Below are 115,343 nucleotides of genomic sequence, written 5' to 3' on the forward strand. Positions count from 1 at the left end.
AACATTTGCGATGAACTCGTAGCGACCAACGGAACATATACGACGGTCTATGAGTCGCGATACTCGTGCAACTACACATGGACGCTCGACAAGAGTATCGGTGAAGTTCTCAGCGACATCCTCAACGGTGCTGCCGGTCGCATGTCCTACATCGATGGCGAATGGTTCTTATTCCCCGGTACGTTCGTTGGGTCATCCGCTTCGTTCGATTCTTCTCAGCTCATCGCCGCACCTGACTGGTCATCGCAACGCAAATTCAGGGACAAGTGCAACCGCGTTCAAGGTACATATATCGCTGCGTCCTATCCCTACAACGTCAGTGGTAATGGCTACGACAACACAACGCTGACTCAAGACAACTTCAACCTTGGGTTCCAACCCTGTTCCTATCCGGCGTTTGCATGTGACACGAATCACGGCTACGCAGCCGACCAGTATTTAGCCGAAGACAACAACGTCGAGTTGGTTCAGACGCTCGACCTTTCGAGCGTTCTCAGCGTGGCTCAAGCCCAACGTGTCGCGAAGATCTCGCTGCTGCGCAATCGTCAGCAAGGAAGCGGAACACNCAAGCTGCTCGAAGTAACGAAGATGGATGTCAGTATCGTGAACGGCGACGGCGGTGCTCCGCAAATTCAGGTTGCATTGTCCGTGCAAGAGACCGACCCGAGCGTCTACGTGTGGAACGCAACCGACGAGCTGAACCTCCACAACGTCGAAGTCTCACCAATTGCTGGCAGTGGTGTCACCTCACCACCAACGAACCTCGTTCTGACCTCATCTTCAGCGACTGCATTGGTTCAACCTGATGGCACCGTGATCCCTAGGATCGAGTTGACATGGGATACACCGGCTGACGTCCGCGTCACCGGTATCGAAGTGCAATGGCAGCTCACAGGCGCAACGACATGGAACGATGGTGGCACGGTCTCCGTTGCATCGAACGTCGCCTACATCCCTGCGGTGTCTGGTCAGACCTATGACGTGCGTATACGGTCGGTGCGTTCAGGTGCTCAGTCCGTATGGGTGGAACTCGACGGGTTCACGGCTGGATTGGTGTTAGCAACTCAGACGCAGGACGGCTTTGGCATCGGCTCGCTCGTCGGGGAAGCGTACCCCAATGACACAGCGGCGATTGTGTGTATGCCTTTCAACGCGAACGTAGGACAGCTCTCACTCTCCATCTTTCCCGCTGGCGAGGTCACGATCACAACCGATGGAACGGTTGGTGGTTCGGGTGCCGCGCTCAAACAGCAGACCCTTTACTACGTGTACTACGTCGATCAGAGTTATGTCGGTGGCAATGTCACACCGATAACCACAACCAACAAGGTTGATTTCCAAGGGAAACTTGGATATTTCCTCGTTGACTCAATCATCACTCCCTACGTATCGAGCACAGGAACAAGCGGCTCCGCTTTGTATTACCCGTCTTCCTTCAGTGACACCGGCACACGTTCAACCACCAATCCGGGTCAGGCGTTTGACGGTGACCTCTCGACATATGCGTATGTCTCTGGTGCCACCACTTCAACGACGTGGACGACAGGCGAAGGAACCTTCCAAGGGTTCCCAAACATCGCTCTTTCATCTGCTTCGACGCTCACCATCAACGCCTCTGGAAGGATTGTTGGAGATGGTGGAACCGTCGGTGCGACGATCACCTACGGCAGTACTACCGCCACGGTCATCAATGAGACAGCGACGTTCGCGCAGCAAGCCTTCACGGTGACGATCCCGGCCAATACACCGCTTAACACCATCAGCGTATACGTCTGGGCTTACTCCGCTGTGAACCTTGACTCGAGTTCTGGTCCTGAACCTGTGACACCCAGCCCCGGCTCCGGTGGATCAGGTATCGCTTCAGGCGGCACAACGTACGAACCAGCGACTGCGTTCTTGAGCCCCTACGAAATCTACGTTCAGGGATAATCGATATGCAAATCAGTGAAACAGGCCTTCGGCTAACGAAGAGCTTCGAAGGACTGCGTCTGCGTGCCTATCAGGACTCCACAGGCGTATGGACGATTGGCTACGGATCAACAACGAACGTGAAACCGCGCCAGGTCATCACGCAGCAGCAGGCTGATGAACGCCTTCGTGTCGATATGGCTACCGCCGAACACGCGGTCAACATCGGCGTCCGCGTTGTTCTCACACAGAACCAGTTCGATGCCCTACTGGACTTCGCTTTCAACGAAGGCATCGGCAGCTTCCTCCACTCAACTCTTCGTGAGTTGGTCAATGAGGGCAAGTTTGCCGAGGCCGCGCTTGAGTTCAGCAAATGGACGAAGGCTGGTGGCAAGGTACTCGAAGGACTCGTTAAAAGGCGAGCTGCTGAAGCGGCTCTATTCACATCACCCGTAAAGCAGGAACAGAATGAACACACCCATCACCCATAGCGAGTCCCTTCAAGACTTGATGACCGCCGTTTCAACGACCATCGCCAAACATTTGAAGGGATCAATCGATGCTCTCAAGGAAGACCGCGCTGACCGACATCGAGTCGCCAACCTCGCTCAATCGGCGAATGACCTAGCCATCGGGAACAAATCCCGCATCGATGCACTTGATGTCCGAATGCAAGCCTTGATAGGTGATGGCACAGGTGAGAACGGCAAGCTCGCGGCGATGACCAAGAGCCAACTTCAAACCCAGCTCGGCGTTGAAGAGTTGAAGGGTGACGTAAAGCAGATCAAGGACACGGTCGCTGACCTGAAGAGCATCGGTGAGCAATCGAAGTCCGCGATTAGCGGCGGTCGAGCCTTGATGACAACCCTTGGACTGCTCAGCACATTCATCGCTGTTGTCGGTGGTGTAGTCGCTGGCATCCTTTGGGTCTATAAACACTAGAACAATGAACATGAAATGAAGAAGCCCCTCTGCCTGTATGGTGGAGGGGCTTTCATTATTAGCTTTCGAATCCAAGCTCAACCCTTATCACCTCTTCGACACGCCTTAAGGCGGCATACAGTGATGCGGGCACATGGCGTGTCTGGGTTAGGGTTCCATTGTCAAACAGCCTCTTAGCAGTTGTAACCTGCTTCATGAACTCAAGAAGGGCAATGTTAATTTCATTCCCGCAGAGAAGGTTAGCTTTAGCCCTTGTCACGAAGCTTCCCTCCAATGTATCAACAAGCTTCTGTGCGAATTCAAATGCTGCGGCTTCATTCTTGAGTTGCAAGCTACCTATATACGCCATGAACGCGTCATCTATTGCTGCAACATCTGAGAAAGATTCAACCAGAGCATCCCTCTTCATCTCCCACATCCGCTGCTTATTCCAGAACTCATCACCGATGCGAGCCTCAATAGCTTTGGTCGCTTCAGTGGTGGCCTTCACCTGCTTGACCAACTCCTCCAGCTCTTCACGTACGGCGATGTTCTCGCCCTTACGCTTCAAGTAAGACGCTAGAAAAGCACCAGCTCCAGCCGCGATTAACGTCTGGAGCCAGTTGGGAATGAAGTTCAATGCTGATGGCGCGTCCATGCCCTACTTCTCAGCCTTCTTCGCAGCCGCAGCCCAGCGTTTCTTTTGCGCCGCTGCGATCTTGGCACGAGCCTCTTCACTCATTGGCTTACGTTTCTTTCGCCTCGTCGCGATAGGTGCAATCACCGCGTTAACGCTGCCCTTCGGACGGCCACGTCCACGCTTAGGTGCCGTGGCTTCGCCGCCTGAGATGAGGTCACGCGCTGATTGAAGGCGAGCGACCTCGGCCTGTAGACGGGCGATTTCTGTGTCGAGCTGCTTGAGGAGGGTGGAGGAGATGTTCATGGCGTTGATTTTAACGTCAACCGGCAATAATCCAGGAACGCCACCACCCGGCGTGCTCCCGCGATCTCCAGCATGGCAGGCTGCCACGACACCCCACCCACCGGCGTCGAGATACTTGTCAGACGGTTCGCGATCTCAGAAAAATTCATTGGGCTTCCTTCCCAGCCGAGCATAACGAGGCCACTCTTCGGAGCGGCCCTGATATGACACTTCTATGCCGGTTGGTCGAACCAGCGCCCATTGATAGCCGACTGGATCAGGTCCCCGATCCGCAACTCCCGGCGTTCTTCTGTACTTCGTTTTTTGCTGCTGAAGGCATAGAGGATATGGTTGAAAAGGCCGCCCCCTTCAGGACCGATATACCTGTTCAGGTTGATCTTTTCCGCCGGAACTCTATACCTCCTGCACAGTTCGCCGATCAGCTCGACCGCATCATCCCCGTCTATCCCAAGCTGATAGAAGGTCTTCTCCGGTGTTATGCTGCTTTCTGGTCTGCCGGTCTTCTTGGCTACCAAGGCGATCACTTCTTGTTCTGTCGTCATCTTCCCGGTCTCCTACCAGAAGTCGTCCCCGTTATCTGCTACGCAGTTCAGGTACTTGTTTGCGCTGTAGATCAGTGTCGCCTCACCGAGGATTGGCACCCACCGTCCAACCACGCCGCCTAGAACGCCTGAAGTGGCAAGCGGGTTCATCAAAGTAGGAGCCCACGTCGCCTCGATCGACTGAGGTAAAACGGCTCGGAAGAACGATGATGCCAAAGACGTCCCTGGAGTCATACCTGCAAACTTGCCAGCGGTAGAGAGAGCATTTGTTCCTGCCGCTACCGCAGCTCCTCCAGCGGCTGCACTAGGAGCCGAACCCGCTACACAGGACTTGACGGCTTTCCAGAAATCCTTTGGAGGATTTTGATTCCCGTTATTTGGGGCAACAACGGGATGATCTAGCTCACCTGCAATGCCACTCAACAGCATCATCAGCGATGTGCCCAGATTGCCGCAATGAAGTATAGGAAGAGTAGAAATGTGGCTATGCAAACGACGACAGCTTTCGCTGATGAGTGAGGCTGTTTGACGCCAGTAAAGCCTTTGTAGGCGTACATACCAGCCCTCACCGACGCGCAAAGCAGGATGACCGCACCGAGAGCAGCACCCCAGTTCCCGATATAGTCGCTCCCGAGAGGTCCTCCCATCTATCCACCTACCTTGCAATTATTTCTCACGTATGCACCGTGTCCAAATGCCCATGATCCGATGTGGCCTTCAAAATAGCCGCCAGCCCAACTATTGCCCCCAACAAAGCCAGCCTGAAAACCTGCGAACGGTCCGGCGCTTATGTTGCCTCCTATGAAAAGAAACATGCCCTGGAACAGGCTTTCGCCTCGATTCGCGCCAAGTAGGGTTTTTGTCGCTCCGGCTCCGGCGGATAGACCCTCCCCGACCCAGCCTTCCCCAATCGCACCGGCGGAGCGGCCTTCTTGAGAATCTTGTTCAGTGATCACGCCACCCATCGCGCCGCCAGCACCGATGTCGCCTTCCGCTCCGGAGAAGTAGAACGTCCCTCCACAGATACCTTTGTTCTGCTGTGGGTTACTTGGGGCACCACCGCCGGCCCCTACGGCGTTATAGCCAGCTCCGGGAGAGTAGGGTACGTTACCCGTGCTGAAAGATCCAACGGAACAGTCGGTTACCCATCCCATCTGCATTGCCGTTGATCCGTCCGCTTCCTGTGCAGTGCCGACTTGCGTGTAGTAGTGATAACAGCCATTCTGATCATAAAAATTTCCGACAAAACCTAGCGGATCAATGAATGACATCGGGTTATTTGAGACATATGCATACCGATTCAAACTTTGCGGGTTGCTCACATCATAGCTTCCCGCATACGGATCGGGGCTCAACCACGTTCCCGACAACGGCGAGTAGTCGCGGAACATTGCGTGAACAGTTCCATCGTTGTTGACGTCAAGGCCGGTGTAATGAGCAGAGTCGTTAGCGGTGTTTATCGGTGCGCTAGTGCCATCCCCGAATGGCAGAGATGAGTACGAGTCCTCGACCGTGCCATTCGCAGACGTCTGGAGACGGGACGTTCCTAAATGATCCTGATGACGGTAGTGAAAGTTGCCACTGTAGTAGTACCCAAGCTGCGCACCATTGAAATATACCTGTTCGCTCTGCACGATACCCGATGTATCGAGGGTCGCCACACGGCTACCAGCAGGATTGAACAAATACTGGCTCGTGCTGCCAGAACTCGTAATGGCTACACGCCGATTCAGCGCATCGAACGTGCTCGTCGAGGACGCGAAGCCTCCAACCGATATGACATTGCCTTCAGCGTCATACGTATAGGTGTAAAGACCATCCGAGGTCATGTTTCCGGCTGCATCGTACGAGTATGACAATCCACTAGCTGAACGAGTTGAACTTGCTAGTGTAGAAATCTGGTTGTTGGGGTTGAACGTAGCTGCGACAGAGGGATCACCCGTCGAAGAGGTCTGGCTCAGACGGTTGCCGTAGCGGTCGTATCCATAGGTGAAGTTCTGCGATGCACCTGCGGTCACGGTCTTCATTGTCAGACGGTTGAAGTCGTCATAGCCGTAGTTCATGGACTGATTCAATACCGAGTCCCAACCGCTGGTCATGCGCTGGCCTGACCACGTTGCGGACATCCCATATAGGGTAATCCCACCGGAGCAGTTCGTGCTCGATGAACCGGAGCAAATCCAACTCGCATTCAAACGATTCAGCAAGTCATACGTGTTGACGGCATTCAAACCGTTGTCGTAAGACGCAGAGGCCAAGCCACCCACTCCGTATGTTGCACCAGTGACGAGCGTGGTGGCTGTATTGCCAAGAGTGCTTGTGAGGCTTGTCGGTTCGGACGCGATGTCATAACCGTAGCCGCTCGTGCGCCCCGCTCCATCCGATGCGGTCAGCAGATTGCCAATCTGGTCATATGTGAATCCCTGCTGCGTGACCAAACCACTGGTGCAGTCTGATACCGCGCAGTTCATCGAGAGACGTACACGACCACCAGCATCGTAACCGTAGTAGGTTGTGGCTCCTCCATTCGAGAACGAGGTCAACTGCCCCTTGTAGGAGCCAAGGCTCGTTCCATTCACCGAAGCTTGATCGTAGTTGAAGTACTTGGTTGGAGTGCCATCGTCATAGCTGATCGAGATGACGCGCGAAGCCTTATCGTATTGAGTCGTCGTCGTCGTCGTGACGGAAGCACTGCTCTGATTCGCCTTTGGCTTCACGCGCGTCACAATAAGGCCGGTGGAGTTCGAGCTATAGCTATAGGTCGTCGTACCCGACTCCGGCTCCGTCACGCTTGTTGTGCGGCCAAGACCGTCAGTGATGAATACACGCTGCTGGCTTCCCTGTGTCACTGTTGTCTTATGATTCATCAGGTCGTAGGCATAGGTGGTCAGGAAGCCCGTTCCAGCGATGTCCATTCCGCAATCAACAGGAGCGTCGTTGTTTGCTAGTGTGACGCTTGAAACTTCACAAACCGCGACGAGCCGTCCCATGCCATCCCGCTTGTACATTTTGGTGACACCATTCTGGTCGCTTACCTTCTCTGTTTGCCCCTTGTAAACGTGAGTGACGGGAATCGGATCAGAGGTTCGGACACTAAGAAGGCGACCTACTGCGTCATAGGAGTAAGCAACGCCGTTCGTGTTGCAGTTTTGAGAAGCGGAGTCAGGATTGCCCTCGTATCTGTTGCTCTGGAACGAAACGCGTCCATTGCCGTCGTAGCAAGTATCTTGCAAATACCAATTCGAGCTTGACTTCTCAACCGCCGTGCGATTCAAGCGACCGTATGCGTCGTAGAAACTTTCAGTGGTCTCAGTGCCTTGCACCATCGGGCGCGTCTGAATCGTCTTATTCACCGTATGAATCAACGTGGCATTGGCGGTGCCTACTGCACCATTCAGCTCTGTTGGGAATGAGTAGCCGGTCGGCCTCAACATACTGTCGAAACCTGTAATCGCGACCGATTGATTGTTCGCATCCGTACTCTTCGTCTGAATACCGGTATACGTGGCGTCATAGGTCGCTCCAGTGGAAAGGGCGACACCGCTGGAAGGCGTGGGCATCTGCACATTCTGGATATAGGTATCGGTGGCGTCGTGTGTATACGTCGTCGTGCCGTTGATCGGGTCAGTCGACGAGGTTATGACACCAGCATCATCATGTTTGTACGTCGTGTGGTACGAGGTGGCACTGTCCGCATAGCTGTAAACGGAGGTCAGATTACCCGGTAGGGTTGTTGGCGCTGTGGTGTGAGACGGAAGCCCGGATGTCGGGCTAGCCGTAGTTTCGTCATAACCATAGGCCGTCATAGAAAAGCTTGAGACAGCGTTCGAAGAGTCGACGCAACCGTGTGTCGTGCTCCAGCAATCGATAGTGATGAGCGGTGTGCCGCCTAGAACACCAACTTTTCGTTCTTCGATAGCCATTGCAGCACCCGAACTGGATGCTCCGAATGCAGAGAAGGTCTGCGAGGAATACAGACCTGATCTTGTGTCGTATGTCATGTCTAAGGCTTTGTACGCCACTCCGTCATATCCATCGGTCTGGTGGGTGTAGATGACCGGAGCTGTGATCGCTGAAGCAACACAGGAGCTTGATGTAACCGCATAGCAGATTTGTGTTGAGCGGATTGCGGTCCCAGCGGTCGTCGAGTTGTAGCTCAGCACCTGCGTTACATAGTCATAACTACGGTACGTCCCGTCAGGCATCTTCGGGTCTACGAAGTCATAGGCGGTGAGGTAAGTTCCATCGTTCACATCGGTGTGAGTAAGGTTTGTTCCCGCAGACGTACGCGTGTAGGACACCGAGGATGCCGCCGAACTGGATACGCCTGTAGTCGTCCGTGTCAGCCCCGCCGCGCTGCCGTCGGTACAGTTGATGCCGTAGTTGCTGCCAGTGTAGGCATACTGGATCGTGCCGCCCGTAGGCAGCTTGATCGAGGCGACACGCCCGGTGGTGTTTGAAGCGTTTCCAGGCGTCGATTCATACGTGAACGCGTAATAGCTGCCGTCAGGGAACGTAATACGGTCTACAAGCGATTGAGAAGTCGCTGGATATTCTGCGACTCCAGAGCAGCCGAACGCCGTCTGAACCGTACGCGTGGCGTAACTCATGACGACAGATTGAGAGTTGCCAGTCGTATCGGTGTAAGTGAAGTTGGTTGCCGAAGGAGCCACACCGCTTACAGTCAAAGCAATCGCACCGGTCGTGTCGGTGAAATGGCCTGCCGTATCAATCGTAATCTGGTTACCGTTGCCATCTGTGATGGTGCCGCCATCAGTACCCGTCGAGGTCGGATGAAATGTCACACCACTCGGACTGACGATTGTGCCGTGAGCTAGAGCTGTTGTGAGGACATAGCCCGAACCGTCAGACGCTGGCTCTGTATCCTCGCCGGAGTTCGTAGGACAGTAGTCCGCATTCCCTGTGACCACAACATCATTGTTGGGAAAAGCGTGCCTCGCACCAAATTTATCTTTATACACCCAATTAGAGTAGTTAGTAATTCTGCATGTGACCGTCGTTTGGCGGCCAGTCTCTCCGACAACGGTCATAGTCTGGGTCGTATTATTGGTGTCGTGCGAAAGATACCCAATGGTACTTGTCGTATCTTCCTGCCATCCCCACGTCTGGCTTACAGGTGACCAAGTCGATGTTCCGCTGGTCGAAGACTGCATCCAAACCGAGCTATCGAAAGCCAGCGCGTAATCGAAGTTCATCCCGCGACCGGGCTTGGACAATACCGGAACACTCAGGTGCACATTCAAATTGCCGACGTTGACGGTATCCGCGCCTAGCGACTGGAAGGCTCCATAAGCGTAGGTGCCAGTCGCTACCTGCGCGGAAGCATCGCCGATGAAGAAGTGCAGAAAAGCGCAACGACGAGGAATCTCAACAGTCGCAAGGGGTGGTTCTCCTGAGTGGTTGTGTGCGAGTATACAGGCTATCCATCGATAGTCAAACTACCTATCGGAGAATGAGTAGAGGTTCACCTCGGCTCACAGAGCCTCACCATCTGGTCGCTATCCAGTTTCAGGAACACAACTCCCATCCCCCTGTCTCATCCCGCGTTCAACGGACTCACGATCCTCTAGACAAGTCATCCCACGACCTCGTCGGATCAGACCTTCTAGCTGATGGTCGTGTTCTACCTTGCATTCATAGAGGACTTGAGTCCCATCGTGGAAGGTCCGTCGCCACGAATCGAACAGGCGTTCGTACCGGATTTGGACTCGATACGTGACCGGAGGAAGACCACGGCGTGCATCTTCGATGGACTTCCTTCGTTGCTCTCCGTGGGGATAGGCGAGGACTGAAAAGCCTCAAGGCTCCATCCGGCTCCAATGTTGTTTGGGTCATTCGCCATAAAGCGAATATCAAGCGAAAACTGGGTGTGGATTTAGAAAACTAATGGTCTCGAAAATTGCACTGAAGCATGGTGTCAGCCCGCCGAGTGCAGCTAGTGAAACGTGGACGTTGATGCGCCTGTGGACGACCTCTGCCTCTGTTGGGCAAAAGCTAAACGCATGTACAAAACGTGAACTTTTATGGCTCTATAGGCTCTAAAAGCTCCCAAAACGTCCATTTTTTGACACCTAACTCTCTGATTCCATGACTATTCAGGTTCTGTCACGGCAGAGGTCGCGGGTTCGAGCCCCGTCGTCCCCGCCACTACTCTCAAGTAGTGTGCGTATGAAGAAGATAGACCCCACGGTGTTGAGGCTTTGCCTCCGCACCGTTTCTGTTTTATCCCTTGCCAAAAGAAAACCGCGCACCCGAAGATGCGCGGTTCCGCCATGCCGACGGTCTAGTGTTCGATCAGATCGGCTGTTCGCAGGTGCCGGGGTTGATCGACGCGAATGAAGAGCGTCAGCACCGCAGCGGCAAAGTACAGGACCGCGTAGGCGATCACCACCGAGCGCGTGCCGCCATGCGGCAGCAGGATCGTTGCCAGCGCCGGACCGCAGAAGTTCGCCAGACCACCACCGAGGTTCTGCACAGACACCGCCGCGCCCTTGTGCTTCGGAGCCATCACCGGGAAGATCGCGCCCATGGGCACAAACGATGTCACCGTAAGCGCGAACAGGAGCGCCGCGATCACCGCGACGGGGGTGTTGTTGTGGAAGTGCACGGGCAGGAAGTAGAACAGCAGCGTCGCCGTGCCGCAGCCGACGAAGCCGACCCAACGCATCTGCCGCATCCAGCCGATGCGGTCGCCGATCAGTCCCCAGACGATGTTCGACATCGGCTGAATCAGAAAGAAGGTACCCCAGATGCGAATCCACTGCTCCGTCGTGAAGCCAACCTCGCTCGACGTGTAGAAGAGCGGCATGATGACTGGGAAACCGAAGAGCGAGAGATTGCAGATGATGCGCGTGATCAGCGCGAGACCGATGTTGCGGTCCTCGAAGATCAGCGTCAGGCCTTTGCTCAGTTCGGCCAGCTTGTTGGTGGAGGCAGGAGCCACCTGCTTGCTCGGCCGCAGAAACAGAATGATGATGCCGCCCACCGCCACCCAGGCCATCGACATCCAAAGCGTCGGCAGGAATCCGAACTTTGGCACGGTGAACGATGGCAGATACGATCCCACGATTCCGTAGCCGACGGTGAACATCGCCCACACCCAGCCAATGGCCGAAGCGAGTCGCGCGGGCGGCGCGACCTGCACCACCCACACGAAGAAGCCATAGAAGAACAGCGGGTACGCAAAGCCGCGAATGCCATAGCAGAGCGCCGTCATCGGCAAGCTCAGTCGCTCAAGCCCGAAGTGCAGGAAGCATGCATGGAATACGAGCCACCACGTGATGCCACAAAGCATCACGCGGCGTGGTGTGAACATCTCCGCCAACACACCTGAGAGCCACGCCGAGATCGCCGCGGCCAGTCCATAGACCGTGAAGACGAGCGAAGCATGTTCCTTCGTGAACCCAAGGTCCACGAGGTACTTCGAGAGAAATGCCTGTTCAATACCGTCGCCCGTCATGCAGAAGACAATGGCGATATAGCCGGCCACGAGCGCGAGTGGCATACCAAGCCAAACGCGCTCCTGCCGTGCATCGAGGTTGTGAGAAGTGTTGGTCAAAGGAAACATCCTGACGACTGAAAAACGAGCTAGAGTTCTGGAAATCCGATCTGGATCTTGATGTCCGTCGGACGAGCTTCAGCGGCGCGTTCAAACGCAGCGACGCTCTCCTCGAAGCTGAAGAGCTCCGAGATCAGAGGCTTCAAGTCGACCTTGCCGGACGCGATCAACGCGATGGCTTTGTCATAGACGTTTGCGTAGCGGAAGACCGTCTCGATGGTGACCTCACGCGCCTGCGCGCTCACCACGTCGAACAGCACTGGCTCAATCGGCATACCCACCAACACGACCCTGCCCGCAGGGGCTACGCTGTCCAGCAGCGTTTCGAAGGCCTTCGGGCTGCCCGAGCACTCAAGCAGCACATCCGCTCCCCAGCCATCGGTCAACTCCATCACACGATCGCGCAGCAAAGTCTCGCGCACGTTCACCGCAATGATGCCCTCGTATTGCGCGGCGATCTGCAGCTTTGCGTCAGCGATGTCCGCCACGATGACACGCGATGCGCCTCCAGCCAAAACGGCCAGCGCCACCATGATGCCGATCGGACCTGCGCCAATCACGACCGCCGTATCGCCAGGTTTCAGATGCGCCTTCGTCGCAGCCTGCAGCCCCACAGCAAACGGTTCTACCATCGCAGCTTCGCCGAACGAAACATTGTCCGGCAGCTTGAACGTGTACGCAGCCGGATGAACGACCTCCGGCATGAGGCAACCGTGTATCGGCGGCGTAGCCCAGAAGCTCACGGCGGGATCCAGGTTGTAGAAGCCCATGCGCGACGCACGCGAGTTCGGATCGGGAATGCCCGGCTCCATGCAGACGCGGTCGCCTGGCTTCAGGTGCTTAACCGCTGAGCCAACGCTCACTACGGTGCCAGCGGCCTCATGGCCAAGAATCATCGGTTCCTTCACCACAAACGGCCCGATCTTGCCGTGCAGATAATAGTGAACGTCGCTGCCGCAAACGCCCACGCGAGCGATCTTGATCTTCACATCATGCGGTCCAACTACTTGCGGAACATCGATTTCCCGCAGTGAAAGTTGCTTCGTAGCTTCCAGTACCAGAGCCTTCATAACCCCTCCAACAGAGGACAAAGTACGCACGTGAATATAGAGTTGGCTACTATCTGGTTTGCGGCAAACTGATACTATTTTTCATGCTTCGGAAGGGAGAAACGCGCGTGAGCAAGGGCACTTCCTCGATCACCGCGATGCGCCTCACAGGCCAGCCCTCATCCCGCGAGGTAGTGCTGCTCGGCGCCGAAAGCGCGCTCAAATGGCACCAGCACGACTACCCTTCCCCGCTGGCACGCTGGAACCACCACCCTGAATTTGAGATTCACATGATCGCCCAAGGCGAAGGCCGCGTGCTCGTCGGCGACTACCTCGGTGATTACAGCTCAGGCCACCTCGCTATCATCGGCAGCAATCTCCCGCATCACTGGATCAGCAGCGAGACCACCAAGCAGATTGATCGCGATACCGTCCTGCAGTTCGACGGCGAACTCCTGCTGCACACGCTCGAAGCTCTTCCCGACGCCGCGGAACTCCGCTCGCTGCTGGATCGCGCTTCTCGTGGACTGGAGTTCCACGGCGAAAGCCGTCGCCTCGCCGCGAAAGAGTTGATGGCCATCGGCAGCACGCAAGGCCTTGAGCGCCTCAGCCATTTCCTGCGCCTGCTCTCACTGCTCGCCAACGCGCCCGCCCGCGACTGCGCTGTGCTTGCCAGCGAGTGGTTCGCGCCGCATCTCGACGCCGCCACGCTTCCTATCGTCGATCGCGTGCTCCAATACATCACACGCCATCTTGATGGCGAACTCCGCATGGTCGACGCTGCACAACTCGTCGGCATGACTGGGCCTACCTTTTCGCGCTTCTTCAAACGCAGCCTGGGCCGCGGCTTTAATGAGACCGTCTGCACCATGCGCCTGGTCAACGCTTGTCGTTTACTCCGTGAAACGACCGTGCCGATCTCCACCATTTGCTACGAGGTCGGCTTCCAGAATCTCTCCAACTTCAATCGCTGCTTCCAACGTGAGGTCGGCAGCACACCCAGCGGATATCGCAAGAAGCCGAAGCGCTGGGCCAGTCGCTAACCCGCACGCCTGAAAGGATCCCCCTTGCTCGATCACATCATCCTCCCCGTCACGGATCTCGAACGCTCCATCGCCTTCTACAAGGCAGCGCTCGCGCCACTCGGCATCACGAAGAAGCATGATTACGACGGCAAAGACGGTCCCGCAGGACACCCCGACCTCAAAGGCTTCGGAGCCAATGGAAAGCTCTTCTTCTGGCTGAAGGAAGGCTCTCCTTACCGCCCCACATTGCGTATCGGGTTCGTCGCCTCCAGCAAGGAGGAGGTGGATGCCGCCTACGCGGCTGCGATGGCCGCAGGTGCCACCGATGAAGATCCGCCCTCGGCCAAGCTGCACTATGACCCGCGCTACTACGCCGCCAATGTGCTTGACCCCGACGGCTACAGTCTGGAGTTCGTCTACAAAAGCTGGCAACACTAAGCCACGGCACCATCGTGAGTACCTGTTCGTAGGCAGATGTTCATCAAACTGAGCAAGCCTATGCGTTAGCCTGTACATCCAACGATCAGTGGCTACGAAAAACGAAAAACTCGAAGGCAAGAAGAGCGCGCAAGAGTCGCGCCTGGCATCAGCACCCAGCAGTCGTTTCGTGAACCGCGACGAGAGCTGGATGCTCTTCAACACGCGCGTGCTGGAGGAAGTCGATGACGCGACCAATCCTCTGCTCGAGCGATTGAAGTTCCTCGCGATCACATCGTCCAACCTCGACGAGTTCATGGAAATCCGCGTTGCCGGCACGCTGCAGCAACTGGAAGAAGACGCCGGTCATGTCGAAAAACGCGATGAAGGCGGGCTCACCCCGACCGAAAGACTCGCGCGCCTCACCGACATCATCCAGCGTTTTACCGCCGAACAGGCTCGTTCTTGGAAGGACCGTCTGGAGCCAGAGCTCGCACGGAACGGCATCCACATCCTCCGCTGGAAAGACCTCAGGACGAGTGAGAAGGCCTTCGCGACACGCTACTTTCACGAGCAGATCGATCCCCTGCTCACGCCCGTCACGATCGACCCGTCGCACCCGTTTCCGCGTGTACTGAATAAGGCGCTTTGCATCGCGCTGTTACTACGGCATAAGCGCAAGCCCGTAGGACGCGCACCGATGAAGACCATCGGCGTCGTGACGATTCCTCGCTCGCTTCCGAGCACGGTAGCCCTGCCTGAGCGCAAAGGACAACAGAATTTCCTCCTCATCGATGACCTCATCGAAGCGCACGTGGAACCGATGTTCCGCGGTTATAGCGTGCTGAATCGCGCGGCGTTCCGCGTCACGCGCAACTCCAACCTCTACATGGAAGAGGAAGAAAGCCGCTCGGTTTTGGAGAGCGTGCGCGAGGAACTGCACAACCGTCGCAAAGGCGATGTGGTGCGTCTCGAGATCACGGCCTCAGCCGACGAAGAGATCTGCGAAGCGCTGCGTACCAACTTCGAACTCGATGAGTGGCAGGTTTTTCGTACCGACGCGCCGATCAACCTCACGCGCTTCATGGAGATTTACTCCCGCGTCAAAGCGCCTGAACTGAAGTTTCCGGAGTTCCACGGTCGTCGTCCGAAGCTCGCTGGCCCTGAAGCGCTCTTCGAGTCCCTGCGCCACAACGACATGATGTTGCACCACCCGTTCGATAGCTTCTCTACGGTGGAGAACTTCATCGAGTCGGCGATCACCGACCCCAACGTCATCTCGATCAAGCAGACTCTTTATCGCACCAGCGCGGACTCACCGATCTTTCGCGCACTCGTCGATGCTGCACAGACGCGCGAGACCGACGTAACGGTCGTCGTCGAACTGATGGCACGCTTCGATGAAGCCTCCAACATCCGATGGGCGCGCGAACTCGAGAACGCGGGTGTTCAAGTCTTCCACGGAATCTTTGGCTACAAGACGCACTGCAAACTCGCGCTCATTGTGCGCCGCGATCCGGATGGAGTCATCCGCTCCTACGCGCATCTTGGCACAGGCAATTACAACCCCATCACCGCGCGCTTCTACACCGACATCAGTCTTCTCACCGCACGCACCGAGATCACCGAAGCGGTTCGTAACGTCTTCCGCTACCTCACGGCGGACTGGCAAGGTTCGACCAACACCTATCGTCCTCTGCTCGTCGCACCGGTCACGCTCGCGGAAGACATTCTCGCGTTGATCCGCCGTGAAGCGCAGCACGCCCGCGAAGGCAAGCCCGCACGCATCATCGCCAAGATGAACGCGCTGCTCGACCTCAAGACGATTGAAGCTCTCTACGATGCATCACAAGCAGGCGTTGATATCGACCTCATCATTCGCGGCATGTGCGCGCTGCGTCCCGGCGTCCCCGGCATGAGTGAGCGCATCCGCGTGCGCTCCATCATTGGCCGCTTCCTCGAGCACTCGCGCATCTTCTGGTTCGACAATGGTGGCGAAAGCGAAGTGTATGTCGGTTCGGCGGACTGGATGTCGCGCAACCTCTACGAGCGCTGCGAGGCGGTCTTCCCTATCCTCGACCCTGCGTTGAAGAAGCAGCTTCGCGAAGACATCCTCGAGATCTACCTGCGTGACACCGCGAAGGCGCGCCTCATGCAAGCGGACGGAACCTACATCCGTCCGTTGCGGGTGAAGACGTCGTTGAACTCGCAGGAATGGTTGATGGAGCGCTCGCGAGACGCTTCGGGTCAAGTGCCGACTCCCACTCCGCAAACTGCCGCGAAGACGACGAAGCCGCGCACTCCGAAGAAGCGCACGGCTCAGCCAAACATCGAATCGTAGATTTGCCTACTGCACTACGACGCTCACCGTCGAGTTGCGCGTCACCGAAGTTCCATTCACGGTGCCAGTCGCCGAAACGGTGATGGAGTACGTCCCTGTGGGCGTGGGCGTCGTCTTCGAAGCGATGGAGGTCGGGGTCGTCGCGCCTGACGTGCAGCCCGTCATGCTCGCCGCAAAGCACGCAGCGAGCATAGCGCAAGAGACCCAACGGACACGACCGCGTCCGCGCATCGCGAACGGCAGGAGCAACAGCGTCAACGCGCCCATACCGTAGAGCGTGCTGAACGAGGCGAGCTTACTCTGCGCCAGGCCGCCCGTGTAAGCCAGCACAGTCAGGGTCGTCGATACCGGTGCGGTGCCGGTAATGTTCACCGAAGTGCTGCTCAGCACCAGTTGCCCCGCGAAGGTGCTGCTTGAGCTCAGCGTGAAGTTGACCGTGCCCGTAAAGCCATTCGCCGGCGTCACGGTGAGGACAACGCCCTGCGACGTTGCACCCGAGCTTACATTGATGGTGCTCTTTGTCGGCGTAAGGCTGAATCCGCTGGTGCTCGCAGCTGTCACCGTAATGCTGAAAGCGCCCACCGAACCCGCGTAAGTAGCGTCACCGCCGTAGGAGGCCTGTACGAGATGCGTACCTGAGGTGAATCCCGCAGTCGCTAACGTATACGTGGCGATCCCATTGGAGAGCGAACCCGTTCCCACGACCGCCCCGTCTACGACGAATTGCATCGTTCCGGTGGGTGTTGCTGTCGTGCTGGAAAATACGCTGCTCACCGTCGCCGTGAGCGTGATGCTCGTTCCGGCGGCCACAGTGCTTGCCGAACCGGCCACGTCTACGCGCGAGCTCGCCGTGCCTGCCGTCGCCGTTGCCGTCGGGGTCACCAGAGACCAGTCATTCACCAGATTGCCGGCATCGACAGAACCAATGCCCGACGCGAGATCGTAGCCCGTGGCTGCGGTGTAGCCGATCGTGCCACCGCTTGCGCAATTGGTTGTGCCCGTTGTGCAAGGCACCGCATTCGTCCCGGAGGTGATGTCGTGGAACACGCCCGAAGCGTAGCTGCTCGCGGCGAGCGCGTAGAGCTGGTTGTTCGCTACGCCCACGCGTCCCTGCTTCTGCACCACCAGCGCCATCATGCCCGCGAAGACCGGCGAAGCGATGCTCGTTCCTCCGGTGACGGTCGGCGTGCCCGACGCATTCAGGAAGCCGTTCGTGCACGCACCCTGATTGCAGAAAACATACGGATCGTGACTCCCCGAAGCGGCGAGCGAGAGATCCGGAACATCGCGAGTACCATCGGCCGACACGGTGACACCGAAGATCGTTCCCGCCTGCCACGAAGGCTTCGAGAAGTACGCACTCGTGCCGCCGCCACCCGCAGAAAGCGTCGAACCGTTGGCGGTGTCGTTCCACACGACCTCAGGCACATAGCTCACAAGCGAACCCGCCGCTGACCCGTTGGAGCTACTCCAGTAGGATCCGCTTCCTTCGTTCAGCTCCGTGCCACCTACGGCGGTCACGTAGGGCGAAGATCCTGGGAAATCTACCGCCAAACCATACTGGGCCGTGGTGACGCCAGCATCACAATCTGCCGCACCAGAATCTCCCGCAGGCGACACAATCGTGATGCCCTCGGCTGCGCCCTGCTGCAAGAGCTGGTTGTAATATGCCAACTGCGAAACGCCAAGATCAGCCTCGCAGGTGCCGTAGCTGTTCGCGATGATCGGTGCAAGGTTGTTGTCGATCGCTTCCGTGATCGAACCGTTCAACACATCGGTCGCGGTTACGAAAAGGATCGTCGCGCTGGGTGCCATCGCGCCCGCCCATTCGATGTCCGACTCAGACTCGTTCACATCGCTCGTCGAGCTGTAGCCGGGGTCGACGCCATAAAGCTGCACCGTCGCCGCATTGGCCGTGAGCCCCGCCGCTGTACGAAACGCCGCGATGTCTGCGGGGTAGATCTCCGTCTGGCCAACGACAGCAATCGTCACCCCGGAACCATTCGTTCCCGCCGAGATCAGCCCTGAGACGTCGTATATCGTGTACAGATCGCCGGGAGCAAGATAGTGTGTTCCGGCCGCGGTGTACTGCGGCTTCAGCACGTCCTGCGGAGCTCCAAACGCGCGACGCGGCTGTGCCACAAAATCGTCCAGTCCACCCACGGAAGAGACAGCCGCCGCCAACGCCGTCGGCAACGAGACTGCGCTGGTGTTCGCGATATGCGAAACGCCGCGGGTCTTCACTTGCGAAATCGTCGTCCCGAAGGCGGCTTCAGCTTGCGAGACCGTGCCCGAGAAGGAAATGAACTGTCCGCCGCGCGCCGACTTCGTTACGGTGAAGCCCTGCGACTTGAGCCAAGCCTGCGCCTTGGCAAGATCGGTCGGAGCCGCACCAAACTGAGAAGCAAACGCCTCTGGCGAAAGCCACTGGTGATACTGCGCCGATGCCGGGTTCTGCTGATTCGCGAGCAGTTGCTTCAACGCTGAGGTCTGCGCATCCGTCATGCTGAACCGCAACGTCATGTGCGGCAGCACGCGGTCACTCGCGGCAGCGCCCGTCACCTGCGCCGAACGCAAACGCGGTGAAGCGGCCTGCACGGCCACACGCTGGCTATTGTCGATCGCTCCTACGCGCGCTTGCGGCACCGTCTGCGCCGCTACCGGGAGCACCGCTCCCAGCATCGCTGTTGCCATCGCCAAATACCGCATCGGAGCCCCAATCACCTGCGTCGCCATACGTTTCCCGCACTTCTCAGCCGCAAACCGCCGGCCGCACACCAAGGAGTATCTCCGCCGATTTCTGGCTGCACCTGAAGTTGCTTGCTGGAGAGAGAGTTCCAATGTAACGCTCTACCCTCGTTTGACGCTACTGCACCGTGACGGAGTACGAGACCGTGTGATGGTTTGTGGTGCGGCCATCGGTTCCAGAACCCGTAATCGTGAACTGCAGCGTTCCAGAAGGTGTTCCACTGGTCGACGACGTTCCGCCGCCGGAGCCGGTCGTCGTTCCTTCGGAGTTCACCGTGGTGCAGCCCATCGCGCCGGTCAGCAGGACAGTAGCCAGCGCAAAGAACATGAGAGAGGTCCCCTTCCACTGCTTACGACGGCGCCCCACCAGCCAGCCGAGCATCGCAAGCACGCCTGCGCCGCCCGCAAACTCGATGTCATACGGTCCGTGACGTAACTCCGCCTTGGCAGCGGTCGTCGTGATCGTCATGGTCGTGATGCCACCGCCGCCGGTCAGCACCGTTGGGCTGAAGGTGCAGGTCGTGTAAGAGGTCGAAGGCACCACGCAGCCCATCACCACGCTTCCCGTGAAGCCATACTGCGCGGCGATCGTCGCCAGCGCCGTAACAGTCTGGCCCTTTGTCTTCGAAGCGCTCGTCGGCGACAACTGCAGCGTGAAGTCCTGGATCGTCACCGAGACGGAAGATGAATCGGAACTGGAGAAGTACGTCGATCCCGCGAACGAAGCGGTGATCGTATGCGGCCCGGCAGCCAGGCCGGTCGTCTGGATGCTTGCCGTAGCCGTCTGCGTACCTGCAGCGGTAAGCGTGGCAGAACCGATCGCCGTCTGGATTCCGCTTGCGGTGTCGTAGAAGGTCACCGTACCGGAAGGCACACCGGGGTTCGAGTTCGAAGTCGATGCCACCGAGGTCACCAGCGCGGTGAACACTTCATTCGACCCCTGCAAGGCAGTGCTGTAGTTCGCCGAAACGGCGGTCGTCGTTGTCGCGGGTGGAATCGCGAGCGTCGTCACCGAAGAGGTGCTGCCCGCGCAGTTCGTGTCGCCGAGGTAGATCGCGTAAATCTTGTAGGAAGTCGTCGTCGGCACAGTCAGCGAGTAGCTGGCCTGGTTGGAACTCAGCAGCTGGGTCGATACGGCTGATCCGTTGACGTAGAACGTCACGCCGCCCGTGCAGGTTGCGTTCGTCGTGGCGTACGCGAAGGCGACGTAGGCAGTCAGCGTTTCCTGCACGCCCGCCGTCGGCGTCGTGGGAGTCGCTCCGAGGTTCGTCACCGTGACCACCTTCGTCACGAGCAGACCCGCCGACGACGAAAGTCCCGTGCAGCTGAAGTTCGTGCCCGTGCAGGTGGCGGTGACCGTGTAGTTGCCCGCCGCCGGAGCCTGGAAGGTCACCGACGCTGATGCGGTCGTCGTGCTCGTCGTATTTAGCGTCGCCACGTAAACGATGTTCGATCCGCCGGCGTTCGGAGTCAGCGTAAAGGTCACCGTGCCCGCCGGCCCCGTCGTGCCGCTCGTGGGAATCGCCGTCAGTCCGATCGACAGCGTCACGCTCGATCCATACGGGACCGATTGCGGGCTCACCGACAGCGCGAAGTTTGCGGTGGCCGTGGAAGACACCGTCACCGCCGTGGCCGAGGAGGTGCTCGTCGCGTAGGTGGCATCGCCGCTGTACACCGCGGTGATGTTCTGCGTTCCCGCCGTCGTCAGCGTCACGGTCAGGCTTGCGGCTCCGCTTGCGAGGCTCGCCGTACCCAGTGTTCCCTGCGTTGCGGAAACAAAAGTCACCGTGCCCGTCGGCACCGTGGTCGAACTCGTCGCACCCGACGCAACCTTGGCCGTCAGCGTGACGCTCCCACCAGAGCTGACGGAACTCGCGCTTGAGGTCAGCGTCGTCGTCGAAGCTACCGTGCCGCTCGCTGCGGCTGTCGCCACCGCCGCGCTCGTGCTCGAACTGTACGTAGAGTCACCCGAGTACACCGCATAGTAGGTATGCGCGGTCGTGCTGCTGAGCGTGGTTGTGGTGAAGGTGCCGGTTGCCGTGGTGCCCGAAACCACCAGCGTGGCCGCGGGCGTCAGCGCCACACCGTCCTGGTAGAACGTCACCGTTCCCGTTGGCGTCGTCGTGCCCGAGAACACAACCGTCGCCTTGAGTGTCGTGAGACTGCCCGAAACCGGAGGATTCGGCGAAACGGCAAGCGTTGTCGTGGTCGTCGTGGCTCCAGATGCCGCAGTCGAGACCGCCGCACTCGTGCTTGCCGCATAGGTCCCGTCGCCCGAATAAGCGGCGGAGTAGCTGTGCGTCGAAGTGCCGGAAAGCACCGTAGAGGTGTAGGTCGCCGTGCCGCTCGTCACCGTCGCAGCGGGCGTCAACGCCACACCATCCTGGTAGAACGTTACCGTTCCTGTCGGGGCTGTCGTGCCGCTGTAGGCGATCGTCGCCGTCAGTGTCGTCAGACTGCCAGAGACCGGCGGGTTCGGCGTCACTGTCAGCGTTGTCGTGGTCGCTGTTCCGCTTGTCGCGGCGGTAGTCACGGCCGCGCTGGTGCTGGTCGCGTACGTCGTATCGCCGGAGTACTTCGCGGTATAGCTGTGGGCCGCCGCGCTCGAGAGGGCCGTCGAGGTGAACGTAGCTGCGCCGTTCGTCACCGTCGCCGTTGGCGTCAGGGCGACTCCATCCTGATAGAAAATCACGGTGCCCGTCGGTGCGGTCGTGCCGGAGAACCCAATCGCAGCGGTCAGCGTTGTCAGGCTGCCAGCCACCGGAGGATTCGGCGAAACGGTCAGCTTCGTGGTTGTCGCTGTTCCGCTCGACGCAGCCGTGGCGACCGCCGCACTCGTGCTGGTCGTGAAGTTCGAATCCCCGGAGTAGACCGCGTAGAAGCTATGCGCGGTGGTGCTGCTCAGGGTTGTCGAAGTGTAAGCCGCGACGCCATTAGCAACCGTCGCGGTGGGCGAAAGCGCCGCACCATCGAGATAGAACGTCACCGTGCCTGTCGGTGCGGTCGTCCCCGTGTACCCGATCGCTGCGGTCAGCGTCGTCAGGCTACCCGCTACCGGCGGGTTCGGCGAAACCGTCAACGTGGTCGTCGTCGCGGTTCCCTTGGACGCAGCGGTGGCTACGGAGGGCGATGTACTCGTCGCGTACGTGGAGTCGCCGCCATAGACCGCGTAATAGGTGTGCGCCGTTGTGCTGCTCAGCGTCGTTGAGGTGAAGGTTGCGACCCCGCCCGCCAGCGTACCCGTCGGAGAGAGCGCCGCACCGTCCTGATAGAAGGTCACGGTGCCCGTCGGGGTGGTGGTCGTTCCTGTAGCCCCGGAAACCACCGTTGCAGTCAGCGTCGTGGTCGAACCGCTCGCAGGCTGCGTCGGATTGATCGCGAGCGCGGTCGTGGAAGCGGTGGAGCCGGTGGTCGTCTGGGCGTTCGAGCTTGCGCTCAGATAATTCGAGTCGCCTTGATACGTTGCGACGTAGCTGTGCGTGCTGCTCGATGGCGTAGTCACCGTCAATGTCGTCGTACCGCTTGCGAGCGTAGCCGCCCCCAGACTGCTGGAGCCATCAGCAATCGTCACATTGCCGCTCGGCACAGGATAGGTGCCGCCCAGTCCGGTCACCGTCACCGTGAACGCCGTCGTCCCCGCGGACGCATTCGCCGTGGAGCTCAGCGAAACCGTCGGTGTCGCCTGCGTCACTGTGTAATTGACCTGTGCGGGCGTGTAGCAGGAGAAGTCCGAACTGGTGCTCACGCACGAGGCCAGCAGCACGATGTTGCCTGCCTTTACCGCTGGCGCCGTCACCGTCGCGCTGGTCGATGCGCCCGAACCGGCAAGCGCCGTCGAGTAAGTATTCGTGTCCGTAGTGCCCTGCGGCGCGAGCGTCGCCGTGCCCGTCGGCGTTCCTACGCCTGACTTCGACGTCGCCGTGATCAGCACCGACATCTTCCCGCCCAGCGGCGAGGAGGCTGCAGGGGTCGCGGTGATCGAAAGCTCTTCCGGGCCGACCGAGAACGACGTATTCGAGCTCGACCCCGCATAAGTGGAGTCGCCCGAGTACGCAGCGGTCACGGTGTAGGCGTAGTTCGCCGCGAGCTGGTTCGTCGTGATGCTCGCCGTTCCATTGGAGAGCGTGACAGGACCGAGCGTGACGCCCGTGCTCATCGTCCAGGTGACGGTGCCCGACGGCACCACTCCGCCACCGTTGCCGGAGGTGTCCTTCACGGTCGAGCTGAAAGTGATGTTCTGGCCGTGGGTCGCTCCAGAGTTATCCAGCGTCACCGAGGTGTAGGTCGAGTTCGTCCCGCGTGGATAGAGCTTCGCCAGCGTTGCGAGGTCGAGCGTACCGAGCCCCGTCGTCGGCTCCCAGTTGCCGGGCGTGATCGTAGAGCTTCCGTCCGGCTGCGTGAACAACCCCTTCTCCGGAGCCAGTTCATAGATCGTCGTCGCGATATTGCCGAGACGCGAGCCAGAGGGCATCTCCGCGAGAATGCTCTCAAGCGTCGTTGACAGCGCCTCAAGGCTCGAAACCGTGAAGTCTGGAATATGCCGCAAACCGTCCGCGGGCAAGCCGCTCGCCGTTTGCCAGGTTGGACGCGGCTCTTCGCTCAGCACCCCGAGTTCAGTTCCCGCCGTCGTCACCGCAGCAAGTCCCTGCGAGAAGACTCCCGGCAAACCCACGTCCGCCGTCGTGCCACCAGCGTCGACGAGCACGGTGATGCCTTGCGCGGCGGCCTGCTCCAGCAGCAGCCGCAGGGTCTCCTGCTCGTTGTCGGTGAACTCCGAAGCTGTCGCCGCCGAATGAATTACCAGCACCTTGGCCGTGTTGGCGTTGATCGCCTCAGCAAGGTCCTCGAAGGATCCACGTCCCGTCGAAGCAACAGCAGAACCATCAGCCACCAGCGCAAACGGATGCGTCTCCGGCAAGGTCGTCATGCCGCTCACCAGCAGGACGTCGTTGGCAAGCGTTGTCGGAATCGTCGGCTGAACCGTCGCGTCCACGTATTCCTGGCCACTCAACGCCACGCGATGCAGCGCAGGCGCAAACGCCGCTTCGACGCCCGATCGATTTCCAGAAAGCGCGACACCTGTACCTTGCGCGCTCGTCACCTGAAGATTGTTCTTCGCCGCGTAGCTATGCAGCGAGGTCAACTGCGCGTCGGTCGCCCCGAACTGCGTAGTGAACTGCGCAGGCGTCAACCATTGGTGATAGTTCGCGTTCCCACTCGTCTGCAGATCGGCAAGATAGCTCTTCAGTGAAGCTTCGCGGTCGCTCGTCGGCCGTAGATAGACGCGCGCTTTCACCGGCGTACTCGCGGGCAGAACACCCAGATCGGTTGTGGAGGCGGCAGCAGCGTACTTCTGCCCGGCACCGGCCAGAGGCAACAGCGCAGCAGCCATTACGGTAGAAACCCGAAGAAACCGGCAGAAGGACAGCAAATTTTTCATAACTTGGACGTAACCAGTGTCGCGTCGGGTGACGAGAAAGGCAAGAATCAACCTTGCCAATGGCAACTCTTCTGTGGAAAAACCCGCTCCACGCCGACTATTCGGCGACGCGAGACAGAAAGGCCTCCGTACCCGTCTAATCTCTAACTGCGACATGATGATGCGACGATCTCTCTCCCTCCCGACTCTCCTGCTGACCGCGACACTCGCTCTACCGGCTCTCGCACAGCAACCGAAGCCCGCGAATACCACGGCTCCCTTCGCCGACGCACTTGCCGGTCGCACCACCGTGAAAGTGCTGCCCAACGGCCTGACGATCGTGATCTCCGAGCGACACGAAGCTCCGGTCTTCAGCTTCCACACCACGGTGAACGTAGGCTCCGTCGATGACCCGCAAGGTCAAAGCGGACTCGCCCACATGTTCGAACACATCGCCTTCAAGGGCACGACCGAGATCGGCACGAAGAACTACGAGCAGGAGAAGGTTGCGCTCGCCAATGTCGAGCAGCTCAACCGCATCTACGAAACCGAAGCCCACCGCTCGCATCCAGACCAGCATCAGCTGGAGCGCCTGAAGAAGGCCCGTGAAGAAGCCATCGAAGCCGCGCAGCGCTTCGTCATCCCGAACCAGTTCTCGGAGCTAGCCGAATCGAACGGCGCGGTAGGTCTGAACGCCTCCACCAGCGAAGACTCCACCGACTACTTCTGGTCGATGCCGTCGAACCGCCTCGAACTCTGGGCGTACCTTGAAAGCTCTCGCATCGGCTGGCCGGTCGCTCGCGAGTTTTACAAGGAACGCGACGTCGTCAACGAAGAGCGTCGTATGCGCATCGACTCCTCTCCGCAGGGTCGTCTCGTCGAAGAGTTTCTCGCCGCCGCTTACATGGCGCATCCCTACGGACGCCCCGGTGTGGGCTGGGAGTCGGACATCACGCAGGTGACCGCGACCGAGGCGATGGAGTTTCACCGCAAGTACTATGCGCCCTCGAACATCGTCGTCGCGCTGGTCGGCGACATCGATCCAAAAACCGCTCTGCCGCTGCTTGAGAAATACTTTGGTCGCATCCCTGCCGGGCCGCTGGCCCCGCCACTCACCACTGTCGAGCCTCACCAGAACGCCGAGCGCACCGTCGTCCTGCACGAAGCATCGCAGCCGATCTACATCGAGGGCTACCATCGTCCGGACTTCCACTCCCCCGACGACGCGGTCTACGAAGCGATCTCCGATATCTTCTCGAACGGTCGCACCTCGCGCCTCTATCGCTCGCTCGTGCGCGACCAGCGCATCGCGCTCGCGGCTGAAGGTTTCACCGGCTTCCCCGGCCAGAAGTATCCCAGCATGTTCGCGTTCTACGCTCTGCCCATGCAGGGTCATACCAACGCGGAACTCGCTGACGCGATCCACAAAGAGCTCGACCGCATGAAGACCGAGGACGTGACGGACGACGAACTCGCGCGCTTCAAAGCGTCCGAACGCGCTGCATTGCTGCGCTCACTGGGCGACAACGCCAGCCTCGCCGGCCAGCTTGCCGACTACCAGACACGCTTCGGAGACTGGAAAGCCATGTTTCAAGACCTTGCCGACATCGACAACGTAACCAAGGCCGACATCCGCCGCGTAGCCCAGCAAACCTTCGTCACGGCCAACCGTACCGTGGCCCGCATCGAGTTCAAGGCGCCCACCGCGCCACAAGCTCCGGCGGTCGAAGGAGGTGCCCGATGAAGCGCACACTCGCCGCTGTCTTGTTGATCGCCTCTGCCACGTCCGTCCTTGCGCAGGAAGGCGGCTACCCCCATGAGCGCGCGCCGTGGGAAGAGATCGTCACGCCTCCGCTGCACGCATTCCATCCTGAACCGCCGCGTCACCTCACCCTGCCCAACGGCATCGAGATCTTCCTCGAAGAGGACCACGAACTGCCGTTCATCACCGGGTACATGCGCATTCGCGGTGGCAGCCGTGATGAGCCTGCGGACAAACTCGGTCTCGTCTCGCTCTACGGCCAGAGCTGGCGCACCTCCGGCACCTCCACCACGCCCGGCGACAAACTCGATGACCAACTGGCACTGAAGGCCGCCTCGATCGAAACCGGTAGCGGACAGGCATCGACCTACGTCAGCCTCAACTGCTTCACACAGGACTTCGACAGCACCTTCGCCTCCGCACTCGATCTGCTGCGCCACCCGCAATTCCAGCAGACGAAGCTCGATCTGGCGCGCCGATCTGCGATGACCGGCATCCTCCGTCGCAACGATGAAGCCGACGGCATCGCCGTTCGCGAAGCGCTGCAAATCGCCTACGGCAAGGACAATCCCTACGGCCGCACCACGCAGTTAGCCACGTTGAGCAGCATCATGCTCGACGACTTGAACGCCTGGCACAAGCGCACCGTCGTGGGCTCCAACATCATCGTGGGCATGGTCGGCGACTTCGACGCAAAGGCCCTCGAAGCCAAGCTGCGCAAGGCTTTCGAGAGCATCCCCCGTGGAGAGAAGCTCGCCGCGCCGAAGGTAGCGTTCTCCGACGCCAAGCCGGGCATTTACTTCGCCGCAAAGGACGATGTAAACCAGTCCAACATCTACCTCGTGGGCCTCGGCACCGAAGAGTCGAACCCCGACTACTACGCGCTGAGCGTCATGAACGAGATCTTCTCCGGCGGCTTTGGCTCGCGCGTCGTGCAGGACGTCCGCACACGCCTCGGACTCGCCTATGAAGTCGGCGGCTCCTTCGGCGCAGCCTACGATCACCCCGGCCTCTTTGCAATCAGTGCTGGAACGCGCTCCGCGCAGACCGTCGCGGCCACACAGGCCATCCTCAAGGACGTCGGCGAGCTGCGCACTGAAACGCCTTCGCCCGAGGAACTGAAGCGCGCCAAGGACGACCTGCTCAACAGCTTCATCTTCCGCTTCGACGACACCGAGAAGATCCTCGCGCAACAGATCACGTTGGCGGTCTACGGCTACCCCGCCGACTTCCTCGAGCGTTATCGTGCGGGCATCGAGAAGGTGACGGCCGAAGATGTTTCTCGCGTCGCCAACAAATACGTGCAGCCTGAGAAACTGTCCATCGTCGTCGTCGGCAACCCCGCCGAGCTCGATCCGCCGCTTTCGAAGCTCGGGCCAGTCACAACGCTGGACATCAGCATCCCCGGCGCGCCGAAAGAGTAGTCCCGCGAACGGCATAGGCCTCGGCTCCACCGCCGGGGCCTACGCGCGTTTGCCGCAGAGTTGATAAACTGATCGATAGCGCGTGAACACACGCCGCGCACACTCTTGGAGAACGTAATCACCATGTCGCAGAACAACGGAACCAGCCCCTCGCTTCGCCTCAAGACCGGCCTCGCCGAAATGCTCAAGGGTGGCGTCATCATGGACGTCATGAACGTCGAGCAGGCGCGTATCGCCGAAGAAGCCGGTGCAGTTTCCGTCATGGCACTCGAGCGCGTTCCCGCAATGATTCGCGCGGAAGGCGGCGTGGCCCGCATGGCAAACCCTGCGCTCATCCGCGAGATCATGGCCGTGGTCAACATTCCCGTCATGGCGAAGGCGCGCATCGGCCACTTCGTTGAAGCGCAGGTGCTGCAGTCGCTCGGCGTCGACTTCATCGACGAGAGCGAAGTGCTCACGCCCGCCGACGAACAGTTTCACATCGACAAGCACCAGTTCAAGACGCCCTTCGTCTGCGGCGCAAAGAACCTCGGTGAAGCACTCCGCCGCATCGCAGAGGGCGCAGCGATGATCCGCACCAAGGGCGAGCCTGGTACGGGCGACGTGGTGCATGCGGTGACGCACATGCGCACCATCGTGCGGGAGATGAAGGCTCTCTCGGCTCTGAGCGAGGACGAGCTCTACCACGCAGCGAAGAACCTGCAGGCGCCGTACGAACTCGTGCGCCTGGTCGCGCAGAACGGCAAGCTGCCTGTACCAAACTTCTCCGCGGGCGGCATCGCGACTCCCGCAGACGCAGCGCTCATGATGCAGCTCGGCGCAGAGACAGTCTTCGTCGGCTCGGGCATCTTCATGAAGGACGGCGCCACGCCGCTCGATCTGACGCCGGGCGGCAAGGAACGCGAAGAAGCGATCAGCCGCGCGCGCGCGATCGTCATCGCCACCACGCACTTCAACGATCCGAAGATCATCGCGGACGCGAGCGAGCAGGTAAAGGGTCACATGAAGGGCCTCGCAGCCGCAGCGCTCGAAGAGAAGGACCGCATGCAGACCCGTGGCTGGTAATTGCCTGGGCGAGCTTTCCGATGCGCGCTTGCCCAGCAGGCGCGCATCTTTATGCATTTGAGGTTGATGAGATGAAGAAGGTTCCGACCATTGGCGTGCTGGCTCTCCAGGGCGCATTCGAAGTACACGCCAAGCGCCTCTCCGAGCTTGGTGCCGACGCGCATCTCATCCGCAAACCCGAACAGCTCGATGCGCTCGATGGCCTCGTGCTTCCCGGCGGCGAAAGCTCCACCTTCCTCTGGCATCTAGAGCTCGCAGGCTTCTACGACAAGCTCGACGCCTTCGTGCACTCGAAGCCCGTCTTCGGCACCTGCGCGGGCTGCATTCTGCTCGCCAAGGAAGTGCTGAACCCGACGCAGAAATCCTTCGGCGTGCTCGACGTCGCTGTCGAACGCAACGCTTACGGTCGCCAGAACGATTCGGTGATCCTGAAGGAAGACACGAAGCTCCCCGGTGGGCCACTCGAAACCGTCTACATCCGCGCGCCACGCATCGCGCGCATCGGCAAGAAGGTCGAAGTGCTCGCCAAGCGCGACGATTCACCGACACTCGTGCGCGAGGGCCACGTGCTTGCTGCGACCTTTCACCCCGAACTCTCTGAAGATCGTCGCGTGCATGAGTATTTTCTCGAGATGGTCCGTGACGCAGCGCACTAAACTCTGCGCGCATGGATGAGACAATCGCAGCATGATCGCCGTGGCAGCGCTGCAACTCGCAAACTGGCCGCTGCCCTTCGATGCGGGCAATAACGCGGCGTTTGATCGCTACCTGCGGCTGAATCTCAACGTCATCCTTGTATTGTTTGCCGTCGCGAATGTCATGCTGCTCGTCGGCGTTCTGCTGCGCAAACGCAAGGCCACGCCGTGGCGACAGTTCGCCATCGAGTACGCTCCGTTGACCGTCTTCGCCTGCGCGTTGATTGCGGTCGCCATCTATAGCGAACAGCTTTGGGCACGTCAGCGCTTCGTCGGCGCGGCGCCCGATGCGATGCAGGTCGAGGTCACCGGCGTGCAGTTCGTGTGGTACTTTCGCTACCCCGGTAAGGACGCTCACTTCGGCCAGACCAAGCCGCAGTTCATCGCACCCGGCGAAGGCAATCCGCTGGGCCTTGATCGCAGCGACCCGACGAGCAACGACGACATCGTAACTTCGGAGCTCGTGCTGCCCGCAGGCCGCGAAGTCGACCTCGCGCTCGAATCACAAGACGTGATCCACGGCTTCAGCGTGCCGGAGCTTCGCATCAAGCAGTACGCCACACCCGGGCAACGTGGACATCTGCACTTCACCGCGACGAAGCCAGGCAGCTACGCGATCCTCTGCGCCAACGTCTGCGGCATGGGCCACTATCGCATGACTTCTACCCTGCGCGTGGTCACACCAGAGGAGTTCGCTGCATGGCTTCGCGCGCACGAGGTGAAGCGATGAAGAGCTGGCTGCATCATCGCACCATCGGCTTCGGCTATCTGCTCCTCTCGCTCATCGCGGGCATTGTCGGCGTCTCGCTTTCGCTGGCGATGCGGATTCATCTTGCATGGCCGACGTTCATCTTTCCCCTGCACGGTGAAGTGAAACCGGAAGAGTATCTGGCGCTCGTCACCATGCACGGCACCATCATGCTCTTCTTCGTGATGACGGTCGCCCCGGTCGCAGCCTTCAGCAACCTCTTCCTGCCCGCGCAAATCGGCGCAATACGCATGAGCTTCCCGCGCCTGAACCTCACGGCGCTACTCGTCACAACACTCGCGTTCATCGTTCTCTGCGCCGCGTTCTTCGTGGAAGGCGGCGCTCCCATCGGCGGATGGATGGCCTATCCCCCACTCTCAACAACGCCGCTCGCAGGCCCCGGCCAAGGCCTCGGCATGGACCTCTGGTTGCTTGCCATTGCGCTCTTCGGTATCGGTACGACGATGGGCTCGGTAAACCTCATCACTACCACCGTGCAGCGCCGCTGCGAAGGCATGACGTGGCAACGAATGCCGCTCACGGTGTGGGCCTGGTTCACAGCGTCACTGCTCGTCACCATCTCGTTCACGGTGCTCCTTGCAGCCATTGTTTTGCTCTGCTGCGATCGCCATTTGCACACCGCATTCTTCATTCCTGCCAGCGACTACATCAACGGCACACCTGTTCTCTCGCAGGGTGCGCATCGCGGCACAGGTTCGCCACTGTTGTGGCTCCATCTCTTCTGGTTCTTCGGCCATCCCGAGGTCTACATCGCCATCCTGCCGGGCATGGGGATGACATCCATGGTGCTCGCGAACTTCGCGCATCGCCGCATCTTTGCCTATCGCATGATGATCGTGACGACGCTGCTGATCGGCTTGCTGGGCATCATCGTCTGGGGACACCACATGTTCGTCGCCGGGCTCAACCCCTTCGCCGGAACAATCTTCTCCATCTCGTCGCTTGCCATCGCGATCCCGTCGACCGCCAAGGTCTTCTCGTGGCTCGCCACCGCATGGCGATCGCGTATGAGACTCGCCACGCCCGCGCTCTTCGCACTCGGCTTCGTCTCGTTCTTCATCGCAGGCGGGCTGACCGGTCCGGTCCTCGCGCAGCCGATCCTCGACGAGTATCTGCACAACACGATGTTCGTCGTCGCGCACTTCCACCTCATCCTCGGCATGGCCGCGACCTTTGGGCTCTTCTGCGCCATCTACTACTGGTTCCCGCTGATGTTCGGCACCATGCTCCACGAGCGCCTCGGCAAGTGGCATTTCTGGCTGTCGATCCTTCTCGCGTACTCGACCTTTCTGCCGATGCATTTGACCGGCCTTACCGGCGAGCCGCGGCACTACGCACAGCTCAACGGAATGCCCGGCCCCGCAGCCACGCTGCTTGCCAGCACCATGCCGATGCAGGGACACATCTCTGCGTCAGCGCTGATGCTCGCTACCGTGCAACTGCTCTTCGTGATCAACGTGATCTGGTCGCTGGCCAAACGGAAACCCGCTCCTGCTAATCCGTGGAACGCCACGACGCTCGAATGGAACGCTGAAGCTCATGGCCTGACGCGCGTCTTCCGCGAACCGTGCGATTACAGCGACGATGGCGAAAGCTTCACCCCACAGTGGAGCGAATCGCCCACAACCCGCATCCAAGCGGAGTAATCTGAGAGTGACGCTATGCCTACCGTCCTGACACCGCCGGAGATTCGCCACCGCCCTGAAGCCGAAGAGCCGCGCGAGCACGATGGAGGCAACGGACGCCGTCCGCCCATCGACAAGAAGACCGGCGGCAATGGCGAAGGCGACAACTGGAACGCCCGTCCGCAAGGCAGCCGCGGACCGCGCGAGCGCCTGCGCTCCGCCCGTGTCGGGCTCTTCGTTGCCGTTGCAGGCGATGCGATGTTCTTCGTCGCCATCGTGAGCGCGTTCTTCGTGCAGCGCTCCACCGGCCACTTCGACGCTTACAACCACTACATCAATGAGTGGCTGCCGATCACGCTGCCGTCCGTGCTCTGGATCAACACGGCCTTCCTGCTGCTCTCCTCCGTCACCGCTGAGATCGCACGCGAAGGCATGTTTCGCGAGCACGACGCGCTCGAAGAATGGATTGGTCTCGGTAAGCCCATATCGAAGCGAGCAGGCCTGTGGCTCACCGCGACGCTCGTCTTGGGCGCGCTATTTCTCACCGGACAGTTCATCGCCTGGCAGCAGCTTGCCATGCAGCACGTTTACGCGAGCAACAACCCCTCAAGCCACTACTTCTACCTGATCACTGTGGCCCACGCCGTTCACCTTGCCATCGGCATCGGCGCACTGGTCACCGCGATGGTCATCCTGAAGAAGGGGCGCTCGCTGCTCACGCGACAGATCTGGGTCGATTGCTCGGTCTGGTACTGGCACGCGATGGGACTGCTCTGGATCTTCCTCTTCGCGCTGCTGGAGTTCGGCCAGTGAGTCGCGCAATTCAACGCTTTTCGCAGCAGTATCTCTGGATTGTCGGCTTCGTGCTGCTCATGCACGCAGCCCAATCCTGGGGACAAGGCTGTGCGCTTTGCCTGGACTCCACGCGCGCAACGCCGCCTGTGGTTCAGGCCGCGTATCGTCACGCCATCTTCCTGATGGCGGGCGCAGGAGCCACGATCTTCATCGCGGGCATCCTGCTTTTTCGTCGCGAACGTTAGGGTTTCAGGAAGATCTTCATCGACCCCGGCTGCGGGTTCGACGCCAGATCAATCGCCTCAGCCGCCTGATCGAGTGTGAAGCGATGCGAGATCAGCTTCGTCAGATCGAGCTTGCCCGAGCGATACCCCTCAAAGACCAGATCGATGCCGTCCTGCTGGATCGCCACTGACGCCGAATAGGAACCCATCAGCGTCTTCTCATCCATGCAAACCGCTGCAGGATCGAAGATCGCTTCGCCATGCTGCGTCGAGGCAAAGAGCATCACACGACCGCCCGGGCGGATCGCCTCCATCGCTTGCGCGATGAGCTTATCTGCGCCCACTGCCACCAGCGCCACATCCGCACCGCGGCCCTCGGTGATCTCCTTGCAAGCCTTCACGACATCGCCGCGCGCATCCAGCGGATGATCGAGACCGTACTGCGCCGCCACGGCATGACGCTCGGCGTACATATCGCTCGTCAGCACGGTCGCACCGGTCTGCCGAGCCAGCGCCGCAAGCAGAATGCCAATGCTTCCCTGGCCGATCACGAGCACCGTGTCGTCGGCCTCCAGATTCAGCAGACGAATCGCCTTGAAGCAGGTGTTTACAGGCTCGATCCACGCCGCCTGCTCGAACGGAATGTCATCGGGAATCTTCACGAGGCCGGCAGTCTTCTCGCCATCGCCGACGATCCAATCCATCACGCGGATGTACTCCGCGAACCCGCCGCCTGACGCCGCCCCGACTCCCGCCGTGGTACCCACCAGCTTGTACTTCTCGCACTGCGCAAAGGTCTGCTTGCGGCAGTAGAAGCACTCGCCGCACGGAATGTGGTGAAACGCCATCACACGATCGCCGACAGCGAAGCCCTTCACGCCCTCGCCCACCTTGGCGATCGTTCCGGCCATCTCGTGACCGAACACGCGCGGCGCTGAGTGCGAGCCAGTGTGAATCTTCTTGAGGTCCGTGCCGCAAATACCGCACGAATCGATGCGCACGAGCACTTCGCCTGCGCCAATCTCGGGAACCGGGACCACCTCGGTTCGTACATCGTCCACGCCGCGATAAACCGCGGCCTTCATCGTCTGAGCCACTGCGTCTGCCATCGTCTCTAGGATACCGCGCTACGGCTCTGCAATCACCTGCTGCAGCTTCGCGGTCAAAGCCTTCAACGCACGCGACGAGTCGCCGCCGAGCTTGATCGCTTTCGGCCACATCGCCGGACGCAGCGCCGTGTAGAGCGCAAACGCTCCGGTGCGAAACTCGCCGCGCGGTCCGGCGAACTTCGACAGTCCTTCCAGCTCAAAATCATGCGCGTCAGAGATCGCCTTGATCGCGCGAAACGGAAGATCGCGCGTTCGTGCCAATCGCGCTACGGCCGCTGCCTCCATGTCCACCATCGCCGCGTCGTACGCCAGCGCGAGCCGCGCCTTCTCCGCCACACTTGCGATCACCGGCGTCGTCGCCAGCACAATATCCGTGGTCGACGCCGCACCATACCGCTCGCCCGTTTGCGTGTCCAGCACCACGCGCGCCTCGGCCACGCTTCCGGGCATGAGTCTCGGCGAACACGCCCCCGCAAGCCCCACGGAGATCAGCGTTTCCACATCCCCACAAGCTTCCACCGCCAACATCGCCCGGCCCGCGCCCATACCTGCGGCGACCACCACAGCATTCGGCAGTTCATAGCGTGCAATGCCCTGTTCGAGCGAAACAGCGTCGGGCTTCAGCTTCCCGACGAGCAACGCCAACTCTCGCGGCAACGCAGCCACAATGCCAAAACGCTTCGCAGCCATCAGTTCTTCCTCGGCGGCGGGCAAGTCGAGTCGCGCACGACCAGTTCGGGGTCTACCTGCAACTGCTTCGCGTGGCCATAATCCGTCTGCGTGCCAATCTGCCGCACCACCGTCTCAGCGGCGAGCATGCCCATCGTCTTCAGCGGTTGCCGCACGGTGGTCAAGCCAGGATTCTGGAACGCTGCCGACTGAATGTCATCGAAGCCCACCACGGAAACATCCTGCGGAACCCGGAGCCCCGCCTCACGCAAAGCGCGAATCGCACCGATCGCCGAGACATCGTTGAACGCAAACAACGCTGTGAACGGGACGCCCGCGGCTAACAGTCGTTGCGTTGCAAAATATCCGGGCTCGTGCGAGGGCCCATCTCCTTCAAGCTCCGAGACGAGACGCTCGTCAATCTGAATGCCATGCTCTTCAGCCACTGCAGCAATCGAGTCCCAACGCGGCGCAGTATCCGAGCTGAAGGGCTGGCCCTTGATCACCGCGATGCTGCGGTGCCCCATTCCCACCAGATGCCCAATCGCCAACTCCGCCGCGCGGCGATGGTTCAGCACTATATTCGTGTAGCCTTCCTGCTCGTCCGGGCAGGAGATCGTCACCGTCGGCACCGGCAGATGCGACTCCAGAATCGTATCGATCGCCACCAACGCGTCTACCGACCGCTCAATCAGCAATGCCTGCGAACGCGCGATCAACTCAGGCCGATGATGATGACTGACCAGAATGTAGAAGTACCCCGACTGCAGTAACCCCTGCTCCAAACCCGACAGCACCAGCGTCGTGTAGCCTTCGCTCATCTCCGGAACCAGCACGCCGACGGTATGCGAACGTCCGTGACGCAGCGAGCGCGCCAGCGCGTTCGGCCGATAGTTCAGTTCAGCGGCCGCGGCGAAGATGCGATCCTGCGTCGCTTTGGGAATCGACTTCGCAGCAGGTGCCTGATTCAAAACGCGCGAAATTGCCGCAACAGAAAGCCCTACATGCTTCGCGATCGTTGCCAGCGAGGCGGGCTTCTGTCGGCCGCCCGTCGAGTTCGTTCCATCCTGCGACATCTCTTTATCCTGCCACGTTCTGCGCCGGATAACCCAATCGCGCATGAAGGCATCAGAGCGTAAGGTTCCAAACAGGTCCCTGAGTCCGTAAAAATCAACAATCGTCGCTTGACAGTGGTTACTGCGAAGGCGCATATTGCGGATCGGCTCAAACGTTTGCCTAAACGACCTCGTTGACGGGGCGGTAAGGGCAACGCTCGTAGCAATTTTCTGGAGGCAGTACATGAAGAACATCTCAATCTACGGACGCCGGCTTCGTCCCGCGATGTATGCATTGGGAGCCATCGCGCTCTCGGCATGCTCGGTGAACGTCGCCCATGCGCAATTCCGTACCTCGATTCAGGGCACGGTGACCGATCCGTCGGGCGCCGTCATCCCGAACGTCACCTTGACGCTCAAGGACATTCAGACCAACCAGGTCCGCACGATCAACAGCGATGCATCTGGTGTCTTCTCGTTCCAGGCTCTTCCCGCGGACCACTTCGTCCTCACCGTCACTGGTGCAGGTTTCAAGAAGAAGGTCTACAGCGACCTCACCTTCATCCCCGAGCAGGCCAATTCGCTCTTGGTGCAGCTTGACCTCGGCGGAACGGACACGGTTGTAAACGTTGATGCCTCCTCGGAGCCAGTGATCGACACGCAGACCTCGAACATCGGTGCGACCATCTCGGCAAACACAATTCAGCACATGCCCTCTTTCAACGGAGATGTGTTCACGCTCAGCCAGTTGGCTCCCGGTGCCGTAGCGACCGGTGCACAGTCGGCAGGCGGCGGTGTTTACACGCAACCCGGCAACCAAGGCCCCGGTGGTTCGACGGCAGGGCAACGTCCCACAGAGAACGGTGCTCAGGTCAATTCCAACGGTCAGGGCTACCAGAACAACGCGGTCTCCATCGACGGTATCAGCACGGTCTCGGCAGTATGGGGCGGTACGACCATCATCACGCCGACGCCTGAGGCTGTCGATAACATCCGCATCGTGACAAATGATTACGACGCCGAAGACGGTCGCTTTGCTGGTGCACAGACGCTGGTGACCTCCAAGTCTGGTACGAACCAACTCCACGGCTCAGCCTTCCTGAGCATCTACCGCCCCGGTCTGAATGCGTACAATCGCCGCATCGACCCAGCCCATGATGGCAGCATCACCCCGATCCGCAATAACAACCAGTACAACTACTACGGTGGCTCGCTCGGTGGCCCGCTTTGGAAGGATAAGGTTTTCGCCTTCTTCGCTTTCGAGAGCAGCCCAAAGTCTGTAAACACGCAGTCGCAAGCATGGTATGAAACCGCAGCATTCCGCAACGCGGCACCGGCAGGCAGCATTGCCAGAACCTACATGACCTTCCCGGGCAACGCCCCACAGGGAACACTCGCATCACAGCCCTCCTGCACCAGTGCACAGGTTGGCTTGGCCGAAGGCGTAACCTGCCGCACGGTCGCCGGCGGTCTCGATCTCGGTTCGCCACTTACGAATGGTCTCGGGAATCAAGATCCCACTGCGACTGGTCTACCCTCCGCCCCAGGCGTAGGTAACGGTCTCGACGGAATCGCCGACGTCGCACTCTACAACACCGTGAACCCTACGAACAGCTACTATCGCCAGTTCGCAGGCCGTGTGGATGCAAACGTCACCAGCCGTGACCATGTGTCGTTCACGATGTACTGGGTTCCCCAGGGCAGCACGACATATAGTGGTGGTACTCGTACCTACCAGCTCTATAACCACAACCAGATCAACCAAGCCATGGCAGGGATCTGGAACCACACCTTCAATCCGACCTTTGTGAACGAAGCACGTGCGAACGTTGCAGGCTGGCGCTGGAACGAGATCACGGACAATCCTCAGCTTCCGCTTGGTTTGCCAGTTGCCAACATCGCCGCCTTCGGTAGTGCGACCCCGTCGCAGTTCGGCCCCTCGGTTCCGAGCCATCTGAACCAGTGGACGATCTCGTACAAGGATGTTGCGACCAAGACTCTCGGCGCACACACGATCAAGTTCGGTGCCGATGAAACCAGCCTCCACTATTTGCAGCAGCCGACGGCAGTTCCGAACTACGGCTTCTACAACATGTGGACGTTCCTCAACGACGCACCGGACACCGAATCGGGTAACTTCAACCCGCTCACCGGTATCCCCGGCGGCTCGCGTCAGGACCAGCGTGAGAACCTTTGGGGTGCATTCCTTCAGGACGACTGGAAGGTGATGCCCACCCTTACCCTCCACGCAGGGCTGCGCTACTCCTACTTCGGTGCGCTCACCGACAAGCAGAACGATCTGAATGCCGTACGCATCGGTGACGGCACCACGGGCTGGCAGAACCTCCGCATCGCCAAGGTCGGCGGTCTGTGGAACCCGCAGAAGTTGAACTTCGGACCCCAGCTTGGCTTCAATTGGGCTCCGTCCATGTTCAACAACAAGCTTGTAATTCGCGGCGGATACGGTCTCTCGTTTAACCAGAATGAGATTGCCATCACGGCGAACACGTCCTATAACCCGGGCGCGTCGACCTACTACAACTTCGCGTTCACCAACCCCTCGACCCCGGGAACGGGCGCGAACATCCTTTACGCAACCTCGAGCAGCCCGACCAGCTTGACTGGTTATCCCGCTAACCCGCACGCGAAGACCACATTCAACACGAACGGTCTTCAGACAGCAGGCAGCGCGAACATCATTGCCTTCGGTGATGGTAAGGGCAACCTGCCAACTATCTACGTCGAGCACTACTCACTCGATGCGCAATATCAACTGCCTGCACAGATCGTGGCTTCGGTTGGTTATCAAGGTAGCGTTTCCCGCCACCTCATCAACCACATGACACCGAACTCCTATGCTGTCACTCGCGGCTACACGCTCAATCAACTCGTCACAAGCGGCGACTACTGGGTGAATGACGGCTCGGCGAACAACAATTCCCTTCTCCTCGAAGCCAAGCGCAACATGAACCACGGCCTCTCGCTCGACGCTCAGTTCGCACTGGCAAAGAGCATGGACACCGATGGTTCGGGTCCCTATTACGAGGATCCCTACTACCCTGTTAGCCCCGCGAGCTCCTATGGCCCGTCGGACTTCAACATCAACAAGAGCGCAAAGGTGTTCGGCACCTGGCAGCCTGTCTTCTTCCACGGCGACAAGCGTTGGGTAGAGAAGATTGCTGGCGGCTGGTCGGTCAGCGGCATTTATAGCTGGCACACCGGATTCCCTTGGAGCCCGACTTACAGCCTGCCGTCTTCGCTGTATTGCAACAACTGCGGTTACTCCACCATTCGCCCCTATTACAAGGGTGGCGCCGGAAAGAGCCAGAGCAACGACTCCTTCATCAACGGCACGAACTTCAACAACTATGCTGCTGCCGCAACAGCGGGTGCTGCGAACGCGCCAACGAAGACCATCAACGGTACTGCCCTCACACCGTACGCATACGACAACGCTTACTTCAACATTCCGGACCAGACCAACGCGCTCACCTGGCAGAGCCAGACCGCTGCGGTCACCCCGAATGTGTCGCTTCCTGTTGCTGCAGGCGCACGTCGCAATCAGATGACTGGACCGAGCTACCGCAACGTTGACATGACGATTGCAAAGGCTTTCGGCATGCCCAACACCCGTCTCCTCGGCGACAAGGCGAACCTCGAAATCCGCGCCAATGCTCTCAACGTGTTTAACCTGCTCAATCTGAATCCGAGCAATGTGAACAACAACATCACGCTCTCGAACTTCGGCACCGACGTCACGGCGCTGAGCGGACGTCAGCTTTCCTTCACGGCTCGCTTCAGCTTCTAACTGAGCGATCACAACCATGCACGACCAAGAGCATGTCGGCCAGAACATCGCCGACATGCTCTTTTCTTTACGCCGTATCTGATCCACTGAGGACTTCCGCCATGCATCCACGCAAACTGCTCGCCGCCACTCTTGTCTGCCTGACCCTCGCCGCTCCCGCGCTCAGTAGCGCGCAGCAGGCCGAAAACATCACGATCAATGCGAAAGCTGCGACCACGCCCTTCCCCCACTTCTGGGAGCAGACCTTCGGCTCCGGACGCGCGATCCTCGCCCTGCGCGACAGCTATCGCCAGGACCTCCGCACCGTAAAGCAAGCCACTGACTTCAAGTCCGTCCGCTTCCACGGCATTCTCAACGACGAAGTCGGCATCTATGACCCGGATCGCAAGACCGTTGCCTTCGCGCAAATGAAGAGCAGCGATGTCGTCACTGACGGCTCGGGCGACTACAACTTCTCGTATCTTGATCAGATCTACGACGGCCTGCTCGCGAACAACGTTCGCCCCTTCGTCGAGCTAAGTTTCATGCCGAAGAAGCTCGCTGCCGATCCGAACAAGCTGCATCCCTTCTGGTACAAGCCCATCGTCTCGCCGCCAAGGGATTACGCCGAGTGGGACAAGCTCATCACGGCCTTCGCGCAGCACGTCATCGCACGTTATGGCATCGACGAAGTCGCCACCTGGAAGTTTGAAACGTGGAACGAACCGAACCTCGATTTCTGGGGCGGTGAGCCGAAGCAGGCGACCTACTTCGAGCTTTACGACCATACAGCACGCGCCTTGAAGGCGGTCTCACCGCGCATTCAAATCGGTGGCCCTGCTACTGCGCAGGCCGCATGGGTCGGCAAATTTCTGCAGCACCTCAAGGACGCGAACGTCCCTGCGGACTTTGTCTCCACGCACGTCTACGCGAACGACACTGCGGATAATGTTCTCGGCACGAACGAGAATGTACCCCGCGACACGATGGTCTATCGCGCGGTGAAGATGGTGCACGAGCAGATCCTTGCATCGCCGTATCCCAAGATGCCGTTGATCTTCTCCGAGTACAACGCATCGTACGCGAACGAGCCGAACGTCACGGACTCGCCCTACATCGGCGCGTGGCTGGCGAACAACATTCGCCTTTGCGATGGCCTCACCGACAGCATGGATTACTGGTCGTTCTCGGATGTCTTCGAAGAGCAAGGCGTGGTGCGTACACCGTTCTATGGCGGTTTTGGTCTCGTTGCAGCAGACAACATTCCGAAGGCATCGCTGAACGCGTTCCGCGCACTGCATCGGCTTGGCGTCAATCGGATTGCGGTCGCGTCTGACTCTGCGCTCGCAACGACCGCGAACAATGAGCTTTCGATCGCTTTGTGGAACTATGCTGCGCCCATCGGCACCGGTGCGACGTACACGATGCCGACCGGCCCCGCAGGCCCGGACAAGGTCTTCCATCTCGATGTGAAGAATGCTCCATCAAAGACTGCGCAGCTCTGGCGCGTCGACTGGAACCACGGCAACGCGCTCAAGGAGTTCGACGCTATGGGGCGCCCGCAGGGCTCGCTCACGCGTGCACAAATCGATCGTCTACAGAAGGCAGGAGCGATGGCCGCGCCTGAAGCCGTAAAGCTCACGCACGACACGCTCGACGTCACCGTTCCCGCACAAGGACTCGCTGTCCTCGTCTTCACCAAGTAAGGACTCTTCATGCAGAGACGAGAACTTCTCCGCTACCTCGCAGGCGCTGCTGCCGCTCCCCTTCTTCCTTCGCTCGCTTGCGGCGCTGGAATCGTTCCTCACGCATCGTCTTCGCTCTCGAGCGAAGACGATGCATTCCTTGACGACATGCAACGTCGGGCGATGCGCTTCTTCTGGGAGCAGGCTAGCCCGAAGACCGGCCAGGTGCTCGATCGCGCTCGTTGGGACAACACTACGGGCAAGATCGACTCGCGGCCCATGGCGAGCATCGCCTGCACTGGCTTCGCGCTTACGGCATTCTGCATCGCCGACAAGCGCGGCTATATGCCGCATGCGCAACTGCTCGAGCGCGTGCGAACAACGCTGCGCTTCCACGCCCACAAGATGGAGACCGTGCACGGCTTCCTCTCGCACTTCAACGACGTCGAGACCGGCTATCCGTATCAGGGCAGCGAGATCTCACCGATCGACACCACGCTGCTGCTCTGCGGTGTGCTCACGGCACGCGAGCATTTCAAGCAGGACGCCGAAGTCCAAAAGCTCGCCACCGAAATCTACAACCGCGTCGAGTGGCCGTGGATGCTAAACGGCGGCACCACCTTCGCGATGGGTTATCGCAACAACCAATTCATCAATTCCCGCTGGGATCATTATTGCGAGCTCATGATGATGGTGCTGCTCGCGATGGGCTCACCGACGCATCCTGTCGAGCCGAGCGCTTGGGACGCCTTCACCCGCCCTGTGATGGAGTTCGGTGAGTATAAGTACATCTCCTCGCACGACCCGCTCTTCGTGCATCAGTACAGCCACGCTTGGTTCGACTTCCGTAACAAGCGCGACAAGTATGCGAACTACTTCGAGAACTCCGCCATCGCAACGAAGGCGCACGAAGCCTGGTGCATCTCGCTCGGCAAGCCGTACTCGGAAGACTACTGGGGCGTTTCGGCTTCAGACTCCGCAAACGGCTATCAGGCATGGGGCGGTCCGCCAAAGCTCGGCACGGTCGACGGCTCCGTTGTGCCGTATGCGAGCGCTGGTTCGCTTCCCTTTGTGCCCGACGCCTGCATGCGCGTGCAGAAGTCCCTCAAGGCGAAATACGGTGACAAGGTTTACGGACGCTATGGCTTCCGCGACGCCTTCCACCCAGACGCCAACTGGTATGACGATGACGTGCTCGGCATCGATCTCGGCATCAGCATCGTAATGGCGGAGAACCTGCGCACAGGCTTCGTCTGGAACACCTTTATGAAGAACCCTGAAGTCCTCAAGGCAATGAAACTCGCAGGCTTCCGCCCCGAGTAACTTCGCATACCTGCGTCTCCAACATTGCGTACTTTGCGTCCAAGTTCTTCGCTTACGCAAGCGAAAGCTTTCACGCAAAGTACGCAATGTTTTTGAACGCAATGTGCGCAAAGAGACGTAGCTAGAGGAGAGACTTCGGGGGCGCAGGCGCGTATCCGTTCGCCACAAACCACGCACAGGCCGCCTGCAAGGCATGATCGACTGGCATCACGCGCAGACCAAGCTCATGCTCGGCCCTGGACGACGAAGCGAACATCATCTTCTTGCCCATACGCACAGCTTCGACGGTCGCACGAGGCTCTTTGCCACGCAGCTTACCGGTGAAGGTCTCTTCAAAGAACGCGTACGCCATCGCTACGGCATGAGGCACCTTCGTGTTCGGCGAGGGCAGCCCGCTGATCGTAGCCAGCTTGTCGAGAATCTGCTTGAGCGTGAGGTTTTCGCCACCAAGAATATATCGCTCGCCCGGACGACCGATCTCGAGCGCCGCAAGATGCACCCGTGCAATCTCTTCGACATCGACGAGGTTCAAACCCGTCTCGACATACGCTGGGAAGTTGCGATTGAGGAAGTCCACCAGGATGCGGCCGGTCGGCGTCGGCTTGGTATCCAACGGCCCGATCGGCGTCGTCGGATTCAGGATCATGACATTCTGCCCCGCACGCGCGGCAGCTAACGCTTCCTGCTCACCCAGCCACTTCGAACGCTTGTAGTGGCCGATCATATCGGCTTCGCCTACAGGCGTTGTCTCATCGACAATCGTGCCATCGGTCTTGAAGCCCATCGTCGCCACAGAGCTGGTGTAAACCACGCGGCGTACGCCAGCTTCGCGAGAGAGACGCAGCAACTCACGCGTGCCATCGACGTTAGCCTTGTACATATCTGCAGGGTCGGGCACCCACAAGCGATAATCCGCAGCGACATGCAGCACCGCGTCCACACCTTGCAGCGCAGACGCGAAGCTCTGAGGATCGCGCAGATCGCCGGTGACGAGTTCCGCATCCTTCGGCAGATTCTTCGTGACAGACGTAGGCCGCACCAGCAGACGCAATTGCGCGCCCTGAGATGCGGCCAACTGAGCTACATGGGAGCCAACAAAGCCCGTAGCGCCTGTAATGAAAAGCTTCATCGCGAACTAGTCGAGCTTCTCGGGCTCAATCTGAATGTTCTTTTCGCCGGCAGCCTTCTTCTCCCAGTACTTCTTCACCCAGGCTTCGAAGGTCTTGCCAGCAGCGGTGTCGCGGCCGCTGAAATTCAGTGCGGCGATCTCTGAGTACGGAACCATGACGCGCTGCGTTGCGGTCGTGGTCGCGCCCTTCGCGGGCGTGGGAATGATGCGGACGACCGAAGTCTCGAGCGTCGATGCGGAGTGGCGGTCGTAGAGATAGCCTTCCACCACCGAGCCATCCTTGCGCGTGATCGTCACGTCGCCGCGATAGTCAAACGCCTTCTCGAGCGCATCGCGCACTTCGGCTTCGCTTGCAAGCGCCGGAATCCAGCCTTCGAGGTTTTCACGCTCACGGCCCGCGATGACTTCGATCTCATCCTGAGACTGGTGCTGAAGCTGCTCGATCTTAAGGTGTTCCTGCTGGTCGGTCGCCATCGTCTTCCTTGCCTTTTTCTTTCAAATGAAGAGCGCGAAACCGGCGGCCTCGCGCTCTATGAATCCTGCTACATCCAGCGAGACTAGTCGCCCGAAACAGCCGATGATTCCTGCACAGTCGTCTTCACCACAACGTTCGTCGAAGCAGCGTTGTCGATCTGCACCAGCGGGCCATGCGAGGTCTTCGGCCACTCGTTGAGCAGCTTCATCGCGTCCGCATCGTCGTAGGTCGGCTTAAACATGTAGCGCTTCGCTGTCTGGATGAAACCCTTCAGCGAGCTGAAGTTGTAATCGACCGCCGAAGCTTCGTGGCCCGAGTGCACCATGCAGTTCGCGCAACGCGGGTTGCCGCTCTTCGCGCCATAGTTCTCCCACTCCGTGGCATCGAGCAGCTCCTGGAAGGTATCGGCATATCCGTCCTGCAGCAGGTAGCAAGGCTTCTGCCAACCGAAGATGGAGTACGTCGGCATGCCCCAGGGCGTGCACTCGAAGTCCTGCTTGCCCATCAGGAACTCGGAGAAGAGGGGGTGCGTGTTGAACTCCCAGCTCTTCTTGCGGTTCGACAGGATGGCGCGGAACATACGACGCGACTTCGCCTTACCGAGGAAGTGCTGCTGATCCGGGGCCTTATCGTATGTGTAGCCAGGCGAGAGCATCATGCTCTCCACGCCAGCTTCCATGATCTGGTCAAAGTGGCGACGGACCGAGTTGGGGTCAGCGCCATCAAAAAGCGTGGTGTTCGTTGTCACGCGGAAGCCCGCAGCGACCGCAGCGCGGATGCCTTCCATCGCGATATCGTGGCCACCTTCGCGGCAAACACCGAAGTCGTGGTGCTCCTTTTCGCCGTCGAGATGCACCGAAAACGACAGGTACTTCGAAGGCTTGAAGAGGTGAAGCTTTTCCTTCAGCAGCAGCGCGTTCGTGCACATGTACACGTACTTCTTGCGCGCTACGAGACCGGCAACGATCTCCGGCATCTGCGGATGCAGCAGCGGTTCACCGCCGGGGATGGAAACCATCGGCGTGCCGCACTCCTCGGCAGCGGCCCAGCACTGCTCGGGCGTCAGTTCAGCCTTCAGGATGTGTGCCGGGTACTGGATTTTGCCGCAACCCGCGCAGGCAAGGTTGCAGCGGAACAACGGCTCCAGCATCAGCACCAGCGGGTAACGCTTGCGGCCCTTCAGCTTCTGCTTCAGGACGTAGGACATTACGGTGAACGCTTGCGATACGGGTACGGCCATGCTGTTTCGGGCTCCTTGGTTGCTCTCTCTAGTTTACTAGATGTGCACCGCTATTGCGACGATGCAGGGGTACCTTGGTGAACTACCAGGGTTGCCGCTCAGCGGCCTGTACTTTGTCCAGATCATGTTCCCCGCGCAGAATGGCTCCCTCGGCGCCACGCAGGCCGCCCGCCCATGAATCGAAACGCTCCACCTCGCTGCGGGCCTTCACCAGCGCGTCCAAATACTCGTCCAGTTGCGCCGGAGTCGCCGCCACCGGGGCGTTGCCGACGAATCCATCCTTGCTCTCAATCTCCAGCACGCGCTGACGGGCGTTGTTCATCGGCCAGTGCAGGCTTTGCAGCGTGTCCACCTCGGCATCCACTTCCCAGAACGCCTGAATCTCGTCCTGCGGCAGCACGTGCACGAGCTGGCTGCTCAGGGCTGCCTTCCAGGCCGGCGCAATGGGCTCATCCCAGTCCTGTGCGGTGTGCGCTGCCGCGGCGGCCAGGGGCTGGTGCGTCTTGATCGCCGCCTGCACCTGTCCGATACGCGCACCCAGCGCCGCTGACTCGTCGACCGCGAAGTGATGCACGCGTTCGCAGTCTGCGATTGCCTTCTCTGCATCGACATGCAGCGCTTCGCGCAGTTCCGCGCGCTGATGGCGATGGTGCAGCCACTCCACGCTCTGCTCGATGCCCACCGCGATAATCAAACCAACGACGATCGTGGCGATATGGATAAAGAAGTCACGCCACGAGTGCGCGGCGTGCTCCGGGGGATGAACGTCCAGCATTCGTCTCCGTTCGACTGAATGAATTTCGTTACGTTCTACGCTTCCGCAGAAGCAGCTTCAATCGCCTTTTTGTACGTCGTCAACGCCAGCAGCGGGAAATACTGCTTGTACAGGTGATAGCCGAGGTAGAAGACCTTCGGGAAGCCCGTTCCGGTGTAGTGGCTTTCACCGTTGCGGCCCTCCGCAAGCTCTTCCCATCCGCCATCGGCCTGCTGATTGTTGATCAACCACCGAATGCCTTTTGCGACCGAGTCCGAGCGCGTATCGTTGCCTGCGAGCAAGCCAAGTAGCGCCCATGCGGTCTGCGACGGCGTTGAAACGCCCTCGCCACGCAGGTTCGGATTGTCGTACGTGCCGCAGGTCTCGCCCCATCCGCCATCGGAGTTCTGCACCATGCGGATCCACTCGACGGCCTGCTGGACCGGCGTTTCCAGGTAATCGACGTCCATCGCCTGCAGTCCGCGCAGTGCGAGGAAGGTGCCGTAGAGGTAGTTCACACCCCAGCGACCAAACCATGTGCCGTCGATCTCCTGCTCCTTGAAGATGAACTGGATCGCCTTCTCCACGCGCTCGTCGCGACGCGTGTAGCCGTAGCCCGCGAGCATCTCCAGAATGCGACCGGTGATGTCCACCGTCGGCGGATCGATCATCGCATTGTGGTCGGCAAACGGAATCGACTCGAAGACCTTCTTCGTATTGTCCTTATCGAACGATGCCCAGCCGCCGTTCTTGCACTGCATGGAGAAGAGCCACTCGATCGCGCGCTCAGCGGCCTCGTTCTGGTAGCGTCCGCGCGAGCCCTCCACAGCCTTCAGCGCCATCAGCACTTCGGCAGTATCGTCGCAATCGGGCTGATGATCATTGTTGTGGAAGAAGCACCAGCAGCTAGGGTCTTCGACCTTTGCATTGTGGTACCAGTCGCCCTTGTAGCGGATCTCCTTCGACAGCAACCAGTCAACCGCCTTCACCAGGCGCGGGTCCTTGTCGGAGATACCAGCCTCGACGAGCGGGCCAACGATCTGTGCGGTGTCCCAGACGGGCGACAGACAGGGCTGCATGCGCATCGTCGGCGTCGGATAATTCGGCTCGCCCTGCGGGAAATCCAGTCCGAGCTTTTCGAACTCATCGCGCGCGCGGATCACCTGCGGATCGCTTTCGGAGTACCCGAGTGCGCGCAGCGCGATGATCGCGTTCAACATGGCCGGATAAATGGCACCGAGGCCATCGGACTTCTCGAAGTGCTCGAGCATCCACTTCTCCGCCTTCTTCAGCGCCATCTTGCGCAGGGGACGCAGGTGCACACGCTCCGCCCAGTGCGCCAGGCGGTCCGTCAGCAGGAAGAAATTACGCCACGAGAAGAAGTGCCTCTTGTCCCAGCGAAGACGCATGTTCGCGTTCTCGCGGCCACCCACGTAAAGCTCGTCAATGCCCTGTTCCGGCGGCAGCTTCTTGAACGGCTTCTTCGCGTAAATGATCGACAACGGCACGAGGATCGCACGCGACCATGCGCTCACTTCGTAGATGTTGAAGTAAAACCAGTCGGGGAACAGCACGATCTCGGGCGGTACTGCCGGCACCGAGTCGTAGTCATACGCGCCGAGCGCACAGAGGTACATCTTCGTAAAGGTGTTGCAGGCGATCACGCCACCCAGCGCGAGCGTGGACTCACGTGCCTTCTGCATGAGCGGTTCTTCCGCCGTGTGCCCCATCAGCTTCAGCGCCAGGTAGCACTTCACACCGTAGTTCACGTTCGAAGGGCCGCCGGGGTAGAGGCTCCAGCCGCCATCGTCGTTCTGGTGGCGCAGGATCTCATTGCGAACGCGTTCGAGCTTGCCGGCGTCGCCCGTGCCGAAGAGTGCGTGGAGGAAGATGTAGTCAGCTTCCAACATGGCATCGGCTTCCAACTCACCACACCAGTAACCATCTTCATGCTGCTGTCCCAGCAGCCATTCCGCCGATCGGCGAATGCCGTCTTCGACCTTATCCAGGCCGAGATCCAGGCGTCCAAACTTCGGTTGCGTCGCGCTCATCCAATAATCCTGTTTTTATCGAGAAAACCCATGCCCGCTCAGGGGCATGGGTTCAAATCGTGGAAATCTCAAAACTTACGCGGTCGGCTGCTGGTCAACCTTCGGGGCGGCAGCGATGGCCTGTACGATCTCCGGCGGTAGGCCGAAACGCACATTCTCAGGCATCACTTCTACTTCTTCCACCGAGTTGTAACCCTTGTTCTGCAGGTACTCCACCACTTCCTGCACCAGAACTTCAGGAGCCGAAGCGCCAGCCGTGATCGCTACCGTGTTCTTGCTATCCAGCCACTCGGGCTTGATGTCCTCAGCCTTGTCGATCAGATAGCTGACCGTACCCAGGTTCTGCGAAACCTCCACAAGGCGGTTCGAGTTCGAGGAGTTGCGCGAACCGACGACGAGAACGATATCCGCGCCATGCGCGACGTTCTTCACTGCAGTCTGGCGGTTCTCGGTCGCATAGCAGATGTCCTGCGCGTGCGGTCCGACGATGTTCGGGAACTTCTTCTTGAGCGCGTCGATCATGGTCGCCGCTTCATCGAGCGAGAGCGTCGTCTGCGTCAGATAAGCGACCTTGTTCGGATCGGGAACGATCAGTGCTTCGACCTCTTCCGGCGTCGAAACGACCTGAGTCACATCCGGTGCCTCGCCCTGCGTGCCTTCAACTTCTTCGTGGTCGCGATGACCGACGAGCACGAGCGAGTAGCCCTGCTTGGCGAACTTGATGGCCTCGATGTGGACCTTGGTGACGAGCGGGCAGGTCGCATCTACGACCTTCAGGCCGCGTTCTTTGGCACGCTCACGCACCGCTGGCGAAACGCCGTGCGCGGAGTAAATCACGCGCTTGCCTTCCGGCACTTCGTCCAGTTCGTTGACGAAGATCGCACCCTTCTGGCGCAGATCGTCCACCACGTAGCGGTTATGCACGATTTCCTTGCGGACGTAGATCGGCGCGCCGAAGGTCTCGAGCGCAATCTTCACGATGTCCACTGCACGCACTACACCCGCGCAGAAGCCGCGTGGCTTAAGCAGAAGGACACGCTTTGTGTCGGCTTGGTTGTCGATGGGGGCGTTGGCGGTCGGTTCGAGGATAGCGGGGCTCACCCCCTAAGTATACCGCCGATTCCCCATTTTTGATGCAAACACGACGAACCAAACCCTATCCGCACCTCGCAAATTGCGATGGAGCGAAAAGAGAAACGGCCCCGCGACGTGCAGAGCCATTCCCTCGCAACAAGACGCACATTGCTGAACTTTTCGGGTGGAGTTAGAGCTTATCGCCAGAGCAGCCTGCGTGGTGGCAGTCGCATCCGAGCGAGGTAACGTCCTTACTATCTTCACAATTCTGCGAGCAGAACTTCGAGTCGCCGCTTACGGTACACGAACAGGCGGGGTGGGCACACTTCTTGGGGCTATCGGACATCGGACGAATCTCCTTGACGCGGCATCGACCAAAATGCGGCCGTTGCGCGTTCAGAGGCCGTAGACCCTACTCCCGGTTGCTTTGACTGTTTTGATCACGCCGAAGCGTTCAGCATTTGCTCCGCATGGGCGCGCGAAGTCTCGGTCAGCTCGGCACCGGACAGCATGCGCGCAATCTCCTCGACGCGCTCCGGGCGCTCAATCTTACGGATGCCCGTGTGCGTACGGCCCTTGCGCGTTTCCTTCTCGATCAGGAAGTGCTGATCGGCGAACGCGGCGATCTGCGGCAGATGCGTGATGCAGAGCACCTGCTGGCCCGCCGCCAACATCTTCAATTTCTGGCCGACAGCCTCCGCCGCGCGGCCGCCGATACCAATATCAATTTCGTCAAAGACCAGCGTGCGCGGCAGCGGAGTTTTCTTCTTCCGCGCCGACGATGCGCCTTCTTCCACCGACACCTTCAACGCGAGCATGACGCGCGACATTTCGCCGCCCGAAGCGATTTCGGTCAAGGGCTTCAGAGGTTCGCCCGCGTTCGTCGCGATCAGGCAGGAGACGGTGTCCCAGCCGTTCGCCGTCCACCCTACAGGCTCGGTGTTCGAGTGAATCTCGACGCCAAACCGCACGCTCATCGCGAGATCGTTGATCTGCTTCTCCGCGAGCTTTGCAAGTTTCTTCCCCGCCGCCGAACGCGCTTCGGTCAGCGCGTCGGCCTGCTTGCGATAAGCATCCGCCGCAACGCCGAGTTCCTTCTCCAACTCAACCAGGCGCGCGTCACGATTTTCGAGGTCAGAGAGCTTCTGCGCGACGTCATCGTGGAACGCGATCACCTCAGCCAGGGTCGAGCCGTATTTGCGCTTCAGGCGGTCCAGCGCGGCGAGACGATCTTCAATCTCCTCCAGTCGCTCGGGCGACGCCGTTACACCGCCAGCAAAGTCGCGCAAAGTCGCCGCAGCGTCTTCCACAGAGCCCTTCGCCTCGCTCAGTTGCTGCGAAATTGCCGTGAAACGCGGGTCGAAGCGCGCGAGATCATCGACATGGCGAATCGCTGCACCGAGCAACGACTCCGCCGAGGTCTCCGCTTCGTAGAGCAACTCCTGAGCGGCGTTCGCGCCGGTGAAGAGCCGCTCAGCATTCGCGAGCACACGCTTTTCGGTCTCCAGCCCGGCGTCTTCGTCCGCGTCGACGATCGCCGCATTTGCGATTTCCTTCGCCTGGAAGCTCCACAGATCGAGCAGTCGCAGGCGGTCCTGCTCGGCGGAACGCAGTTCGTCAATCTGGTCCTGCAAGCCACGCCAGCGCGCGAACGCCTCGGCGCAGGCCTCGGTCGTGATCGAAGCATAGCGGTCCAGCAACTGCCGCTGCTGTGCGGCGTCAAAACTCGTCAGCGTTTCCGACTGCGCATGAACCAGCGCAAGTTCAGGGGCGAGTTGCCGTAGCACCGCGACCGTCGCGGGCTGATTGTTGATGAAGACGCGGCCCTTGCCGTTGGAACCGATCTCGCGGCGCAAAAGAATCTCATCGCCTTCGGGATCTACGCCATTCGCTTCCAGAATGTCTTCTGCCCCGGGCGTCGACTCGAAAACACAGCCAACAACGGCCTTGTCGGCACCGTGGCGCACCCAGTCGGAAGAGGCCTTGCCGCCAAGCAACAGCGCCAGTGCGTCGATCAGAATCGACTTACCCGCGCCGGTTTCACCGGTCAAAAGGTTCAGACCCGGGCCGAACACGGCCACCGCGTGGTCAATCACGGCATAGTTTTCGGCGCGCAGTTCCAGCAGCATCGTGCCGAGAGGATAGCAGACGAGGCGAAGGAAAGGCGGTACTTCACACGGTTACCCAATGCACCACGCTTGATGCTTCCTTCCTCAGCTTCCTTTGCGTCTCACGATAGACTGCGAGGGAGATGACTACGGCTGTGCTTTCCATTGCGATGCTTTGGCTACAGGATGCGGCGACCGACCCGGCAGCAATGCCACCGGTCACCAAGGCCCACTCGAGCGCGCTGCTCGACATGCTGCACAACAGCGGCCCCATGGCACTTACCGTGCTCGTGTTGCTGCTGGTGATGAGCTTGTTTTCGTGGGCAGTGATGATCGCCAAGTGGCGCGCGTTCAACGACGCCGACACGCAGAACAAGCGCTTCGTGCGCGCGTTCCGCAAGAGCGGACGTCTGAGCGAAATCGCTGCGGTCGCGGACCAGTTCCGGCCCAGCCCGCTCGTCTCGGTCTTCCACGAGATCACCGACGAGTACCAGCGCCAGAGCGGCGGACGCGGCACACCGCCGAACCCTGCAGCTCTTGAGCGCTCAGCGCAGACCGCATCCAGCGAAGCGCTGACGATCATGGAGTCACGCATGACGTGGCTGGCAACGATCGCGCAGGTCGCGCCCTTCGTCGGGCTCTTCGGCACCGTCATGGGCATCATCGACGCCTTCCACGGACTCGGCACAGCGGGCGCAGCTACTTTGCGCGCGGTCGCCCCGGGTATCTCCGAGGCGCTGATTACCACCGCCGCCGGCCTCGTCGTCGCGGTTCCCGCGCTGATGGGTTACAACCAGCTCACCGCACGACTGCGTGAGTTCGCTTCGCGCATGGATGACTTCGGCCGCGAGCTGCTGAACGCCATCGAGAACGCCGCACTCACCGCGCCACAGGCGTTGGTGAACGAGCAGCGTCCCCTCGATCCGCGCGATGACCGGAGGCCGTACTAGCTATGGCCTTCACGGGAGCCAAGGGACGCACGCAGACGGCGCTCGCGGACATCAACATCACTCCGCTCGTCGACGTGGTGCTCGTGCTGCTGCTCATCTTCATGGTGACCGCGCCGGTGCTGCAGTCGGGCGTGGAAGTGGCTGTGCCGCAGACGCGCACCGTCAACCAGCTCACCGAAGAACGCCAGGTCATCACCATCGACAAGGACCAGAACGTCTTTCTCGACGACAAGCCGCTAAACGTGAACGATCTGCCGGAGATCCTGAAGTCCAAGGGCGATGCACGACGTACCGTCTACGTTCGCGCAGACCAGAAGGTGCCCTTCGGTGCTTTCGCCTCGGTGATGGATGCGGTGAAGCAGGCCGGCATCACGAACATCTCTATCGTCACGCAGCCCATTGAACGCTAAACGTTAGTCCGCGAAACCACGAGCCTCCCCGCACGATGCACGTAAACGAACAGCTCAGCCACGACTCCGGTGACGACCGTTTCCGCCAGGGAATGATCGTGGCCGTAGTGCTTCATGCTGCGTTGCTCGGAGGCATCGCCGCCTGGGGCATCTGGGGACACTTCAAAAAGCACGAAGAGTGGGGTGCGGACAAAGCCGAGCTTGGCGCCATTCAGGCATCGATGGTCTCGGCGATTCCCTTACCCACCAAGGCCCCGCCGGTGAAGGACCAGGTGCTCGCGCCTGAAGAAACCAGCCCCGCACCGAAGCCCCCGCCCAAGGAAGCCACCGCACCGCCGCCGAAGCCGACCGATGTGCTGATCAAGGCCAAGGAGCCGAAGCCGCAACCGAAGAAGGTTGCGCCCGTAGAGACGCCTGCTCCGCCGAAGCATCCGCAGCCCACGCCTCCCCAGCCCACGAATAAGGCCACGAACGCGCAATCGGCTGTGCAGCTCGCATCGTCAACGACGCCTGTCGGCAACGGTACCGCTACCGCCACGATCCTCGATCGCACCTTCGGCGCTCGCTACGCGTATTACGTGGGCATCGTCAGCCGCAAGGTCGGCGAGAACTGGTACAAGGGCGAGGCCGATCCCCGCTCTTCCACCGGCCGTCAGGTCACGATGGTCTTCGACATCGACCGTGACGGAACGCCCTCCAACATTCGCGTCGAAACCTCCAGCGGTTCGCCGTCCCTCGATCTTTCCGCCAAGCGCGCTCTCCAGCGCATCGACACCTTCGGACCGCTGCCAGATGGCCGCGATTCCATTACCGTGGAGGACACCTTCGTCTATGGTCACCCGTAAAATCGTCGAGAAAAATAGTTACATCGCAACGCGACAAATATCCACCGCGCTCGTCCATAAGATGGCAACGATGTTTGAATCGAGAAAGAAACTCACCGGAATTCTGGCAGTCATGACGCTTGTTCTCAGCGCCGCGACGACTCGCGCGCAGGACACCTTCAAGATTCGCCAGGACAACGGCGCAGGCACCATTCGCCTTGCGGTCTCAGACTTCAAGGGCCAGCCCGACGCGCTGAAGCACTCCTTCGACGGCACGCTTTCCGCCGACCTCGCGAACGCGGGAATCTTTGATCTCGTTTCAAAGTCGATGAACCCGCAATCGACACCTGGTCTGCCTGCAGAGATCAATCTCGCGCAGTGGTCTGCGGCTCCGACCAGCGCCGCGATGGTCACCTTCGGCAACTTCACGGTGGCCGGCGGCAAGATCCTCGTCAACGGCTTCCTCTTCGACGCGAAGAACTCGCAATACCCACAGGTCTTCGCCAAGCAGTACCGCGAGAACGCGACCGAAGATATGGCGCGTCAGATCGCTCATCGTCTCGCCGATGAAATCATCTTCCGTCTCGGCGGCGGCATCCCCGGCATCGCCGAAACAAAGATTTACTACGTGAAGGTCTCCGGCGGTGGCACGAAGGAAATCTGGGAGATGGATTACGACGGCGCAAACCAGCACGCGATCACGCATCTCGGCACGGTGAGCCTCTCGCCGCGCGTCTCGCCGGACAACTCGCGCATCGCATTTTCCACGCTCGGTCGCGATGGCTTCCAGATCAAGATGTACTCGCTGCTCCTCGGCCGACTGGTGAACTTCTCCTCCGTGGGAGGCACGAATCTGTCGCCGGCATGGTCGCCGAGCGGCCAGCAGCTCGCGTTCTCGAGCTCACGCACAGGTGACCCGGAAATCTGGGTCAGCGATCCGCAAGGCTCGATGGCGCACAAGATCACCAGCTTCCGCGGACCGGACGTGTCGCCGACCTGGAACCCGAAGACCGGCGCGCAACTCGCGTGGATCAGCGGTCGCACCGGCCTGCCGCAGCTTTACATCATGGATTCCGACGGCTCGGGCGTGCAGCGTCTCACCGACGGAGGTTATGCGACCTCGCCGAGCTGGTCCCCGAACGGTCAGTTCGTGGCCTTCGCCTGGGACCGCAAGTACGGCCCTGGCGCGCCCGGCGGACAGGATATCTACGTGATGGAGATCGCCAGCAAGCGCTGGATTCAGCTCACCCACGACGGTGGTCGCTGCGACTTCCCTTCGTGGAGCCCGGACGGACGCCACATCACCTACGCAAACTCCCCTGATGGCAAGGCCGAGCACGCGCGCATCATGTCGATGCTTGCCGACGGCACGGAAAAACATGCACTCACCGGTTCGGGCGCAGATATGCCCAACTGGAGTACCCACTAAGCAACGATCTTTTTTACCGATTTCAACTAGACTGATGGCGTGAGGACGACGAACATGATGCGTTGGCAAGTAATTACGAAAGCCACGATTCTGAGTGCAGCATTGATGGCGATGGCAACCGGTTGCCACAAGAAGCCGAAGCTCCCACCACCGGACACCAGCGCTCCGACGGTTTACGTGATGCCGCCGACGGCTTCGATCACGGCTGATCCGCTCTCGATCGATCTCGGTCAATCCGTGGTGCTGAACTGGCGCACGACGAACGCGACCAGCGTTGCGATCGACGGCATCGGCCAGGTGCCGATCAACGGCACCCAGACCGTGAGCCCGGCCAACTCAACCAACTTCCATCTCGTGGCCAAGGGTGACGGAGGCACGGTCGAAGCCAACGTACGCGTCACCGTGCGCGTGCCTGAGGTTTCGCCGGTCACCACAGGTCAGTCCACCGGCGGCGATCCTAACGATATGGCCAACGTCACGGACGCAGCCTTCCACGCGGCTGTGCCGGATGTCTTCTTCGGCTACGACAGCTTCGAGCTTTCGCCCGAAGGCCAGACCAGCGTCTCGTCAGCTGCGCACTACCTCACCGAGCATCCTGGCGTGAAGATCCTCATCGGCGGCTACTGCGATGACCGTGGATCGGCTGAGTACAACATCACGCTCGGCGAAAACCGCGCGAACTCCGCCAAGACCGCGCTGGTTTCGGCAGGCGTGGCTCCGAACCGCATCCGCGTCATCTCCTACGGCAAGGAGCGTCAGTTCTGCACCGAGGACAACGAGTCCTGCTGGCAGCAGAACCGCCGCGCCCAGTTCACCGTCGACCGCTAACCCGCGGCTCGCCGTTTCGTATGACCTCAACGCGAGCCTGCTTCCACAGCGGCTCGCGTTGTAGCTTTTTAGCGTTGTAGCTTTTCAAGGGGAACTATGAAGACATCCTTGCGCATCGCCACTCTTGGCACCGCGCTGCTGGTCGCGGGCTCCGCCATGCCCGCCCATGCGGTCAACAAAGACATGGTCCAACTGCAGACGCAGATCCAGCAACTGCAGGACGCCGTCGCACGGCTGCAGCAGTCCAACGACGAACGCATGGGTGTGTTGAAAGACCTCGTGCAGCAGACGGCAGACAGCGTGAACCGCATGACCGCTTCGGTGAACAGCCTGAAGCAGCAGATGCAGAACACCACCGAGGCTTCGGCGGCCAGGAACGATCAGCTCGCCGGGCAGATCCAGTCCCTCAACGACTCGCTCGATGAGCTGAAGGCCCGCATGATGCGCATGGAGAAATCCCTCGGCGACATCCAGAGCCAGCAGCAGCAATCGAACGCGATCCTGCAGTCGATGCCCGGTGCCACCGGTGGCGGAAGCGCCACTCCCGCGGGCCCCGCGACGCCACCGCCCGCAGCGGACAACTCCCCCGCCGCTGGTAGCGCGATCCCGATGCCCGCCGACAACGGCAGCAAGGCTCCGGCGGTGAAGACTGCCCCGGTGGCCGGTCCCAGCTCGGGTCAGCTTTATCGCGGCGCGTACTCGGACTATATGTCGGGCAAGACAAACCTCGCCGCCGGCGAGTTTCAGGACCTTATCAAGGCCTACCCGGATGACAATCTCTCGGGCAACGCTTACTTCTACCTTGGCGAGATGAACCTGCGCGGCAACAAGCCGTCGTCGGCCATCAAGGACTACGACAAGGTCCTCGAGCAGTACCCCAACAACGCCAAGATCCCGGCCGCTCATCTGCACAAGGCAGAAGCGCTGACGGCAATGGGTCAGCGCGACGCAGCTACCCGCGAACTGAAGGCGCTCGTACAGCGCTTCCCAAGCTCGCCGGAAGCCGCACAGGCCAAGCAGAAGCTGGCGCGCGGCCGCTAAAACCTGCTCACCACCACAAGAAGCCCCGTCATCACGACGGGGCTTCTTGTTGGCGAACATCCACCGAGTTGTTCAACTCCTAATTCCGCAACTCCCGGAACGCGTCGTCGACAACAGCCTTTTCTTCGCTGTTCACCGGCGCAATTGGCAACCGCGGCAAGCCACCAAAGTACGCATTCACATCCTGCGCATACTTCGCCGCCGCCACGCCTACCGTTTCCAGAGCAGCATCGGCCTTCGTCAGCCGCTCCGCCTTCAACGCCGCCAGGGGCAGATCGCCATCGGTGAACGCTGCATAGGACTCATGCACGGCCTGCGGTGCGGGCGCAGCCAGCATCGACATCGCACCATTCGCGCCACGCTCCCATAGCGGCACCATCTCCGAAGCCTTACCGCAAGCCATCACGTTGAAGCCCAGCTTGCGTGTGCGCGTCTTCAGCGTCGGCGTCTGCATCTCGGCAACCGCGGTCGAAGTGCCCGCGCCACCGGTCAGCGCATCCAGCGAAACCATGACACTCGTAGACGCCACCTCAACCGGAGCCAACATGCGGCGCGTCACCGGGCGGAAGATATGCGTTACCGTCGCTTCGTGCACCACGTCCTTCGTCGCATCCTTGATCGCATCAAGCCGCGCCAAATCGAGGTTCGCGTCGTACAGCGCGAGAATGTTCGGATGCTTCGCCAACGCCGCAATCGCTTCGACGCTCAACGCAAATCCCGGAGCGTCCCCCTGCGACCACAGCACCACCGGCAGCGGCGAATTGTCGGCCACCGTACGGAAGTAGTTCAGCAACTCAGCCTCGCCCGAGCGTCGCTGCATCTGCGCCCACGAAGGCGGAGCCGAAAGCATCACCGCATCGAACATCGCGTCATGCGCCTGCCTGGCCTGCGTCAGGGCCTGCGCCACGGAGTCACGCGAGATGCCCGCGATCAACACCTTCTCCGGCGCAGCGGACTCCCGCACAGACTGCAGGCAATCCAGCACCTCTGCGTCCGACAGCGTGTTCGCTTCGAGTCCCGGCACAAAGAGCACCAGTCCAGCCGCGGGCGTCAGCGAATAGCGCCGCACGTTATGCTCCAGCTTGCGCAGATACAGCGCGCCGTCGCGGTAAAAGGGTATCGTCAGCGGTACATGGATTCCGTCAATCAACATCATGGCTAATTGCATTTTAGCTGTTTGACCTTACACTCAAAAGCATGGCGGTCACCCAAGAAGAATTCGAAGTATCGCAAAGCAAGAGCTTGCGCGAACTCGGCACAGAAGCCATCTGGTTTACGCTCCATACACTCTTCGCTATCGGCGTTGTTGTCGTCATCATGTTGGGCGGCTACTTCTTCCGAGCAGCGCAGGACGACCTGACGCCGAAGCTCATTGGCACGCTTGCAGCCTTCGTGCTCGCGCTCGGCCTCGGCTTCGTCATCGCCAAGGTGCAGCAGAACGAAATCGCGCGCTACGTCTGGATCTCCGGATTGCTGATTTTTTCAGCAGTCTGCGTATGGGTGCTTGATTTGCCCACCGGCAACGGCCTCTGCGAGCACTGCGGCGCGATTGACAAGCTCTATCGCACTTTCTTCGACATCACCCACGGCAGCGGCCTGATGGGCGGTGATGGTCTGCTCATCGGCACGTGGGTTCCCCTCGCCCTCTTCGGCTACGCCATCGGCGCGAACATGGGCCTCGATCCACACGAAGAAGCCGAGGAAGAGTAAGCGGCATTTCAGCGCAGCAGAAAGGCCCTCCGCTTGGAGGGCCTTCCTGCTGCGTTGATGAATCCCTAGACGCGTGATGCGTGGAGTTCCTGCAAGCTCTCTACCTGGAGCGCACCCTTCTGCAATGCAGAGATGCCTTCTGCAGCAGCAAGTGCTGCGGCAATCGTGGTCGTCGCCGGGATCCGTGCCGCCACCGCTGCACGACGCACTGCACCTTCGTCGAAGACACGGTCATGGCCGCGCGGCGTATTGATCACGAGCTGAATCTTCTCGCTCTTGATCAAATCCACCACGTTCGGACGACCTTCGCCCACAGCAAAGACACGCTCTGCGGCGATGCCTGCCTCTTCCAGCACATCCGCGCTGCCGTGCGTGGCCACAATCTTGAAGCCAAGATCGAGGAAGCGCTTGCCGACGGTAGCGATCTTCGCCTTATCGTGATCGTTCACCGAGATGAAGACCGTGCCCTTGGTCGGCAGCTTCTGGCCTGCAGCAAGCTGAGCCTTGGCGAAGGCTTCGCCAAAGGTCTTTGCCACACCCATCACTTCGCCCGTCGAGCGCATTTCCGGTCCGAGAACCGGATCGACGCCCTGGAACTTGCCCCACGGGAAGACCGGCGACTTCACGAAGAAGTGCTCGCCCGTCGAAAGCCCACCAGCCTTTAACTCTTCCGGCAGCAGCTCCTTCAGCTTGCGCCCCGTCATCAGACGCGCTGCAACCTTCGCGAGCTGGATGCCCGTCGCCTTCGACACGTACGGCACCGTGCGCGAGGCGCGCGGGTTCACTTCGATCACGAAGACCTTGCCACGCTGCACAGCGAACTGCAGGTTCACCAGGCCGATCACGTTCAGCGAAAGCGCCAGCTTACGCGTGTACGTGCGCAGCGTCTCGAGCACCTCAGGCGTGAGGTCCACCGACGGCAGCACGCACGACGAGTCGCCCGAGTGCACACCAGCTTCCTCGATATGCTGCATGATGCCCGCGATCAAAACGTCTTCGCCATCGCAAAGCGCATCGACGTCCACTTCAATCGCATCTTCGAGGAAATGGTCGATGAGCACCGGACGATCCTGCGAGTATTCGATCGCCGACGACATGTAGCGCACGATGTCCTGATCGTTATGCGCGATCACCATGGCGCGGCCACCGAGCACATACGAAGGACGCACGAGCACCGGATACTCCACGCGCTCGGCTCCAGCCAAGGCCTCTTCGAGCGACGTCGCCATCGCTCCCGGCGGTTGCGGAATTTCGAGGTCCGTGATCAGCTTGCCGAAGCGTTTGCGATCTTCTGCAAGGTCGATCGACTCCGGCGACGTGCCGATGACCGGCACACCTGCGGCCTTCAACGGCAGCGAGAGGTTCAACGGAGTCTGTCCACCGAACTGCACGATCATGCCGATCTCCGCACCCGACGAAGCCTCATGCTCATACACCGCGAGCACATCTTCAAACGTCAGCGGCTCGAAGTAGAGGCGATCCGAGGTGTCGTAATCGGTCGACACGGTCTCAGGATTGCAGTTGACCATGATCGTTTCGTAGCCGTCGTCGCGCAACGCGAACGCAGCATGGCAGCAGCAGTAATCGAACTCAATGCCCTGTCCGATACGGTTTGGTCCCGAACCAAGGATGATGATTTTCTTCTTCGAGGTCGGCGTTGCTTCGTCTTCCTCGTCGTAGCAGGAGTACAGATACGGAGTGAAGGATTCGAACTCAGCCGCGCAGGTATCCACCAGCTTGAAGACCGGCTTCACACCAAGCTTGTTGCGCAGCGCAGCGACCTGTGCGGTCGCCTGCTTGCCTTCGAGGCCAAGCGCCTGCGCGATACGATCGTCAGACAGCCCCTTACGCTTCGCCGAACGCAAGCCATCTTCGTCCAACGTCGCGAGGTTCTTGCCTTCGAGCTCCTTAAGCTCATCGGCAATCTGCTTCATGTTGTGCAGGAACCACGGATCGATCTGCGTGAAATTATGCGCTTCACGAACGGTCATGCCGTTCTCAAACGCATAGCGAAGGTATGAGAGGCGATCCGGGTGCGGCGTGACGAGGCGCTGGCGAATGCGGCGCGGATCGATGTTCTCCGCTCCAGCCTTCTTGCCTGTCTCGAGCGAGCGCACGGCCTTCATCAACGATTCCTTGAAGGTGCGACCGATCGCCATCACTTCACCGACAGACTTCATCTGCGGGCTCAGCGTTTCGTCCGCTCCAGGGAACTTCTCGAACTGCCACTTCGGAATCTTCGTGACGACGTAGTCGATCGTCGGCTCGAAGCAAGCGGGGGTCGCCTTCGTGATGTCGTTCTGCAGCTCATCGAGCGTGTAGCCCACAGCGAGGCGCGCAGCGATCTTTGCAATCGGGAAGCCCGTTGCCTTCGACGCCAGCGCCGACGAACGCGACACACGCGGATTCATTTCGATGACGGTCATGCGGCCGTTCGCGGGGTTCACCGAGAACTGCACATTCGATCCGCCGGTCTCAACGCCGATCTCACGAATCACGGCGATGGAGGCATCGCGCATCATCTGGTACTCGCGATCGCTCAGCGTCTGCGCAGGCGCCACGGTGATCGAGTCACCCGTGTGTACGCCCATCGGATCGAAGTTTTCGATCGAGCAGATGATGACGACGTTGTCCTTGAGATCGCGCACGACCTCCATCTCATATTCTTTCCAACCGAGCACGGACTCTTCGAGCAAGCACTCATGCACCGGCGAAAGATCGAGGCCGCGGGAGAGAATTTCCATCAACTCTTCGCGGTTGAATGCGATGCCGCCACCCGAACCGCCGAGCGTAAAGCTCGGACGAATCACAATCGGGAAGCCGATCTTCTGCGCGAACTCGAGGCCATCGCGAATGTTGTTCACGAGCATCGACTTTGGCATATCAAGGCCGATCTTGTTCATCGCGTCCTTGAACAGGAGACGATCTTCAGCCTTCTTGATCGCGTCGAGCTTCGCGCCGATCAGCTCGATACCAAGGCGGTCGAGCACGCCTGCATCGGCGAGATCGACTGCGAGGTTCAGCGCGGTCTGTCCACCGACGGTGGGCAGCACAGCGAAGCTGCCCTTGCTCTTGTCGAGCGTGCCCACTTCCTTCGTGAGGATTTCTTCGAGGTACTCAAACGTCAGCGGCTCAATGTACGTGCGGTCGGCAACGTCCGGGTCCGTCATGATGGACGCCGGGTTCGAGTTCACCAGCACTACTTCGTAGCCCTCGGCCTTCAGCGCTTTACACGCCTGCGTGCCCGAGTAATCGAACTCAGCGGACTGACCGATGACGATAGGGCCCGAACCGATGACGAGGATCTTTGCAATGTCGTTTCTACGTGGCATTACTTCTTGAACTCCTCCATCAGCGTGCGGAACTGCTTGAACAGGTAATGAGAATCGTGCGGTCCGGGCGAGGCCTCTGGGTGATACTGCACGCTAAACATCGGATCGGTCTTGTGCTTCAGACCAGCGAGCGTCTGATCGTTCAGGTTGACGTGCGTCACCGCAACATCCGCCGGCAACGATTCAGGATCGACGTTGAAGTTATGGTTTTGCGCGGTGATCTCGACCTTCCCCGTTTCCAGGTTCTTGATCGGATGATTGCCGCCGTGGTGGCCGAACTTCAGCTTGTAGGTCTTCCCGCCGAGCGCGATACCGAAGAGCTGATGGCCCAGGCAGATGCCGAAGAGCGGCTTCTTACCCTGAAGTTCGCGGATGTTCTCCTGCGCGTACTCGAGCGGCTCGGGGTCGCCGGGGCCGTTCGAGAAGAAGACGCCGTCGGGGTTCATCGCAAGCACCTCGCTGGCAGGCGTGCGAGCAGGCACCACCGTCACGCGGCAGTTCTCACGCGCCAGCATACGAAGGATGTTCTGCTTGATGCCGAAGTCATACGCGACGACGTGCAGTTCGTTTTCGGCTGCTGCGTTTGCCTTCGGCAGCAGCTTGTCGCCGGTCTCGTTCTTCGGCTCCGCCTGCGACCACTCGTAGGTCTTTTTCGTCGAAACCACCGATGCAAGGTCCGTACCGGTCATCGGCTTCAGCGCGCGCACCTTGGCGAGCAACTCCTCGACGTTTTCGGTCTTGGTAGAAAGAATGCCGCGCATCACACCATGTGCGCGCAGGTGGCGAACCACTGCACGCGTGTCGATGTCTGCGATCACCGGAACGCCATTGCGCTCCAGATATTCGTCTGTCACTTCCGTCGAGCGCCAGTTAGAACTCAGAGGCGAAAACTCGCGAACGACCAGACCTTCAATGTAGGGCTTGCTGGACTCTGCGTCCGAGGGTGATGTGCCGTAGTTCCCAATCTGCGGATTGGTCAGCACTACGATCTGCCCGGCATAGGACGGATCCGTGAAAATTTCCTGATAGCCGGTCAGCGAAGTATTGAAAACAACTTCACCTACGCGCTCTACAGGCGCGCCAAACGCCCGACCGCGAAATACGCGGCCATCTTCTAGGGCTAGAATTGCGTGCATTGCCTCTCCCTGTCTAAGAATCCGCGGAAGGAGTGGATTCAATGGATTTTATCAGCCAGCAGAGAGGAAAAGAAAAAGCCTGCGAAAATCGCAGGCTTTTCACAGTTCGTTCAGGTGACGACTAGCGCCAGCTGCATACACGGTGGTGATGACGGTAGTAGCAAACACGGTGGCGATGCGGGTGGTGATACTGTGCTTCCGCCGGGATGGCTGCTGCCAGGGTCAGAACTGCCAATGCTGAGAGAATTACGCGCTTCATCATGAGGTCTCCTGATTTCAAAATCGATCGAGGCCGAGCGTGGTAAGCGCCAGCGTCCAAATAGTAAGAGTGACTTAGCCGCGGAAAGTTTGCCCAGCCATCGTATTTTCCTGTGGACATCTACGCGATATCGATGAGTACGTCATCGCCTTCGACACGCACCGGCAACACATCCACGCGGGCCTTCTCCGGTGGTTCTGCAATGCCCGACAGCGTATCGAATCGCCACGCATGCCACGGGCACACCACCGAGTCCCCTTCCAGCCAGCCTTGCCCCAGCGGAGCTCGGCGATGCGGACACCAGTTATCGAGCGCACGCAGCTCGCCATCAATCTTCGCCAGGCAAACGGCCACACCCGCCGCCTCGGCTTCCTTCACGCAGCCCTCTTCTGGCGCCTCGTCCGCGCCACACAATCTCACCCATTCCGCCATCGCTGCTTGCCCCTTCTCTCCGGTCTCGCTGTTCTAGCATGAGATGCTGAAGGAGGCGCTGCCGAACCGCGCCGCAAGCCACCGATGCCGAAATCTCCGAAGAAAACGCCCCCCGCAGCTCCCGTCAACACCTCGCCCTACGCGCTCACGCCTGAGCCACAGACCGTGGATCCCATGTGGCTGCTGAAAGCGCTCGGCGTGCTCGCGATCCTTGCCTTCGTGTGCGCCTATCTCTCCATCTGCGGTCTTTTCTGGAAGAGCCAGTGGCAACTCGTGCTGCACCCCTTCCACGGCGAGAAGCACACGCCTGCGGACGCGGGCCTGCTCACCGAGAACGTTAGCTTCGGACCCGACTCCAGCGGCCAGCCGCAGCTGCGCGGCTGGTGGATCGCCGCCGACAACACCAGCGCCACCGTGCTCATGCTGCCGTCCGGTGATGGCTCCGCAGGCGACTGGACGCAGCAAGCCAAGCTCTTCCACGACGCGCATCTGAACGTCCTTCTCTTCGACTACCGTGGTGTAGGACAGAGCCAGGGCCACCACCCCACGATGCAGACGATGCGCGAGGACGCCACCGCCGCGCTTGCCTTCCTGAACACACGACAAGTTGCGCGTGAGCAGACCATCGTCTTCGGCGGCGGCAGCAGTGCATCCATCGCCACGCAGCTCTGTGGCGATCATCACGACCTCGCCGCGCTCGTGCTCTTCAACGCCGACGGTGACTTCGCCGCGCGCGCGAAGGCCGATCCGCGCAGCCACATCGTTCCCTTTTCTCTGCTCTTCAACCAGGGCTTCCCTTTGGCCGATCCGCTGAACACGCTCGCCACGCCTAAGCTACTGCTCTCGCAGACGACGACAGCAGCCCCCGAGGTCTACAAGCGAGCCGCGTCCCCCAAGATGCTCGCGGAATTGCCCGACATGAACAGTCCCGCGTTCACCTCGACGCTCACACGCTTCCTCGACATGTACACCAAGGTGAAGACAGCGCCCGCCACACTGCAGCCATAAAAGGCGTGAGGGCCCCGGGATGTTCACAGGGCCCTCCGTAAAGGATGGGGAGGGTGTTGCAGATTGGGGAGGAAGAGGCCGTAGAAGGTAGCCTCGACTTTCGTACACCTTCTATGACGGTGCTTCGCAGAAAATGTTGTCAAGAATCCTGTGCAAACTTTCCGTAGTGACCTAACGTTACAAATCTCCGACAAACGACGAAGGCCGCCATCGCTGGCGGCCTTGTTCATGACTCGTTTTGATTGTTCACTATGCGGTGAAGTTGAGGAACTGTGAAGGATCCACCTTCGCTCCTGGAAAGACCAGATCAAGGTGACGTGAGCCGATTGATTTGTAAGCTGCCTCACCCAGCACGCGACGGAAGTCCGTCGTTACCGCAAGATCGCGCCCATCGTTCAACTGCTCGTTCGCTAGCCCCGGCCACTTGCCGTACACCTTGCCGCCGCTCACGTTGCCGCCCAGCACAAACATCACGTTGGCATGGCCGTGGTCCGTGCCACCGGTGCCGTTCTGTCGTGCCGTGCGTCCGAACTCGCTCATCGTCACGAGCGTAATGTTCTCCGCATCATCGCCCATATCCTTCCAGAACGCAGCAATCGTGTCGCCGAACTCCTTCAAGCGGTTCGCAAGCTGTCCGTTCGCCGAACCCTGGTTCTGGTGCGTGTCCCATCCACCGATGTCTGCAAACGCTGCTTCTACGCCGAGGTTCGCCTTCAGCAACTGCGCGATTTGCTTCATCGAGTTACCGAACGCAGCGTTCGGATAATTCACCCCAGCTGCAGGCTTGTACTTTGCAGGATCGGCCGACTTCAACATGCGCACCGCCTCGAACGTCTCCTGCCCTGTGCCATGCAGCATCGAGTCCGTGGACTCGTCATACATCGCCTGGAACGCGTTCGAAATCGGCGAAGTGTCCTTGCCGCGACCAGCCACCGAGAAGTCCGCGACGTTGGAGATCGCCACCGCAGGCAGTTTGCCTTCGAGTGTGCGCGGCACCTGTGTACCCAGCGCCACCGCGCGGAACGGTGAAGGCTTTCCAGCCTCCGAAGCCTGCGTCAGCGCACGATTCAGCCAGCCATCATTGGTGGCCTTCAGCCCCGGTGTGCCGGACTCCATGTAGTCCTGCGCGTCGAAGTGCGAACGCGTCGGATCAGGCGATCCCGCAGCATGGACCATCGCCATGTGCTTCTGATCAAACAGCGGCTTCAGGTTCGCCAGCGCCGGGTGCAAGCCAAAGAACCCATCCAGATCGATGAGCTCCTGCTGCTTCACCGCAATCGTCGGACGCATCGCGTAGTAGTTCTTCTCACCGTGCGGGATCACCGTATTCAAGCCATCGCAAGCGCCACGCTGGAAGATCACCACAAGCTTCTTCTTCGACGCCGCAGCCTTGTCCATCTCCGCATAGATCGAACGCGTCAGAAACGCCGGAATGATCGATGTGCCGACGAGCGCAAGTGCACCGCCTCGCATGAAACCGCGACGCGTTACGTTGCCGCGACGATCGGCATCGCGACCGTGCATGTCACAGCCCCAATCGCTCGAATCAGTAAACGGAAGTTTCGACATGGGTGGATCCTCCGCGAAGCGCCGTATGGGCAGCGCACGCCTTACTTAGTTGAACTCTACGCCGCCGGGAAAGTTGTTTCTAGGCCCAAGTTTTGTGACGTCGCATGAACACTTATTGATGCCACTACCGACGCTGAAAGTCCGGTGACCCCAGCAGCAGCCCCGCCATCGTCGCCAGCGGTGTTGCCGGCGGTCCCGCCTGCAGATTCAGACCCTGCCCGCGGTCCGCATTCTTCCCCGGCTTTCTGGCCACGACACGTTGCATCAACTCATCGGAAGCCATCTCGCCGTTCGGCGACATTCGCATCCCCGGGGGCATCGTTTCAGCCGCAAAGCTCTTCTGCGCTTCCTGGTCTACGGTCGGGTTCGCAAACTGCTCCAGTACGGTCGATCGCGTATGCGGCGCAGCAGGGCCGCCCAGTATCGCCAGCTCTAACTCCGCTTCCGTAGCAGGCGTCGGCGACATCGCATCAGCTTGCTTACCCTTGCCTGACATCGCGACGACCTTCGGCCAATCCATCGCGGTTCCCCGCACATGGTCGCCTGCCAGTACCAGCGCAAAGTTCATACGATTCACCAACGCGCCTGAGGAAACCCAATCCTCCGACTTCCACGAATACCCCTGCGGCGTCTGCATTCCATAGAGCGGCATCCCGAGGCGATCAACCGCCTGCACGAGCACGCCCGCATTCTCCACCTGAGCGTCGGAGGCCCGCAGGGCCGATACCATGAACTCAATCGGCGTCTTCAGCTTCGCGCGATAGACACCCGGCGACCAGAACTCCGGCGAGTGATACATCGTCGACATCACCGCAGCGATGTCTCCGTTCGTCTTGAGGAAAGTAGCGGCCATGCGGTCCACCAACGCAGGTGAAGGATCGTCCGCGACGAACCGCACCGCAAGCTTCTGCGAGACGAAGTGCGCCGTCTTCGGACTGGTCGCCAGCATATGCAGCACCGTCAGCCCTTCCTGCATACCGCCCTCAGGAATCGTGACGCCAAGCACGACCTTGCTACCACCTTCATGGCGAGCGGGGTCGAAGCGGAACTCGTACGGCGCCTCACCTTCATTCCTGCCTCCGTACGGCCGCGTCACAGTCCATCCGGTGAAGCACTTCGCGACTTCGATGACATCCTTCTGCGTGTAGCCACCGTTCACACCCACGGTGTGCAACTCCATCAACTCGCGCGCATAGTTTTCATTCAGTCCACTCGGCGCGCGCTTGGGCAACTGCGCATTGGGAAAGCGAGCCTTCACGCGCTGCACCCGCGTCGCGGCCAGTGAATCCGGTCCCACCGACAACCAGTTGTCGAGGTACACCAGCATCGCTGGACTCTGCGCCGTCGCCACGAGCATCTTCTCGAAGCTACCCAGCGCGTTCGGCAGAATCGCCTGCCGCTCATAGTCGTTCAACAGATAAGGCTGCGCCTGCTGCTTCTTTGCATACACCGAAAAATGATTGAGCCAGAAGTCCGTCATCACGGCCTGCAACTGCCGCTGCGAGTACACATCGCGCAACACGCGAGCCTCGAAGATCTCCGCAGCAACCACGCGCTCTGGATTGATCATGGCCGCAATCACCTCGCGCTGCCGCGGCGTAAACCCTTCCGTGATGCGCGCAGGCTGACGCGCTTCGATCTGCATGAACCTCAGGTTGTCCGCCGGAGCCATCGCCACGATGCGATCAAAGCGCTCCTGCGAAGGCAACGCCACCACGGCATCCGCTTGCATCAGCGTCATCGACGAACTCGGCATCGGCTCTTCAGCAAGCCGTTCCAACTCAGACTTGCGAGCCTTCGGTGCTGGCGTCGGCGCGCTCGCCATCATCGCATCGTTCGCAGCCATCTCTTTGGCTTCAGCCGGATCGGCGATCTTGCCCTTGCTCGCTTGCTGATGCAGAAAGAATGTGTAGCGCGCCGCGTAGTCGGCATAGATCGCATTCTCTGCCGGATCATCAAACTTCGGCAGAGGCGTGTTGCTGCCAAGGTAGTACTTCATCCGCAGCGGTGCCGGGAAGTTCACCAGCAGATCCGCTTGCGAAAGCTTCAGCGCAGGAAACGCCTCCAGACGCGCTTCAAACGCCGAGTCGTCGATGCGTTCAGGATGTAACTGCTGTTCAAACCAGCGGTCCAGGCCTTGCGACGCGACAGCCTGCTCATCGCCGGGACGCGGACCAAACGTGAAGCGGTTCAACGCGTGAAGCGTACGCTGTTGCGGGCTCAACGCCTGTGGCTTCTTCGCAGCAAGGTCAGCAGCCACCGCCTCCGGCACCAGCAGCGACGACACCATTACGGCACACAACGCCGCACGCGAACGCTCGCGCATCCATGAAACCCGCCCCCGTGAAACTTTGCTGTCAGCCTTCATTGCCGCATCTCCTGAGGAACTTCGTCTGCACGAATCTACCTCACCCAGACACGTTCGATCCCGCGAAGTTGCGTCACAGGCGATGAAATTCACAAGAGGCTAAGCGCCAGGCTCGTACCCCAGATTCGGCCCAAGCCAACGCTCCACCTCAGCCAGCGTCCAGCCTTTGCGTGCTGCGTAGTCCTCGGTCTGATCGCGATCGATCTTGCCCAGCGCCATATACCGTGCTTCTGGATGTGCAAAGTAGATGCCCGAAATGCTCGACCCCGGCCACATCGCAAAGCTCTCCGTCAGCACGATGCCCGTCTGCGCCTCGACATCAAGCAACTGCCAGATCGTACCCTTCTCGGTGTGGTCCGGGCACGCGGGATATCCGGGTGCCGGACGAATGCCGCGATAGCCTTCGCGAATCAACTCCTCGGGCGTGAGGTTCTCGGTCAACCCAAAACCCCAGTCGTCGCGCACCTGCTTGTGCAGCCGCTCTGCAAAGGCTTCGGCCAGGCGATCCGCAATCGCCTCGGCCATAATCGCCGAGTAATCATCATGCTCCGCGCGAAACCGCTCGACGATCTCCTTCAACCCGATGCCGCTCGTTACCGCGAACATGCCAATCGAGTCCTTCAACCCCGTTTCCTTCGGCGCGATGAAGTCCGCAAGCGAACGACACACTTCACCTTCGCGCGCTGTCTGCTGCCGCAGGAAGTGCAGCACCGTTCCATCGGCGAGCACCACGTCATCGCCCACCGCATTGGCCTCGAACAAGCCATACACGCCGCGCGCCGTCACCCACTTTTCGTTGACCATGCGCTCGAGCATCGCCCTGCCATCCGCGAGTAGCTTGCGCGCTTCCGCACCCTGCTTCTCATCGTCGAGAATGCGCGGATACAGGCCCCGCAGTCCCCATGCGTGGAAGAACGGCGACCAGTCGATGTACTCCGCCAACTCCGTCAGCGAGAAGTCTTCCAACACGCGCACGCCCGTAAACGAAGGCTTCGCCAGGTCCTCTTCGCGCCACTCAATCGGCGAACGCAGCTTGCGCGCCTCTGCAATCGGCAACAGCTTCTGCTGCGGCGCAGAATGCTGCTGACGCACAGCCTCGTACTCCGCCGCGTGCCTGGCCTTGAATTCCTCTGCGCTCTCTTCGCTCAGCAGCGAAGTCGTCACCGGCACCGCGCGTGAAGCATCAAGCACATGCACCACCGGCTGTGAGTAGTGCGGCGCAATCTTGATCGCCGTGTGCGCACGACTCGTCGTCGCACCACCGATCAGCAGCGGAATGGTGAAGCCCTGCCGCTCCATCTCACGCGCCACGTGCACCATCTCATCCAGCGACGGCGTAATCAGTCCGCTCAGGCCAATGATGTCGGCCTTCACTTCCTTCGCGCGCTCGAGGATCTTCTCCGCAGGCACCATCACGCCCATGTCGATCACCTCGTAGTTGTTGCACGCCAGCACCACGCCCACGATGTTCTTGCCGATGTCGTGCACATCGCCCTTCACCGTTGCGAGCACGATCTTGCCCTGCGCCTTCACCTCAACACCTGCAGCAGCCAGCGCGGCCTTCTCCTCCTCCATAAACGGAGTGAGATACGCCACAGCCTTCTTCATCACACGCGCCGACTTCACCACCTGCGGCAGAAACATCTTGCCCGCACCAAACAGATCGCCGACCACACTCATGCCCGCCATCAACGGGCCTTCAATCACCAGCAGCGGACGCCCGAGCTTCGCGCGAGCCTCTTCCGTATCTTCGTCGATGTAGGTGTCGATGCCCTTCACCAGCGCATGGCTTAGGCGCGCTTCAACCGTACCCGAGCGCCACTCCTCAACCTTCTTCTCTTCCGCTGCGCTCGTGCCTGCGCCAGCGGCCTTCAACGCTTCGCCAAACTCAACGAGTCGCTCCGTCGCATCCTCGCGTCGATTGAGTAACACATCCTCAACCAACACCTTCAACTCCGGCTCGATCTCCTCATACACCTCAAGCATGCCGGCGTTGACAATGCCCATGTCCATACCCGCGCCGATCGCGTAGTACAGAAACGCCGAGTGCATCGCCTCGCGCACCTTGTTGTTGCCGCGGAAGCTGAACGAGATGTTCGACACGCCGCCCGACACCTTCGCATGCGGCAGGTTCTGCTTGATCCAACGCGTCGCCTCAATGAAGTCGACCGCGTAGTTGTTGTGCTCCTCCATGCCCGTCGCCACGGTCAGGATATTCGGATCGAAGATGATGTCTTCCGGCGGAAAGCCGACCACATCGACAAGCAAGCGATACGCGCGTTCGCAGATGCGGATCTTGTCCTCATAGGTTGCGGCCTGGCCCTGTTCATCGAATGCCATGACAACCACGGCGGCGCCATACTTCAGCACCGTGCGCGCGTTGGCCAGAAACTTCTCCTCGCCTTCCTTCAGCGAGATCGAGTTGACGATTCCCTTGCCCTGCAGGCACTTCAGGCCGGCTTCGATGACCTCCCACTTCGAGGAGTCCACCATGAAGGGCACCTTGGCCACCTCAGGCTCGCTGCCCAGCAACTGCAGAAAGCGCGTCATCGCGGCCACGCCGTCGATCATGCCCTCGTCCATGCAGATGTCGATGACGTTCGCGCCATTCTCCACCTGCTGACGAGCCACGCTCACCGCGTCTTCGTACTTGCCTTCCTTGATCAGCTTCGCAAACTTCGGCGATCCCGCCACGTTCGTGCGCTCGCCGATCATCAGGTACACGCCTGGCTGCTGCGTAAACGGCTGCGATCCGCTCAACCGCAATGGCTTTGTCTCAACTACACTCACGCCGTCACCCACTCTCGTTCATAGCTCCGAGGAGCCACACCCCGCACAGCCTGCGCAATCGCGGCAATATGCTCCGGCGTATTGCCACAGCAGCCGCCCGCAATGTTAATCAGCCCATCCTTCGCAAAGCCACCGAGGAACCGCCCCATATCCTCCGGTCCAAGATCAAACCCCGTCTCCGACAACGGATTCGGCAAGCCAGCATTCGGATAAGCGCTCACAGCCGCGGTCTTCGCCTTGCCCGAAAGCTCCGTCAAAAACGGGAACATCAAGTCCGGCCCCAGCGAGCAGTTCAGTCCCACGCTCAGCGGCTTCACATGCGCCACGGCATTCCAGAAAGCCTCCGTCGTCTGCGCCGAGATCAACGTCTCGCCACCACGACCGACCGCTGCCGAAATCTGCACCGGCAACTCCACACCATCCTCGTCAAACACCTCACGCACGGCCACCAGCGCAGCCTTTGCATTCAGCGAGTCGAAGATCGTCTCGACCAATAGCGTGTCCACACCGCCCGCAATCAACGCGCGCGTCTGCTCCTTGTAAGCCGTCAGCACTTGATCAAACGTCACCACACGAAAGCCCGGATCATCCGCATCCGGCGAGTTCGACAGGCTCACCGTCAGCGGCCCAATCGCGCCTGCGACAAAGCGCTGCACACCCGTGTCATTCGCCACGCGGTCCGCCCACTCGCGACACTGCCGCGCGCTCGTCTGATTGATCTCCCACGCAAGCTCGCGCAGCATCGGGTTCTCCAGCACCGTCTGGTAGAACGCAGGGTCCTTCCGCTCGCCACGCTCACGCGGGTCTTCCACAAAGAACTCGCTCTGCGAGATGCTCGTCGCGCCAAACGTATTCGTCTCGATGATGTCCGCGCCAGCCTCAAGAAAGCGACGATGAATATCGCAGATCATCTTCGGCTGCGTAATCGAGAACAGATCGCCGTTATTGAGCAAGTCCTTGTCCGCGTCCGCCCAACGCTCACCGCGAATGTCCTTCTCGGTCATTCCGTACGTGCGGATCGTTGTGCCCATCGCGCCATCAATGATCGCGATACGCTCTTCCATCAACTTCGCCAGCGCGTGCTTTCCAGCCATTTCAGAAATCCTTCCAAGCAAAAGGCGAGCCCCGAAGGCTCGCCGCTGGTGTGGTCTTTGCTAAACCCTATCCCCTACACCCTAAACCCTCGCCTTACGCGAGAACTTCCGCCTTCTCCTGATTCGACTTCGGAAGCCCCACCGGAATCTGCACCAGCAGGTCTTCCTTGCGCATCACCATCGTGGTCGCGTTCAGGCTCGCCAACTCGAAGCCATGTCCGTGGGTAATCGCGTCCGTCGGGCAAGCCTCAACGCAATAGCCGCAGAAGATGCAACGGTTGTAGTCGATGTTGTAGACCTTCGCATAGCGCTCAGCCGACGAGATGCGGTGATCGGTCGTGTTGTCCGCCGCTTCGATGTAGATGCAGTTCGACGGGCAGGCCGCTGCGCAGAGGAAGCAGGCTACGCACTTCTCCAGGCCGTTCTCGTCGCGCTGCAACTGATGCTTGCCGCGGAAACGCTCCTGAAACTGCGCGCCACGCATCGGCCCCTTGCCGTCAGGGTAGTTTTCTACCTCGGTCGGCTTGAAGGCTTCGCCCAGAGTGATGGACATACCCTTGGCAATGGCGGCGGCGTTGCGAATAATCGACATGCGAACAGTATAAGGCTTCCCCCTGCTGATTTGTCACACCCACCCGAGCACTTTCCCCGTCGCGGGCTTGCTCACCGGCTAACTTGTTGACTCGCTTTCCGCGTCTATATCCTCATGCGCATGAAGCTCTTCTCCGCCGCCCTGCTCGCCACGCTCGCCTTTGCTCCCTTCACCCACGCGCAGGAGCCGCAGCATCACGACGACGCGGCGCCGATGCCGATGCACAAGCCTGTTCCGGCCTCGCACTCGCTCAACGTCATCTATCAGGGCCGCGTCACCAACCTGACTGTCGAAGATCTCCTCGCGCTTCCGCAGCACACTCTGCACGTCCACAACGCGCACCGCAACACCGACGAAAGCTACTCCGGCCCGCTGCTCATCGACGTTCTCGCCAAAGCCGGCATGACCGTCACGCCCGAGACCGAGACACTTATCAAGCACTCGGCCCTCGTTGCCACGGGCACCGACAAGTACTACGTCGTCTATGCTGCCATCGAAGCTGCGCCGTCGTTTTCCAAGGGACAAATCATCGTCGCGGTCATGAAGGCCGGTCTCCCCGATGAAGAAGGCGGCCTGATTCAGCTCATCAACGACTCCGACAAGAAACCCGCCCGCTGGGTGCACGGCCTCGCCAATCTGACTGTCATGTCGCTCCAGCAGAACCCATAACCTATGATCAAACGTTGCCTGGTCGTCCTAGTAATGATGCTCGGCTCTGCTGCGACTTACGCAGCAACGCCAAAGACGCTCCGGGCGTTTCCTCCAGCAACGTTTTCACGAAGACGAGGAGGGACGCCCGTCTTCCTACTTTCAGGCGGTCGAAACAACGCTGGATGGTAAGAGTCCAGTATGGATCGTGTATATCTACACGCCGATGAACTGCGGTACTGGAGGGTGCGGCGTGATGGTGCTGCAGTCGGAAGGCGAGGCATTCCGCATACTTCTCAGCACCACGGTGACGCAAATCCCCATTCGCAAGCTCACCACCTCATCCCTGGGCATGGCAGATCTGGGAGTCGATGTAACCGGAGGCGGTCGAGTCATCGACCATGAGGCGCGGCTTCGATGGAACGGCACGAAGTACTCACCCAGCAACCCAAGTATTGCTCCGGTCTGCCGTCGTTGTGCGGGAACCACGCTGATTGACGAAACGACGCCGAAGCAGAAGCTCCATCCATAACCCCCGCCTAAAGCCCGAAGGCCGCGCTTACTTCAGCGCGGCCTTCATCATGCCAAACTCCCCGATCCACGAGGCCAGCCCCGTCACCGGGCCGCTCGCCCCTCGCATCTCGTCTCGCGCATCTCGCTTCGCCTGCATCATCGGCCCACCTGCGGCGGGATTTGCTGCTTCCACCTGCTCGCGCATCGCACGCGCCGTGGGCAGGTCAAATCCCTCGCTCACCCAAACCGAGCTGCCCGCACGCACCAGCAACAGGTCGCCCTCGCGCGTCGAGTACACGCGCTCATTCTCGTCCTTCTCCTCCGCCTGCCGACGCTGCAACCCGCCATATTGGCGCGGGAACTCCTGATCGAACACCGTGAAGAAGCTCTGCGCTGAGCTCTCATTCTTCCAATGCGAAAGGTACAGCAGGCCAATCGACTTCGTGGACTTCTTGTCCGCTTCGCTCGCGTCCTTCCGCTGTGCAGCGAGGTACACACCACCGGCCCAGTTCGGCGCCAGCGCCTCGGCCAGCGGACGCCCGCCAAACAGCTCCGCCGTCATCCGCACATCCAGTTCGCCCATCACGCCTACGTCATACGGCAGCCAGCCCTTGGCCTTCAGTGTCGGATGCAGGTCCGGCAGATGCAGCACCGGCACAAGCGCCTTCGCCAGATAAGTGTCCGGGTGAAGGACCTGTGCGCTCGCCGATGGCGGTGCATCCAGCACGCCCGCAAACCCGCGCTGTACGCCCTTCTGCGACACCACCGAGGCCTCAAACAACATGCCTTCGCGATACGGGAAGAGCATCGCCTGCTGCAGTACCAGCGGAGCGCGCGACAGGATTGGCGAGTCCGACGAGTCGCCCGCTCCGCCTGCGAGCATCGTCGCCATCTGCGGAACATCCTTCAGCGTCTTGCCCTGAAAGCCGTGGGTGTCAAGGTAGTAGTCGGCGAAGGTCACCATCGCCTGGCCCTCCAGCACTGCCTCACGAGCTGTGCCCGCTTCGTCCGTCGCGATGTGTTCGTTGTCTTCCTTCACATTCTTCGCGAGACCGTCGGGTTCGGGGTCCTGCCACTTGCGCAGGTTCATCCGCTGGTCCTGCAGCGCGTGCGTCAACTCATGCGCCAGCACCGGCTTCTGCTCATCCACAGGAACCCAATCCAGCAGCGTCATCTGCTTGGTCTTGTTGTCGTAGTAGCCCGCGATCTGCTCGGTCAGGAGACTCAGCAGGAACGGACGCAACTGGAAGTCGCGGTCCAACATGCCGAACTTCTTCAACACCAGCTCCGAGCGCTCCATGCGCTTGTTGCCCTTGTCTTCATCGAACTTTGTGCGCAGCTCGCGGTTCACGCCATCACGCGTGGCGAAGACGAGCTTTACCGGCGTATGGATCGCCAGCCCGGAGTCCTTGCTGACGAACTGAAAGATCTGCTCCTTGCTGGCTTCGATATCGCGCTTCTGCGCATCGGTCAGCTTGCCATCCACCGCGATCGAGGTCTGCCCGGACTGCAGCACCGGCGGAGTGTCCACGCCCTTGGGCGCACCGCTCGCAGGCGTTGAAGAGTTCGGCGTCTTTGGCGTTTCCACCGCCTGAGCCCCAGCCACACCGCCATATAAACCACACGCCAACACCAACGCACCCAGACGCTTCGACAAACCGCCTCCTACAAACTCTTTCCTTGGACGAGTGTACCCATACCGACGGAAGCAGCACAGCAACCCCCTCTTGTATCCTCAAGAGGACGAACGGAATCTAACCTCCCGATGAGTACGACACACACAGAAATCGACGCCCTGCTCCACCACGCCGCCTTCGCGCCGCTGAATGACCGCGCTTTCCTCCGCATCACCGGCCCCGATGCCACGCGCTGGCTCAACGGCATGGTCACGAACTCTGCGCAGGCGCTCGAACCCGGCCAGGGCAACTACAACTTCCTGCTGAACGCGCAGGGCCGCATCCTCGGCGACGCCTATATCTACCGCGAACATGCCGACGAGCCGACGTTTTTGCTCGCCACTCAACGCTCGCAGCTCGAAACTCTTCAGCAAACCCTCGACCGCTTCATCATCATGGATGACGTCGAACTCGCCCCGGCCTTCGTCGACGAGTCCTCCCTCCTGATCACCGGCCCCGAAGCCGCCACGCTGCTCGCCAGGCTCGGTCTCCCACAGGTCGATCCAAACTCGCTCGCGACCGCTGATACCGCGCACGGTCCCGTCTTGCTACTGACAACTCAAGAAGCCAACACCTTCGAGTTGCGCGCCCCGACCGCCGTTATCACCGCTCTGCGTAACGCTCTTGGTGACGCTCCTGAAGTCTCCGCAGAAGCTCTCGAGGCCCACCGCATTCTTACCGGCACGCCGCTCTACGGCACGGACATCCGCAACACCGACGCCGCCAAGGACCTGCCGCAGGAGACCAATCAGGCGCACGCGCTGCACTTCAACAAAGGCTGCTACCTCGGTCAGGAAATCGTCGAGCGCATCCGTTCGCGTGGTCAGGTTCACAAGCTCTTCACCAAGTTCACGCTCGAAGGCACACTGCCCGAACTCCCTGTGCCGCTGACCGCCGTTGTTGCCAGCGGAGAAGCGAAGCCCGCAGGCGAGCTCACCAGCGCCACCGAAATCGACGGCAAGCTCTACGCCCTCGGCTACGCCCGCCGCGAGTTCCTCGAACTCAAAAAGACCATCACCTACCCAGGTGGCAGCGCGATTCCTAGATCCTAAGCATCGAACACATCTAGCCTCATAAGAAACGAGACCCTGACATGGCCGACACTCCTTTCGTCATCAACGACCGCCGCAAATTCACCGCCGAAGGCGAACTTCGCCCCGACGCCCAGATCGACCGCGAGCCGACTCCTGCCGCCGAAGCCGAAGCGCCCAAGGCTTCCGCCACCGTCACCGAGTTCCCTCGCCCTGTTGCCGAGCCGGTGATGGAAGAAGCTCCCGCGCCCGTAGCGGCCGAGATCAGCGAAGACGCTCCGCAGGAGTACCCCGCCATCCCACAGGACCAGCTCGAGCAGGCGCAGCGCGCCTACGAGGCCACGATCGATCGCCTCGACACCGCCGTCCGCGCCATGGATCCCGGTGCAAACCACCTGCCACCGATGAACTTCGAGCGCCTCATTCAGTCGCTGTACATGCAGGCGCTCATGCAACTCGGCGCCGCGCCCGAGCAGGGCCAGCAGCAGCCGCGCGTAGACCTCATGGGCGCTCGCGCCACCATCGACATGCTCACCGTGCTCGCCAGCAAGACCACCGGTAACCTTAGCGACAACGAGCAGAAGCTCGTGGACAACGCGCTCTTCGAGCTCCGCATGGGCTTCCTCGAAGTGACGCAAATCCTTTCGCAGCAGGCCCAGCAGCGCCAGGGCGCTCCCGGCACGATGCCCCCGCCCCCCGGCGGCCCCAGCCTCGTCAAGTAACGAAGAGCTTCGAGCTCATAGCTCCCACTTGAAAGCTCGCATACTGATAGTTGTCAGCAAAAGCTCGTAACTCACCACCCGCAACTCACAACTCGAACCTACCCACGAGCGCGCGAGTACCGACTTACCACTTACGACTTAACACTTTTCACTGCCTTTCCATGCAAGCGACCCTCACATTCCTCGGCACCGGCACCAGCATGGGCGTTCCCACGCTCGGGTGCCCGTGCGCGGTGTGTCAGGACGCCTATAACCCCGGCTCACCCAACCGCCGAACCCGCTGCTCGGCCGCCATCAGCTTCAACGACCACACCGTCCTCATAGACTCCGGCCCCGACTTTCACACCCAGGCCGTCCGCGAGCGCATCAACAGCGTCGACGCCGTGCTCTACACCCACGGCCACGCCGACCACATCCTCGGCATGGACGATCTTCGCCCCCTGAGTTTCGGCAAGCCTGACGGCCTGCCGCTCTTCGCTGACAACGCCACCGCCCCGGTCATCGAGCGCGTCTTCGAGTACACCTTCCGCAAGATTGATCGCTACCCTACCTCCGCCCGCGTGGAGATGAACCGCATCCCCACCACCACCGGCGCGCGCATCCCGCTCTTCGGAGCCGAGTTCCTCCGCGTGCCGGTCACGCATGGCCGACACACCATCACCGGGTACCGCTTCGGCTCTGCGGCGTACCTCACAGACATGAGCGACATCCCATCAGAAGCTAAACCATTGCTTGAAGACCTCGACATCCTCATTCTGGACGCTCTGCGCCGCGAGCCTCATCCTTCGCACGCGCATCTGGCAAAGTCCGTCGCCCTCGTCGAAGAGCTACGTCCCAAGCGCGCCTTTTTCACCCACATCTCCCACGATCTCGATCACGACACCGTCAACGCCGAACTTCCGCCCTACATCCGCCTCGCCCACGACGGCCTCAAGCTCGAATTCGACATCATGGCGGGCTAGGTTCAACCCGCAACTCGTCACTCGCAACGTAAGACTCGAATCACATGAAGATCTTCCACTCCCTCGACGACCTCCGCTCCGCGCTCGCCGCTTCTAACGGGAAAGCCCAGCGCACTGTCGTCACCATCGGCAACTTCGACGGCGTCCACCGCGGCCACCAGATGGTCATCGCGAACCTCCGCGCCCGCGCCGAGCAGCTCAACGCGCTCGCCGTCGCCGTCACCTTCGATCCGCACCCGTCACACATTCTGCGCCCTGAGCCGCGCACACGCCTCATCACGCCTACCGCTGAAAAACTTCGCCGCCTCGCGCTCACCGGCCTCGACGCCACGCTTGTGCTGCCCTTCGACGACACACTGCGCCTCACCACCGCGCGCCAATTCGCCGAGCAGTATCTGCAAGAGGGTCTCCGCGCGCTCGAGGTCCACGAAGGCGAGAATTTCCGCTTCGGCCACGACGCCGAGGCCGACATCCACTCCCTCGCGCAGCTCGGCAACGACCTCGGATTCACCGTCCACGCCTACCAGCCGCTCATCCTGCGCGGCGCGCCCATCTCCTCCAGCCGCATCCGCACGCTGCTCCGCGAAGGCCATCTCGCCGAAGCGCGCGCGCTCCTCGGTTACAACTTCGCCGTGCGTTCCACACCCGCAAGCGGTCGCGGCTACGGCACCAGGTACGCCGTGCCGACGATCAACATAGCACCGTACGCCGACCTGCTCCCCGCCAACGGCGTCTACGTCACGACCCTCCGCATCGGCGAAGGCCCCGACGCGCGCCTCTTCCGCGGCGTCACCAACGCGGGCAACCGCCCCACCTTCGGCGCGGACAGCTTCGCCGTCGAGAGCTACCTCTTCGGCTTCGAACCCATCGCGTTGACGGAAGAAACGCCGCTGGAGCTCACCTTTCTCCATCGCCTTCGCGAAGAGCGCAGGTTCGACAGCCCTGACCTCCTCAAGCAGCAGATCGGCCGCGACGTCGCTAAAGCCAATCGCTTCTTCGCGCTCTGCGACGTGCTTTCGCTTTAGCTCTCAACATACTTATCCCCCCGAAAGGGGATCTGCGTCTATTGGAATCTGGCCCGCTGGACCCTGGCACTCCGATGTCTTCCTGACCAACTGACCTTCTGAATCCCTGACACACTGGATGCACCATCCAGCGATCTACGGCATCGGCAACAGCTTCGCATCGGCCCGCAGGTACAGCGGATGTTTCGGCATCCCGTTCGCGTTCCAGCCAAAGCACATCAGTCCCGGAATCTTCGCTGCGACCGCGGCCCCGCGCCCGAGATGCATCCCATGCGAGCCCCAGCACGCAATGCGCGGCCCCGCAATCGGCGCAATCAGCTTGTGCAATACATTCCCCACCCCGACCGGGTCTTCGATCGCCAGCATCACCTTCGGGTCCGTCGCACGATAGCCGAAGATGTTCAGCATCCGCATCCCGCCACAACCCTCACGCTCGGCAAAGCCGCGGCAACGACGCACCGTGGGATCATCCTGAAACTCATCCGCAGTCGAGGGATTCAGCCCGATGAACGCGGCCATCGGCAGCGACTCGTCCCACACGATGTCCAGCGTGTAGCGATACAGGCGGCACGGGGAAAACTTCGCCGTACGCTTCACAAACAGCGGATCGACCGAGTACTTCACCCTACTGCTTCGCCCCACTCTTCGGCGGCCCGGCGGCCACGGGAGCCTTCACCACCGGCCTCGCCGCACCGGTTGCAGGCTTCGCGGCAGCAGGCATCGTATTCCACTTCACCACCGGCGTAGGGTGCCCGTCATCGCTCTCCGATGCCGAGACCGCAGGCGCGGCCGTCACCTTCGCCGGAGCCGCGGGCTTCGGCGTGTCGTCATCGCTGTCGTCGGAATCATCATCCGCTTCAGCTGGCTTTTTCGGCGCTGCAGGAGCCGACGTCGCGTTCGGCGTCACCTGCACGTCAAGCTGCTTCTTCGGGGCGTCGTAGCGGGCAAACTGCTCGTTCGGCACGCTTGCCGTCGCGACCTTCATGAAGTCGATCCAGGCTGGCAGTGCCGCACGAGCGCCCGTCTCCTTATCGCCCAGCGTCTGCGAAGGATTATCGAATCCAACCCACACACCCGCCGTCACCGAAGGCGAAAAGCCCAGGAACCACGCGTCCGTGAAGCTGTTCGTCGTGCCCGTCTTGCCGCCGAACGCATGGTGCATCTGCGAAACCGTCGCGGCCGTACCGTGGCTCGTCACCGCCTCCAGCAGCACCATCATCTTGCGCGCGATATCGACGGTGATCACTTCCTTCACCTCGGGCGTCTTCTGCTCGAGCGGCAGCCCATCCGCCTGCACAATGCGGCGAATGTAATGCGGCTGAATGCGAATGCCATCGTTCGGGAAGACGCTGTATGAAGCCACCTGTTCGCTCAGCGTAATGCCGGCCGCACCGATCGCCACCGGCAGGAAGTTGGGAAGCGGCGAGGTCACGCCGAATCGGCGCGCGACCTCAATCACCTTCCTGATGCCAACCTTGTCCGCCAATCGCAACGCCGGAATATTGCGCGACTCTGCAAACGCCTCCGTCAACGACATCGGACCGCGCCAGTCCGCTTCGTAGTTGTGCGGCGTATACGGTCCGTTCGGCGTGTAGAAGCTCGCCGGAGCATCCAGCACGGTGTCCGTCGGCTTCATCCCCGCTTCCATCGCGGCGGTGTAGTCATACGGCTTGAACGAGGATCCCGTCTGGCGTTGCGCTTGCGTTGCGCGGTTGAATTGGCTGACCTCGAAATCGCGTCCGCCAATCATCGCCATCACTTCGCCGTTGGCGTTGTTCACGGCCATAAATGCGCCCTGCGCGCCCGAGTCCTGCTCCAGCAGGAAGCGCGGCGTCGCGCCAGCCGTCGCCACCTTCACGTAAACGATGTCGCCCGGCTTCGCGATCTCAGTCGCCTTCAACTTCTGCGTCCACACCCAGTCTGCGGGCTCCATCGTGGACTGCACTCGCCCCACACGCACCACCATACGCGTCGGCGCAACCTCCATCACCAGCGCGTGGAAGTATGTTCCCACCGCAATCGGCGTGTTCCAGTCAGGGTGTTTGTAGCTGTTGAGGTCTGCGCCGCTGGTCAACACATTCTGCAGCTTCGACTTCCATCCGCGCCGACGCTCATACGCTGCCAGATCGTCCAGCAGAGCCTTGTTCGCTGCGCGCTGCGCGTCGAGGTCGAGCGTCGTGTAAACCTTCAACCCCGCGCCATGCACCTCTTCCGCGCCATACTCGCGCTCAAGCTGACGACGCACTTCCTCGATGAAGTACGGAGCCTCCGACGCCGACGGCGGCGGCTCAAGATTCAGCCCCAACGGCTGACGCTTCGCCTCGCTATACTGCGCCGCCGTGATGCGCTTGTCCTCATACATCTCCGCCAGTACAAGGTTGCGGCGACGCAAGGCACGCTCCGGATGCCGCACCGGTGAGTACTCCTCCGGCCCCTTCGGCAAACCCGCGAGCGTGGCCGCTTCGGCCAGCGTCAGGTCGCGCGCATGCTTTGAAAAGTAGTATTCGGAGCCGGCCTCAAACCCGTAGGTTCCACGCCCCAGGTAAATCTGGTTCGCATAAAGCGAGAAGATCTGCGCCTTCGTAAAGTGGCGCTCGATCTGCAGCGTCAGGAAGATCTCCTGCAGCTTGCGCCCGTAGGTCTTCTCGCTCGAAAGGAACAGGTTTCTCGCCAGCTGCATCGTCAACGTCGACGCTCCCTGCGACCGCTGCTTGGAGTGCAAATCCTTCCACGCTGCACCCACCACGCGAATCAGGTTCACGCCACTGTTGCTCATGAAGTTCTTGTCTTCGATCGACAGGATGGCGTCGCGCAGCACCGGCGGAAACTCCGAGTACGGCACCACCACGCGGCGCTCCAGCGCAAACGAACCAAAGACGCGCCCATGCACGTCCAGCAGCTCCGTCGTTGTGCTCGGGCGATAGCGCTCGAGGTCCGCCATCTGCGGAAGGTTGACCGAGTAGGTCAACATCAGGCCGACCATGATGCCGAACACCGCCGAGGCTCCGATCAGCAGCCAGAACGAGGCCTTCGCGGCGATTTTGCGCGAACGGAACTCGGGTTCCTTGAAGGGGAAAGACCGCATCGCCCGCCACAAAGCACCCTTCGTCACGGGAGTCTCTGCAGGCACTCGGCGCCTGGTCGCTGGCTGTCGGGTCACGGTCACGGCAAGCTCCACCTTACCACGCAGAGGCCAGGGTTTAGGGGACAGCGTTGCGTGACAGGTGCTTCACGGCTAAGACCCGTAACTCAAGACCCACACCAGAAGATACCGCCCCGAACGAAATGCGGCGGGAAGAGTTCAATCTCTCCCCGCCGACCGTCTTCTATACCCTAAGCCCTACACCCTAAAGCCTGCTCTTACGCCGTCTTCGCCTTCAGCATCTCGAGGGCCTTGGTCAGCTGGTCATCGACCATCTTCGGCTTCTTCTTCGTCGAGTTCACGGGTGTCGCCGGCTTCGGAGCCGAGTCATCTGCCGCATCGTCGTCATCCGGCGTCGTGTTCTCGACCAACGTCGCAGGTGTTACGCCGTCGTCCTCGAACTTCTTGCCGTCCGGCGACACATACTTTGCGATCGACAGAATGAGCGCACCGCCATCGGGCATCTCAAACGTCTTCGCCTGCGTGCCCTGACCAAACGTGCGCGAACCCACTACATCGGCGCGCTTGTTGTCCGCCAGCGCTGCAGCGACGATCTCCGCCGCGCCTGCCGTGCCATGGTTCACCAGAACCACTACCGGCGACTTCGCATTAATCGTCTTCGAACCTTCTGCCGAGAACGTCTGCTTCTCGAACTTCTGGCCTTCGAGCGTCGCAATCGTACCGGAGGCGAGGAAGAAGTTCGCCAGACGAACACCCTCGCTCATCTCGCCGCTCGCCACATCGCGCAGGTCGAGCAAGACCTTCTTGCCCGGCTGCTTTGACGCGCCCTTCAGCTTGCTCTCGATGTATGAAACATGGTCCTTATCGAGCGTTTCAGGCTTCAGATAGAGGATCGAATTGTTCTCATACCAGGTATCGGTCGGCGCCGGCTCAACCACCACCACGCGGTTCAACTTCAGCGCATCCGGCTTTGCCGAGCGAGGACGCAACACCGCCAGCTTCAGCTCGGAACCCGGCGCACCCGCCATCATCAGCTGGATCATCGCCAGCGGGATATCGCGTGTGTCCTTGCCGTCGATGGCCTCGATGATGTCGCCGTCCGTGATGTTCGCCTTGTCCGCAGGCGATCCCGGAACCACGCTTACGACCGTTGCATAGCCAAAGCGCTTCGAAGGCACAATACCCACCTGGGCCTTGCCAGCCTTCGCGTCCTTCCACGTCTTGTAGTCTGCAGGCGAAAGGTAGCTCGAGTCCGGGTCCAGCGACTCCAGCAGGCCGCGCAACGCACCGTGCGTCACCTTGCCCATGTTCGGCTCTTCCACATAGTCGTTCTGGATGTGCTGCAGCACCTCGCTGTACACGTTGATCTGGCGGTAGGCACCTTCCTGCGGCGCGTCAGAAGCCGCGCTCACGCCATGAAAGTTCGCACCCACAAACAGGCCCAGTACTACCACCACGGAAACAGCCAGCAAACCCAGCTTTGCGCTCTTCGGCATATACGGCAGACTCACTCCAATACCAGAAAACTACCAGTCGACACAGTGTAGACGCACCGCACACGAAAAGGATACTTCGCGGTGAGCCGCGCATCCCGCGCTCACTCTTTTCTTGGTCCTCACCCGAAGGAATCTTCGTCAACTCATCAAGGGAGGCCAAGGTTATCCACCACGCACCTTGCAACCCACGCCCATCCCGCTTAGAATAGCTAAGTCGCTGGTTCGCGGATTACCGCTGGAAGCGCGGCATCCCCGGCGGTGTAGCTCAGATGGTTAGAGCGACGGACTCATAACCCGTAGGTCAGTGGTTCGATTCCACTCACCGCCACCAATAACCCCTCACAACTTCATTGCAGACGCCTTGGCCCGAGCCTTCCTAACCCGCACGCTGCTCGCTTCGGCCATCGCCCTCGCAGAGCCCTGCAAAGACTCCGCCGACGGTATTGTCTGCAAGCTTCAGCCCTGGCTCACGACACTCTACGTCGTCGCAGGTGTGCTTGCCCTCGTGCTTCTCGTCGCGATTCTTGTGGCCGTCTACCAATATCGCCGCAACAAGAACATTGAGTTGAAGCCCGAGTGACCGTTCTCGGCGTTATCCCTGCCCGCCTCGCCTCCACCCGCCTGCCGCGCAAGGTTCTGCGCGAAATCGCAGGTCAGCCACTCCTCCATTGGGTCTACCAAGCTGCCCGCCGCTGCCCCGAGTTCACCGATGTCGTCATCGCAGTTGACTCGCCCGAAGTCGCAGCGCTCTGCGAATCTCGCGGTTGGCCCTTCCGCATGACCTCGCCCGAGTTGCCCTCCGGCACAGATCGCCTGCACGCCATCGCGCAGGAACTTCCTGCCGACATCTACGTCAACGTCCAGGGCGACGAGCCGCTGCTCCGCCCCGACCACATCTCCGCGCTGCTCGCACCCTTCGCGCAGTCGCACGTCGACGTCACCACGCTCAAAGTCCTCTGCACGCCGGAGAACATCGCGAACCCGAACGCCGTCAAGGTCGTCACCGCCCGAGACGGCCGCGCGCTCTACTTCTCGCGCGCGGCCATCCCCTTCGACCGCGATGCCACCGGCTCCGTGCCCTACTTCAAGCACCTCGGCCTCTACGCCTACCGCGCCGCCGCGCTGAAGGCCTTCGCGTCGCTCGCGCCCTCGCCGCTCGAGCTCACCGAGCGCCTCGAGCAACTACGCCTCCTCGAAAACGGCCTTGCGCTGTACGTCTCCGAGACCGCGCACGACACCGTCGGCGTGGACACAGAAGACGACCTCCGCCGCGTAGAGTCTTTACTCGCAGCTCAAATCTAAAGGCTGAAAACTGCGGGCTGAAGGCCGCATGGATCACGCGGGATTTCGGAAGTTCTCGACCTCTGCCCCATGCAGGCCGACCGCAAAAGCAGAAGGACGGGGCCGAGCCCCGTCCCCGCCTCCACTCAATCTCAGCTACACCGTAGCGGCCGTGAACTCCATCAACGCCCCGACGCATTCAATCAGCTTCACATCTGCGAGCGACTGCACCACCCAGTCCGCACGCGCCTCATGGACCTGCTCGGCTGTGTGCGACGTCACCACACCCAGCACTCGTGCACCCGCGCCATGACCGGCCTTGATGCCGCTTGGCGCATCCTCCACCACCACACACTGCGCCGGATCAAACCCCAACAGCTCCGCGCCTTTGCGATACGGCTCCGGATCAGGCTTGCCCTTCACCACATCGTTCGCAGTGATGAAGCGCGGCGGCAGCGGCAACCCCGCAGCCTTCACGCGCGCTTCCATCAGCCGCTTGCTCGCGGAGGTCACGATCGTCCAACGGCCCTCCGGCAAACTCGCCAGCAACGCAGCCGCACCCGGCAGCACCTTCACATCGGCGACGTCCGCGATCTCCATATCTTCAATGACGCGCAGGCCTTCGTCGGCATCGATCCACGGCGCGGACATCTTCACGATGTCGATCGCGCGCACGCCATGCGGAATCGTGAACGTCTCCCAGTTCGGCAGCTCGTAATGCTTGGCCCAGAGCTTCCAGCAGCGCTCGGCGCTGGCAATCGACGACAGCAGCACGCCGTCCATATCAAACAACAACGCCGCCGCTTCGAAACTCGCCACTACAACCTGCCTTTGCCCCGAAGAGCTGATGTGAAGAGAGGCCGACCCCTCTCGAAGATCAGCCCCCTCAATTTTCGAATCACCACAAACCGGGTGCCCCAGGTCTCGCTTTTGAGACCTGGGTTTGCAGGATGCTCGCCATGTCAATCAACGCAGCGAACCGCCACTACCCTTCCAACACAAACTTCTGCGCCGCCGCCAACACCTGCTGCACGCTCTGCTGCGAGCAGCTCTCGCAGTACACGCGCAGCAACGGCTCGGTGCCGCTCGCCCGCAGCAGTAGCCACGTCTCCGCAGCGTTCGGCTTGCCCACGCACGTCGGGTTGTCGAGATAGAACTTGATGCCGTCGAGGTCTTCCGTGCGCAACACCTTGAGGCCAGCAATCTCGCTCACGCCGGCCTTCGCACGAGCGATCGCCGACTCCTTCACATCGTTGGCGATGTGCATGTCCACGCGACCGTACTGGTGCTCGCCGTACTCTTCCTGCAGCGCCGCAACCAGCTCGCCGAGTGTCTTCTTCTCGTCGGCCATGACGTTCGCGATCAACAGACTGTTCAGCAAGCCATCGCGCTCCGGCAGATGCTTGGAGATGCCGATCCCGCCCGACTCCTCGCCACCGACGAGAATCTCCTGCTCCAGCATCAGGTCGCACACAAATTTGAAGCCGATGCCATGCTCATGCAGCTTGCGGCCATACTTCGCCGCGATGCGGTCGAGCATCTTCGTCGTGTTGAACGCGCGCGTCACATCGCCCGGCCATCCCTTGCGCTTCAGCAGCCACTCGAGGATCACCGCAAAGACCTTGTGCGCGTCCACGACATTGCCGTTCTCATCCACCGCGCCAATGCGGTCCGCATCGCCGTCTGTGATCAAACCGGCATCGCACTTGTTCTCGACCACAGCCTTCTGCGTCGGCGCGATGTGCGGAAGAATCGGCTCCGGATTGATCCCCGGAAACGCCGGGTTCCACTCCGAGCGGAACTCTACAAATGGGATCCCGGCACGCGTGAAGATGCCGGCGAGATATCCCTTGCCTGCTCCATACATCGTGTCGATCAGGAACTTGTAGCCGCTCTCCTTGATCGCCTTCAGATCGACAAACGATTCGAGCGCAGCAATGTACTCCGGCGAGAAATCAACTTCCTCGATCTTCGCCTTCGCAGGCGCGTCGGCCAGCGGCTTCAGCAAGTAGCTTTCGATCGCCTTGATGATCTTCGGCGAGCCCGAGCCACCGTAGCTGGCCTTGTACTTCACACCGTTCCACTCGGCCGGGTTGTGGCTCGACGTGATCATCACGCCGCCCGCAGCCTTGCGTCCGCGCACCGCAAACGACAGCTCCGGCGTCGGCGTCACCTTGTTGCCCAGCGTCACCGGGATACCCGCATCCGCGAGTACATCCGCCACGACCTTCGCGAACGACTTCGACCCAAAGCGCGTGTCATAACCGATGCAAACACCGGCCTTCGCGTCTTCCTGCTCGATCACGTAGTGAGCGATCGCTCGCGCTGCCACGCGCACATTGGCATAGGTAAAGTCGTCGGCAATAATGCCGCGCCAGCCGTCAGTTCCAAACTTCACTACAGTCGTTTCGCTCATCGAATATCTCTCTCAAAAAAGCAAAGACCCGAGACACGTCATCGCATCTCGAATCTCGTCTCTCGCATCTTCTTCTAAATCAAATCTTCGCGTCCACCTTCGTGGATCGCGCGAACCAGTTTACTCACGTCCTGCGAGCGTCCGAGCGTCGTGATCAACAAGGCATCATCCGTCTCGACCACCACCAGATCATCGACACCCAGCAACGCTACCGTCTTGCCCGGTGCATAGACGTAGTTGCCTGTCGCCTGGATCGCAAACACGCCCGTCGTTCCACCGTCGATTACGTTGTCGCCTTCGCGCTCCGCGCGATGCTCGTACAACGACGCCCACGAGCCCAGATCGTTCCAGCCAAAATCCGCAGGCAGGCAAAAGATATTTGCCTTCTGCTCACCGCGAGCCGAACGTCGCTCAAGAACCGCATAGTCCACCGAGATGTTCTCGCACTTCGGATATTCCGCCGCGAAAATCTTCTCAAACTCCGGCGTTCCATACGCCGCCGCAATCTTCTCCAGCGGCTCCGCCATCTCTGGCGTGTACTCGCGAATCGCCGCACACAGCGTCTTCGCGCTCCACAGAAAGATGCCACCGTTCCAAACGAAGTTACCCGCAGCGAGAAAGCGCTCCGCGGTCGTCAGGTCTGGCTTTTCTCGGAAGCGGCGCACGCGATGTACGGAGATTGGCGCGAAGCCCTTTGTCTGCTCCACACGTTCGTACAACGCACCCTGCTCGATATAGCCATAACCCGTCTCAGGACGCGTCGGCGGCACGCCCAGCACGACGATATTTTCGCCCGCAGCCGCAATCTCGATGCCCTTCGCCAGTACCTCGGCAAATCGCTTCGGATTCGCCACCACGTGGTCGCTCGGGAACACACCCAGCACCGTCTCCGGTGCGGTACGCTCCAGCAGAAACGCAGCCAGCGCACACGCCGGCGCAGTGTTGCGCGCACAAGGTTCAGAGACCACATGCTCGCCCGTCACCTCGGGCAACTGCTCGACGATGACCTCGCGCAACCAGCCGTTCGTGATCACCCAGGTAGCCGAGGGCTCCGCCACTAGACGCAAACGGTCCAGCGTGTCCTGAATCATCGTGCGCGTGCCCTCAAGCGCGAGTACCTGCTTCGCACGAGCGCGTCGCGAGCGTGGCCAGAAGCGGGTTCCACTTCCGCCTGCGAGAATCACCGGCGCGAAAACCGGTTTGCTTGTGTTTGCCATCGTGGCCTGCGCTCCTAAAGCACTGATTCTCACAGCGATGAGTTCGAATTTCTAGTACACAAAAGGGACAGATCGCCCGTCCCCTCGTTATCCCCATCAGGATAATGTGTCTCTTTGATTGTCGTCCGAAGGGTATCTGCGTTGGGCCCGGCCACGAAACTTCGCGACCGGGCCCAGACAGTTACTTCAGGTTGCCGAGGAACGTACGCAGGCGCTCGATGCCCTTGTCGATCACGTCGGCGCTCACCGCATACGACAGGCGGATGTGCTCCTTCGTGCCGAACGGCTCACCCGGAACGGTCACGATGTGCGCTTCGCTGAGCAGCTTCGCCGCCATCTCAGACGCCGTGTTGATGCCGCCCTTGCCCAAGAAGTTCTTGATGTTCGGGTACACATAGAACGCGCCCTGCGGCACCGTGCACGTCAGACCAGGAATCGTCTTGAAGCCTTCCAGCACGCGGTCACGCAGCTTGATGTAGTCCTCGCGCATCACCGCAACGCACTCCTGCGACGAAGCCAGCGCAGCGATCGAAGCGCGCTGCACGATGCTCGACGTGTTCGAGGTCGACTGCGACTGCAGCTTGCTCATCGCGCCGATAATCTGCTTCGGTCCCAGCGCAAAACCCGCGCGCCATCCGGTCATCGCGTAGGTCTTCGAGAGCGAACCGAGCACGATGATGTGCTCCTTGCACTCGGTCAGCGATGCACCCGAGTAGATGTCGCCATCGAAAGCGAGGTACACGTAGCACTCGTCGAGCAGCGCGTAGATGCCGCGCTCGTGGCACAAGCGGATGATGTCGAACAGATCTTCCTTCGGCAGGATCGCGCCCGAGGGGTTCGACGGGAAGTTGAGAATGATCGCCTTCGTCTTCGGCGTGATCGCCGCTTCGATCATCTCCTTCGTCACGCGGAAGTTGTCCGCTTCGCTCGTCTCGACAAACACGCACTTGCCGCCGACGAACTCGACGATGTCTTTGTAGCTCACCCAGAACGGCGTCGGGATGATGACCTCATCGCCGTGGTCGATCAGCACTTCCGCCGCGTTGAAAATCGCCAGCTTACCGCCAGCCGAGAACACGCACTCTTCCGGCGTGTAGTTCGTCTTGAAGTCCGAAGCGTGACGGTCCACGATCGCCTGACGTACCTGCGGAATACCTGCAACGGCCGTGTAGCGCGTGAAGTTCGAGTTGATCGCCTCGATCGCCGCGTCCTTAATGTGCTGCGGGGTCGAGAAGTGCGGCTCACCGGCGCCAAAATCCGCCAGGTCAATGCCCTGCGCCTTCAGCTTCAACGCCTCGGCGGTAATGGCCATCGTGGCCGAAACTTCAATACGGTTGATGCGGTCAGTAAGGACCTTACGCGATGCTGTAGCTGAACTCATACACGTAGTTTCTCAGATTTGCCCGCTCGAAACTACCCCGCGCCTATGAACTTCTGGCGAGATAAGAACATCCCCTAAGCGCATACAGCCTGCCTTATGCACCGAGGCGATGTCCTCTCCAGCATGGGGTTTGCAGCGTCCTACCGCTTCTTCCGCAGCACCCAGGTCGTCATGCACCGGTGGTCCTGCACCACCGTCGTCTTCAGCGGATCGACCATCAGCGCATCCATGGCCTCGGTCATCTTCATCAGCGACAGTTCATCCACCAGAAACCACTCCGAGCCATCGCCAATGCGAAACACATTCCCGCGCAGCCGCTCGAACTCCATGCCGATACGCGACCCGAGCCTGCAGAACAACATCCCGCCCGGCTTCACACATCGCCAAAGCTCTTCCACCATCGCGAGAAAGTGCTGCTCATCGCGCGCAAAATGTAGCACCGAGTTGCAGATCACCACATCGGCGACGCCATCCTCAAACGGCATCGCCTCCACCGCAGCCACACGGAAATTTTCCGCAGGCAGAGCGGGTGCGAGCATCCCCGCCAATGCCTTCACATGCGCCACACCCGCCGGATTCGCATCCACCGCGAGCACGTTACATCCCGCGCGCAGCAGGTACACCAGGTTGCGACCATAGCCGCATCCCGCATCGAGCACCGTCATCGGCGCGACAATGTTTCCGCGCAAAATCTGGTCGAAGACATAGATGTCGATCTGCCCAAACTGCTCATTCAGGCTCATCGCTTGTGGCGCACTCGTAGCCGACGCGTTACTCATGCGCAGCACCGGGAACCTTACTGCGCAACCGCTCCAACACCAGCGGCGGCACCAGCCCCGTCACATCTCCACCAAGCTGCACGACGCCCTTGATCATGCGCGAGCTCACGTAGGTGTACTTCTCCGCAGGCATCATGAAAAGCGTCTCCAGCTCCGGCGACAGACGGCGATTCATCATCGCCATCTGAAACTCATATTCGTAATCCGAGATCGCGCGAATCCCGCGGATCACCGCACGCGCACCGATCGACCGCGCAAAGTCCACCATCAGGCCATCGAAGGTCGCGACGCGCACATTACCAAACTCCTGCGTACAAGCGCGAATCATCTCCTCACGCTCGGGCACCGTGAACAGCGGCGTGCCCTTCTCGGAGTTCAGCAGAATCGCCACCACCAACTCATCCACCAGCTTTGACCCGCGCGCCACAAGATCGAGGTGCCCGTTCGTCAGCGGGTCGAACGTGCCGGGATATATCGCAATTCGCTTCATCGACTCCCTAGCATACCTGTCCAGACTATTCTGCGAACACTTTTCGCTCTCCGCCGGTCTTCACAGTGATGCATCTTTATCTCTCGTTCATCGACCCATGCGGGCCGCCTCTTGTCCGCCATTCCCACAGGGGAGGGATCTGCGTTTCGCGGCTCCTTCGGTAACAAAACACACCCTCGCGGTGTCTAACACCGCAGCAACCTATTCGAGCCCCACAAGGAACCCTCCCATGCGCCGCATCCTCGCCGCACCCTTCCTTCTTCTCCCGCTCAGCCTCCACGCCCAAAAGCCTTCAGAGACGACGCTCCCCGTGACGCACGTCTCGCTCTATAAGAACGGCGTCGGCTACTTCGAACTCTCGGGCCACGTCAGCGGCAATGCCTCGGTCACCATCCCCTTCACCAACTCGCAGCTCAACGACGTCCTGCAATCGCTCACCGCCATCGACCTCAACGGCGGACGCATCTCCGGCGCAGGCTATAACTCCGCCACACCGCTCGAGCAGCAGCTGAAAACCCTCTCACTGAACCTCGACAGCAACCCCAGCGCCGCCGATTTCTACGCGGCGATTCGTGGAGCCCGAGTGGCCGTAACCTCCGGTGGAGCCAGCATCACCGGCCGCCTCCTTTCCGTCGAAGTCCGCAGCATCCCCACCAAAGACGACGCGAAGACGGCCGACAAATACTTCCTCACCATCGCCAGCGACGAAGGCACCGTCCGCACCTTCGAACTCACCGGCACCACCAGCGTTCGCCTGCTCGACACCGCTCTCCACACCGACGTCACGCGCTATCTGCAGCTTCTTGACGCCAACCGCTCGCAAGGCCTGCGCCACCTCACGCTTACGGACAACGGCATCGGCTCGCGCGAGCTCCACGTCAGCTACATCTCCGAGGTCCCGGTCTGGAAGTCCACCTACCGGATCCTCACCACGGACAACAACACCACGGCCACCATGCAGGGCTGGTCTGTCGTGGACAACACCACCGGCACCGACTGGATCAACGTCCATCTCTCGCTCATCGCCGGCGCGCCGCAGAGCTTCATCCAACCGCTCTCGCAACCCATCTACACCCGCCGTCCCGAAATCCCCATCGCGCAGGAAGCCCAGCTCACGCCACAGACCTTCGATTCAAACATCGATGACAAATCCGGCACCGCGGGCGTAACAGTTGATGGAATCGAACCCATGGCACGAGCGAAGATGCCCGCAGGTCCGACAAGGCCTCACGGCTCCGTTGTCGGCATGGCTGGCATGGCTGGCGGCGGTTCCGGAGGCGTCATGATGTCTGCCTCAGGTGGCTACGGATCAGGATCGGGTATAGGAGCAGGCTCCGGCGGCTATCTTTCTGCGCCGCCACCACCTCCGCCCACCTACGAAGAATCGGCCTCCACCTCCATCACCCCCAACACACAGGCCAAGGGCTTCGACGACTTCTTCGCCTACAACCTCTCCGAGCCGATCACGATCCGCAAGAACGAGTCCGCACTCGTCCCGATCCTGCAGACCAAGCTCCCCGTGGAGTCCGTCACGCTGCTCAGCTACCGCAACGGCTACACCTCACAGCCGCTCCGCGCGCTTTGGCTCACCAACACCTCCGGCCTCACGCTCGACCGCGGCTCCTTCACCATCATCGAGTCCGGCAACTTCGCCGGCGAAGGTCTCCTCGACCCCATCCACCCCGACGAAAAGCGGCTGCTCTCCTACGCTGCCGATCAAGCCGTTCACGCCACCGTCGAAGGCGACAAATCCGCGAACCACATCACCTTCTTACGCGGCTCGCGTGGCGTGCTGAACATCCATCACGCCGACCAGCACGAGGTCACGCTCGTGCTGCACAACGCCGCGCCCGCCGCACGCACCATCATCTCGGAGATCCCCGTCGTCCCCGGTTGGAAGCTCGATAGCGAGGCCGGCTCATCCGACCCGAAACCCGTCGAGACCACCCCAACCGTCTATCGCTTCCGTACCGAACTCGCGCCCGGTGAAACCAAGCGCGTCCACATCGGCGCCAACCGTCCCAGCTACTCCACCTACTACCTCACGCGCGCCGACGATAACCAACTCCAGTTCATCCTGAGCACCACCAATCACGACCCCGCGCTCGAATCCGCGCTACAACCGATCCTCGATGCTCGCCGCCGCATGGCCGACGCCCAAACCGCCGTCGACACCACCAACGCCAAGCTCAACGCGCTCCGCACCGACGAAGACCGCCAACGCGCGAACATCACCGCACTCGCCAACGCCGACAAATCCTCCCGCGAGCGCTTCGTCCGCGACCTGAACAAGACCGAGGACGAGATCGCCGCAACGCAAGCCACACTCAAGCAGCAGCAATCCACCCTCGACACCGCCAAGGCCGACCTCGCCGCAAAGATCGAAGCCTTCTCCATCAACACCAAAGCCTAACCACAATCCCCGGTTGCCCCAGATCGCAGCGCTCAAACGCTAACGAGAAACGCGGAGAGCCATAGCTCTCCGCGTCGCCTTTCTGGGCCATAAACCCTGGCCCCTCGCCTTTACTGCGGCTTCGGCACAAACAGCACCATCTGCGGCGTGTATGCCGGCCACTTCGCCAGCATCTTCTCCGCGAGCTTGCTGTGCGCAAGCTCCTTCTGCTGCTTCACCAGCGCGTGCAGGCCAGCCTGCTGCTCCGGTGTCGCATCGTCGAACTTCACCGCTTCCAGGAACTCCGTGTGGTAGCGCGTATCGCGCAGGATATCGCCATCGATGTCCCAAACCCACGCCGTGCCGCCCGTCATGCCCGCGCCGAAGTTGATGCCGATGCGACCGAGAATCACCGCCGTGCCGCCAGTCATGTATTCGCAGGCATGATCGCCTGCGCCTTCCACCACCGTCGTCACACCTGAGTTACGCACCGCAAAGCGCTCGCCCACGCGGCCCGCCGCGAACATGCGCCCAGCCGTCGCGCCGTAGAGCGCCACGTTGCCCAGCAGAACATGCTCGTGCGACTCCTCCGCCGCGCGTCCCACCGGACGAATGATCAGGTCAGCGCCGCTCAGGCCCTTGCCGACGAAGTCATTCGCCTGCCCCGTCAGGATGATCGTGTTGCCCGTGCCTGCGAACGCGCCGAACGACTGGCCTGCCGTACCTTCGAGATCGAACGTCGCATCGATCGTGTCGAGCTCGCCCTTCACGCGCAGCAACGCAGCTTCACCCGCAAGGCGCGCACCGATGGAACGATGTTCGTTGTTGATCTCCGACTTGACGTAGAACTTCTCGCCCTTCTTCGCCGCTTCGATCGCAGGCGCAACCCACGGCTCATCGATCGGATGGTCCTCGCCCGGCCGCGTGTTGAAGCCACCCTCCCAGCGCGTCGGGCCCTCGCCCACCTGCGCCAGCACCGGCGTCAGGTCGAGATTGCCCTCAAACCGCACCTGCTCGAGAAGGTCCACACGGCCGATCGCCTCTTCCAGCGAACGCAAGCCAAACTTCGCCAGCAACTTCTGCAAGTCCGCTGCGATCTGCTGGAAGAGCACGACCACATGCTCCGGCTTGCCGCGGAACTTCGCACGAAGCTCCGGCTTCTGCGTGGCGATGCCCGTCGGGCAGGTATTCAAGTGGCACTGGCGAGCCATGTCGCAGCCCAGCGCCACGAGGACCGCCGTGCCGAACGCATACTCATCAGCGCCGAGCAACGCGGCGATCAGCACATCGCGCGCCGTCGACAGACCACCGTCCGCACGCAGACGCACGCGGCCACGCATACCGTTCGCACGCAGCAACTGCTGCGCCTCGGCCAGGCCAAGCTCCCACGGATTGCCCGCGTACTTGATGCTCGAAAGCGCTGCAGCACCGGTGCCGCCATTGTTGCCGGCGATCACGATGAAGTCGGCATACGCCTTGGCCACACCTGCCGCCACCGTGCCCACGCCCATCGACGACACCAGCTTTACGCCGACCGCCGCCTTCGGATTCACGCGCTTCAAGTCATAGATCAACTGCGCGAGGTCTTCGATCGAGTAGATGTCATGGTGCGGCGGCGGCGAGATCAGTCCCACCCCCGGCTGCGCATGACGCAGACGTGCAATCAAGCCCGAAACCTTATGCCCCGGAAGCTGTCCGCCCTCACCGGGCTTGGCTCCCTGCGCTACCTTGATCTCGATCTCCTCCGCATGAGCGAGATACTCCGCGGTCACGCCAAAGCGTCCCGAAGCAATCTGCTTAATGCGGTTGTTCAGGCTCACGCCCGTGTGCACCGCCGGAGCCTGCACCAGTTCCGCCACAGCCGCACCACCACCTGAACCAGCAACCTCAACGGCCGCTCCACCCTCTGGGCCCTGGGCCCTGGGGCCTGAACCCTGTGCACGATACACCGCAGGGTCTTCGCCGCCTTCGCCCGTGTTCGAGCGCGCGCCGATCATGTTCATCGCCGCCGTAATCGTCTGATGAGCCTCCGGGCTCAGCGAACCCAGCGACATCGCGCTCGCGATGAAGCGGTGGCAAAGCGTGTCCGGCTTCTCCACATCTTCCAGCGCCAACTCCGGCCCAGCCGGACGCACCTCCAGCAACTCACGCAGCGTCGCGGGCTCCCCCTGATCCACCGAACGCGAGAAGATCTGGAACGCGCTCGCCGGGTCTTCCGCGGGGATCCCCTGACGCGTCGAACCCATCACCGTCTGCAACGCCTTCACGTTTAGCGGAGCCCACTTATGCGGCTCGCTTACATCGCTCTTGCGGAAGCGCACCCACCCGTAGTCGGCCAGATCAGCGACCGGCGTGCCATCTACCGCAGGAGCATTCCAGCTCATGCGCAGACGGCGATCCAACTCCGCAAATCCGACACCCGACAGCGGCGCAGGCGTTCCGGGGAAACAACGATCCACCACGCTGCGATGCAGACCGAGGATGTCAAACAGATGCGCGCAACGATAGCTGTTCACTACCGAAATGCCCATTTTCGACATGATCTTTGCAATGCCTGCGTCCAGCGACTTCAGCATGTACGCTTCGCCGTCGGTGCCTTCAGGAGCCAGCGAACCAGCCGTCTCGAGCGCCAGCCACGGGCAGATCGCGCCTGCGCCATAGCCCAACAACACCGCCATATGGTGCACGTCACGAGCATCACCCGCTTCCACCGCGATACCGCACAGCGTACGCAGCCCAGCCGCCACCAGTGCCTCATGCACCATGCCGGTCGCCATTGCCATCGGCACAGGCAGAGCACTCTCGCTTGCCCCACGGTCGGTCAGCACCAGAATGCGCACACCTGAGCGCACCAGTTCCACCGCCTCGCGAGCCAGGCTATCGGTCGCCTGCTCCAGTGAGAAGTTCGGCGTGAACGTGCAGCTCAACTCATGCAGGCGCAGGTCTTCCTTGTGCGGGTAGGCCCCCGCGCGCAACGCCGCCATCTGCCCCAGGGACAGGAACGGCGAATCCATCGAAAGCCCCGGCAGCGGAGCGTTCTTATCCAGCATGTGCGCCCACGGCCCCAGACGCGAGTGCAGGCTCACCACCACGCTCTCGCGCAGCGGATCGATCGCAGGGTTCGTCACCTGCGCAAAGCGCTGGCGGAAGAACGCATACAGCGGACGCGGCGACTTCGCCAGGAACGCCAACGGCGTATCGTCGCCCATCGACCACACGGCGTCCTTGCCCGTCGCGGCCATGGGCTTCAAGATCATGTTCACGTCTTCCTTCGTGTAACCGAAGCCCTTCTGAAGACGTTGCAACTCCTCACCGCTCGACACCGCTCCGGCGTCAATCGCCTCGAGCGCAGTGTCTTCTGCCAGCTCCACGTACGTTGCGCGCACGTCGAACTCATCGAGCATTTCGTCGTTGTGATAGATCTTGCGTTCAGACATATCGACGCCCAGCATCTCGCCCGGCCCCAGACGTCCCGACTCAATCACCGTCGCCGGATCAAGATCCACCAGCCCCGCTTCCGAGCCCGCCACCACAAGTCCATCGCTCGTGATCGCATAACGGCAGGGACGCAGACCGTTACGATCCAGCGCCGCGCCCACGACTACGCCGTCAGAGAACGCAATCGCCGCCGGCCCATCCCACGGCTCCGCCACATCCTGGTGGTACTTCAAAAACGGATGGAAGCGCTTCGTCATCGCAGGCGGCAGCAACATACGCACCGCTTCGGCGATTGTGCGCCCGTTCTGCGAGATCAGCTCGATCGTCTCGTCCAGCGAGGTCGAGTCCGTGCCATCCTTCGTCAGCACTGGCTTGCACTCCACCGGCAGCGAAGAATCACGCGCATCCATGCGAGCACGGTTTCCCCACACAGTGTTGATTTCGCCGTTGTGTCCGAGCTTGCGGCCCGGCTGTGCGCGATGCCACGCCGGCAGCGTGTTCGTCGCATAGCGCTGGTGGAAGATCGCAAACGGCGTCGTGTAAGCCGGCGACTGCAGATCGACAAAGAACTCCGGCAACAACTTGCCTTCGCACATCGACTTGTAGACCAGCGTCGTCGAGCTCAGCGAGCAGAAGTAGCCTTCTACTTCGCCGTTCTCCACCGCGCGCTCAAACTGCTTGCGCGCGAGATAAAGGCGACGCTCCATCGGGCCGAGGTCGTGCTTGGCCGCGTCCTTCACCAGTACCTGGCGGATCACCGGCATTGTCGACAGCGCGATCTCACCCAACGCTTCGGGGCGAATCGGGACCTCGCGCCAACACAGCACTTCGAGCTCCTGCGAACGCAGACAGCTGTCCACGACATTCTCAACAGGACGAGCACCCGGCGGCGTAAACAACATACCGACGCCCAACACCTGATCGTCAGCCAGTTCGATGCCCACGGACTCCAGCAGCAGCTTGCGCGGCACGCCGGTCATCACACCGACGCCGTCCGACGACTTGCCGTCGGCAGCCACAGCGCCGCGGTGCGCCAGGCGCGACAACGCCGTCAGCGCGTCCTCGAGGATCTTGCGCGACGGCTTATAGAGCGCGCTGGCCACAAAGCCTACGCCGCACGAATCATGGTCAAAAATAGGATCGACCAGCGAAGTCAGCTTGGCACCATTGGCCGTAATCACGGCACGGGTAGCGATGGTGGAAGGCTGTTCTTGAGCGCCGTTCTTACGAACGCGCAGTTCGTCGCTGTGTTTTTGGGACATACGTTACTATACGTCCGAAAACCGTTCAGCCACAAACGCCAAAGCCGCGCATTCATTGATCTTTGTGATAAAAGAATCGGTCAATCCGATCACACTGAAACCCCACACCTGCGCATCTGCCTTATTCAAACGCGCAAACGTCTCAGACGCGGCTATAGCTTATAGCGCTAACGGTTCTGCTTATGCTGCCTGACAACCGAAACGCCACCCACAGGCACAGCAAAACCTAACGCTCAAGCCTCACAGCTCGTACATCAGGATCAACTCGGACATCAGGATCAAACGGACTGCTTGTCCAACGGACTGCGCAGAGCTGGCTCGATCACCTACTTCCTGAGCGTCCACCCACGCGCCCGCATCTTCACTTCGGCGCCCAGTGGCTCGAGCGCAACCTGTCCACTCGGCGGATACACGAGGTTCGTCATCGCAATCGCTCCCTGCTGCGCAAAGACCTCCACCGACGACGCATCCACAATCACATCCAGATCGAGCGGCAACGACCGTAGCATCTTCGCCTCAGTCCGCACTGCGAAGCCCTTCGCCACCGGCACACTCGAGTGTGAGCGATCGACAAACATCACGCCACGCTTCACATCGAACCCCACATCCACCCAATGCGTCGCATCGTAGCGCACCCGGACACCGGCCGACCCCGCCTTGTCGGGCTGCAATGACACCCGATACTCCACCGGGGTTGCCACCGCCGCGCTCGCGTCCTTCAACTCCGCACCATGCAGCGCCTCGACCACCGGCTGTTGCACCAGAACATACTTGCCCTCCACCAGGCGCGCGCTCAAGCGCCGTGGCAGCGTCATCTGTCCGCGCCAGGGCTTTGTCGGCACCTCCGCCGCGTACTCCCAGTTGCTCATCCAGCCAAGGAGCACCGGCTTCTCGCCTGCGGGCAAATGGTTATAGCTGATCGCGCAGTAGCTATCCTTGCCCCAGTCCGTCCAGCCGTTCTCCTGCTGGCTCGGGAGTCGCTTGAAACTCGTCCCGTCAAACGTTCCGATGAAGTATTGCTCTCCCGAACCGCCCTGCAGTCCGCCGGGATTCAGCCCCACCTTCAGCGCCCAGACGCTCTCGGCCGAGCCTTCGACCGGCACCTTTAGCAAATCAGGGCACTCCCACTGCCCCGCTACATCCCCCGCAGGTCCAAAGCTTGAAATCTTCTCCCACTTCTTCAGGTCCGGTGAGCTATACATCGCCACAACGTGATCGTCCGGCAACGCGACCGCCATCAGCCAGGCCTTGCGTGGCTCGTTCCATGTCACACTCGGGTCACGAAATTCCTTCATGTGCAGGTCGAGCACCGGATTGCCTTTATAGAAGCTCCACGTCCGGCCGCGATCCTGGCTCACCGCCAGGTTCTGGTCCTGCGTATAACGCTTCGAGTCGCCGCCGATGATGTGGTGTCCCGTATACACCGCCACCATGCAAGGCGTTCCCCCTGCGCAGAGCCCGCTGGAGTTCCGCTCATCCACGACTACGCTGCCGGTGAAGATCATCTCGCCACCATGCTCCGGCAGCGCCACCGGCAACTCTTGCCAATGCAGTAAGTCCTTCGATACCGCATGGCCCCAACTCATGTGGCCCCACACGTCGCCCTGCGGGTTGTACTGATAAAAGAGGTGGTACTCGCCCTCGAAGTACACGAGCCCATTCGGATCATTCGTCCAATGCTCGCGCGGCGAAAAATGCACCTGCGGGCGATACGGCTCGCTCTGCGCGAACCCAACGCCCTGCAAGACGAATACGATCAATAACGCCAACAGCGCATTCATCCTAAGCCCCATCCCTTACCTGTCCTTCAATCGCGTTCCGACACTGGATCGCCGAGAATCACGAGTACTCCATGCACTGCAGCGACCGCCCCTCATCCTACCCGCAACGCTCAAGCGTATGACACCTCAGACGAACATCTCGCCTCCCGCGTTTTCCCACAACAGAGTGCAGCCTCAGGCCTTGACAAATCGCGGAACGCATATTTATACATAGATAGTGGATATTTATTCACCGTGACGCGGAATCTCTGGCGTCACTTTTTCTTTGCCGCTGAAAGCGCCCTGAAAGGAGGTCGCACCGCATGAAAAACCAACGCCACGGCGTCATTCGCGACCTTCTTATTAAGGCGCAAGTCGAGAACCAGGACGTCCTTCGCCGCAAGCTCGCGCAGCGCGGCATCCACGTCACGCAGGCCACGCTCTCACGCGACATCAAGGAGCTCAACCTCCTCAAAGGCCCTGCGGGCTACGCCCTGCCCGAGTCCTTCGCCGTGCCGGAAGAAGATGACGACGAACCCGAACTCGCCGACGTGCTCGGCAACTTCGGGCTCGAGGTGCGCCAGGCGCAGAACCTGCTCGTCTTCCTCACGACCACCGGCGGAGCGCAGCCCATCGCCGCGCACATTGATTACGAAGACTGGACCGAAGTTGTCGGCACCGTAGCCGGCGATAACACGGTTCTCATCATCTGCCCTGACAATAAGCAGGCAACCGCGCTCAAAGCGCGACTGGACGGATACATTGGCTAGCACCCCGCAAAACTCGCTTCGTGTCGCTGTTGCCGGAGTCACCGGATACGCTGGTGCCGAGCTCGCGCGCATCCTGCTCGATCATCCGCGCTTCGCCACGAACCCGCCCATCTTCCTCGGTCGTCCCGAGTCCGAAGGCGGCGCAGCGATCTCGCTGACCTCGCTGCATCCGAACCTCTCCGGCCTGCCGAACGCCGATGACGCACGCGTTATTCCCTTTGACTGGAACGAGCTCCAGCGCGAAGGCGTCGAGCTGATGTTCCTCGCCACGCCCCACGAGCAGTCGCGCGAGTGGTCGCAGCAGGCGCTCGCGCATAACATCCGCGTCGTTGATCTTTCCGCTGCCTGGCGCCTCGACACGCCCGCATACCGCGCCATCTACAAACTCGAAGACACGGCCGCCACCGATGCGCTGCAGCAGGAAGCCGTTTACGGCTCGCCCGAACTGCACGCCGCCGAAATCAAGACCGCGCGCCTCGTCGCAAACCCTGGCTGCTACGCCACCTCGGTGATCCTCGGCCTCTCCCCCGTTGTGCGCGCGAACATCGTGGACCTCTCCGCAGGCATCATCGCGGACGCGAAGTCCGGCGTCTCCGGCGCGGGCAAGGCGCCCACCCCGGGCACGCACTTCATGTACGCCGCCGACAACCTCTCGGCCTACGCGATCTTCGGCCACCGCCACACCGGCGAGCTCTACGAACAGCTCAGCTTGCAGCCGGATCAGATCCAGTTCACGCCTCACCTCTTGCCCATTCCGCGCGGCATCCTTTCGACTATCTATGTGCGCTTCACGGAGCCGCAAACGATCATGTCGCTGCAGGCGCTCTTTGACGACTTCTACCGCGATGCGCCGCTCGTACGCGTTCGCAAGTCGCCGATGACGCCGCAGATCCAGCACGTAGTCCGCACCAGCTTCTGCGACATCGGCTTTCAGCTTTCGCCCGACGGCAAGCGCGCGGTCATCATCGCCTGCCTCGACAACCTCCTCAAGGGCGCAGCCTCGCAGGCCGTTGAAAACATGAATCTCATGGCCGGATGGCCGCAGCAGGAAGGCTTGATCTAATGCGCACCACGCTTCACACCAATACCCGCGGCCTCGAACCGATGGACGAACGCAACGAGTTCATCCAACACATCAGCCGGCCAGCAATCCAAGCGAAGCAGACAACAGCACCAGAGCAGCGACAACTCGCCACGCAACCACGCTGATCTTCTGTCCTGATCTGTCGCCCATCGCATCTCGAACCTCGCATCTCGCATCTTCGGAGTAGCCTCATGAAATTCGTCATCAAGCTCGGCGGCGCCGGCCTCGAAAATCCCGAAACCCTCGCCCTCGCCGCGAAGTCCCTGACGCAGCTCGTCGAAGACGGCCACAAAGTCGCGGTCGTCCACGGCGGCGGCACGCAGCTCACCAAGCTCCTCGCACAGCTCGGCAAAAAGTCCGAGTTCGTCGCAGGCCTCCGCGTCACCGACGCCGAAACCCGCGACGTCGCCCTCATGGTGCTCGGTGGCCGTGTGAACAAGACCCTCGTCGCCGCGCTGAACAAGGCAGGCGCGAACGCTGTCGGCCTCACCGGCGGCGACGGCCACGTCTTCAAGGCGCGCAAGAAGCACACCGAGCACGACCTCGGCTTCGTCGGCGAAATTGCCGCGACCGACCCCAAGTGGCTCGATGCCATCTGGACGTTGGGCGCGATCCCGGTCATCTCCTCCATCGCCCTCGGCATGGACGGCGAGTACTACAACATCAATGCCGACGAAATGGCATCGGCCTGCGCGGTCGCCACCCAGGCCGACGCGCTGGTCTTCCTCACCGACGTCCCCGGCGTGAAGGGCGCAGACGGCGAAGTGATGCGCTGGCTCTCGCTCAAAGACGTCCCCGAACTGCAGAAGCAGGAGGTCGTCTCCGGCGGCATGCTGCCCAAGCTGAACGCCTGCAAGGAAGCTCTCGCGCACGGCGTGAAGCGAGTCCGCATCCTGCCCGCCGACGCCGCTGATCTGCTGCCTGCCTTCAGCTCGCAGCGCATCGACCGAGGCACCGAAGTCCTCGCAGCCTAACGCAAAGCTCGCAGCTCAGAACTCGTAGCTCAGACCAAATCGCGAGCCCAAACCAAACGAACCACCGAGATCATCGCCGAAATCTCTGATCTCTTATTTCTGATCTCTAGCACTTCTTTCTGACCTCCAGCACTTCGCCTCGAAAAGGAAACACCATGAGCCTGACTGATCTTCAAGCGAACGAATCCAAGCTCCTGTTCCACACCTACGCCCGCTACCCGCTCGAGCTCACGCGCGGCGAAGGCGTGCGCCTCTTCGACGACGCCGGCAACAGCTACCTCGACCTGCTCAGCGGCATCGGCGTCTCCGCGCTCGGCTACGGCCACCCCGCCATCACCGCGGCCATCACCCAGCAGGCCAGCACGCTCATCCACACGAGCAACCTCTTCTACAACGCCGTCACCAGCGACCTCGCGCTGCGCCTCACCGAGATCACCGGCCTCGATCGCGCCTTCTTCTGCAACTCCGGCGCCGAAGCCTGGGAAGCCGCGATCAAGCTGGCGCGCGCCCACGCTCTGCTGCTGCGCAACGAGGGCAAGCAGATCGGCACGAAGATCCTCGCGCTCGAACACAGCTTCCACGGCCGCACCATCGGCGCCGTCTCCACGACGCACAAGACCGCTTACCGCGAGCCCTTCGCACCCGTGATGCCCGACGTCGTCTTCATCCCGCACAACGATGTCGAAGCCCTCAAGGCGACCTTCGACTCCAGCTTCTGCGCCATCGCGTTTGAAGTTCTCCAGGGCGAAGGCGGCATCAACCCTATCTCGCAGGAGTTCCTCGCCACCGCGCGCGAACTCTGCGACGCCTCCGGCGCACTCCTCCTGCTCGACGAGATTCAGTCCGGCATGGGACGCACGGGCAAGTGGACCGCTTACCAGCACTACGGCATCCAGCCGGATGTCACCACGCTCGCCAAGCCTCTCGCGGGCGGCATCCCCATGGGCGCGATGGTCGCCACCGAAGAGGCCGCGCGCGCCTTTACCCCCGGCATGCACGGCACGACCTTCGGCGGTAACCCCTTCGCCTGCGCGGTCGCCGTCGCGGTCATCGACGCCATCAAGAACGAGGGCCTGCTCGCGCACGTCACCGAAGTAGGCGAATACTTCAAGCAGCAGCTCATCGACCTCAGCAAGAAGCACTCGGCGATCATGGAAGTCCGCGGCACCGGCTTCATGCTCGGCGCAGAGATCGAGAACGCTGATCTCGCGAAGTCCATCCTCGAGCAGATGATGTTCGACAAGCACATCATCCTGAACCGTACGCACGAAACGGTCCTCCGCTTCCTGCCCCCGTACCTCATCACGAAGACCGACGTCGACACCACCATCAAGGCCCTCGACGAACTCCTCGTCGCCGCCGCTGTCGTCGCATAAACTGACAGCTGAAATCTGAAGGCTGAGAGCTGAAACTCAGAACACGGAACTCACGACTCAGCACTCGAACCAAACGCACCACCGAGACCATCGCATCTCGCACTCAGCACTACCGGAGCACGAACAACATGGATCCCATCGTCATTCCGACCCGCGGCTTCTCCTCCAAGGCCGCAGCATCCCTTCAGTCCGACACCCGTTTCACCGAGATCGCCAAGGGCCTCGCGGGCCGCGACCTCTGCTCCATCGCGGACTTCTCCGCTGAAGAGCTCGCCGCCGTGCTTGAGCTCGCGCACGCTGTCAAGGAACAGCCCGAGGAGTTCCGCCACGCCCTCGACGCCAAGCAGATGGTCCTCTTCTTCGAGAAGGCCTCGCTGCGCACGCGCCTCACCTTCGAGTCCGCCATCAACACCACCGGCGGCAACGCGATCTTCGTCGACCAGACCAAGGAACCCCTCGGTCAGCGCGAATCCATCCCCGACGTCGCTCGCAACATCGAGCGCTGGATGTCGGTCATCGTCCTGCGCACCTTCTCGCACGAGACCATCACCGAGATGGCCGCGAACGCCAAGATCCCAGTCATCAACGCGCTCTCTGACCTCGAGCACCCCTGCCAGGCCGTAGCCGACTTCATGACCCTCGAAGAGCGCTTCGGCTCCGTCGCGGGCCTCAAGTTCACCTACGTCGGCGACGGTAACAACGTCTGCCACTCGCTCATGCTCGCCGCCGCTCTGCTCGGTGTGCACATGACGATCGCCACGCCCAAGGGCTTTGAGCCCTCGCTCGAGATCATCCACAAGGCCATCGAACTCGCCGAACAAACCGGTGGCACGATCACCCTCACGCACGACGCCACCAAGGCCGCTACCGGCGCCGACGCCATCTACACCGACGTCTGCACAAGCATGGGCCAGGAGGCCGAAGCCACCAAGCGCGCTCCCATCTTCAAGCCCTACCAGGTGAACGAAGATCTGATGTCCAAGGCCACCGACTCGGCAGTCTTCATGCACTGCCTCCCCGCACACCGCGGCCAGGAAGTCACCGACGCCGTCCTCGACAGCGAACAGTCAGTAGTCTTCGACCAGGCCGAAAACCGCATGCACGCCCAGAAGGCGATCACCCTGATGCTCCTTGGCGGCGCCAAGCGCCTGCCCAAGAACAAGGTCCGCCGCTAACGCGAGGGAGGAGAGCTTCTAGCCGCTAGCTTCTGGCTTCCAGCTCTCCTAATCCCCGAGACTTGTCCCCCTCTGCAAAGCAAAGGAGCTGCTTGTCGGCCGCGAGTCACAGCCCTCGCGGTGCCAACGAACCTACTGAAATTTAATATCTGGACGGCTGACAATCCAGCGTAAACGGAATCGCAGCAAATTCAGTGGAAGATGGAACCCGCAGACATGACAGCAGAACATATCCGAATCACACAGCGAGAAACGTGTTTGCGATATGAGGCGGATTGCGTACCTGCAATCGCGACAGCAAACTGCGGGCTTGCAATCCAGACAGAGGGACTTACACCACTCCATGGGCTTCGTCATCCTGTAACTGAGACCACAACGGGTTGGTATATCTGGCAAGGTGAGTACTCCTCCTCGCCCGACTTCTTCACTGCAACTTGCACAGCGCATGTTTATAGTTTCGTGCCTCAGGTAGCTCCTTACCTCAGCTTGCCGCCTGGTTATCGTTTTCTTATGGCAGATGGACATATTGACATCTGGTTTGATCCAACATTGCTCAATACATAACGGAGATCCGCTTCACGATGTCTACGACCACCGAACAACCCGCCCTCAAAATGTGGTCCGGCCGCTTCCGCGAGCCGCTTGATCGCACCTTCGAGCAATGGCAGCGCAGCTTCCCCTTTGACTGGCGCTTGATCCCCCAGGAAATCGCCGCGAGCCAAGCCCACGCGCGCGCCATCGCCGCCGCAGGCGTGCTCACCGACGACGAGCTAACCAAGATGCTCGCCGGTCTCGACGCCGTCGGCCAGCGTCCGCTCAACTGGGCGCATCGCATCTCCGCCACCTCCGGCATCCCCGACTACGAAACCTCCAACCAGCAGATCGCCGCCGCCATCGTCGCGTCCGCGCCGCAGGCCGAGGACATTCACCACTACGTGGAGCTCGAGCTCACCCGCGAGGTCGGCTCGCTCGCGCTGAAACTCCACACCGGCCGCTCGCGCAACGAGCAGATCGCCACCGACATGCGCCTCTTCGTGCGCGATGCCATCGACGCCACCACCGTCGGCCTCATCCGCTGGGCCTCCGCGCTGCTCGACCTCGCCGAGCGCGCAGGCGACGACGTCATGCCCGGCTACACGCACCTCCAGCGCGCCGAGCCCGTCCTCGTCGCCCACTGGCTCATGGCCTACACCAGCATGATCGAGCGCGATCTCTCGCGCTTCGCCGACGCACGCGCCCGCATGAACTTCTGCCCGCTCGGCAGCGGCGCCATCGCCGGAGCCACCCTCGCACTCGACCGCACCATCGCGGCCAAGGCGCTCGACTTCACCGCGCCCACGCCCAACTCCATGGACGCGACCAGCGACCGCGACTTCATGCTCGACTTCGCACAAGCCGCCTCCACGCTCGGCCTGCACATCTCGCGCTTTGCGGAAGAGCTGACCCTCTACGCCACCGCCGAGTTCGGCTTCGTCGATCTGCCGGAGGCCTTCTCCACCGGCTCCTCCGCGATGCCGCAGAAGAAGAACCCCGACCTCACCGAGCTTGCACGCGGCAAGAGCGGTCGCCTGCTCGGCGCAAGCACGGCGCTCGCGACCATCGTCAAGGGCCTGCCGCTCGCTTACAACAAGGACCTGCAGGAAGGCCAGGAGCAGATCTTCGACATCGCCGACACGCTCGCCGGTCTGCTTTCTGTGCTGCCCAACTTCACGCGCTCGCTGAAGTTCCGCCAGTGCGCGATGGCTGTCGCCGCGGAGACCGGCTACCTCAACGCCATGGCAGCGGCGACCTACCTCTCGAACAAGGGCGTGCCCTTCCGCAAGGCGCATGAGATCGTCGGCAACGCCGTCCGCATGGGCCTCGAGCGCCACCTCGAGCTCGGCCAGCTCCCGCTCGCTGACCTGCAAACGCTCTCGCCTGAGTTCGCCGAAGACTTCTTCGACGCCATAGACATCCGCGCGACGCTGGACTGCCACGACAACTCCGGCGGCACCGCCATCGCGCAGGTCCACGCCGCGCTGCACGCCACCAAGGCCCGCATCGCTCTGCTGGGAGCAAAGGAGGGCGCACTTGGCTAGCGATCCGAATATCCGCGCCCACAAGGCCCGCCTGCAAGACGCAGAAGACATCTTCAACCTGGTCAACTCACTCTCGGGCGACGGCACACTCCTGCGCCGCTCCTACGCCGAGGTTTGCGAGAACATCCGCGACTTCACCGTCGTTCATCGCGCCACGCCCGAGGGCGAACAGACCTTCCTCGGCTGCGGCGCGCTTCACCTTTACGGCCCACACCTGGCTGAGATCCGCTCCATCGTCGTGAAGCCTGAGTACCGCGGCCTCGGCGCAGGCGACGAACTCATCGAAGCTCTCATGCACGAGGCCGAAGAGCACGAGGTCGTGAGCGTCTGCCTCTTCACGCGCATCCCCGACTACTTTGCGCACCTCGGCTTCCGCGAGGCCGATCGCGACGCGATGCCGGACAAGATCTACAAGGACTGCCAGACTTGCCCGCGCCTCTACGCCTGCGACGAAATCGCGATGGTCAAAGGACCGTTGCCCAACATCGCCGTCCTCGGCCCTAAGACCGTCCAGCGCCCCGAACTCGTGCAGATCAACCCTGTCGCGCAACTCACCGGCACCCGCTAGCTCACGATGCTCGTCCTCGCACTGCTCGCGCTTGCAGCGTGGCTCTATCTCGCCACGCTGCATGGCCGATTCTGGCAATCCGGCCCCACGCTCCCTGAAGCCCAGGACGCCACCGCCTCCATCGCTGTCATCGTCCCGGCACGCAACGAAGCCGAGTCCATTGCGCACAGCCTCGGCTCACTGCTTGCCCAGCAGTACAGCGGCGCACTCAGCATCATCCTCGTGGACGACAACAGCACCGATGGGACCGCCGCCATCGCCGCTGCGCTACCGCACGCCGAGCGCCTCACCATCATCAGCGGTCAACCGCTCCCCGCTGGCTGGAGCGGCAAGCTCTGGGCCGTGCATCAGGGCCTGCAGCATCCGCTCGCGCAAGCCGCAGAGTTCGTCCTTCTCACCGACGCCGACATCCTGCACGCGCCGACGCATCTCGCCACGCTCGTGCACCGCGCGCAAACGCACGGCGACGACCTCGTCTCCGAGATGGTTCGCCTGCACTGCGACAGCGCCGCCGAACGCGCTTACATCCCCGCGTTCATCTTCTTCTTCCAGATGCTCTATCCGTTCGCACAGGTGAACGATGCGCGCAGCCGCACCGCGGGAGCCGCAGGCGGCACTATGCTCATCCGCCGCTCCGCGCTCGACCGCATCGACGGCGTCGAACGCATCCGCCAGAACCTCATCGACGACTGCGCCCTCGCGCGCGAACTCAAGCAGAGTGGCGCACGCCTCTGGCTCGGCCACGCAGAACTCGCCGACTCACTCCGCATCTATGCCGACCGCCGCGAGATCTGGAACATGATCGCCCGGACCGCGTACGTGCAGCTCAATCACTGGCTACCCACGCTCGCAGGCTGCATCGCTGGCATGACGTTGCTCTATCTCGCCCCACCGGCGCTCACCCTCTTCGCGCATGGTCTTACGCGACTCATCGCACTCATCACATGGCTTTTGATGGCTGCACTCTTCCAGCCCACGTTACGCCGCTATCGGCGTTCGCCGCTGTGGGGACTGGCGCTGCCGGGCATCGCGAGCTTCTACCTCGCGGCCACGATCGCCTCCGCTTACCGCCACCACGCGGGCCGCGGCGGAGGATGGAAGGACCGCACCTATCCCGCATAGGCAGCCGGCGTGCCTCAGTCCTCTGGCCGTGCCAGATAACCCTGAAACGCCTCGACAAATTCCGCGACATGCGACCCATCCATCAACGCATGGTGCGCATGGATCGATACCGGCATGGTCCTTCTACCGCCCGACTCCGTGATCTTTCCGAAGGTCACCCGCGGCGCCGAGTCCGCGCGGCTATAGTCCCGCGCATGTGAGATCGACGTAAAGTCCAGCCACGGCAGCACCGAGTAGCGAATCAAGTTCTGATACGGAAAACGCTCCAGATCGTCGCGCTCCTTCACGGCCTCGAACACCTTGGCGCCCTCGCGCGCAAATTCCGCGATCCCCGCCCGATACGGATAATGCCCAAAGCCGATCGTGCCGTTCGCCCGCCCCACGGCGCTTCCACCGTGAATCGTCTCGAACGCGAACACCTTATCGCCCACGATGCGAGTCTTCATCGCTGCAAGCCCATTCGCGGCTTTCAGTGAGCGATGCTGGAGCGATAAAAAGATCGACAGGCCACTCTCTTTCGCAAAGCGAAAGGTCTCCGTGCAATCCACGCGCACGCAAACGCCGTGATAAGGCTCATCAAACTTCGCAAACATCTCCAGCAGCGCGCGCCGCTCCCAGCGCTCCACATCAATCTCGATCGCAGTCGTATCAAACTCGTTGAACATACGAACCCAGCTTACCGCGCTTCGTTCATCCAAGCCGCCCCTCGCTTCCGATACACTGGCCACTCCAAGACAAATGACATCCGCACGTTCTTCACTTGAGTCTTTCGTCGGTCGCATCGTCCTTATCCTCTGCATAGGGATTGCGCTCTTTGCCGCGATCATTCCGATTGCCAGCACCTTCTTCCGTGTCGAGCTCAGCTACAACGAAGGCTGGAACATCTATAACGCGGTCACGCTCGCAAATCACGGCGTGCTCTATCCGCTGCGCGAAGGTTGGACGACCGTCAACTACCCGATGGGCTGGTACGTGTTGCTCGACGCACTCCACACCGTCACGCATGATTACTGGTTTACCGGCCGTGTCGTCACGCTGCTCAGCTTCTTCGCCGTCTGCATTCTCGTCGCGGCCATCCTGCGCAGACTCGGCGTGCCCCTACGTCCCGCATGGATCGCCGCACTCTTCTGCTTCGGCACCTTCTGCGCCACCAGCACCGACATCTTCGTGCATACGCAGTACATCAACGCGAACGACCCGCAGATCTTCTCGATCATGCTCTTTTGCCTGGGTACGTGGATCTACTTCGTAGCCTGCGATCGCGCACTGGATCCGCGCCTTCTTGCACTTGCCGCGCTGGTCTTCGTTGCGGGCGCGTCTGTTAAGCAGAACACCGTAGCCCTCGCCATCACCGTCTGGCTCGACCTGCTCTACCGTTCACGCGCAAAGACACTCTTCTTCACTGTATGCCTCGCGATCTTCGCGGCCATCTCGCTCGCGCTGCACATCCACTTCGGTGGCCCCGGCTTCATCCACGCGATCCTGCTGCCACGCGTCTTTCCTCATGGCAAGGTCTGGTTCACCTTCCACCTCGCCTTCGGCACGTTGCTCATCCCGCTCGCCATCGCGGCTGTCACGGCAGTGCTTGAGCTTCTCAAGCCCACCGCAAGCCGATTCGTGGTCATCTACTTCGCACTCTCGGTCACCATTGGCCTTATCTTCGCGCGCGCACAAGGTGTCTCGGTCAACTGCTTCTTCGAGGCTGTCATAGCGATGACCATGCTGATCGGCCTGCTGCTCGCGCGCCTTGAATCCTCCGGCGCGTACGCACTCGGCCACACCATTACGCTGGCAGTCTTCGCGCTGCTCTTCATTCCGATCTGCCGCGGCGACATCCTCGACCCCATTGGTCGATTGCACGATCTCCAACACAGCCAGCATGAGTTCGACGAAGAAATGATCGTCATGCGCCCCGCTCCCGGCGCCGCCCTCTGCGAAAGCCTGCTGCGGTGCTATGCGGCGCAGAAGTCATACCTCTACGACCCATTCAACGCAACACGCCTCATCTACATCAATGCGATCCCCGTGGCTCCGCTCAACGAAGCGATCACGATGAAGCGGTTCAGCATTATCGAACTGCAGGCTCCTGCTGAAGAAGCCATCAGCATTCACTCCGAACGCTTCCCGCCCTCATCGCTGCTCGCGATCCAGCAGCACTATCGACTCGTGATGCATCGCACGGACGCCAACATCTACGTCCCCCGCTAAGCGCCTGCAAGATCGAAGGCTCCATCACGAGCAACAGAAAAGCGGCGATCGATCCGAGACCAAAGTCTCTTCACGATCGCCGCTTCGTCATCTACCGGCTGAGTTAGCAGTCGTTGTTATTCCTGGCCAGCAGGGGCGGGAGCCGGTGCTGCGGCAGTTGCAGGAGCCGCGTCGGGTCCACCCGTGATGCCCTTGTTGACCATGACCGTCACCACTACACGGCGGTTCTGAGCCTGGCCCGAACGCGAGTGGTTATCAGCCACCTGGTTCGTCGTACCCATAGCTGCGGGTGCAAGGATGCGAGTCAGCGGCACCGCACCCGACTGCTGAATGATCGTCAGTACGTTGCCTGCACGCTCGCTGCTCAGACGCTGATTCATCGCGGCGTTACCCGTCTTCGACGCATAGCCCTGCACCTGAATCATGTAGCCCTGCATGGAAGAAGCATTCTTCACGAAGTCTTCCAGAGCGTCCTTGTCCTTCTTCGCAACAACAGCGCTGCCATTGCGGAAGTTGATCGTGATCGAACCCTTCTCGTCATACGTGTCGAGCTGGCCGATACGACCGTTCGTCGCAGTGATCGCCTGTCCGTTCTGAGCGATCAGGTTGCCATGCTCATCGATGCGGCGGCCCTGCTCGTCGATACGGTTACCAGCAGCATCGAGATCGCGACGCTGGCTCATCAACTGATCGCCCTGCGAAGCCACCTTGGCGTTCACCGGGTTCAGGCCTGCGTCGATCTGACGTGCTGTCTTCAGCGAACTCTTCGAGAACTCAACCTTCTTCGCAACCAGTTCGTGGTCAGGATCAAACGATCCGTCCACCTTCACTTCGAGACCCGGAACCAACGCGGCCACACCCAGATCCTTCTTACCGCTGAAGAATCCACCCTTCTGCAATGCGCGGGTCGAATCCTGGAGGATCACGATCTGACGCGGTGAATCACCCGTCTGCACATACATCTTCGGGCCGTCACGTCCGATGATGAGACCCTGCACCGTTGCTTCCTGAGCCACAGCCGAAGCCGAGAGTACAGTAAACATCGCTGCTGACATACCCAAACCAAGGACGTTCTTGAATCGACGCTGATTATTCATGCGTTTCTTCCCTTCTCGTGTGTTATCCGTCATGCAATACCTACGCGTACCGAGCACTGCACTCCGTCTTATCCACGCGGGTTGAGCTTCAAAGCTCTTCCCCCTGCAGACTTTCGATCAGACGCACGTGGTCCCCGAAAGGGATGCCGCCTCACGCTCCCCTAACTTTCACGAGAGCAAAACTTCGCTGGACGATACTTCAGCAAACCAACGAAATCAGGTCGAAAATCGCGCATTTATAACGAACTCAAACACTTACCACGCGTTGAAAAAACCGTCTCGCTCACTCATAAAAATGCGTCTGCCGAACAATTCACTCAGTTGAGACTCATTCAGCAACGCGTCCTTGGCTCCATCCTCGATGATCCGCCCATCGCGCATCATCACGATGCGATGCATCTCGGGCAGAATGTCCGCGATGTGATGGGTGATCAGCAGGATCGCCGTGCCTTGCTCAGCCAACTGCTGCATCAACTCACGTAAATCCTGCTGCGCGGCAAGGTCGAGCGCGTTCGTCGGCTCATCGAGCAGCAACATCTTCGGATCGCTCGACTCACCCACGCCACGATTTCCCGCAATCGCGCGGCCGATCATCACCCGCCGCGTCTGACCTGCAGACATCTCGCCCACGTGCTTGTCGCGCAGCTTCTCCGCACCCACCAGCTTCAGAATGTCTTCAGCTTTCGCACGCATCTCTTCCGTCACGGTCAGGTTCGGCCACAGCGTCGACGCCGAGAAGAAACCAGTGAGGATCGCGTCATAACCGCTCGTCGTCAACGTTGGCTTACCCGGCAACTCCGCGCTTACCACGCCCATGCGACGCTTCAGCTCAATGAGGTCCCAACGCTGACGCCCCATGATCTCGACGCGCGTCTTCGGCGGCGTGCGCGTGCCGAGCAAACGCTCTGCGCTATCCTCGCTCAACGACAGCGGATACAGCTCACAGGTCAACGTCTTCAACAACGTCGACTTGCCACATCCATTCGGCCCCAGGATCACCACATGCTCGCCGCGCTCAATCCGCAGGCTCACATCGTTCAAGATCACCGACGCTCCACGCGCCACAAAGACATGTTCCAGATCAACAATCGGCTGACTCATACTCCTTCAGCCTAACCGCCGTCCACGAGGCTACAACGAATTCCAATCCGCCAATAAGCTGACGGGCTGTGCAAACAAGAAGAGCGCCAGCCGAAGCCAGCGCTCTTTGTATCACTGTCGTGCAGAACTTCTTACTCAAAACTGCGGTTCCATCGCGAAACCACCCGCGTCTCGCGCTCGAAGCCCAGCACGCTCACACTGCCGGTGCTCAGCGCAAACAACCGACCGTTCACTGCGGCCAGCTTGATCCAACGCGCTGTCAAAATCCGCAGCACATGCGCGTGAGCAAACAGCGCGACTTTGCCACCATCACCGGCAGCCTCCAGCGCCTTCGCAATGATCTTGTCGCAGCGCTCACCCACAGCATCAACGGTCTCGCCCCCGATCACGCCGTTGTCCCAGACATTCCAGTCAGGATCGCCCAGCTCCTCGCGAATCGTCTTCGTGGACTTGCCTTCGGTCTCGCCGTAGTTCCACTCCATCAGGTTCGCATCCACCTGCATCTGATCGCCAAAGCCCGCGATCTTGCACGTCTCCTGCGCACGCTTCATCGGCGATACATACACCGCCGCAAACTTCGTGTCCTTCAGGTAGTCGCGCAACTCTTCCGCGCGGACACGACCATGCTCGGTCAAATCGATGTCCGTCGTCGACGTATGTCGCCCATCCAGCGACCACTCCGTCTCACCATGCCGCACCAGCCAAACTTCCGCTTT

86 protein-coding genes and 1 tRNA gene (1 of these 87 running past the window's edge) are annotated in these 115,343 nt (G+C 60.8%); 44 read left to right on the forward strand and 43 right to left on the reverse strand.

Features of this window, described 5'->3' with window-relative positions:
• Positions 1-1,934: 1,934 nt before the first annotated feature.
• A complete protein-coding gene (locus OHL11_RS15205) occupies positions 1,935-2,399 on the forward strand; it encodes a lysozyme (protein ID WP_263372387.1) in 465 nt (154 codons plus the stop codon).
• Positions 2,377-2,850 (forward strand): hypothetical protein, encoded by a 474-nt coding sequence (locus OHL11_RS15210; protein ID WP_263372388.1) that lies wholly within the window; start codon positions 2,377-2,379, stop codon positions 2,848-2,850. The genes OHL11_RS15205 and OHL11_RS15210 overlap by 23 nt, the downstream gene beginning before the upstream one ends.
• Before the next feature lie 58 nt (positions 2,851-2,908).
• Here the strand turns inward: OHL11_RS15210 and OHL11_RS15215 are convergent, their stop codons facing one another.
• From OHL11_RS15215 to OHL11_RS15240, 6 genes are all read right to left on the reverse strand, one after another.
• A complete protein-coding gene (locus OHL11_RS15215; protein WP_263372389.1) occupies positions 2,909-3,487 on the reverse strand; it encodes a hypothetical protein in 579 nt (192 codons plus the stop codon).
• Positions 3,488-3,490: 3 nt separating this feature from the next.
• Positions 3,491-3,799 carry a hypothetical protein gene (locus tag OHL11_RS15220; protein ID WP_263372390.1) on the reverse strand — a complete coding sequence of 103 codons (309 nt, stop codon included), beginning with the start codon at positions 3,797-3,799 and terminating at the stop codon, positions 3,491-3,493.
• A 185-nt stretch (positions 3,800-3,984) separates the two neighbouring features.
• Positions 3,985-4,314 (reverse strand): DUF1493 family protein, encoded by a 330-nt coding sequence (locus tag OHL11_RS15225; protein WP_263372391.1) that lies wholly within the window; start codon positions 4,312-4,314, stop codon positions 3,985-3,987.
• A 647-nt stretch (positions 4,315-4,961) separates the two neighbouring features.
• Entirely contained in the window at positions 4,962-9,530 is a 4,569-nt protein-coding gene (locus OHL11_RS15230; RefSeq protein WP_263372392.1) for an RHS repeat domain-containing protein, read from the reverse strand.
• A 1,088-nt stretch (positions 9,531-10,618) separates the two neighbouring features.
• Positions 10,619-11,893 carry an MFS transporter gene (locus OHL11_RS15235; RefSeq protein ID WP_263372393.1) on the reverse strand — a complete coding sequence of 425 codons (1,275 nt, stop codon included), beginning with the start codon at positions 11,891-11,893 and terminating at the stop codon, positions 10,619-10,621.
• A gap of 29 nt (positions 11,894-11,922) precedes the next feature.
• Positions 11,923-12,963 (reverse strand): NAD(P)-dependent alcohol dehydrogenase, encoded by a 1,041-nt coding sequence (locus OHL11_RS15240; protein WP_263372394.1) that lies wholly within the window; start codon positions 12,961-12,963, stop codon positions 11,923-11,925.
• A 107-nt stretch (positions 12,964-13,070) separates the two neighbouring features.
• Here OHL11_RS15240 and OHL11_RS15245 point away from each other — a divergent pair, with 107 nt between their 5' ends.
• From OHL11_RS15245 to ppk1, 3 genes are all read left to right on the forward strand, one after another.
• Positions 13,071-13,985 carry an AraC family transcriptional regulator gene (locus OHL11_RS15245; RefSeq protein WP_263372395.1) on the forward strand — a complete coding sequence of 305 codons (915 nt, stop codon included), beginning with the start codon at positions 13,071-13,073 and terminating at the stop codon, positions 13,983-13,985.
• Between the two features lie 24 nt (positions 13,986-14,009).
• On the forward strand, positions 14,010-14,405 hold the full coding sequence (locus tag OHL11_RS15250; RefSeq protein WP_263372396.1) for a VOC family protein: 396 nt from the start codon (positions 14,010-14,012) through the stop codon (positions 14,403-14,405).
• Positions 14,406-14,493: 88 nt separating this feature from the next.
• Entirely contained in the window at positions 14,494-16,725 is a 2,232-nt protein-coding gene (gene ppk1, locus OHL11_RS15255) for a polyphosphate kinase 1 (RefSeq protein WP_263372397.1), read from the forward strand.
• Positions 16,726-16,731: 6 nt separating this feature from the next.
• On the opposite strand, the gene OHL11_RS15260 is transcribed toward ppk1, so the two are convergent.
• Both OHL11_RS15260 and OHL11_RS15265 read right to left on the reverse strand, forming a co-directional pair.
• Complete coding sequence (locus OHL11_RS15260) at positions 16,732-19,461, reverse strand: protease pro-enzyme activation domain-containing protein (protein ID WP_263372398.1); 2,730 nt, start codon at positions 19,459-19,461, stop codon at positions 16,732-16,734.
• Between the two features lie 130 nt (positions 19,462-19,591).
• A complete protein-coding gene (locus tag OHL11_RS15265) occupies positions 19,592-24,865 on the reverse strand; it encodes an Ig-like domain repeat protein (protein WP_263372399.1) in 5,274 nt (1,757 codons plus the stop codon).
• A 208-nt stretch (positions 24,866-25,073) separates the two neighbouring features.
• Here OHL11_RS15265 and OHL11_RS15270 point away from each other — a divergent pair, with 208 nt between their 5' ends.
• The 8 genes from OHL11_RS15270 to OHL11_RS15305 all read left to right on the forward strand — a co-directional run bounded on the left by OHL11_RS15270 (position 25,074) and on the right by OHL11_RS15305 (position 33,272).
• Complete coding sequence (locus OHL11_RS15270; protein WP_263372400.1) at positions 25,074-26,636, forward strand: M16 family metallopeptidase; 1,563 nt, start codon at positions 25,074-25,076, stop codon at positions 26,634-26,636.
• On the forward strand, positions 26,633-28,078 hold the full coding sequence (locus tag OHL11_RS15275) for a M16 family metallopeptidase (RefSeq protein ID WP_263372401.1): 1,446 nt from the start codon (positions 26,633-26,635) through the stop codon (positions 28,076-28,078). The genes OHL11_RS15270 and OHL11_RS15275 overlap by 4 nt, the downstream gene beginning before the upstream one ends.
• 123 nt (positions 28,079-28,201) lie before the next feature.
• Positions 28,202-29,143, forward strand: coding sequence for a pyridoxal 5'-phosphate synthase lyase subunit PdxS (pdxS, locus tag OHL11_RS15280; RefSeq protein WP_263372402.1), 942 nt, complete (start codon positions 28,202-28,204; stop codon positions 29,141-29,143).
• A gap of 71 nt (positions 29,144-29,214) precedes the next feature.
• Positions 29,215-29,799 carry a pyridoxal 5'-phosphate synthase glutaminase subunit PdxT gene (pdxT, locus tag OHL11_RS15285; RefSeq protein ID WP_263372403.1) on the forward strand — a complete coding sequence of 195 codons (585 nt, stop codon included), beginning with the start codon at positions 29,215-29,217 and terminating at the stop codon, positions 29,797-29,799.
• A gap of 31 nt (positions 29,800-29,830) precedes the next feature.
• Complete coding sequence (locus OHL11_RS15290) at positions 29,831-30,568, forward strand: cytochrome c oxidase subunit II (RefSeq protein ID WP_263372404.1); 738 nt, start codon at positions 29,831-29,833, stop codon at positions 30,566-30,568.
• Positions 30,538-32,253: a cytochrome c oxidase subunit I gene (locus OHL11_RS15295; protein WP_263372405.1), complete on the forward strand. Its 1,716-nt coding sequence runs from the start codon at positions 30,538-30,540 to the stop codon at positions 32,251-32,253. Before OHL11_RS15290 ends, OHL11_RS15295 begins: the two co-directional genes overlap by 31 nt.
• Before the next feature lie 15 nt (positions 32,254-32,268).
• Positions 32,269-33,045 carry a cytochrome c oxidase subunit 3 gene (locus OHL11_RS15300; RefSeq protein WP_263372406.1) on the forward strand — a complete coding sequence of 259 codons (777 nt, stop codon included), beginning with the start codon at positions 32,269-32,271 and terminating at the stop codon, positions 33,043-33,045.
• Entirely contained in the window at positions 33,042-33,272 is a 231-nt protein-coding gene (locus OHL11_RS15305) for a copper resistance protein CopC (RefSeq protein ID WP_263372407.1), read from the forward strand. The genes OHL11_RS15300 and OHL11_RS15305 overlap by 4 nt, the downstream gene beginning before the upstream one ends.
• On the opposite strand, the gene OHL11_RS15310 is transcribed toward OHL11_RS15305, so the two are convergent.
• From OHL11_RS15310 to OHL11_RS15320, 3 genes are read right to left on the reverse strand one after another with little or no spacing between them, the layout of a single operon-like run.
• On the reverse strand, positions 33,269-34,360 hold the full coding sequence (locus OHL11_RS15310) for an alcohol dehydrogenase catalytic domain-containing protein (protein ID WP_263372408.1): 1,092 nt from the start codon (positions 34,358-34,360) through the stop codon (positions 33,269-33,271). The two genes, OHL11_RS15305 and OHL11_RS15310, sit on opposite strands and share 4 nt — an antisense overlap.
• An 18-nt stretch (positions 34,361-34,378) precedes the next feature.
• The gene (locus OHL11_RS15315) at positions 34,379-35,050 is read right to left on the reverse strand and encodes a phosphorylase family protein (RefSeq protein WP_263372409.1); all 672 of its coding nucleotides are present in this window, start codon (positions 35,048-35,050) and stop codon (positions 34,379-34,381) included.
• The gene (locus tag OHL11_RS15320; RefSeq protein WP_263372410.1) at positions 35,050-36,105 is read right to left on the reverse strand and encodes a LacI family DNA-binding transcriptional regulator; all 1,056 of its coding nucleotides are present in this window, start codon (positions 36,103-36,105) and stop codon (positions 35,050-35,052) included. The genes OHL11_RS15315 and OHL11_RS15320 overlap by 1 nt, the downstream gene beginning before the upstream one ends.
• A gap of 223 nt (positions 36,106-36,328) precedes the next feature.
• On the opposite strand from OHL11_RS15320, the gene OHL11_RS15325 reads away from it, so the two are divergent.
• The 3 genes from OHL11_RS15325 to OHL11_RS15335 all read left to right on the forward strand — a co-directional run bounded on the left by OHL11_RS15325 (position 36,329) and on the right by OHL11_RS15335 (position 42,879).
• Entirely contained in the window at positions 36,329-39,892 is a 3,564-nt protein-coding gene (locus tag OHL11_RS15325) for a TonB-dependent receptor (protein ID WP_263372411.1), read from the forward strand.
• A 101-nt stretch (positions 39,893-39,993) separates the two neighbouring features.
• Positions 39,994-41,577, forward strand: a complete 1,584-nt coding sequence (locus tag OHL11_RS15330) for a GH39 family glycosyl hydrolase (RefSeq protein WP_263372412.1) — start codon at positions 39,994-39,996, stop codon at positions 41,575-41,577.
• Positions 41,578-41,586: 9 nt separating this feature from the next.
• Positions 41,587-42,879, forward strand: a complete 1,293-nt coding sequence (locus tag OHL11_RS15335) for a glucoamylase family protein (protein WP_263372413.1) — start codon at positions 41,587-41,589, stop codon at positions 42,877-42,879.
• A 121-nt stretch (positions 42,880-43,000) separates the two neighbouring features.
• Here OHL11_RS15335 and hpnA read toward each other — a convergent pair whose 3' ends face one another.
• The 7 genes from hpnA to recN form a co-directional block, all read right to left on the reverse strand.
• Complete coding sequence (gene hpnA / locus OHL11_RS15340) at positions 43,001-44,008, reverse strand: hopanoid-associated sugar epimerase (protein WP_263372414.1); 1,008 nt, start codon at positions 44,006-44,008, stop codon at positions 43,001-43,003.
• A 6-nt stretch (positions 44,009-44,014) separates the two neighbouring features.
• A complete protein-coding gene (locus tag OHL11_RS15345; protein ID WP_263372415.1) occupies positions 44,015-44,482 on the reverse strand; it encodes a hypothetical protein in 468 nt (155 codons plus the stop codon).
• An 83-nt stretch (positions 44,483-44,565) separates the two neighbouring features.
• Positions 44,566-45,723, reverse strand: a complete 1,158-nt coding sequence (gene hpnH / locus OHL11_RS15350; RefSeq protein ID WP_263372416.1) for an adenosyl-hopene transferase HpnH — start codon at positions 45,721-45,723, stop codon at positions 44,566-44,568.
• Between the two features lie 82 nt (positions 45,724-45,805).
• On the reverse strand, positions 45,806-46,498 hold the full coding sequence (locus tag OHL11_RS15355) for a hypothetical protein (protein WP_263372417.1): 693 nt from the start codon (positions 46,496-46,498) through the stop codon (positions 45,806-45,808).
• A 35-nt stretch (positions 46,499-46,533) separates the two neighbouring features.
• Positions 46,534-48,528 (reverse strand): squalene--hopene cyclase, encoded by a 1,995-nt coding sequence (gene shc, locus OHL11_RS15360; protein ID WP_263372418.1) that lies wholly within the window; start codon positions 48,526-48,528, stop codon positions 46,534-46,536.
• 75 nt (positions 48,529-48,603) lie between these two features.
• A complete protein-coding gene (locus OHL11_RS15365; protein WP_263372419.1) occupies positions 48,604-49,629 on the reverse strand; it encodes a 4-hydroxy-3-methylbut-2-enyl diphosphate reductase in 1,026 nt (341 codons plus the stop codon).
• A 413-nt stretch (positions 49,630-50,042) separates the two neighbouring features.
• On the reverse strand, positions 50,043-51,731 hold the full coding sequence (recN, locus tag OHL11_RS15370; RefSeq protein WP_263372420.1) for a DNA repair protein RecN: 1,689 nt from the start codon (positions 51,729-51,731) through the stop codon (positions 50,043-50,045).
• Between the two features lie 122 nt (positions 51,732-51,853).
• Between recN and OHL11_RS15375 the strand changes: the two genes are divergently transcribed.
• From OHL11_RS15375 to OHL11_RS15400, 6 genes are all read left to right on the forward strand, one after another.
• A complete protein-coding gene (locus OHL11_RS15375; protein WP_263372421.1) occupies positions 51,854-52,660 on the forward strand; it encodes a MotA/TolQ/ExbB proton channel family protein in 807 nt (268 codons plus the stop codon).
• Positions 52,661-52,662: 2 nt separating this feature from the next.
• The gene (locus OHL11_RS15380; RefSeq protein ID WP_263372422.1) at positions 52,663-53,070 is read left to right on the forward strand and encodes an ExbD/TolR family protein; all 408 of its coding nucleotides are present in this window, start codon (positions 52,663-52,665) and stop codon (positions 53,068-53,070) included.
• Between the two features lie 35 nt (positions 53,071-53,105).
• Positions 53,106-53,915: an energy transducer TonB gene (locus tag OHL11_RS15385; protein WP_263372423.1), complete on the forward strand. Its 810-nt coding sequence runs from the start codon at positions 53,106-53,108 to the stop codon at positions 53,913-53,915.
• A gap of 70 nt (positions 53,916-53,985) precedes the next feature.
• On the forward strand, positions 53,986-55,323 hold the full coding sequence (gene tolB, locus OHL11_RS15390) for a Tol-Pal system beta propeller repeat protein TolB (RefSeq protein WP_396269970.1): 1,338 nt from the start codon (positions 53,986-53,988) through the stop codon (positions 55,321-55,323).
• Positions 55,324-55,377: 54 nt separating this feature from the next.
• Positions 55,378-56,151, forward strand: coding sequence for an OmpA family protein (locus tag OHL11_RS15395; RefSeq protein WP_263372425.1), 774 nt, complete (start codon positions 55,378-55,380; stop codon positions 56,149-56,151).
• Positions 56,152-56,247: 96 nt separating this feature from the next.
• Positions 56,248-57,192, forward strand: coding sequence for a tetratricopeptide repeat protein (locus OHL11_RS15400; protein WP_263372426.1), 945 nt, complete (start codon positions 56,248-56,250; stop codon positions 57,190-57,192).
• Positions 57,193-57,271: 79 nt separating this feature from the next.
• On the opposite strand, the gene OHL11_RS15405 is transcribed toward OHL11_RS15400, so the two are convergent.
• On the reverse strand, positions 57,272-58,348 hold the full coding sequence (locus tag OHL11_RS15405; RefSeq protein ID WP_263372427.1) for a dihydrodipicolinate synthase family protein: 1,077 nt from the start codon (positions 58,346-58,348) through the stop codon (positions 57,272-57,274).
• Between the two features lie 41 nt (positions 58,349-58,389).
• Between OHL11_RS15405 and OHL11_RS15410 the strand changes: the two genes are divergently transcribed.
• Positions 58,390-58,902 (forward strand): hypothetical protein, encoded by a 513-nt coding sequence (locus tag OHL11_RS15410; protein WP_263372428.1) that lies wholly within the window; start codon positions 58,390-58,392, stop codon positions 58,900-58,902.
• A 65-nt stretch (positions 58,903-58,967) separates the two neighbouring features.
• Here the strand turns inward: OHL11_RS15410 and carB are convergent, their stop codons facing one another.
• From carB to OHL11_RS15425, 3 genes are all read right to left on the reverse strand, one after another.
• The gene (gene carB, locus OHL11_RS15415) at positions 58,968-62,234 is read right to left on the reverse strand and encodes a carbamoyl-phosphate synthase large subunit (protein ID WP_263372429.1); all 3,267 of its coding nucleotides are present in this window, start codon (positions 62,232-62,234) and stop codon (positions 58,968-58,970) included.
• Positions 62,234-63,370, reverse strand: a complete 1,137-nt coding sequence (carA, locus tag OHL11_RS15420; protein ID WP_263372430.1) for a glutamine-hydrolyzing carbamoyl-phosphate synthase small subunit — start codon at positions 63,368-63,370, stop codon at positions 62,234-62,236. The genes carB and carA overlap by 1 nt, the downstream gene beginning before the upstream one ends.
• Before the next feature lie 379 nt (positions 63,371-63,749).
• On the reverse strand, positions 63,750-64,061 hold the full coding sequence (locus tag OHL11_RS15425; RefSeq protein WP_263372431.1) for a Rieske (2Fe-2S) protein: 312 nt from the start codon (positions 64,059-64,061) through the stop codon (positions 63,750-63,752).
• Between the two features lie 84 nt (positions 64,062-64,145).
• Here OHL11_RS15425 and OHL11_RS15430 point away from each other — a divergent pair, with 84 nt between their 5' ends.
• On the forward strand, positions 64,146-65,069 hold the full coding sequence (locus OHL11_RS15430; RefSeq protein WP_263372432.1) for an alpha/beta hydrolase: 924 nt from the start codon (positions 64,146-64,148) through the stop codon (positions 65,067-65,069).
• Positions 65,070-65,318: 249 nt separating this feature from the next.
• Here OHL11_RS15430 and OHL11_RS15435 read toward each other — a convergent pair whose 3' ends face one another.
• The 5 genes from OHL11_RS15435 to OHL11_RS15455 form a co-directional block, all read right to left on the reverse strand.
• Entirely contained in the window at positions 65,319-66,593 is a 1,275-nt protein-coding gene (locus tag OHL11_RS15435; RefSeq protein ID WP_390236380.1) for a DUF1501 domain-containing protein, read from the reverse strand.
• A 169-nt stretch (positions 66,594-66,762) separates the two neighbouring features.
• Complete coding sequence (locus OHL11_RS15440) at positions 66,763-69,006, reverse strand: DUF1800 domain-containing protein (RefSeq protein WP_263372434.1); 2,244 nt, start codon at positions 69,004-69,006, stop codon at positions 66,763-66,765.
• 99 nt (positions 69,007-69,105) lie between these two features.
• Positions 69,106-71,796, reverse strand: coding sequence for a methionine synthase (gene metH, locus OHL11_RS15445; RefSeq protein ID WP_263372435.1), 2,691 nt, complete (start codon positions 71,794-71,796; stop codon positions 69,106-69,108).
• Positions 71,793-72,890, reverse strand: a complete 1,098-nt coding sequence (locus tag OHL11_RS15450) for a homocysteine S-methyltransferase family protein (protein ID WP_263372436.1) — start codon at positions 72,888-72,890, stop codon at positions 71,793-71,795. Before OHL11_RS15450 ends, metH begins: the two co-directional genes overlap by 4 nt.
• A gap of 94 nt (positions 72,891-72,984) precedes the next feature.
• A complete protein-coding gene (locus OHL11_RS15455) occupies positions 72,985-73,482 on the reverse strand; it encodes a NuoI/complex I 23 kDa subunit family protein (RefSeq protein ID WP_263372437.1) in 498 nt (165 codons plus the stop codon).
• Between the two features lie 120 nt (positions 73,483-73,602).
• Here OHL11_RS15455 and OHL11_RS15460 point away from each other — a divergent pair, with 120 nt between their 5' ends.
• Both OHL11_RS15460 and OHL11_RS15465 read left to right on the forward strand, forming a co-directional pair.
• Complete coding sequence (locus tag OHL11_RS15460; protein WP_263372438.1) at positions 73,603-74,151, forward strand: hypothetical protein; 549 nt, start codon at positions 73,603-73,605, stop codon at positions 74,149-74,151.
• A gap of 187 nt (positions 74,152-74,338) precedes the next feature.
• Positions 74,339-74,662: a hypothetical protein gene (locus OHL11_RS15465; protein ID WP_263372439.1), complete on the forward strand. Its 324-nt coding sequence runs from the start codon at positions 74,339-74,341 to the stop codon at positions 74,660-74,662.
• Positions 74,663-74,689: 27 nt separating this feature from the next.
• Here OHL11_RS15465 and OHL11_RS15470 read toward each other — a convergent pair whose 3' ends face one another.
• On the reverse strand, positions 74,690-76,300 hold the full coding sequence (locus OHL11_RS15470) for a hypothetical protein (protein ID WP_263372440.1): 1,611 nt from the start codon (positions 76,298-76,300) through the stop codon (positions 74,690-74,692).
• A 108-nt stretch (positions 76,301-76,408) separates the two neighbouring features.
• Here OHL11_RS15470 and ygfZ point away from each other — a divergent pair, with 108 nt between their 5' ends.
• The 4 genes from ygfZ to ribF all read left to right on the forward strand — a co-directional run bounded on the left by ygfZ (position 76,409) and on the right by ribF (position 80,059).
• Complete coding sequence (gene ygfZ / locus OHL11_RS15475; RefSeq protein ID WP_263372441.1) at positions 76,409-77,371, forward strand: CAF17-like 4Fe-4S cluster assembly/insertion protein YgfZ; 963 nt, start codon at positions 76,409-76,411, stop codon at positions 77,369-77,371.
• Positions 77,372-77,412: 41 nt separating this feature from the next.
• Positions 77,413-78,072 (forward strand): DUF1844 domain-containing protein, encoded by a 660-nt coding sequence (locus OHL11_RS15480; protein ID WP_263372442.1) that lies wholly within the window; start codon positions 77,413-77,415, stop codon positions 78,070-78,072.
• A gap of 161 nt (positions 78,073-78,233) precedes the next feature.
• Entirely contained in the window at positions 78,234-79,034 is an 801-nt protein-coding gene (locus OHL11_RS15485; RefSeq protein WP_263372443.1) for an MBL fold metallo-hydrolase, read from the forward strand.
• Positions 79,035-79,078: 44 nt separating this feature from the next.
• A complete protein-coding gene (gene ribF / locus OHL11_RS15490; protein ID WP_263372444.1) occupies positions 79,079-80,059 on the forward strand; it encodes a riboflavin biosynthesis protein RibF in 981 nt (326 codons plus the stop codon).
• Between the two features lie 135 nt (positions 80,060-80,194).
• Here ribF and OHL11_RS15495 read toward each other — a convergent pair whose 3' ends face one another.
• The 3 genes from OHL11_RS15495 to OHL11_RS15505 form a co-directional block, all read right to left on the reverse strand.
• The gene (locus OHL11_RS15495) at positions 80,195-80,683 is read right to left on the reverse strand and encodes a DUF1643 domain-containing protein (RefSeq protein WP_263372445.1); all 489 of its coding nucleotides are present in this window, start codon (positions 80,681-80,683) and stop codon (positions 80,195-80,197) included.
• A 1-nt stretch (position 80,684) separates the two neighbouring features.
• On the reverse strand, positions 80,685-83,144 hold the full coding sequence (locus OHL11_RS15500; RefSeq protein WP_263372446.1) for a penicillin-binding protein 1A: 2,460 nt from the start codon (positions 83,142-83,144) through the stop codon (positions 80,685-80,687).
• A gap of 275 nt (positions 83,145-83,419) precedes the next feature.
• Positions 83,420-84,658, reverse strand: a complete 1,239-nt coding sequence (locus OHL11_RS15505; protein ID WP_263372447.1) for a S41 family peptidase — start codon at positions 84,656-84,658, stop codon at positions 83,420-83,422.
• Positions 84,659-84,912: 254 nt separating this feature from the next.
• On the opposite strand from OHL11_RS15505, the gene OHL11_RS15510 reads away from it, so the two are divergent.
• The 3 genes from OHL11_RS15510 to kdsB all read left to right on the forward strand — a co-directional run bounded on the left by OHL11_RS15510 (position 84,913) and on the right by kdsB (position 85,960).
• Positions 84,913-84,989: transfer RNA gene (locus OHL11_RS15510), tRNA-Met, on the forward strand.
• Positions 84,990-85,019: 30 nt separating this feature from the next.
• On the forward strand, positions 85,020-85,238 hold the full coding sequence (locus tag OHL11_RS15515) for a hypothetical protein (RefSeq protein WP_263372448.1): 219 nt from the start codon (positions 85,020-85,022) through the stop codon (positions 85,236-85,238).
• On the forward strand, positions 85,235-85,960 hold the full coding sequence (kdsB, locus tag OHL11_RS15520; RefSeq protein ID WP_263372449.1) for a 3-deoxy-manno-octulosonate cytidylyltransferase: 726 nt from the start codon (positions 85,235-85,237) through the stop codon (positions 85,958-85,960). Before OHL11_RS15515 ends, kdsB begins: the two co-directional genes overlap by 4 nt.
• Before the next feature lie 135 nt (positions 85,961-86,095).
• Here the strand turns inward: kdsB and OHL11_RS15525 are convergent, their stop codons facing one another.
• The 6 genes from OHL11_RS15525 to coaD form a co-directional block, all read right to left on the reverse strand.
• The gene (locus OHL11_RS15525) at positions 86,096-86,758 is read right to left on the reverse strand and encodes an HAD-IA family hydrolase (RefSeq protein ID WP_263372450.1); all 663 of its coding nucleotides are present in this window, start codon (positions 86,756-86,758) and stop codon (positions 86,096-86,098) included.
• A gap of 166 nt (positions 86,759-86,924) precedes the next feature.
• Positions 86,925-88,355, reverse strand: coding sequence for a phosphoglucomutase/phosphomannomutase family protein (locus tag OHL11_RS15530; RefSeq protein ID WP_263372451.1), 1,431 nt, complete (start codon positions 88,353-88,355; stop codon positions 86,925-86,927).
• A gap of 74 nt (positions 88,356-88,429) precedes the next feature.
• A complete protein-coding gene (locus OHL11_RS15535; RefSeq protein WP_263372452.1) occupies positions 88,430-89,572 on the reverse strand; it encodes a mannose-1-phosphate guanylyltransferase in 1,143 nt (380 codons plus the stop codon).
• A 181-nt stretch (positions 89,573-89,753) separates the two neighbouring features.
• Positions 89,754-90,953: a pyridoxal phosphate-dependent aminotransferase gene (locus OHL11_RS15540; RefSeq protein WP_263372453.1), complete on the reverse strand. Its 1,200-nt coding sequence runs from the start codon at positions 90,951-90,953 to the stop codon at positions 89,754-89,756.
• 140 nt (positions 90,954-91,093) lie between these two features.
• A complete protein-coding gene (locus tag OHL11_RS15545) occupies positions 91,094-91,732 on the reverse strand; it encodes a class I SAM-dependent methyltransferase (protein WP_263372454.1) in 639 nt (212 codons plus the stop codon).
• A complete protein-coding gene (gene coaD, locus OHL11_RS15550; RefSeq protein ID WP_263372455.1) occupies positions 91,725-92,222 on the reverse strand; it encodes a pantetheine-phosphate adenylyltransferase in 498 nt (165 codons plus the stop codon). Before coaD ends, OHL11_RS15545 begins: the two co-directional genes overlap by 8 nt.
• A 229-nt stretch (positions 92,223-92,451) precedes the next feature.
• On the opposite strand from coaD, the gene OHL11_RS15555 reads away from it, so the two are divergent.
• Positions 92,452-94,635, forward strand: coding sequence for a DUF4139 domain-containing protein (locus OHL11_RS15555; RefSeq protein WP_263372456.1), 2,184 nt, complete (start codon positions 92,452-92,454; stop codon positions 94,633-94,635).
• A gap of 110 nt (positions 94,636-94,745) precedes the next feature.
• Here the strand turns inward: OHL11_RS15555 and OHL11_RS15560 are convergent, their stop codons facing one another.
• Both OHL11_RS15560 and OHL11_RS15565 read right to left on the reverse strand, forming a co-directional pair.
• Positions 94,746-99,314, reverse strand: a complete 4,569-nt coding sequence (locus tag OHL11_RS15560) for a glutamate synthase-related protein (protein ID WP_263372457.1) — start codon at positions 99,312-99,314, stop codon at positions 94,746-94,748.
• Between the two features lie 326 nt (positions 99,315-99,640).
• A complete protein-coding gene (locus OHL11_RS15565; protein ID WP_263372458.1) occupies positions 99,641-101,095 on the reverse strand; it encodes a glycoside hydrolase family 32 protein in 1,455 nt (484 codons plus the stop codon).
• 302 nt (positions 101,096-101,397) lie between these two features.
• Here OHL11_RS15565 and OHL11_RS15570 point away from each other — a divergent pair, with 302 nt between their 5' ends.
• The 9 genes from OHL11_RS15570 (at position 101,398) to OHL11_RS15605 (ending at position 110,221) form a co-directional block, all read left to right on the forward strand.
• Positions 101,398-101,844: an arginine repressor gene (locus tag OHL11_RS15570; protein WP_263372459.1), complete on the forward strand. Its 447-nt coding sequence runs from the start codon at positions 101,398-101,400 to the stop codon at positions 101,842-101,844.
• The gene (argC, locus tag OHL11_RS15575) at positions 101,837-102,907 is read left to right on the forward strand and encodes an N-acetyl-gamma-glutamyl-phosphate reductase (RefSeq protein ID WP_263372460.1); all 1,071 of its coding nucleotides are present in this window, start codon (positions 101,837-101,839) and stop codon (positions 102,905-102,907) included. The genes OHL11_RS15570 and argC overlap by 8 nt, the downstream gene beginning before the upstream one ends.
• 212 nt (positions 102,908-103,119) lie before the next feature.
• Positions 103,120-103,902 carry an acetylglutamate kinase gene (gene argB, locus OHL11_RS15580; RefSeq protein WP_263372461.1) on the forward strand — a complete coding sequence of 261 codons (783 nt, stop codon included), beginning with the start codon at positions 103,120-103,122 and terminating at the stop codon, positions 103,900-103,902.
• Positions 103,903-104,057: 155 nt separating this feature from the next.
• Positions 104,058-105,278, forward strand: a complete 1,221-nt coding sequence (locus OHL11_RS15585; RefSeq protein WP_263372462.1) for an aspartate aminotransferase family protein — start codon at positions 104,058-104,060, stop codon at positions 105,276-105,278.
• Between the two features lie 128 nt (positions 105,279-105,406).
• Positions 105,407-106,453, forward strand: coding sequence for an ornithine carbamoyltransferase (gene argF / locus OHL11_RS15590; RefSeq protein ID WP_263372463.1), 1,047 nt, complete (start codon positions 105,407-105,409; stop codon positions 106,451-106,453).
• A 216-nt stretch (positions 106,454-106,669) separates the two neighbouring features.
• Complete coding sequence (locus OHL11_RS17450) at positions 106,670-107,017, forward strand: immunity protein Imm33 domain-containing protein (protein WP_449555726.1); 348 nt, start codon at positions 106,670-106,672, stop codon at positions 107,015-107,017.
• 17 nt (positions 107,018-107,034) lie between these two features.
• The gene (argH, locus tag OHL11_RS15595; RefSeq protein ID WP_263372464.1) at positions 107,035-108,531 is read left to right on the forward strand and encodes an argininosuccinate lyase; all 1,497 of its coding nucleotides are present in this window, start codon (positions 107,035-107,037) and stop codon (positions 108,529-108,531) included.
• Positions 108,524-109,099 (forward strand): GNAT family N-acetyltransferase, encoded by a 576-nt coding sequence (locus tag OHL11_RS15600; RefSeq protein ID WP_263372465.1) that lies wholly within the window; start codon positions 108,524-108,526, stop codon positions 109,097-109,099. Before argH ends, OHL11_RS15600 begins: the two co-directional genes overlap by 8 nt.
• Before the next feature lie 6 nt (positions 109,100-109,105).
• The gene (locus OHL11_RS15605) at positions 109,106-110,221 is read left to right on the forward strand and encodes a glycosyltransferase (protein WP_263372466.1); all 1,116 of its coding nucleotides are present in this window, start codon (positions 109,106-109,108) and stop codon (positions 110,219-110,221) included.
• 14 nt (positions 110,222-110,235) lie between these two features.
• Here OHL11_RS15605 and OHL11_RS15610 read toward each other — a convergent pair whose 3' ends face one another.
• On the reverse strand, positions 110,236-110,886 hold the full coding sequence (locus OHL11_RS15610; protein WP_263372467.1) for a CatA-like O-acetyltransferase: 651 nt from the start codon (positions 110,884-110,886) through the stop codon (positions 110,236-110,238).
• 73 nt (positions 110,887-110,959) lie between these two features.
• Here OHL11_RS15610 and OHL11_RS15615 point away from each other — a divergent pair, with 73 nt between their 5' ends.
• Positions 110,960-112,429 (forward strand): hypothetical protein, encoded by a 1,470-nt coding sequence (locus OHL11_RS15615; RefSeq protein ID WP_263372468.1) that lies wholly within the window; start codon positions 110,960-110,962, stop codon positions 112,427-112,429.
• 116 nt (positions 112,430-112,545) lie between these two features.
• Here OHL11_RS15615 and OHL11_RS15620 read toward each other — a convergent pair whose 3' ends face one another.
• The 3 genes from OHL11_RS15620 to OHL11_RS15630 all read right to left on the reverse strand — a co-directional run.
• On the reverse strand, positions 112,546-113,472 hold the full coding sequence (locus OHL11_RS15620) for an OmpA family protein (protein WP_263372469.1): 927 nt from the start codon (positions 113,470-113,472) through the stop codon (positions 112,546-112,548).
• A 309-nt stretch (positions 113,473-113,781) separates the two neighbouring features.
• On the reverse strand, positions 113,782-114,627 hold the full coding sequence (locus OHL11_RS15625) for an ABC transporter ATP-binding protein (protein ID WP_263372470.1): 846 nt from the start codon (positions 114,625-114,627) through the stop codon (positions 113,782-113,784).
• Between the two features lie 131 nt (positions 114,628-114,758).
• Positions 114,759-115,343 carry the 3' portion of a histidine phosphatase family protein gene (locus OHL11_RS15630; protein WP_263372471.1) on the reverse strand. It continues 6 nt past the right edge of the window, so the window shows 585 of its 591 coding nt (coding positions 7-591); its start codon lies off the right edge, out of view; its stop codon occupies positions 114,759-114,761.

Source organism: Granulicella cerasi (assembly GCF_025685575.1).
GTDB classification, from domain to species: domain Bacteria; phylum Acidobacteriota; class Terriglobia; order Terriglobales; family Acidobacteriaceae; genus Granulicella; species Granulicella cerasi.

Excerpts from the sequence above, each read along its gene's own strand:
- carA (WP_263372430.1), bottom strand. The coding sequence starts at position 63,370 with ATGCACGCAATTCTAGCCCTAGAAGATGGCCGCGTATTTCGCGGTCGG.
- OHL11_RS15485 (WP_263372443.1), top strand. The coding sequence starts at position 78,234 with ATGCAAGCGACCCTCACATTCCTCGGCACCGGCACCAGCATGGGCGTT.
- recN (WP_263372420.1), bottom strand. The coding sequence starts at position 51,731 with ATGCTGCTGGAACTGCGCGCCGAAAACTATGCCGTGATTGACCACGCG.
- OHL11_RS15410 (WP_263372428.1), top strand. The coding sequence starts at position 58,390 with ATGGCGGTCACCCAAGAAGAATTCGAAGTATCGCAAAGCAAGAGCTTG.
- OHL11_RS15430 (WP_263372432.1), top strand. The coding sequence starts at position 64,146 with ATGCCGAAATCTCCGAAGAAAACGCCCCCCGCAGCTCCCGTCAACACC.
- OHL11_RS15535 (WP_263372452.1), bottom strand. The coding sequence starts at position 89,572 with ATGGCAAACACAAGCAAACCGGTTTTCGCGCCGGTGATTCTCGCAGGC.
- OHL11_RS15505 (WP_263372447.1), bottom strand. The coding sequence starts at position 84,658 with ATGCCGAAGAGCGCAAAGCTGGGTTTGCTGGCTGTTTCCGTGGTGGTA.
- OHL11_RS15460 (WP_263372438.1), top strand. The coding sequence starts at position 73,603 with ATGAAGCTCTTCTCCGCCGCCCTGCTCGCCACGCTCGCCTTTGCTCCC.
- OHL11_RS15295 (WP_263372405.1), top strand. The coding sequence starts at position 30,538 with ATGGCTTCGCGCGCACGAGGTGAAGCGATGAAGAGCTGGCTGCATCAT.
- OHL11_RS15300 (WP_263372406.1), top strand. The coding sequence starts at position 32,269 with ATGCCTACCGTCCTGACACCGCCGGAGATTCGCCACCGCCCTGAAGCC.
- OHL11_RS15210 (WP_263372388.1), top strand. The coding sequence starts at position 2,377 with ATGAACACACCCATCACCCATAGCGAGTCCCTTCAAGACTTGATGACC.
- OHL11_RS15450 (WP_263372436.1), bottom strand. The coding sequence starts at position 72,890 with ATGGCTGGAAAGCACGCGCTGGCGAAGTTGATGGAAGAGCGTATCGCG.
- argB (WP_263372461.1), top strand. The coding sequence starts at position 103,120 with ATGAAATTCGTCATCAAGCTCGGCGGCGCCGGCCTCGAAAATCCCGAA.
- OHL11_RS15530 (WP_263372451.1), bottom strand. The coding sequence starts at position 88,355 with ATGAGCGAAACGACTGTAGTGAAGTTTGGAACTGACGGCTGGCGCGGC.
- OHL11_RS15260 (WP_263372398.1), bottom strand. The coding sequence starts at position 19,461 with ATGGCGACGCAGGTGATTGGGGCTCCGATGCGGTATTTGGCGATGGCA.
- OHL11_RS15610 (WP_263372467.1), bottom strand. The coding sequence starts at position 110,886 with ATGTTCAACGAGTTTGATACGACTGCGATCGAGATTGATGTGGAGCGC.
- OHL11_RS15395 (WP_263372425.1), top strand. The coding sequence starts at position 55,378 with ATGATGCGTTGGCAAGTAATTACGAAAGCCACGATTCTGAGTGCAGCA.
- OHL11_RS15265 (WP_263372399.1), bottom strand. The coding sequence starts at position 24,865 with ATGGCTGCTGCGCTGTTGCCTCTGGCCGGTGCCGGGCAGAAGTACGCT.
- carB (WP_263372429.1), bottom strand. The coding sequence starts at position 62,234 with ATGCCACGTAGAAACGACATTGCAAAGATCCTCGTCATCGGTTCGGGC.
- OHL11_RS15500 (WP_263372446.1), bottom strand. The coding sequence starts at position 83,144 with ATGCGGTCTTTCCCCTTCAAGGAACCCGAGTTCCGTTCGCGCAAAATC.
- OHL11_RS15205 (WP_263372387.1), top strand. The coding sequence starts at position 1,935 with ATGCAAATCAGTGAAACAGGCCTTCGGCTAACGAAGAGCTTCGAAGGA.
- OHL11_RS15310 (WP_263372408.1), bottom strand. The coding sequence starts at position 34,360 with ATGGCAGACGCAGTGGCTCAGACGATGAAGGCCGCGGTTTATCGCGGC.
- OHL11_RS15585 (WP_263372462.1), top strand. The coding sequence starts at position 104,058 with ATGAGCCTGACTGATCTTCAAGCGAACGAATCCAAGCTCCTGTTCCAC.
- OHL11_RS15325 (WP_263372411.1), top strand. The coding sequence starts at position 36,329 with ATGAAGAACATCTCAATCTACGGACGCCGGCTTCGTCCCGCGATGTAT.
- coaD (WP_263372455.1), bottom strand. The coding sequence starts at position 92,222 with ATGAAGCGAATTGCGATATATCCCGGCACGTTCGACCCGCTGACGAAC.
- OHL11_RS15440 (WP_263372434.1), bottom strand. The coding sequence starts at position 69,006 with ATGAAGGCTGACAGCAAAGTTTCACGGGGGCGGGTTTCATGGATGCGC.
- OHL11_RS15385 (WP_263372423.1), top strand. The coding sequence starts at position 53,106 with ATGCACGTAAACGAACAGCTCAGCCACGACTCCGGTGACGACCGTTTC.
- OHL11_RS15570 (WP_263372459.1), top strand. The coding sequence starts at position 101,398 with ATGAAAAACCAACGCCACGGCGTCATTCGCGACCTTCTTATTAAGGCG.
- argF (WP_263372463.1), top strand. The coding sequence starts at position 105,407 with ATGGATCCCATCGTCATTCCGACCCGCGGCTTCTCCTCCAAGGCCGCA.
- OHL11_RS15215 (WP_263372389.1), bottom strand. The coding sequence starts at position 3,487 with ATGGACGCGCCATCAGCATTGAACTTCATTCCCAACTGGCTCCAGACG.
- ygfZ (WP_263372441.1), top strand. The coding sequence starts at position 76,409 with ATGAGTACGACACACACAGAAATCGACGCCCTGCTCCACCACGCCGCC.
- OHL11_RS17450 (WP_449555726.1), top strand. The coding sequence starts at position 106,670 with ATGACAGCAGAACATATCCGAATCACACAGCGAGAAACGTGTTTGCGA.
- pdxS (WP_263372402.1), top strand. The coding sequence starts at position 28,202 with ATGTCGCAGAACAACGGAACCAGCCCCTCGCTTCGCCTCAAGACCGGC.
- OHL11_RS15565 (WP_263372458.1), bottom strand. The coding sequence starts at position 101,095 with ATGAATGCGCTGTTGGCGTTATTGATCGTATTCGTCTTGCAGGGCGTT.
- OHL11_RS15405 (WP_263372427.1), bottom strand. The coding sequence starts at position 58,348 with ATGATGTTGATTGACGGAATCCATGTACCGCTGACGATACCCTTTTAC.
- OHL11_RS15225 (WP_263372391.1), bottom strand. The coding sequence starts at position 4,314 with ATGACGACAGAACAAGAAGTGATCGCCTTGGTAGCCAAGAAGACCGGC.
- OHL11_RS15290 (WP_263372404.1), top strand. The coding sequence starts at position 29,831 with ATGATCGCCGTGGCAGCGCTGCAACTCGCAAACTGGCCGCTGCCCTTC.
- OHL11_RS15625 (WP_263372470.1), bottom strand. The coding sequence starts at position 114,627 with ATGAGTCAGCCGATTGTTGATCTGGAACATGTCTTTGTGGCGCGTGGA.
- hpnA (WP_263372414.1), bottom strand. The coding sequence starts at position 44,008 with ATGAAGCTTTTCATTACAGGCGCTACGGGCTTTGTTGGCTCCCATGTA.
- argH (WP_263372464.1), top strand. The coding sequence starts at position 107,035 with ATGTCTACGACCACCGAACAACCCGCCCTCAAAATGTGGTCCGGCCGC.
- OHL11_RS15605 (WP_263372466.1), top strand. The coding sequence starts at position 109,106 with ATGCTCGTCCTCGCACTGCTCGCGCTTGCAGCGTGGCTCTATCTCGCC.
- OHL11_RS15355 (WP_263372417.1), bottom strand. The coding sequence starts at position 46,498 with ATGCTGGACGTTCATCCCCCGGAGCACGCCGCGCACTCGTGGCGTGAC.
- OHL11_RS15455 (WP_263372437.1), bottom strand. The coding sequence starts at position 73,482 with ATGTCGATTATTCGCAACGCCGCCGCCATTGCCAAGGGTATGTCCATC.
- OHL11_RS15400 (WP_263372426.1), top strand. The coding sequence starts at position 56,248 with ATGAAGACATCCTTGCGCATCGCCACTCTTGGCACCGCGCTGCTGGTC.
- OHL11_RS15380 (WP_263372422.1), top strand. The coding sequence starts at position 52,663 with ATGGCCTTCACGGGAGCCAAGGGACGCACGCAGACGGCGCTCGCGGAC.
- OHL11_RS15620 (WP_263372469.1), bottom strand. The coding sequence starts at position 113,472 with ATGTTTACTGTACTCTCGGCTTCGGCTGTGGCTCAGGAAGCAACGGTG.
- OHL11_RS15425 (WP_263372431.1), bottom strand. The coding sequence starts at position 64,061 with ATGGCGGAATGGGTGAGATTGTGTGGCGCGGACGAGGCGCCAGAAGAG.
- OHL11_RS15315 (WP_263372409.1), bottom strand. The coding sequence starts at position 35,050 with ATGGCTGCGAAGCGTTTTGGCATTGTGGCTGCGTTGCCGCGAGAGTTG.
- OHL11_RS15435 (WP_390236380.1), bottom strand. The coding sequence starts at position 66,593 with ATGCACGGTCGCGATGCCGATCGTCGCGGCAACGTAACGCGTCGCGGT.
- tolB (WP_396269970.1), top strand. The coding sequence starts at position 53,986 with ATGTTTGAATCGAGAAAGAAACTCACCGGAATTCTGGCAGTCATGACG.
- OHL11_RS15240 (WP_263372394.1), bottom strand. The coding sequence starts at position 12,963 with ATGAAGGCTCTGGTACTGGAAGCTACGAAGCAACTTTCACTGCGGGAA.
- pdxT (WP_263372403.1), top strand. The coding sequence starts at position 29,215 with ATGAAGAAGGTTCCGACCATTGGCGTGCTGGCTCTCCAGGGCGCATTC.
- OHL11_RS15555 (WP_263372456.1), top strand. The coding sequence starts at position 92,452 with ATGCGCCGCATCCTCGCCGCACCCTTCCTTCTTCTCCCGCTCAGCCTC.
- OHL11_RS15270 (WP_263372400.1), top strand. The coding sequence starts at position 25,074 with ATGCGACGATCTCTCTCCCTCCCGACTCTCCTGCTGACCGCGACACTC.
- OHL11_RS15375 (WP_263372421.1), top strand. The coding sequence starts at position 51,854 with ATGACTACGGCTGTGCTTTCCATTGCGATGCTTTGGCTACAGGATGCG.
- shc (WP_263372418.1), bottom strand. The coding sequence starts at position 48,528 with ATGAGCGCGACGCAACCGAAGTTTGGACGCCTGGATCTCGGCCTGGAT.
- OHL11_RS15540 (WP_263372453.1), bottom strand. The coding sequence starts at position 90,953 with ATGAGTTCAGCTACAGCATCGCGTAAGGTCCTTACTGACCGCATCAAC.
- OHL11_RS15480 (WP_263372442.1), top strand. The coding sequence starts at position 77,413 with ATGGCCGACACTCCTTTCGTCATCAACGACCGCCGCAAATTCACCGCC.
- OHL11_RS15560 (WP_263372457.1), bottom strand. The coding sequence starts at position 99,314 with ATGTCCCAAAAACACAGCGACGAACTGCGCGTTCGTAAGAACGGCGCT.
- OHL11_RS15345 (WP_263372415.1), bottom strand. The coding sequence starts at position 44,482 with ATGGCGACCGACCAGCAGGAACACCTTAAGATCGAGCAGCTTCAGCAC.
- OHL11_RS15615 (WP_263372468.1), top strand. The coding sequence starts at position 110,960 with ATGACATCCGCACGTTCTTCACTTGAGTCTTTCGTCGGTCGCATCGTC.
- OHL11_RS15545 (WP_263372454.1), bottom strand. The coding sequence starts at position 91,732 with ATGAGTAACGCGTCGGCTACGAGTGCGCCACAAGCGATGAGCCTGAAT.
- hpnH (WP_263372416.1), bottom strand. The coding sequence starts at position 45,723 with ATGGCCGTACCCGTATCGCAAGCGTTCACCGTAATGTCCTACGTCCTG.
- OHL11_RS15230 (WP_263372392.1), bottom strand. The coding sequence starts at position 9,530 with ATGAACTTCGATTACGCGCTGGCTTTCGATAGCTCGGTTTGGATGCAG.
- ribF (WP_263372444.1), top strand. The coding sequence starts at position 79,079 with ATGAAGATCTTCCACTCCCTCGACGACCTCCGCTCCGCGCTCGCCGCT.
- OHL11_RS15275 (WP_263372401.1), top strand. The coding sequence starts at position 26,633 with ATGAAGCGCACACTCGCCGCTGTCTTGTTGATCGCCTCTGCCACGTCC.
- OHL11_RS15320 (WP_263372410.1), bottom strand. The coding sequence starts at position 36,105 with ATGTCGCAGGATGGAACGAACTCGACGGGCGGCCGACAGAAGCCCGCC.
- OHL11_RS15335 (WP_263372413.1), top strand. The coding sequence starts at position 41,587 with ATGCAGAGACGAGAACTTCTCCGCTACCTCGCAGGCGCTGCTGCCGCT.
- OHL11_RS15330 (WP_263372412.1), top strand. The coding sequence starts at position 39,994 with ATGCATCCACGCAAACTGCTCGCCGCCACTCTTGTCTGCCTGACCCTC.